Below are 115,343 nucleotides of genomic sequence, written 5' to 3'. Positions count from 1 at the left end.
ATAAAAAAACGGTTCTATTAGTACACGGATGGGAAAGTAATTCTGCTAGATGGCGAGCTATTATACCAGAACTTCAAGCAAAAGGTCATACGGTCATAGCACTAGACGCTCCTGCCCACGGACGGTCGGGAAGCAGAAGATTTAATGCCTTATTGTATGCCGAATTTATCAACGAAGCTACAAAAAGATTCCATCCGGAAATCATTGTAGGACACTCTGTTGGAGGGATGGCTTCTGTTTATTATTTACACAAATACCAACCCCCTTCTGTAAAAAAAGTAGTGCTTTTGGGAGCCCCATCTGAATTTTCAGATATCATTAGCCGGTATTTTCTAATGATGGGGTATAACAAAAAAACCATTAAAGCCATTAAGAAAAGAATCAAAGATAAATATGGTATTGAGGTGGATGATTTCTCTTCTGTAAAGCACCTTAAAACTATTCTTTCAGAAGGTTTAATTATCCATGACAAAACAGATCCTATAATACCTTACGAAGATGCCGTTTTAATAAATTCCAATTTTAAAAACAGTACCTTGATAACAACCGAAGGATTTGGTCATTCGCTTTATGATGAAAGTGTCTCAAACCACATATATCACTTTATAGAAAGTTAGACTATCTTTGCAGCCATGGAAGACAACCAAGTAAGAATAAATAAATACTTGAGCGAAGCTGGATATTGCTCCAGAAGGGAAGCTGATAAATTAATTGAACAGGGCCGCATTACCATAAATGGACAAGTCCCAGAAATGGGAACCAAAGTATCTCCCGGTGATCAAGTTTTTGTTGACGGAGAGCTAATTTCCAACAAAAAGAACGATTTCACCTATTTGGCTTTCAATAAACCTGTGGGCATTGTTTGTACGACAGATACCCGAGTTGAAAAAGACAATATCATTGACTTTATCAATTATCACAAACGTATTTTCCCTATTGGAAGACTGGACAAACCCAGTGAAGGTCTTATCTTATTGACTGATGATGGAGATATTGTCAATAAAATTCTTCGGGCCTCAAACAATCACGAAAAAGAATACATAGTCACAGTTGACAAACCCATTTCCCAAACATTTATTGAACGAATGTCTCAAGGCGTTCCTATTCTTGATACGGTTACAAAAAAATGCCAGGTTGAGAAGATAGACTCCTTTACTTTTAAAATTATCTTGACTCAGGGATTGAATCGCCAAATTAGAAGAATGTGTGAATATTTGGATTACGAAGTTCAGACCTTAAAGAGGGTACGTATTATGAATATTCCTTTGGATGTACCCATTGGCAAATACCGTAAGCTAACGGATCAAGAACTAAATGACCTCAATAAATTACTTGGGGAATCTAAGAAACATTTCACAGAAAAAACAAGACCCAGACGCTCCAGGAGATAGCACTTCAGTTGTTAAAACTTTTATAACTACCCTTTTAATCAGGAAATAGTATCCTATCTTGATGTTATATTAACACGTAATCCCTTATAGATTACTTTAAAACCATCATCAATTTATGATACGTATATTAGCAATCATCCTAACCGTTGGAGGTATGATAGGACTCGTCTTAGGAGTACTTGGTATTTTTGGAAACAACCTCATATCCTTAAGCCCTTGGGCATTAACAATCTTAGGATTTATATTTTTCCTATCTGGAGTTTCTATGCTTAAATATCGCAGGGACAAACCAGCGTAGAGAAAATTCTATTTTTTGCTTTTTAGATGTCTTTCCCTAGCCAATAACGTATTTTTCATCAGCATCGCAATGGTCATCGGTCCTACACCACCAGGAACAGGGGTAATGAAGCTTGCCTTTTTACTTACGTTTTCAAAATCTACGTCACCAGTGATGCGATAACCTTTTGCCGTGGACTCATCAGCAACTCTAGTGATTCCAACATCGATAATGACTACGTCATCCTTTACCATTTCGGCTTTAAGGAAACCTGGAACCCCAAGTGCAGTAATGATGATATCAGCTTGAGACGTTATTTGGGAAATGTTTTTGGTATGACTATGCGTTAAGGTTACAGTAGAATTTCCTGGAAATCCTTTTCTTCCCATAAGAATACTCATAGGGCGACCAACGATATGACTACGACCAATAACCACCGTATGCTTACCTTGGGTCTCTACTCCGTAGCGCTCCATAAGCTCTAAAATTCCAAATGGCGTAGCTGGAATGAAAGTACTCATATCCAAAGCCATCCTTCCAAAATTCATTGGGTGGAATCCATCGACATCCTTATCTGGATCTACAGCCAAAAGCACTTTTTGGGTATCGATTTGTTTTGGCAAAGGCAATTGAACAATGTATCCATCTATTTCTGGATTGGCATTCAATTCTTGAATTTTTTCCAACAACTCAATCTCACTGGTTGTACTAGGCATTTTCACAAGTGTAGATTCGAATCCTACCAACTCACAAGCTTTAACTTTGCTACCCACATACGTTAAACTAGCGCCATCATTTCCAACCAAAATTGCAGCCAGGTGAGGAACTTTTTCTCCTCTAGCTTTCATTCTATCTACTTGTTCTGCGATCTCAGCCTTGATATCGCTACTTGTTTTCTTACCGTCTAAAATTGTCATATCCTGTTTGTTGAGTTGTATTTATAAATAAAAAATATGAGGGATTACCTCATATTTTTCATCATTTGCATCATTTGTTTGCCGCGGCCTCCTTGCATCATCTTCATCATTTTGCTCATCTGATTGAATTGCTTCAATAACTGATTCACTTCTTGAACCGATGTCCCAGAACCCTTTGCTACACGTTTTTTTCTAGTAGCATTCAAAACAGAAGGTGTTGATCGTTCTTCTGGAGTCATGGAATGGATTATTGCTTCGATATGCTTGAAGGCATCATCATCAATATCAATATCTTTCATCATTTTACCAGCACCTGGGATCATGCCAATCAAATCCTTCATGCTTCCCATTTTCTTGATTTGCTGTATCTGACTTAAAAAGTCATCAAATCCAAATTGGTTTTTGGCAATTTTCTTCTGAAGCTTACGCGCTTCTTCTTCGTCATATTGTTCCTGTGCTCTTTCCACTAAAGACACAACATCTCCCATCCCCAAAATACGGTCTGCCATACGCGAAGGATAGAACACATCAATCGCATCCATCTTCTCGCCTGTTCCAATAAACTTGATTGGTTTATCTACAACAGACTTAATTGAAATGGCGGCTCCACCCCTGGTATCACCATCCAACTTGGTTAAAATAACACCATCAAAATTCAAGACATCGTTAAAGGCCTTTGCCGTGTTCACTGCATCCTGACCAGTCATGGAATCAACCACAAATAAAGTTTCCTGTGGCTGAATCGCCTTATGGATGTTTGAGATTTCGGTCATCATGGCCTCATCAACAGCCAAACGACCAGCGGTATCTATAATAACCACATTGTGTCCATTTGCCTTAGCGTGGGCAATACCTGCTTGTGCAATGGCAACAGGATCTTGATTTCCTTTATCACTAAAAACCTCAACATTTATTTGGCCACCAACCACATGTAACTGATCAATCGCAGCTGGACGATACACGTCACAGGCAACCAATAAAGGTTTTTTGGTCTTCTTATTTTTTAAATAGTTTGCCAATTTACCAGAGAAAGTCGTTTTACCAGACCCTTGTAAACCAGACATCAAAATAACAGATGGATTCCCAGATAAATTGATTCCTTCGGCATCACCACCCATCAATTGGGTCAATTCATCTTTTACAATTTTCACCATTAATTGACCCGGCTGGAGAGTTGTCAAAACATCTTGACCTAATGCCTTCTCCTTAACCCTATTGGTAAATTCTTTGGCAATTTTAAAGTTAACATCGGCATCCAGCAACGCTCTTCTAACCTCTTTTAAGGTTTCCGCTACATTGACTTCGGTAATACTCCCGTGTCCTTTTAATACGTGTAACGCCTTATCTAACTTCTCACTTAAACTATTAAACATATGTTACTTGAAATTTTAAGAAGTGCAAATTTAAGGATTTGTAGTGTATTTATAAAGTTTCATTTTAATAAAAAAGCTACCCCAAGGAGTAGCTTCTTCTTTTAAACCAATTATGCGAATCATAAGCAGGTGTAGCAATCGCCGTCCAGGTTATATAGATCCCAAACTTCATTGTCACTTAAGGTACGGTTATAAACCCTTAAATCATCTAAGTGGCCTGTAAACCAACTCCCCAACAAATAACTACTTAAAGGGTCGGAGTCTATATTAAAGTTTGAGTTTTCATCTATATTTCTTAGAATTCCGTCACGGTACAATCTAATGGTGTTATTTGAATCCCTAGTTACCACTAAATGGTGCCAATCAGTATTATTCCACGGAAAATCAACCTCTTGATTCCAGTCATTATCCCACAAACCATAACCATTTGTTGTATCACTGACTAAAGGTGTATTAATATCATAAACTGCCAATTGAAAACCTTCTGAAAAAACTTCTCCTTTTTGAAATAGGGTCTCCAAATTCCCAGCATCATCATTTTGCATTTTAAACCATAAGCTCACCGAAAAATTATCACCCTGAACCAATGCGTTTCCATCAGTTACAGGAATACTAAAGGAATCTTCACCTGTAAAAGCAACAGCACAGGTAGGATTGCCATCTCTATCCATTACAAACTCATTACTAATGTTTTCAGCCACATTGCCACTTATCAAATCCTTAGCCTCATTGGAAAACGGCATGTAAAGAATCAAATCATTAGTTAGAATCCCTGGATTAGCACAATCATCACAAGTACTCTCAAGAACCATAGTACCCTCACTATTAAGAGCTTCCAACATTAAGCTATTTTCCTCACAAACCACTACAGCCCAATTACCCGTAATAGCTTGAATATTTGGTCCCGCAACATTATTAAAAGTGACCACCACACCAGCAGTTGGTGTTTGGGATGTTGACCAAATAGCCGTTGTATCTAGACCATTTCCTATGATATTAAAAGTTCCATCTCCATTAAATGTAAGTTCATAAACCACCAAATCATCACTGCCATTATAGTTCACTATATTCCAAGTACAACTCTGTAAATAACCATCAACATCTAATTCTGAACATTCAGCGGCACATTCAACAGCTTCTAAATGAATTTCAAAAACTTGAAAATTACCACTATTATTTTCTATTCTTAAGTAGACGGTTTGTGGATTCATTTGATTTGAAAAATTACTTGCTGCAGGAATTTGATTTACTGCCATTTCTGCATCAGGTATAGTCATATAAAACGAAGGAGTGAAATCTACATCGCAAATAATGTTTCCTAAAACTTGGGTTTCCAAATCGAAAAGAGCCACTCCATCCCCATCGTAATCACAGGCCGTGATAGTCATGTCATCAAAACAATTGAAGGGATTTTCTATTTCTGTGCAGTCTTGGGAGATAATAAACTCTATGGTTCCAGCAACCGACTCTTGAGTCATAATAAACTCGCTTGTATTACATGTTTCTATCAACCAAGATCCATTCATAACCTCGGCACCCCAGCCAATTTCCGAGATATCTAATACGACTCCTGCACCAGCGTCAGTAGCTGAGGTACCCCAATTAAAGTCACCAAAACTCACCGTTGTATCTCCATCAACCATATAGGCTGTACCGTTCTCATCAAAATAGATCATATAATTTGCAAAAGTTACAGCGTCTCCTGCTACAGATATCACATTCCAGTGACATTCGGTTAAATAGGCATCCACTTGCTCCTCATTACAATTAACATAATCACAATCCTCTTCAGCACTGTTAATAGCTTCTTCCAAAGCTTGATTGCTATTAACTTCCATAGTATTACCATTAGCATAAACCAAAGTCACAGGAAAGTTTAAACTTGCTAAAACTACATCATTCTCAGAGCCTTCCAAGCTTTCCAAAAATGCATAAAGAGCTTCATCACTATTAATTTCAATCGTATCAACTATTTGAAAATCGGTATTATAAATGGAGAAAGAAATGGGATATTGAAAATCAACACATTCAATGACTTCAGGCTCTTCAAAACATTCAGAAATAAGGGCGTCCAATTGCTCTTGGCTTTCAATGATAATTTCGGAATAGTCTCCCATTAGCACAGTAATCGGGAAAGTAAACTCCACTTCATCACTCGTTGGCGTGAATAGTTCTTCAACCATCCACAAATCATCTAAAGAGCCAATTGTAATGGTGGTTTGGTTCACGGTAACTGTGACAGGCAATACAACCTCAGTACAACTGGAATTATCTAGAAGATTATCAACAGAACCATCATTGGTTACGGCCATATTCATTAAAACCACCAGATTGGATTCCGATTCCAAAATATTTTCGGCAGGAGGGTTTTCAATAATGACTTCTTCATCTTGGCAAGAAAAAACCAACATAGATAAAACTAAAAAAGTGAGTGAAAATTTTAAAAGTGATTGCATAGCTTTAAATTTTTAAAAGACGTGTTTGAATATGAAACAGTTAAATTTCAAAATCTCCTACCTTCAAATTACATTTTTTTTACATTTACACATACTAATCCTCCAAAATGCCCAAAGATTTACAAGATCATATTTGTGATGATGCCCTATTTTCAAAGGCTTTCAGGACCCATGCAGACCATTTATACAAATTTCTATTTTACAAGTTTGGATCGCAATTAAATCCTAAAGATAAAGTACAGGAAGCTTTTATAAAGTTATGGGAAAATTGTAAAAAGGTACCACCAAGCAAAGCAAAAAGCTACCTATTCACCGTTGCCAACAATTTAATGTTGAATGAGGCCGCCCACCAAAAGATCGTTCTCAAACATCAACAAACCCAGCAGAGATCACATACAAATGAATCGCCCGAGTTTTTAATGCAAGAAAAAGAATATCAGGAGAAGTTGGAAAAGGCCATAAACAATTTATCAGAGGCACAGCGGGTAGCATTTTTAATGAACCGGGTAGAAGGAAAAAAATTCAAGGAAATTGCATTCATTCTGGATATTTCAGTAAAGGCCGTAGAAAAAAGAATTTATGGTGCTTTGGAAAAATTGAGAAAAGACATTAAAGAAATTTAAAAATAAGGTAGGGTTTTTATTAAGTGAACTGTTATAAAGATATCAAAGATTATGGACAGAGAGCAATTAATACATAAATGGTTAAATCACGAGCTTACTCCTGAGGAGCTGGAAGCCTTTAAATCTCTGGATGATTATGAGGAGTTAATGAAACTGTCTCAAAATCTTCAGTCTTATAAAGCGCCCTCATATGATTTGAACCAAGAACTTGCCATAGCCCTAAATAGGAAAAACGAAACTTCAAAAAAAAGAAGTTGGATGGTTCCTTTCATGAAATTTGCAGCGGTTTTGGTAATTTGCCTTGGTATCTTCTATGTTCTAAGCACACAGCCAGCTTCTACTCATACTTCTATAGCGGAAAGAGCAGAACTGGAGCTTCCTGACGACTCCCACGTCACCTTAAATGCTTTATCAAATTTAACTTACAATAAAAACAACTGGAAGAAGGAAAGAAAAGTAAATCTTGATGGAGAGGCCTTTTTCAAGGTTGAAAAGGGATCCAAGTTTGAAGTGATCACCAATTTTGGAATTGTATCTGTTTTAGGAACGCAATTCAACATCAAACAAAGAGAACATTTTTTTGAAGTAACATGCTATGAAGGGTCTGTCAATGTTTTATATAAACAGAAAAATACTGTTTTGAAAACGGGAGATACTTTTTTAATAATCGATGGGGAAATTTTAGCTACAGAAAAAGAAAACAAAAAACAGCCTTCATGGCTTGACTATTTAAGTTCGTTTAAAAGTATGCCTTTTAAGGAAGTGATTGCCGAAATGGAACGCCAATATGACGTCTCAATCAAAGTCAAAGGTATGGATCTCAAAACGCCTTTTACCGGAAGCTTTCCAAACAACAACTTAGAAGTCGCCTTAAAGACTATTAGCAAACCCCTACAATTGAATGTCAAACAAAAAGGTCAAACCATTATTTTAACGCGTGATTAGAACTCGAATCGGCTATTTTTTCTTGATATTCTTGAGTAGTATGGTTATGCTTTACGCTCAAGACAACCTCAATGAAAAAAGACCCTTGACCGAGGTTCTTGAAATTCTTGAATCTAAATTTCAAGTGCGTTTCTCATATGCCGACGACACCATTCTTGACAAATTTGCAATGGCACCAAATCCAGAGTCAACACTTCAGGAAGCCCTTAATTCAATTTCAAACCAAGTCAACATAACTTTTGAAATTATCAATAACACCTTTATAGCGGTTCAATCGGTTGAAAACACCTTATTTACAACCCAAAACCTCAATGAAGTTCTGCTCACAAATTATTTGACTTCCGGTATAACTTTAAACAAACAAGGAGATATTACCATTCAACCAGAAGCTTTTGGTATTCTACCAGGATTAATTGAACCAGATGTTTTCCAAACCATACAAGCACTACCAAGCATTATCAGTATTGATGAAACGGTTTCAAATATCAATGTTCGAGGAGGCACCCACGACCAAAACCTGATACTTTGGGAAGGTATTAAAATGTATCAATCTGGTCACTTTTTCGGAATGATTTCAGCAATAAACCCTCATACCATTAAGCAAATTGATATTTATAAAAATGGAAGCAGTGCCAAATATGGCGATGGCGTTTCTAGTATTTTAGACATGGAAACAAAAGGGTCTTTAGGAAATAATTCACAAGCTTCTTTTGGGATTAATATGACTCATATCGATGGCTATACTGAAATTCCTTTGGGGCAGAACACTCAAATTAGCATATCCGCCAGACGTGCTATAACCGATTTCCTAAATACGCCCACCTATCAAGACTATTTTGACCGCGTCTTTACCTATTCTGATTTGAATTCTGACAATTCTAGAAGCCAAGACGAAACATTCTACTTTTACGATGCCTCAGTAAAAATCTCACATCAATTAACAGATAAAGACCAATTGAATATTTATGGGTTGACCATGAAAAATCAATTGGATTACCGAGAACAATCCATGATAGATTTGTCTTTATCTGAATCGAAAAGCAACCTTTCCCAGGAAACTTTTGCCGGCGGTATTTCACATACAAGGATTTGGACTTCAAAATGGAAAACAAATCTTGAAGTCACAGCCTCAAACTACTTGCTTGACGGCACCAATTTTGATATTGCAAACAATCAACGCTTGATTCAAGAAAATCAGGTCAAGGAAAATGCCATCAAGTTTCAATCAGATTATCAAATACATCCCAACTTGAAATTAACTGGAGGATATCAGTTTTTTGAAGCGGGAATCAGTAATTTGGAAGACATCAACAATCCAGATTTCAGAAGATATATCAAAGATGTCCTTCGTTCCCATGCAATTTATGCCGAAGGGAGTTTTCAAACCAAAAATCACCAAACCTATTTCAAACCAGGAGTACGATTTAATTACATTCCAAAGTTTGACAAATTCCTTGTGGAGCCCAGATTGCGCTTTGGGCAGCATTTTTTAAACCATTTCCGATTGGAAGTTTTGGGTGAGCTAAAAAGTCAAAACACTTCACAAGTCATAGACCTTCAACAGGATTTTTTGGGCATTGAAAAACGTCGGTGGATATTGGCCAATGATACCTCTGTGCCCATTATTAGAAGTAGGCAAATTTCAACTGGTATTCATTTTAACAGAAATAAGTTATTAGTTAGTGGTGAAGTTTTCATGAAAAAGGTAGAAGGGATAACAACGCGAAGCCAAGGATTTCAAAATCAATATCAATTTGTAAATACCACCGGATCCTATAACACCAAAGGAGTAGATTTTTTAATTAATAAAAAGTTTAGAGCATTTAGTTCTTGGATGGGATATTCATATAGTATAAACAATTACCATTATAGAAATCTCAATGATGGAAAAGATTTTCCTAATAACGTAGATATAAGACATCAAATAAAACTGGCTTCCACATACAGTATGAATAGTTTCAAATTTGCATTAGGTTTGAATTGGCATTCTGGGAAGCCCTATACCTCTCCTATGTTTGAAGAGTCAGACCCTAGTATCATTAGTTACAATACACCCAACGCCGAAAGAATCAGTGATTATTTCCGTGTGGATCTTTCCGCCACTTACGACTTCAACATTTTCAAGAACAAAAAAGGCTTTGTAGGAATGTCTGTTTGGAATTTACTTGACAGGAAAAACACAATCAATCGATATTACATCAGAGATGCTTCTCAAAACTTAAAAAAAGTAGATATAAAATCTTTGGGACTGACACCTAATGTCAGTTTAAGAATATATTTATAGATCCTCGGTTCTTTCTAATTTCAAGTAATCGATTTGGCCACCAGAGTGGTGAACTACCAATTCGATTTCATTTGTTGTATAATTTGAAATATTCCAAGTTTTGTTCAAAACCTTCATTTGACTGGGAGTTGCAAAGTAAACACGGAAATCAATATTTTGGAACTTAGTTTCTGCTGTTTCCTTAATACTTCCATCAACAGCCCAAGCACCAGAATACTTGGAATTCCTTTTATTGAGAACTTCTAAACTTCCATCTGGATTAAAGCTAAAAGACATTTTTTGAAATGCTTCGGTTTTATCAACTCCAGACTCCAAAAAATAGGAAACTTCCCAACTTGTAGATCGAGCTGTAAGTTCAATATCTTTCATTATGACAGCTTGAGACATTTCTGCCTCATCCCTACTACATTGTGTTGACATTAAAGAAAAACCCAACATAAGGCATAATCCAAAAAAACATGTTTTTCTTAACATTTAAGCAATTTTTTATTTTAAATCGACCTCTAAGATACTAAATCCTAGTGAAAAACCTTAAAAAGACCATTTCATTTTTCACACCAACGCTCTAATATTAGCATAGGAGTTTTCCATAGCCTTTTCGGCTTCTTGTTCACTTAACCAAGAAACCTTAGTGATTCCTTCGTTCTCTTGTGGATTTAGATGGCCTGTATAACTGGTTTTCATCTCAAACCAATGGGTCACCTTAATACGGTTCCTTCCATTCCTCTTAAAAATATGGTAGGTAATTTGAAGTGGCCTTATAATTTCAAGTCCCAACACGCCCGTTTCTTCTTCAACCTCACGTATCGCCGTTTCTTCAATGGATTCCTTCTTTTCTGCCTTTCCTTTGGGCAAATCCCATTTATCATTGCGATAGATAAATAATACTTCCCCACTTTCATTGTACACTTTGCCACCTCCAGCTATAACGTTTGGCAACTTTTTAAGAAACTTCTTCAGTAATTTATCCTTATTCTTATGAATCAAACGCACCTCCTTTAAAGATGTCTTGTTTAATTCCCTAATCACTTTATTGACATTTACCGAATTAAGCAAATAGTTTTTAAAGTCTGTTTCCTTTTCGACTTTAGTTGTCAAAACTATAGGCTTATCGTTTACAAAAACCTTATACATATGCGGGGTTTTGAATCCTATCTTTTGTAAAAGTATTAATTTTTAAATCATAGCAAACAGAAACCTATATTAATTCTAAATCTTATCAAGACCAGAATATTATTTTAAAAAAAGTGTATTTTTGTTGTCATGATTTTCAACAAACACACCGCAAGAAAAACTGCAGAAGTTTTATTGCAAGTCAACGCTATTAAACTACAACCCAAGAATCCCTTTACTTGGGCATCAGGCTGGAACTCACCTATTTATTGTGATAACCGCATCGTTTTGTCATATCCTCCAATTAGGAACTACATCAGGGAAACCATGGCTAAACAAATTGAAAAACAATTTGGAAAACCAGATATCATTGCTGGAGTTGCTACGGGAGCCATTGGTATAGGTATGTTGGTTGCAGAATATATGGGCCTACCTTTCATTTATGTAAGACCAGAGGCTAAAAAACATGGGCGCCAAAATCAAATTGAAGGTCATGCAGAAGGTGGTGCTAATGTGGTGGTGGTTGAAGATTTGATTAGCACAGGAATGAGCAGCTTAAATGCAGTTAAAGCCTTAAGAGACGCCCACTTGAATGTTAAAGGAATGATTGCCATTTTTTCATATGGCTTTGACATTTCCAAAAAGAATTTTGAAAAGGAACAAGTGACGCTTAGCACTCTAGGAGACTATGAAACCCTACTAGAGCAAGCACTTGACACTAATTACATCTCTCAAAAAGACCTGACAACTTTGTCAGATTGGAATGCTAATCCAAGTGAATGGAACGCTAATTGATTAAAGCATTTCTAAACAACAAAAAATGAACTTAGAATCACCCAAAGTAAGCATAGACAAATCGCCTCAAGAGGTATTTGATTTTTTATCAAAAATTGAAAATTTCGAAAAATTAATGCCTGAAAGCATTAGCAAATTTGAAGTTCTTAATGAAGATACGTTTCTCTTTGCCTTAAAAGGCATGCCAGAAATCACACTTCAAAAAAAGCAGCTGAACGCCCCTAGCCAAATCGTTTTGGGTGCCGGAGGAGGAAAAATTGATTTCACTTTAACTGGAAACATTGAAGAAACCAGTGTTGATCAAAGTGAATTGCAATTGGTTTTCAATGGCTCATTTAACCCTATGATGGCCATGATGATCAAAGGTCCTATCACGAAATTTATAGAAACTTTGGCCACCAATATTCCAAAAGCTATTTAATAAAGTAATTTAATTTCTTTAACCTCATACCCCTTAATCTTCTCATCTTCCATGAGAACCTGAAGATTACCATCAGGACTTACAGAGGTAATGATACCTGTAAATATAGAACCTTCAGCATCTTGAAATGTTGAAGGTTTATTTTTTCTAAACAAATAAGAATGGTATTCATCATACACTTGTTCATACTCACCGGCTTCTAATTTTTGAAAATAGTACTTTAACTCATCCAAAATCAAATAAAGTATTTCATCCAAATCAAATAGCTTACCCGTTCTAACCAATAAAGAAGATGCTTGCGGTAAATCTTGAAAATCTGATTGGTTGACATTGAGTCCAACTCCAATAATTGTAGCTTTAAGCTTACCTTGCTTTATGATATTTTCAATTAAAATTCCACAAATTTTCTTATTCTCTGACAAAATGTCGTTAGGCCATTTAATAGCCAATTTGGGAATATGCAACTTTTCTAGAGCTCGTTTGACACTTAAAGAAGAAACCATACTCAGATAAAAACTGTGCTCAATTGAAAGAAACGAAATATCCTTAACGGAGCTAAACATAAGGTTTTTAGCCGATTCCGAAGCCCAGACACTTCCCATCTGTCCTTTTCCCTTGGATTGAAATTCAGCAACCACCGTTGTAAAATCCTCTAGAAGACTGTCACTACTTAACTGCCTTAAAAAGGTGTTTGTTGATTCAGTGGCATTAAGTTTGATTATACGCATATAATTTGGTTATCTTAGTACTGAAATTTCTTATGAAAAATTTAAAGTATAAAGAACTAAAAAATAATAACTTTGCACAAATTAAAACATATTAATGGCGAAAAAGGAATCTAATGCTGATCTACTGATAGCAACTATTTTAAGTGGAATTGAAGATGTCAAGGGGAAAGAAATCAATATTTTAGATTTACGGGAGATTGAAAACACAGTTTGCGACTACTTTATCATTTGTGAGGGGACTTCGAATACGCAAGTAAGTGCCATTGTAAACTCAATCCAGAAAAAAGTTAGTAAAGAATTAAAAGACAAACCATGGCACGTGGAAGGCATGGATAATGCTGAATGGGTTTTAATGGATTATGTCAACGTGGTTGTACATGTTTTCCAAAAACACGTTAGGGAGTATTATGACATAGAAAGCCTTTGGGGTGATGCGAAAACAACAATTATCGAAACGAATTATTAAAGAAATTAATGGCAGCTAACAAAAATAATCCTAAGAATAAAAAACCAAAATTCAGTCCTTATTGGATTTATGGAATCCTGATAGCTATGTTTATCGGGCTTCAACTTTTTAGTGGTGGCGGCTTACAAGACGCTAGTAAGACTACGCCTTCACAATTTATTCAGTTCCTTAGGGATGGTGATGTATCTAAAGTTGTAATTGTTAACGAAAAATACGCAAGAGTATATCTCACTCCAGAAGCTGAAAAAAAAGAAGTTCATAAAAAATCAATAAATAAATCTCTACTTCCATCAGCAACAAAAGCTCCAAATTACACTTTTAGATTTGGTGCCATAGAAATTTTCCAAAAACAGCTAGAGGATGTTTCAAGTGAAATTTCCCCAACTCCAACTATTGAGTATAAAGAAGAACAAAACTATTGGGGCGACTTTTTAATCAGCATGCTTCCTTTCATATTATTAATAGGTGTTTGGATTTTTATCATGAGAAGAATGTCTGCTGGAAGCGGTGGTGGTGCTGGAGGGCAAATTTTCAATATTGGAAAGTCGAAAGCCAAATTATTTGACGAAAACACAGAGGTAAAAGTTTCTTTTAAAGACGTTGCCGGACTAGAAGGAGCTAAAGAAGAAGTTCAGGAAATCGTTGACTTCTTAAAGAACCCAGAAAAATACACTTCTTTAGGAGGAAAGATTCCAAAAGGAGCCTTATTAGTAGGTTCTCCTGGAACAGGTAAAACATTGTTGGCTAAAGCCGTTGCGGGAGAAGCCCAAGTACCATTTTTCTCTCTTTCAGGATCTGATTTTGTGGAAATGTTTGTAGGTGTTGGTGCCTCAAGAGTAAGAGACTTATTTAAACAAGCTAAAGAAAAATCTCCATCCATAATCTTTATTGATGAAATTGACGCCATAGGTAGAGCGAGAGGGAAAAACAATTTTTCAGGTTCTAATGATGAGCGTGAAAACACATTAAACCAATTGTTGACAGAAATGGACGGTTTTGGAACCAATACCAATGTCATTGTATTGGCGGCAACCAACCGAGCTGATATTCTTGACAAGGCTTTAATGCGTGCAGGTAGATTTGACAGACAAATTTTTGTTGATCTTCCAGATGTGAGAGAGCGTAAAGAAATATTTGAGGTTCATTTAAGACCTCTTAAAAAAGATAAGGATTTAGATCTTGACTTTTTATCAAAACAAACGCCAGGGTTCTCTGGTGCAGATATTGCCAATGTTTGTAACGAAGCTGCTTTAATTGCCGCTAGAAAAGGAAAGAAGAGCGTTGGTAAACAAGATTTCCTAGATGCTGTAGATAGAATTATTGGAGGTCTTGAGAAGAAAAATAAAATCATAACTCCAGAAGAGAAAAAAGCCATTGCTTTTCACGAAGCTGGACATGCCACTGTGAGTTGGATGTTGGAGCATGCTGCTCCACTAGTTAAAGTTACAATCGTTCCAAGAGGAAGATCTTTAGGTGCCGCTTGGTACCTGCCAGAAGAACGACTTATTGTAAGGCCAGAACAAATGCTTGATGAAATGTGTGCTGCCATGGGTGGTCGTGCTGCTGAAAAGGTCATTTTTGATAAAATTTCAACAGGAGCTCTAAGTGATTTGGAAAAGGTAACCAAACAAGCAAGAGCGATGGTAACCATTTACGGCCTGAGTGATAAAGTTGGAAATTTAACTTATTACGATTCCAGTGGACAAAACGACTATGGTTTTACCAAGCCTTACAGTGAAAAAACGGCGGAGTTGATTGATAAAGAAATTTCTGATATCGTTGAAGAACAATACCAAAGAGCCATCAATTTATTAACGCAACATAAAGATAAGTTGACCGAATTGGCTGAAGTTCTTCTAGAAAAAGAAGTTATTTTCAAGGACAATCTAGAGAAAATTTTCGGTAAGCGTCCCTTTGCAAAAGAGGAAGAGCTAGCAGAAATGGATAACTTGGAAGACAACAATGAACCTATTGAGGTTAATGAAGAAAAGTAATTCTCGAAAAGTCTTTTATATTTGTTAACCTTATTCAAAAATCTTAATTTAACGATAACGTTAGGTTAAGATTTTTTATATTTGAAAAAAGCCGCGAAAACCAGATTTTAATAGCAAAGAAACTAAATGAGTCTATTTAGAAAACTTTTTGGTTCCAAAACAGATCATTCGGAAGAAGAAATTAAGTCGAATGAACGAAGCAAATACATGCCAGAAGTTAAGTTGCCAGTAGACGAAAGATTTACCATAAATTTCAAGCGAAATGGAGGTAAATTTTTGTACTGTGAAGACTTGAATGAAATCTTTGATGCATTAGAAAACATCATTCATGAAAACCAATGGATGAACAAACAGGTTATGGTTATTGACAATAACCTCAAGGATACTTTCAAGAACTTTGAGGTTAAAATGACAACATCAGCTCAAGATTCAGAATTCTTCTTGACTACCTGTGAAAATCTAATCGCAGATGATGGTTCCTTACTAATTTCGTCCAATCAAATCGCTGAAAAAAAATTAGGCGAGTTCCCTGATCACTTTGTTGTTTTCGCTACAACTAGTCAGATCGTTGAAAGCATAAGTGAAGGACTGAGGGGAATCAAATCAAAAAATAAGAGACAGATTCCAACTAACATTACCACTATTAAACATTTCAAGGCCACTTCTTCTGAAGAAGATTTTATGACCTACGGAAGCCATTCTAAGGATCTATACCTCCTACTCCTAGAAGACCTTTAATATGAAAGAAGTTCTCATCAGATCATTTTCGGGATTGTTATACATATCCTTACTCATTTGTTCTATGTTTTTTGAACATGCGTTGGTTATTGTATTTTTTATTTTTGGACTCATTTGTATGGCTGAGTTTAGAAAACTAATCCATTACAAATCCTATGTGCCCTTTATTTCCTTTTCTATCTTATATCTGATCTTCGGATTTTGGCCGTTTGTCATGAAAACAGATTCGGGCCTAAAGGAGGCCACACAAATACTTCATGTCATTACTATTTTTGTCCAATTATTTTTGATAAAAGATTTATTCACTCACAAGAATATACCTCTTTTCATTTCTAAGCGGGTTATACTTACCACATTTTACTTATCCAGTGGATTTGTATTTATGATTCTTATTTCAAAGTTTAAGGAAGTCTATAATCCTTATGTCCTCTTAGGATGTTTTATATTGGTTTGGACCAACGATACGTTTGCCTATTTAGTCGGAAAAAACTTTGGAAAACAGAAGTTATTTGAGAAAGTATCTCCAAAGAAGACAGTTGAAGGCTTTTTAGGAGGTTTGTTTTTTTCCTGTGTGGCAAGTTATTTTATTGCTACCTTTACAGATACTTTTAGCTTTACCAAATGGCTATCCTTAGGTATAATTATAGCAGTTTTTGGTACGTTAGGAGACTTAATAGAATCTAAGTTTAAAAGACAGGCAAAAGTAAAGGACAGCGGGGTTATTATGCCTGGTCATGGAGGGTTATTAGACCGATTGGACAGTATGATTTTTGCATCACCTTATATCTTTTTGTTTTTACAATTATTTAAATATGTTTCATAAAGAAGGACATAAAATTATTTTAGGGACTTTCATTTTAATTATTGCCCTAACCATCCTTGTAGAATTTACCATTTCGCTATCATGGCTTCGTGTTTTATTGGAAATCGCACTTTTGGTGTTTTTTGTCCTCATCCTTCAGTTTTTCAGAAATCCAAAAAGGATTTTTGCTTCCAATGAAGCTCAAGTTTTAAGTTGTGTAGACGGTAAGGTTGTTGTCATTGAGGAAGTATTTGAAAAGGAATATTTCAAGGACCAAAGACTTCAAGTGAGTGTTTTTATGTCACCTGTCAACGTGCATGTTACTAGATATCCTATTACAGGAAAAGTACTGTTTAGCAAATACCATCCAGGAAAATATTTAGTGGCCTGGCATCCTAAAGCCAGTGAAGAAAATGAACGTACAACGGTTGTTGTTGAGAACCCAACTTTTGGGCCGATACTGTATCGACAAATAGCCGGCGCCTTAGCAAAGCGCATTGTAAATTACGCTGAAGAAGGACAAGAAGTTCTACAAAGTACAGATTCTGGATTTATCAAATTTGGGTCAAGAGTAGATTTATTTTTACCTTTAGATAGCAATATCAAGGTTGCTTTAAATGAGGTAGTCAAAGGAGGAATTACGGTTATTGCAGAAAAATAATGACTGCAGAGGATTTAGATAAAACATTTCAAGATGCCGTAGAACGCATTAATAAACACAAGGAACCATTCCCAGCAGATTTCCTATTACGCCTTTATGCCTATTACAAAAAGGCCACCAATGACTATGGTCGCCCTAACAGTAAAAAGCAAATAATAAATGCTTTTAAAACAAATGCCCTATTTCAAGTCCAAAATGTTTCTCCTTACGAAGCGAAAAGAAAATATATTGAACTTGTAAATAACTACTTCCTTTATAGAAAGTAATCTTCTCCAATAAAATTCTATTTCAATAAAAATCCTAAAGGTCTGCCCGTAGCGCCACTAGGAAAACTTACTCCCAACAATGAAGAGATTGTTGAAGCAATATCAGGAATTACCGTACGCTCAAACGTATGACCTTGTTTAATTCCTTTTCCATAAAATAATAGAGGCACATGCGTATCATAATTAAATCCAGAGCCATGTGTAGATCCAGTTCTGCCGTAAGAAATGAAGGCTGGGTCTTGCACCACTAGAACGTCTCCCGATCTTTTTTGGTTAAATCCATTTTCCAACAATTCCTCAACACCTGTTGTAAAAGAGGTTGAAGCCATAGTTTTTGCAGTGTAAGCCTTATATACATTATCATAGGATAAAAGCTCATCTACAATGGCATCTTGAACATCATCCAAATCCAATCCCAACTCCTTTATTTTCTCTCTATTTAGAAAGACCTGATTATTGCTAATATTTTCAACCAAATCGTCATGCCCAAAATCCTTCTTCATAAACGCATCAAATTTCTTTTTGGAATCCGAATTGTTAAGATATCCCGAAGGTATTTTGACACTGTGTAAATATGCAGGTACTTCAACAGCTCCATGATCTGCAGTTAAAAAAACTGTGTATTCTCCTTCACCTACCTTATCATCCAATGCCTTAAACAAGCGCGCTAAATCGAAATCTAGTCTAATGTACGTATCTTCAATTTCTTTAGAATTAACCCCAAAATTATGCCCTACATAATCGGTACTTGAAAAACTTACTGTAAGCACATCTGTTATTTTGTCCTGTCCCAATTGTTCTCCATCCAATGCTGCAATGGCAAAATCGGCAGTCATACTATTACCGTATGGTGTTGTTTTTAAAATATCAAAATATCCGTTTTTCTCTTTTAAGGCATTTAAATCATAAGGAAAGGTTGCAGTTTCTTTTCCTTTAAACCCTCCTTCAAATTCATTTAAATCCAAACCACTCTCCACATAAGTATCAATATTGTAGTAGGTATCCCAAGTTTTCATATAGGAAGCTGAGTTCCCTGATTTATTAAAATCAATCACCCATTGAGGCAATTCCTTCATATAAAAAGAACTTGTTATCCAACGCCCCTCATCACTTCCATGAAACCAGTAGGCTGCATTAGCAGTATGTCCTGCTGGTAAAATAGCTCCCCTATCCTTTAATGCAACCCCTATCGTTTTCCCTTTAAATTGAGTAAACATTCTGTTTTCATCTCCAAAGGTAGTTGTCATCAATCTGTGAGGTGACATTTTTCCACTAGGAGAATCAGTTCCTACAGGCGAAACGCCCTCATCTCCTGCACAATAAATAGTTTCCTTGATTTCCTTATCATACCAGTTATTTCCAATAATTCCATGATACTTAGGCGTGGTCCCTGTATAAACTGAAGCATGCCCAGGGCCAGTATATGTGGGGATATAGTTAAAATGATTGTTTCTACAATCAAACCCTTGATTCATCAGTCTTTTAAAACCATCATTCCCATATTTGCTATAGAATCGTGTTAAATAGTCATATCGCATTTGGTCAACTACAATACCGACCACCAATTTTGGACGATTCCAATCACTTCCATTCTCAGGGGTAGCTTTTTTAGATTTTTGGGCAAATAAATTCGCACAACTAATAGAGATTAAAACAAATACTAAAAACTTTTTCATTCTAAGGGTATTTTAATGCCCACAAAAATAACCCATTTCATATAGGATATGTTAAAATTAAGGTTAAAAAACATATACTTTTCTTACTTTAGCATCAACAAAAAAGTCTATGACCTACCTTCACAATATTGGTGCTTATTTTATCATGATTAAGGACATGTTCCGCAAACCAACGAGGTGGTCTGTAATGAAAGGACTTATCTTTAAGGAGATTGATGACTTAATCATCGGATCTATGGGAATCGTGGCTTTTATCTCATTTTTTGTGGGAGGGGTTGTCACCATACAAACAGCTTTAAATATTAGCAACCCTTTAATTCCGAAGTATTTAGTAGGTTTCGCCACAAGACAATCCGTCATTCTAGAATTTGCCCCCACTTTTATTTCCATCATTATGGCCGGAAAAGTAGGCTCCTATATTACTTCAAGTATAGGTACCATGAGGGTGACCGAGCAAATAGATGCTTTGGAAGTCATGGGGATTAATGCAATAAACTATTTGGTTTTCCCAAAATTTGTAGCCATGATGTTTTATCCGTTTGTTATTTCCATCGCCATGTTCTTGGGAATTGTAGGTGGATTGGCTGCTTGTGTTTATGGCGGTTTTACAACTGTAGAAGATTATGTGAGAGGGGTTCAAGAGGATTTCATTCCATTTCATATGGCATATGCCTTTATCAAAACCTTTGTTTTCGCATTTTTATTAGCTACTATTCCTTCTTATTATGGCTATTTCATGAGAGGTGGCTCTTTAGAAGTTGGAAAAGCTAGTACCACAGCATTTGTTTGGACCAGTGTTGCCATTATATTATCAAACTATTTATTAACCCAAATGCTTTTAAGTTAATGATTGAAGTTAAAGACATTCATAAATCTTTTGGGGACACCGAAATTTTAAAGGGTATTTCTACCACTTTTGAAAAAGGAAAAACGAGTTTGGTTATTGGTCAAAGTGGTTCTGGAAAAACTGTATTCCTAAAATGCCTATTGGGGTTGTTCACTCCTGAAAAAGGACAAATCATTTATGACGGACAGTCCTACACAGATTTAAGCCCAGACCAAAAGAGAACGCTTCGGTCTGAAATGGGTATGGTTTTTCAAGGAAGTGCCTTATTTGATTCCATGACCATTGGAGAAAACGTCATGTTCCCTTTGCGTATGTTTACCAAACAGAGCATGAGTGAAATGCAGGATCGTGTGAATTTGGTTTTAAAAAGAGTTAATCTTGCTGATGCCCAAAAGAAAATGCCCAGTGAGGCCTCTGGAGGAATGCAGAAACGTGTCGCCATTGCTCGCGCTATTGTAAACCAACCTAAATATTTGTTTTGTGATGAGCCCAATTCAGGGTTGGATCCTAGAACAGCTATTGTCATTGACAATTTAATTCAAGAAATAACAGACGAATATAACATTACAACCATTATCAACTCCCATGACATGAACTCAGTTATGGAAATTGGTGAGAAAATTGTATTCTTAAAAGATGGTGTAAAAGCTTGGGAAGGCTCCAATGCAACCATTTTTAGAACTGATAATGAAGCCGTAACTAATTTTGTTTATTCTTCGGAATTATTCAAAAAAGTAAGACGAATGTATCAGGAAGAGAATGAGTAAATAACTATTGATTTACCACTCTTAAACTATCTAGATCCTTGTACTGATACCTTAACCATTCTTCCAAATTCTTACGTTCCTTTTCTTTTTGGACTGAATTCAAATTTGAATCATTCCAAGACACTGAAAAAACAGAGATCGTATCAATTTTAGTAAAATTGGTAGTTACCACATTGGAATAGGAAAGTCTCGAAATGTTCTTAAAAAGAATTTTCAATTCTTCACTTAGCTTATCCATGGGTACTTGATTCTTTTCAAAACGGGATAATTGCTTCACACGGCTTTCTAATATGGAAACCTTTTGGGATTGCGTCAATAATTCCAATGAATCTCTAGAACGAAGTTCCTGCATGTATTTAATATTGTCGACACCTTCAATACTTGATTGATTAATGACCAATTTAGTATTTTTCAAGGGGGCATACTCCTTCATTCTCCCCTCCAAAAGAATAATGGTCTCTTCAGAAATTTTATTTAAACCATAGGTGTTGACTTCAATGGTAGAATTTTCCCCATCATTATAGTTATAAGCAACATTTCGTTTTAAATAATTGGCATATGGCAATTTACCTACTTCGTTATCCATGAAATTTTTAGCCGCTTTATTAAAATTACTTTCTCCTAAAACAGTTACAAATGTCCACAAAGCTGGAATCATAGCAATAATCGCCAATAAGGTAGCCAACTGAGCAATACGTTTTCTTTTTTTGGAATTGGCATATTTAATCATTGGGAATCTTAGCACCTTAACAACTATAAAGGTTGCTAATGCAATAAAAATGGCATTAATAGTAAATAGATACATCGCCCCAAGGAAATAAGGGATATTACCAGATGCCAAACCATAACCAGCGGTACAAAGTGGAGGCATCAAAGCTGTTGCAATCGCCACCCCAAAGATAACTGAGGCTATTGTTCCCTTTTTTGTTCGAGCAATGATAAGAGCCAAACCACCAAAAAAAGCAATTAGTACATCACGAATATCTGGTTTGGTTCTTCCCAATAATTCAGAATTATCCTCACTTAAAGGAAAGAAATAGAAAAACAGAAAGGCTGTTAATAAACTAAGACCTATCATAATGGCTAAATTCACCAAGGAGCGTCTTAAGGTATCAATATCATTAATGGCAATGGACATTCCTATTCCTAAAATAGGACCCATTAGCGGAGATATTAACATGGCTCCAATAACTACTGCAGTAGAGTCTGCATTCAGACCGATGGAGGCCACAAAAATAGAACAGACTAGAATCCAAGAAGTAGCTCCTTTAAAGGAAATATCACTTACTACTGCCTGCAAGGTAGCATCCCTATCTGTATCTTCTCTAAAGTCTAAAAGCTCTTTTAAAAACTTCTTAATACTCCTAAATAAACCTTGGGCATCCTGTTTGACCTCTTCTTTGGTTTCTTCAATTTTTTGAGCACCCTTTTCAGCCTCTTCCGAAAAATTAAATTTATTTTCTGTCATAGTTTAGTTTAGCCATAGTGCTCACCAAATTTCTGTTTCACTTGTTGAAGCACCTTTTTGATATCTTGTTCCTTTTCTTTTGGAAAGATAAGCAAAACTTCTTCTTTATCAACAATGATATAATCACTTAGACCATCTACTACAACTATTTTATTTTTAGGGGAGCGAATCATATTTCCAGAAGCATCAACACTTAAAGTCTTCGCATTTACCACTGCATTTTGGTCTTCATCCTTATCCAATTTATCGTAAAGGCTTCCCCAGGTTCCCAAATCATTCCAATCAAAAGTAGCTGGAATGACATAAACGTTTTGACTCTTCTCCATAATGGCATAATCAACCGAAATATTTTCTGCCAAAGGATAATTATCAGCTATAAACTTATCCTCATCATCCGTATTATAGGCTTCCATTCCCTTATTGAAATGATCGTACAAATTGGGCTGGTTGTTTTGGAAAGCTGCTAAAACCGATTTAGCGCTCCACATAAAAATACCGGCATTCCATAAAAAATTCCCTTGTGCTAAAAATTGCTTAGCCGTTTCATAATCAGGTTTCTCCCTAAATTGAGATACTGGCTTGATAGTATCACCACTGGATTTATCAAACTCAATATAACCGTAACCTGTATTTGGAAACGTAGGTTGAATACCCAAGGTCATCAAAGCATCGTGTTCCTGGCAAAATTGAAAAGCCTGATCCACATTTTGAACAAAAGCTTCTTCATCTTCGATCCAATGGTCACTAGGAGCAACAATCATAACTGCATCGGGATTTTCCTTCTGGATTTTCATGGAGGCATACAGAATACATGGTGCCGTATTTCTCATGGCTGGCTCAAGAACAACCTGTCTTTGGTTTACTTCAGGTAACTGTTCCAACACCAAATCGTTATATCTCTCATTGGTCAAAATGTAGATATTCTGTGCCGGGATTAGTTTAGATAATCTATGAAAAGTTTTTTGAATAAGAGTTTCTCCCGTCCCAAGCATATCATGGAACTGTTTGGGAAATTGAGAGGTGCTAACTGGCCAAAATCTTGATCCTACACCTCCAGCCATCAATATGGCATAATAATTCTCTTTCATATCTTTAAACTATTTATTTTTTACTAATTCAATTTCTGCATTGGGATTGAACAAATATACTTTTCCTGTAGCTATTTCTATACATTCAATACGCTTTGTGCGTTGACTCCCCTTTTTAAATACCCTTCCATTATACAACCTAAAGATACTTCCTGTTGGAACTTCAAAAACAAAGTGTTTCCCATTTGGAGGGTCATACTGCTTTAAAGCCAAAGCCAACTGTGTATCGGTATCACTACTAGCTTTCGGATTTCGAAAATGCTTTGCTAATAAAGGCAACAGTTCTTCAGGAAAAATATTTGGATTAATAAACGGTAACATCAACCTCTGAAAAGTATACTTCCATTCCTTCCCATGTGGCTTAATGTTTCTTCCAAACTGGGAAAAAGCTTCAAAATGGGCAATTTCATGAATTAAGGTAATCAAAAAACGATAAGGGTTTAGATTGCCATTGATGGTTATTTGATGTTGACCATTGATCAATCTTCTGTAATCTCCATGCCTTGTCTTTCTCTCTCTTTTCACCTTGACCTCTAAATGGTCATGATCCAATAATTCTTGAACTTGGGCAACAGCCGCATTCGGAATGAATTCATTCAATTTTTGTTGCATCCTGCAAACTTAATCGATTTTCCATTAATTTGATAGGTCTTCATTCACTATGATGATTGAAGTCTAAGAATTAACCATAATTTCACATAAGAGCAGGTCATTTATGTGAAACTAAAAACTTTAAATCTAAACTTCTTTTTTCCCTAATTTTATATCAACAGATATTTCATAATGAAACAAAGACTACTTAATCTGGCTTTAATACTAACTTCTCTTTTGGGATACCTTGAATGGGGTCAAGATCAATCGGTTTTTCTTTTTCAAGCTGAATTAGATATTTTAATCAAATTATTTAATGACCCAGGTTCGATACTTCATCCTTTAACCCTCTTTCCTCTATTGGGGCAACTGATTTTATTTTTCACACTATTTCAATCTAAACCTAGCAAAATACCAAGCTTTATTGGAATAGGATGTTTGGGCAGTTTGTTCTTATTTATTCTAATTGCAGGAATTCTGGGACCCAACCTAAAAATCATACTATGTACGCTCCCTTTTTTATTGTCAGCCGTCTATTCTATTTGGAATCTAAAAACAAGAAAATCTAAAAAAGTAATCCCTATATTTAACTTCATGGACACCTATCAAGAAACATTTGAAACTTGGAATCAAATAGCCAAAATTTATGAGGAAAAATTTATGGATTTATCCTTGTATAATGATTCATACGATGCGTTTTCAAACAATTTGCCTCCAATGGCCAAGGTTCTTGATGTTGGTTGTGGTCCTGGAAACATTTCCAAATACTTACTAAACAAAAAACCTAATTTAGAAATATTAGGGATTGACATTTCACAAAACATGGTGGATTTGGCAAATAAGAACCTGCCAAAAGCTAAATTTCAAGTGATGGACTTCAGAAACCTAAACAAACTTAATATGAAGTTTCAGGGTATCATTTGTGGATTTGGCTTACCCTACCTTTCACTGGAAGAAATAGATGATTTCATCCAACAATGCTATGATCTGTTATCTGAAGAAGGTATCCTTTACATCAGTTTCGTTCCTGGAAATACAAAGAATTCAGGTTTTATTACTGGTATGAATGGTTTGCGTGTTTATTTTAATTACCACGATTCCAATCGGATTAATGAAATTTTAAAGAAAAATTTATTCCAGCATATCCAGACCATGGAAGTTCCTTTCAATAAAAAAGATGACAGCAAGGAAATTCACCAAATTCTAATTGCTACAAAATACATCCATCACCCATAGAGATCATGAGCAAAAGTTCATCACCCATTTTAAAGACTAAAAGGTTACTATTGAGAGCGCTCAAGTCTGAAGATTGGGAAATGATTTCATTTCTAAGATCAGACCCAAAAATTAATGAATTTGTTGACAGACCAAAAGCAGAAACCAAAGAAGCTGCACTGACCTTTATAAATAAAATTATAAGCCCTGTGGATGGACCTCCAGCTCAATATTGGGGAATCTGCCTCCGATCTAAGGATAGTATCATCGGCACTGTTTGTTTATGGAATTTTTCAGAGGATAGAACCCAAGCAGAACTTGGTTATGATTTAAATTATGAGTTCCAAGGTAAAGGTTATATGAATGAGTGTTTAAATGAGATTCTGCGATATGGATTTCAAGATTTAAATTTAAAGGAAATTTCTGCCATGACCCATTATAACAATGTCGCTTCTATTAAATTACTTGAACGTTTGGGCTTTTTGAAGGAAGAAAAACCTTTTGAAGGGGATCCAAATCTTCTTATTTTTAGAAAATCCAATTAAGGCCCATTAGATGGAAACTTGTAAACATGAAACAGGTTCAAATGAAATATTAATTTAAAATCTTAAACTATTTCAAATTCAATTAAAACAATCGGTCTCAAAGAAGCCATTTCAATAGGCATTGGAGGTATGGTGGGAGGTGGTATTTTCGCTGTCCTCGGGCTAGCCGTTTCTCTCGCTAAAGGCGGAACGCCTATAGCATTTCTAATAGCAGGAATAATTGCGCTTTTAACATCTTACAGTTATGTAAAACTGACGAAAAAATTCCCCGATCGCGGCGGTACGGTTCGGTTTATCAATGAGGGATTTGGAAAAACTATTTTCAGCGGAAGTATTAACAACTTGCTCTGGGTGAGTTACATCATCATGTTGTCATTGTATGCTTCGGCCTTTGGCTCCTATGCACAAAATTTACTTCCTTTAGTCAACAAGACCATTGATTTTCATATTTATGCCAGTGCTATTATCATTTTAGCAACAGCGATCAATTACTACAGCATTAAAGTAGTAAGCAAAATTGAGTCTTACTCAGTCATCATTAAACTAATTATTTTACTGGGTTTTGTAGGAGTTGGAATTTACGGTTTGGGAGGAAATCCCCATTTGGAGCAACTTCAGGTAACGAATTGGGAAACGCCTTTACAGTTACTTACAGGAGGGATGGTCATTTTTGTGGCCTATGAGGGTTTTGAACTTATTGCTAATGCTGCTCCCGATATTAAAGACCCCGATAAGAATATTTCGAAAGCTTATTTTTATTCCGTCATTTTCGTTATTCTACTATATATAATTATTGCCATTGTTACTGTAGGCTCTCTTTCCTTTGAAACCATCAAAAAGGCGGAAGAGTATGTATTAGCTGAGGCAGCCAAACCAGTTTTAGGTCAAGTTGGATTTACAGTCATCACGATTGCTGCCATGATTTCAACCTTTTCAGCCATAAATGCGTCTTTATATGGCGGTAGTAGGGTAAGTTATGAAATAGCTGAAGATGATGAATTACCACATAGCTTAACAGACAGCTTCTGGAACCATCCCATCGGACTTTTAATTACAGCCATTTTAAATTTGATCCTAACCAACACACTCAACCTTGAGAGCATCTCAACAGCTGGAAGCATAGGGTTTCTACTCATATTTGCCACGGTCAATTTTGTAGGATTTAAATTATCTAATAAAATCAATGGTTCAAAATTCATTCATATTATTGGGTTCCTATTTTGCCTCATAGCTAGCATCACATTGATAACGCAACAGTTCAAGGATAATTTTATAGGTGTTGTCATTTCAGTTACTATAATAGCCTCCTGCCTTTTGGGAGAATTCATTTACAAGACCTACTTTGACCACCAAAATTCAAAGAAGATAAACAACCGTTAATCTGATGTTAATTTTCCCACAGAGATTAAACCAATTTTCTTTTTAGAGGTCTTAATACCAAACAGAAACATTTAAACACTATGAAAAAATTATTGTTTATGGTCATGGCCTTTTTAGCTATACAGACCATGTCCGCCCAAGAGAGACGCATGAATAAAATGGCAGATTATACGCCAGAAGAACAAGCCGAAATCCAGACTAAAAAAATGACTTTGGCATTAGACCTTACTGAAGCGCAACAAAAGAAAGTTCAGGCCATCCATCTTGAAAATGCAAAAAATAGGAAGGTAAGGATGGAAGAATTCCAAAAAATGAGAGGATCAGGTGAAAAACCAACAAAAGAACAGCGTTTGGCTCGAGAGAATGAAAGACTTGACAGACAAATTGAAATAAAAAAACAAATGAAGTCCATCTTAAATGAGGATCAATATACCAAATGGGAAACCCAAATGGAACAAAGACGCAACAGAATGGCAGACAGAGGTCAAAAAATGTCAGGAAACAAAAAAATGCAGAAAAGAAGACCTTAACCTATTGAAAAAAAGCCTTGAGATTCAAGGCTTTTTTTTATTTCATTTTTTTACTCACCACATCACATGCCGCTATGGTTTTATCCAAATCTTCATATGAAAGTGCATCGGTAATAAACCAAGTTTCAAAAGCACTTGGGGCAATGTATATTCCTTGATCCAACATACCATGAAAGAAGGCTTTAAAAGACTCATTGTTACCATGGGCGGCACTATCAAAGTCATACACCTCATTATCGCAGAAATGCACAGAAATCATTGAACCTACCCTATTGATTTGATGAACAACTTCATTTCTTTCTAATACCTCTCGTAGCCCTTTTTCAAGATAGGAGGTCTTTTCTTCCAAACGTTGAAACACTTCCTTATCCTCATTCAAGGCTGTCAACATAGCCAGTCCAGCAGCCATAGCCAATGGATTACCGCTTAAAGTCCCAGCTTGATAAACAGGACCTAAAGGCGCTAAGTGATTCATAATCTCATTTCTAGCTGCAAACGCTCCCACTGGTAAACCACCACCTATTACTTTTCCAAAACAAACAATGTCTGCGGAAATATCAAACAGCTCTTGAGCACCTCCTGAAGCCAACCTAAAACCGGTCATCACCTCATCAAATATCAATAAAATATTTTCTTTATCACATAGAGCTCTTAACCCTTTAAGAAATTCCTCTTTGGGTGGAATACATCCCATGTTACCGGCCACTGGCTCTAAAATAATACATGCGATATCACCAGAGTTAGCAGAAACAATCTCTTCAACATGGGCGATATCATTATATCGAGCTAATAACGTATCTTGTGCGGTTCCTTTGGTCACACCAGGACTATTTGGACTCCCAAAAGTAACCGCGCCACTTCCGGCTTGGATTAAAAAGGAATCACTGTGTCCATGATAGCAACCAGCAAACTTGATAATTTTATCTTTACCCGTATAACCGCGAGCCAATCTGACGGCACTCATACATGCTTCTGTACCAGAGTTGACAAATCTTATTTTGTCAATGTTGGGAACCATGGAAACGGCTAATTCGGCAATTTTAGTTTCAATTTCCGTTGGAGTCCCAAAAGAAGTCCCTAGTTTGGTTTTTTCAATAACGGCATCTACAACAGGTTGATAGGCATGTCCCAAAACCATCGGTCCCCAAGAATTAATATAATCTATTAACTGGTTTCCATCTTCATCATAAAGGTATGCGCCCTTGGCTTTATTTATGAAAAGTGGTGTACCTCCCACCGCTTTAAATGCCCTCACAGGAGAATTTACTCCTCCAGGAATAACCTTTTCTGCATTAGCAAACAATTCACTGCTGCGTTTATATAACATATTGGTATTTTTTATTTGACCGAAAGAACTTGGCCAATTTGCAAATCATTATTTTTTAATCCGTTCATTTTTCTCAACTGCTCCACGGTAAGATTATGTTTCTTGGATATGGAATATAATGTATCTCCCTTTTGGACCGTATAGGTGTTTCCAAAATTATCAACGGATGCAGGAGTATTAGTTGACGTAACAGTTCTTATTCTGTTGCGACTGGCAGGATTACCTAGCACTTGATCATCATATTGATGGAGCTGGTAACGCTCAATCAAGTCGATTAATTTTTCGGGATAACGTCTGTCAGTTGCATAGCCAGCGGCTCTTAGCTCTCTAGCCCACCCTCTATAATCGTCTGGGTCTAATTCAAACAATTTATAATAACGCTTTCGTTCCTTTAAAAACAAAGAATGGTCCCTGAATGAATACTTGGCATCATTATATTTTCTGAAACATTCTTGTGATCGATCGTCATCATGATAAATTTTTGCACCTGTCCAATCATGGCACTTTATTCCGAAGTGATTATTGGCCTCAACAGACAACCTTCCCTTTCCTGAACCAGATTCCAAAATACCTTGAGCTAGAGTAATACTTGCAGGTATCCCATAAAGTTTCATTTCCTCCATAGCCACTGCATGGTATAAATTGATATATGCAACGGTTGGCGAACTAGAAGAACTTGAGGTATTAGGAGTCGTAGTGGGCGCCGTATTATTTGATTTCGGCTGTGTGCTTGAGGTTGCAGATCTCGTATTTTGATTTCTCACAACACGCTCCTTCTTTGTTTTTACCGAAGCAGCCTTTTTCTTGGAACCACAGTTAAACACCAAAACACTTAGTAAACAAAGAAATACTATCTTTCTCATGTAATTATTTTATTAATGGTAGATTTTTTTGCTTCAACTTTTGGTTCATTCCTTCAATGCCTTGTAGGCCTCCAGTATGAATTGCCAAAATTTGCGACCCTTTTGGAAAAAAACCCTTCTTAATCAAATCAAAAATACCAAACATCATTTTCCCGGTATAAATGGGATCTAAGCGTATTTGATATTTCATTTTGAACTCATTAATAAAACCGATCAATTCCTGATTTATTTTACCATAACCGCCAAAATGATAATCTGTAATTAATTTCCATTGGTCTTGGGTTGCAAACTTACGAATATCCTCCGACAAAAAATCACCTTTCAAAGCGGGAAATCCCAAAACCATTTGATCTTTATTTGAAGCATTTATTAAACCCGAAATGGTTCCTCCCGTACCCACAGCACAACAGATATAATTCATTTCTTGATCAACCTGCGCCAAGATCTCTTCACACCCCTGAACTGCTAAATTATTTGTTCCTCCTTCTGGAATCAAATAAAAGGATCCAAACTCTTCTCTTAAATTGTTAATGAAATGTGCCTCTCCTTTCAGACGATACTCAGACCGTGTGACAAATTTAAAGGTCATCCCCTGTGAAGCTGAATATGATAAAGTAGGATTATCTGGAATCTTTGATTCCAATTCTTCTCCCCGAATAATCCCTATGGTTTCAAAACCAAATTCGTTACCTGCTGCAGCCACGGCAGCAATATGATTTGAAAATGCTCCTCCAAATGTCAGTAGTTTAGAACATCCCATTTCTCGAGCTTCCAAAAGGTTATACTTCAATTTTCGATATTTATTCCCTGAAATCATAGGATGAATGCGATCCTCCCGTTTCATTGTAACAGAAATCCCTCCTAAAAAACTACCAACAAATTGGTTTTCAACAGAATTAAAAGACAAATTCATAAAAATCAAACAAATAGACGTTCAAAATATTGGGAAATTAAAAAATATTCTATCTATTTTTTACAATATTCAACAATACACAGCGATTTAACATTTTTAAAACAAATATTAATATATTTACATTAGCTTGCTAAACTATTAGCAATTACCCTCTCGAATCTTCCAAACCACTAATACGCCAACTTATTTCTTTGGTATCCTAAGAATAATTAAAAAAATAACAACCCGATTTGGGTTGCCTAGATTGGCATATGAAAAAAAATTACTTACAGGAAAATTGTTGTAAAGCATACAAACATTTCATCTATACCCTCCTTCTTTTATCAGGTTATTTTGTTCAAGCACAAACGACGCTTTTTTTTGAAGACTTTGAAGCAGCCTCTGGACCAGAAAATCAAGCAAGTCCATATCTTGGATGGCAGAATGGTCAATTTACTACGACACCAGCCACCAATGACAATTACTTCTGGGTATTTGACAACACACGATGCAATGTGATTTCTGGGTCATATTCTATGGCAGTCAGTGTTAATAATCCAGCTACTTCCGGAACCATGCCTCAATATAAAGCCAACAAGGTAGCTGCCACCTTAGTATATTTTACAACCCCCATTGATGCGACCAATTTTGAATCGGTTACTTTGGATTTCAATTGGATTTGCCAAGGAGAAGCGAACTTTGATTATGGTTCGGTACTCTACTCCTTTGATGGTAGCACTTGGGCCGTATTACCCGGAGAGTACCAAGGGCAAAATACGACTCAAAGTGTAACCAATCTTGATTTATCTGTGGTTGATGGACAAAGTTTCTATTTGGGGTTTGGATGGAATAATGATAACTCTACAGGAAATTATCCTGCATTTACTATTGATGATATTGAAGTTAAAGGAACACCTTTACCCGCTTGCGCAACACCTTCTCAGCAACCCACAACCTTAACCTTATCGGCCACAGGAGATTCGGCATATGGTTCATTTACCGCCCCTTCCCCAGAACCAGATAATTATTTGGTTGTAATCAGTACGTCGGCTACTCCCCCAACACCTGTTGATGGGGTTAATTACAATATAGGAGACTCCATTGGAACTGCCACTGTAGTGGATATTGATGGTAGTACCAACTTCACCGCCACAGGTTTAACCCAGAACACCACCTATTACGTCTATGTTATCTCGTTTAATTCGGAATGCACGGGAGGACCTTTATATTTCACAACTAATCCGTTATCTGGGAATGTAACAACAACCAACACATCCTACTGCAGTACTTTAACCACTACAAATCCGGCTACTAAATACATAAATGACGTTGAGTTTATTGGGACATTAAATGATGTTTCCAATTTTAATAATGGGTATTCAATTTCCCCAAGTGGATTTCAAGATTGGACTTCCTTAGAAAAAAGCATTCAAGCTCAAGGAGAAGGAATCAACATTTATGTTGGTTCTGAAACAGGTCACGGAACCTATAAAGCTTGGATTGATTGGAATAAAAATGGTGATTTTTCAGATATGGGTGAATTGATTTATGATACTACTGGAACCTGGACAACCACTACAACTTTTGGTTTCAATATTCCCAGTAACCAACCAATTGGTGATTATAGAATAAGAATTAGGTTCTATTATAAAGGAACAAACCCAAATAACTTTGATGCATGTGATGATTTTGATGGAAATGGTGGAAATTCTGAATATGGAGAAACTGAAGACTATCTATTTACAGTCATTGAAAACTGCTCTGCTCAGATTACCAGCATCACAGATGGCACTACTTGTGGTGAAGGGAACGTAGATCTAACAGTAACTGGAAGTTCAGATGCAACACAATTCAAATGGTATGACGCCGAGATCGGCGGCAACCTTTTGGCTACTACCAACAACGGAACTTGGTCACCATTCATTAGCGCCACTACCAGCTATTGGGTTACGGCCACCAATGGTACCTGTGAATCAGTGAGAAGACTAGAAATCATTGGTACCGTCAACCCTGTCACAACTTTAAGCTTTGTACCTGAAACCCCAGAAATCTGCGGCGAAAATGATATTATAGAGATCTCGGCAACAGGCGATACTGAAATTGCCTACCTCATTGATGAAGATTTTGAAAGTGGTTTTGGTACCTTTTCTCAAAATAATATAATCACAAACGGTTCACCTGCTGATGATATTTCCACTTGGCAAGTCCAAGCTAGCACATATATTCCTAATGGATATGTGTGGTATCCTGCCATTTCCTCTGGGTTTGGAACAAATAGCTTCGTAATAAGTGTAGCGGATTCAGGGGATTACACAGAAAACGAATTAGTTTCTGATGCATTGGACTCCTCCACTTTCACCAATTTGACTCTAGAGTTAGACATGTATTTTTCAAGATACAACCTATCCGTTCCAGAAGAGGTTAATTTGGAAATATCCACAGATGGTGGTAATACATGGCCCAACATTGTAGCAAATATAACAGATGACATCGGATACGGAACGCAATTCTCTCATTTAACCTATGATTTATCAAGCTACATAAATGAACCAAACTTAAGATTTCGAATTTACTACTACTCTGAATGGGGGGATGGTGTAGCCATAGATAATATCGAGCTTTATGGCTCCAGACCGCTAACACCATCTTTCACATGGTCTGGAACACCTGCCGTCGATGCCTATACCGATGCAGCAGCTACTATTCCTTATGTTCCTGGAACTACCATTGGAACCGTCTATGTAAAACCCACCATTGCTCAATTGGAATTGGAAGATTTTACATTTACAGCCATAGCCACTCTTAATAACGGCTGCGACATCAGTAAAGATGTCATCATTTCCAATAAAACCAAGGTTTGGAAAGGTACAGATAATAGCAACTGGAATGATGCTAACAATTGGGCTCCTTATGGCGTTCCTGACGAGACGAATTGCGTGATCATTCAAGACTCCGAAAGCAACATTCCATTCTTAACAACTCCCATGCCACCAGTATTGTATACCGCTCTAGCAAAAAATTTGACCATCAAAGACAGTGGAAACCTAAATGTTTTGGATAATAATAATTTAGTCGTCATGGATTGGATTGCCATTGAAGACAACACCGATTCTTCTATTTTAGAGCTAGATGTTCGAAATGGAGCCAACTTGGTTCAGATTAATAATACCGCCAATTCAGGTGAAATCCACCTTAAGAGAATTGCAGATGTGGATGATGCGACAGATTATGTCTATTGGTCTGCTCCTGTGGCTAATTTTTCCTCGGGAAATCTACCTACTGGCGGCCTTATTTGGAAATGGATTCCATCAGTAAACAATGGAGGAACATACACAAGTAATTTCGGAAATTGGATTAATGGTAATGAAACTATGACCAGTGGCATAGGATACATTTCAAATTCACCAACCAACACGAGTTTTACTACAGAATTTATAGGAACACCAAACAATGGGGATATTTCTGTCCCCATTTCCAGAGGAACTTATACAGGAGTTAATTACACCAACGGACCAACCACAACTCCTGTTACAAAAGATGACGACAACTGGAACCTCTTGGGGAATCCATACCCATCAGCCATTAGCGCCGATAAGTTTCTTGCCAGTAACGCGACGCATTTAGAACCCTTTATTTATTTATGGACCCATGGTATCGCTCCTTCCAATACCACAGACGACCCATTTTATGAAGACTATGTTTACAATTATGATTCCGCAGATTATTTGACCTACAATGCTACAGGAGGCACACAATTTGGTTTTGAAGGATTTATCGGGGCCGGTCAAGGATTTTTTACTCTGATGACAGATAATGGTAGCACCTCAGAAATGGCTAACTTTGATAACAGTATGCGATATGAGTATGACTCGGTCAATTATGAAGCTTATGATAATTCCCAATTTTACAAGACTAATAGCAATTCTACTGCATCTACAACTTTTGATGAAAAGCACCGCATTTGGTTATCCTTGTCATCTCCTGGCTTACCAACCTCCAATATTTTAGTGGGATATGTTTCTAATGCTATAAATGGCTATGATCCCATTTATGATGCACCTGCTCAAGGCGTGAAAATTGAATTTGAACTATACTCACTAGTTGAAGATAAATCTTTGGCCATCCAAGGAAAAAGCTTGCCATTTGATGAATTGGACACCATACCACTAGGTCTCAAATTACCTCAAAATGGAAATTATACCATTTCCATAAATCATGTGGACGGACTTTTTGAAGACGCCACCCAAAACATTTATCTAGAAGACACTTATACGGGAATTATTTCAGATTTAAGAATGGCTCCTTTCAGCTTTAACAGTGATGAAGGCATTTACAACGATCGATTTATTTTAAGGTACACTAATGAAACGCTTAGTTTACCTGAATCTATATTGGAAAATACCATTTCAATAAAAGCTCCAAATGGCAGTTATATTTTGGTGAATTCATCCCAAGGTCCCATTGAAGAAATTCATATTTTAGACCTCACAGGAAAGCGCCTTATACAAGAGAATGCACTCAGCTCCTCTCAGGTAAAGTTAGAATCCTTAAATCTTTCAACAGGTTCCTATTTGGTTTCCGTAACTCTTAAAAATGGATTTAAGAAAACACAAAAAGTGATTTTAAAATAAACACCAACTAAATATATTTTAAAAAGGCCCAAACAGATCTTGATTTTAGATAGTCAGGATCTGTTTCGTTTAAATAAGCTTCTCTTTCAAAGGAAATGTTCCGATAGGCCAATCGTTTATTTCTATACTTGAAGAATCGTATGGTAAATTCCAAAAAATACCACACATAAAAAGGAATAATAAAAAGTTCCAATTGCTGTACTTTGTGAATCCTTTCATGAAGCAACAATACCTTGTCATTTCTTAATTCGGGATATTTTAAAATGATAAAAGGAAAAATAGTCAAACCACTATAGCCTTTTGGTATCAATTTTTTTGAAATGACAATCATATTTTCAGAAAACTAAAATCAATCCAAATTACATTATCTTTGCCACATGATAAAAAAAAGAATTCCTATTGAGGAAGGCGATTATTATTTAACCCCTGAAGGCTACCGATGCTTTACCGAACAATACCATTTAAAAAGAGGTTATTGTTGTGAAAGTGGCTGTAGACATTGCCCATACGGATATAACAAAAAGACAAATTCGCAATAGACTTGGATCGGTTGTTAATGACATATCGCAAAAAAGTTGCCAATACCCACCACCGGGTAGATATTCGTTACCCCTAGTTTTTCTTGAACACTTCACACCAAACAAGTTTAACTAAATTAAAGCAACCATGACATTTAAAGAAGAAATATTACAGGGGATACCTAGTGAATTACCTACCCCAAAACCATTCGACAATCAAATAAACCACGCTCCTAAACGAAAGGAAATTTTATCCCAAGAAGAAAAAACCTTGGCACTTAAAAATGCCCTTAGGTATTTTGAGCCTAAACATCATAAAACATTAATCCCTGAATTTAGGGAAGAGCTAGAAACCTATGGACGAATTTACATGTACAGATTCCGTCCCAATTATAAAATGTATGCTCGCCCTATAGAGGAATACCCGGCAAAAAGCAAGCAGGCTGCAGCCATTATGTTGATGATTCAAAACAACCTAGACTATGCTGTGGCTCAACATCCACATGAATTAATCACCTATGGTGGTAATGGTGCTGTCTTTCAAAATTGGGCCCAATACTTATTAACCATTAAATATTTGGCTCAAATGACCGATGAACAAACATTAGTCATGTATTCTGGCCACCCAATGGGCTTGTTCCCTTCTCACAAAGAGGCTCCAAGGGTTGTAGTTACCAATGGAATGATGATACCTAATTATTCTAAACCGGACGATTGGGAAAAATTCAATGCGTTAGGCGTCACCCAGTACGGACAAATGACAGCTGGGAGTTATATGTACATCGGTCCACAAGGTATTGTTCACGGAACTACAATTACCGTTTTAAACGGATTCAGAAAAATAAACAAAATACCTAATGGTCACCTCTTTGTTACCTCTGGTCTTGGCGGAATGAGCGGTGCTCAACCAAAGGCAGGAAATATTGCAGGTTGCATCACCGTTTGTGCGGAGGTGAACCCTAAAATCACCAAAATTAGACATGAACAAGGATGGATTGATGAAATCATTACGAATTTAGATGATCTAGTTACCAGAGTACGAAAAGCAAAAACAGCTGAAGAAACCATCTCATTGGCCTATCTTGGCAATGTGGTTGATGTTTGGGAAAAATTTGATACTGAAAACATTCAAATAGATTTAGGAAGTGACCAAACGTCCCTTCACAACCCATGGGCTGGAGGATACTATCCAGTGGGATTATCTTTTGAAGAAGCTAATAATATGATGGCAAGCACGCCAGAACTATTCAAAGACAAAGTGCAAGAAAGCCTACGTCGTCATGCTAATGCTATCAATAAACATACAGCCAAAGGCACCTATTTTTTTGATTACGGAAATGCCTTTTTATTGGAAGCTTCCCGAGCCGGAGCAGATGTTATGGCCGAAAATCCAACTATAGGTCGTGAATTTAAGTATCCTAGCTATGTACAAGATATCATGGGACCCATGTGTTTTGACTATGGATTCGGACCATTCAGATGGGTGTGCACTTCAGGAAAACCTGAAGACCTGGAAAAAACAGATGCTTTAGCTTGTCAAGTTTTGGAAGATTTAATGAAGCAAGCACCAGAAGACATCCAACAACAAATGGCAGATAATATTCAATGGATCAAAGGTGCACAGGAAAACAAACTTGTTGTTGGTTCCCAAGCCAGAATTCTTTATGCCGATGCAGAGGGTCGTATGAGAATTGCAAAGGCTTTCAACGATGCCATTGCCAATGGGGAAATAGGCTACGTTGTTTTAGGAAGAGATCATCATGATGTTTCAGGTACAGATTCTCCTTACCGAGAAACAAGCAACATCTATGACGGATCCCGATTTACTGCCGATATGGCCATTCACAATGTTATTGGAGATAGTTTTAGAGGCGCTACCTGGGTGAGTATACACAACGGTGGTGGCGTTGGATGGGGTGAAGTTATAAATGGCGGATTCGGCATGGTTCTTGATGGTACTTTAGACGCAGAAAAGCGCTTAAAATCAATGCTTTTCTGGGATGTCAACAATGGTATTTCAAGACGCAGTTGGGCCAGAAATGATGGTGCGATGACAGCCATTCAAAGAGCCATGGAAAACGAGCCATTACTAAGCGTAACTTTACCAAATTTAGTTGACGAAAATTTGCTAAATTAGAAGGACTAAATCATACGCTATGAAAAACACTTTAAGAACTTTTGGAGTATTACTTTTGTTAATCTCCATATCCTCTTGCACCTCTGTAAGGGTGGCAACGGATTATGACAAAAACGCAAATTTTGACAATTATAAATCATTTGCCTTTTACAAACCAGGTATTGATAAAGCCGAAATAAGCGATTTAGACAAACGAAGGATTCTTCGAGCCATTGAAACCGAGATGTTAGCCAAAGGCTTTACCAAATCTGAAACTCCCGATTTGTTAATAAGCATTTTTACCAAATCTAGAGAGCAAGTGAATGTTTACAACAACGGCTGGGGACCATATGGTTATGGTTGGGGCTGGAGTCCTTATTACTGGAACTCTTACAGTTCTGTATCAACAAGTACCGAAGGAACCTTATATGTTGATCTTATTGATGCCCAAAGAAAAGAATTGGTTTGGCAGGGTGTTGGAAGTGGATACCTGACTCAAAACATGGATAAGAAAATTGAAAGAATTTCTGAATTTGTCCATGAAATCCTAATGCAATATCCTCCTGGACAAAAAAAATAAAGCATAAAAAAAAGCGACTTTAAGTCGCTTTTTTTTTATTTAGGCATATCCATGTAATGATATTTCTTGTATTGTTCTGGTGTTAGGATATCAGTCATTTTAAGATCTAAATTTTCATTAATGACATCCATTCTAGCCTTCTCTAATTTTGGCTCTAGATTAGCTTTTTTTATCTCTCCTGTATTCTTTGCAGCCTCAACAAACACTTCAAGAACCAACTCTTCTTGTTGACCATTTAAATGTAGTTTTTTACTCAATTCTATTGCATCTTGTTTAGCCTGTGCAATTAAATCTTCTGATGCAGCAACTTTTTTATCTTGAGCTACAGTAGTTTGCATTCCAACAAAGAAAAGCAACATAAAACCAAATAAGGAAATGACCTTTTTCATAATATAATAATAGTTAATTAGAATTTTAATTTAAGTGCTAAATATACAAATTAAATTGAATTATTTTTCCTCAGCTATGAAAAATGCCTTTTACAGCATAGCTTTTCACTTTATCCAATAAAAACGTATCCAATATTCAATATCTCCCATTTTTTGATCTCCTTTATTAGTTCATCTAACAAATTATAAAACTCTTTAAAATTATTTTTCCTCAAAGAAAATCCGAATAGTAATTACGTCCTTGACTTATAAATAGTTAAATAGGCAAGATGAATTGCAAAACAAAGGAAGATTGGTTATTTTCCTTTATACCAACAAAAAAAATGAATATTTTGTAACTTTACCCAGATACTTTTAAGAATTATGGAATTACAATCAATAGAATCCAATAACATTTTAGATAGGCTTCCAAAGCACTTAAAACAATTCATCAAACCACAGAACTATGATGATTACACCCCAATTAATCAAGCTGTTTGGAGATATGTGATGAGAAAGAATGTGGACTATTTGAGTAAAGTAGCTCACAAATCATATGTTGACGGATTAAAACAAACTGGCATTTCTATTGATGACATTCCCAATATGTATGGAATGAACCGCATTCTTAAAGAAATTGGTTGGGCAGCCGTAGCAGTAGATGGATTTATTCCTCCGAATGCGTTTATGGAATTTCAGGCCTATAATGTGCTGGTAATTGCCAGTGACATAAGGCAATTGGAACATATTGAATACACACCAGCACCAGACATCATCCATGAAGGAGCAGGACATGCCCCTATAATTGCAAATCCTGAATATGCCGAATATTTAAGACGATTTGGAGAAATAGGTTGTAAAGCCATTTCTTCTGCCAAAGATTATGAACTTTATGAGGCTGTAAGATACCTTTCCATATTAAAAGAAGCTCCTGGAAGTAAAGAAGAGGACATTCAAAAAGCTGAAGCCGATGTTGAATACCTTCAGGAAAACATGGGTAAACCAAGTGAAATGGCTTTAATAAGAAACCTACATTGGTGGACCGTTGAGTACGGATTGATAGGTACTTTGGATAATCCAAAAATTTATGGCGCTGGATTACTTTCTTCAATAGGCGAAAGTACTTGGTGTATGACAGACCAAGTAAAAAAACTTCCGTATTCTATTAAAGCCGCAGACCAAAGTTTTGACATTACGAAACCCCAACCCCAATTGTTTGTGACCCCCAATTTTGCCCATTTAAGTTTGGTTTTAGAAGAATTTGCAAATACCATGGCACTTCGAACTGGAGGTTTATCGGGAGTCAATAAACTTATTGAATCAGAAGCTCTAGGGTCTATTGAACTAAGCACTGGTCTTCAAATTTCTGGCGTTTTTTCAAATGTAATTTCTCACAAAGACAAACCTATTTATATTCAAACCACAGGAAAAACAGCTCTCTCCTACAGAGAAAAACAACTTGTTGGACATGGCACAAATCATCATAATGGAGGCTTTGGTTCTCCTATAGGAAAACTTAAAGGCATCAATATATCTATCGAGGATATGAGCCCTAGAGATCTAACGGCCTATAACATTTTTGAAGGCGAGCGTGTTACATTAGAATTTGAAGGCGGCGTCAAAGTCACTGGAAATATCATTACTGGAAAGAGAAACTTACAGGGTAAAATTATTTTAATCAGCTTTGAAAACTGTACCGTATCGTACAAAGAAGAGATTCTTTTCCAACCAGAATGGGGCATTTACGATATGGCTGTTGGCAAGAAGGTTGTTTCAGCATTTTCGGGACCAGCAGATTTTAATAGTTTTGATTTATTGACTCACAAGTCATCTACAGAAACGATTAAGATTAAAAAAACTCCTAAAGAGAAAGAACTAGAAGTACTTTATCAACAGGTTAGAGATTACAGAGAGGGCAATACCCAAACTATTTCCAGACACAAAGTTTTAGAGCAGTTAATTGAAAACCATCCAGAAGATTGGTTGCTTCCAATAGAGTTATATGAATTGGCATTCCAATCCAGCAAACAGGAACTCTGCGAAGCTATTTTAAAGCATTTGGAAGGTATCAAATCCAACAGACCTCAGGTTGGTCATCTTATTGATGACGGATTGGACATTATTGAAAAATCTGGAGTGTTGAATTAAAATTTATTCAGGAAGTTTTTTGTCGTTTCACTAAGAACCAATTCACCACTGGTTTTAGCCCGTTCAATCAGTAGGTTGTCCCAGTGTTCTGTCCCAGACCACAAAGCCCGTTTCATGGATGCCATGGCATCTGTATGGTAACTAGACAAGCTTTTAGCAAGTTTTTCCAGTGTATGGTCCATATCCTTTACATCTTCAAAACATTCAGAATACAAACCCTTCCCTAGACACCACTCTGCCGAATAGAAATTTTTGCAATCCATGCTTAATTGGGATAAGGCTCCAACGCCTATTTTCCGCTCAATTGCAGGAGCTATAACGAAAGGTCCTATCCCTATGCTCAATTCGCTTAATTTGATCGAGGCGTGCTGGGTAGCCACACAGTAATCTGCGGCCGCTAAAATACCAACACCTCCACCTACTGCCTTTCCTTGGGCTCTTACCAAAATAAACTTGGAACATCGCCTCATAGCATTAATCACATTGGCAAATCCAGAAAAGAAAGCCAATCCCTCCTCCGGTGTTTGAATCTGTTTGATCTCATCAAAACTAGCCCCGGCACAAAACGTTCTATCACCACCACTTTTTAAAACAATTACCTTGACACCAGGATCCTTGTCTGCATCCAAAATGGCATTCTGTAATTTTTTCAATAAATCACTGGGGAGTGAATTATGGGATGGATGGTAAAACTCAATGGTACCAACATGCTCCGAAACAGAAAAATTAACGTATGGATTGGACATAATGTTTTAATATTTTAAAGCCGAATATACAGTTTTTAATGATTTTTAAAAATGATAATCATGAGGTTTTTCGCGGAGATAAACCAAAACATAAAATATTCTAGTTTGATTTAAAATGGCAAAAATTCAAGTTCTTCTATTTCATTAATAGATGAGCCGTTATATTCCAAAGTCCATCCCAAACTATTGGTAAGAATATAAAATTTGGAGAGCTCGCTTATCAATCTATTTTCGGCGTTTTTCTTTAAATCGGAAGCTTCAATTTTCTTCATCAAGGAAACTTTCACCTTATTTTTAATCTGGTTATAGTCCTTGGCCTCAAACTGATTAAGAAAATCTGCTTGCACATCGTAATATTCAAAATCTGGATTGACCTTTATTTCTTCCTTTGGTATGCTCAGTATTCTCAATGTTTTGGTTGATTCATCCAATTCATATTCAATTTGACTCAAATCATAAGCAATTGTAACATCGGCATTGACGACGACCAATGCCTTCTTTTCTGCGCTGATCAAATCGCCAAAAAGCGCCTTTGAATTTTTATAGGTAAACACATCACTGAAGTGACCCTCGGTAACCACCAGCTTACCAACATTCTTAATTTGTTCCAAAATAAGATCGGAGTTTTCCTGTAGTATAATCTGATCTTCCTTTTTGTTTTCGCATTGCCTAAAAACAAAAATAATTGCCAAGGCAATAACAACTCCCAATATGATTTTTCGCATAGCCCTAAAATACAAAAAGCATTGGTTGCTTCGACAACAAAGCCTAACCAATGCTTTTACCCCTTTGATAAATTAATAGCTGTGTAAAAATAAGTATGAAATAGAATATTTATATTACTGAAAGGTTAATTAATAATTAAATCAACTTGTTGTTTTTAGCCTTCTGAACTGCCTCCAATTTGTTATGAACCTGTAACTTCTTGTAAATATTTTCAATATGCTTTCTAACGGTTCCTGAAGAAATCAATAGATTATCTGATATTTGGATATAACTTAATCCTTTACTCAATTGTTCTAAAACATCTATCTCCCTTTTGGTTAAAGTGATTTCCTCTTGACAATTGCCATCCTCCAGTTCCATGGGCTCCCTAAGAAGCTTAAGGGTCTTTAGAGCTATGGAAGGATTCATTGCTGCTCCTCCATTCATGGTATCTAGAATACCATCATGTAAATCCTGAGCATTAATATCTTTCAACAAATAGCCGTCTGCCCCAGCTTTTATTGCCTTGAAAATATGTTCGTCATTATCAAAAACGGTAAGCATAATAATCTTAATCTGCGGGTATTTCTTTTTCACATGGGCGGTAGCTTCAATACCGTTTAACTGTGGCATTTCAATATCCATTAAAATCAAATCGACGAGATGGTCTTTCTCAAGTTTCTCCAACAAATCTTCACCTTGTATTGCAGTATACTTACAAAGTAAATCTTCAAAAAAAGACAATTTTTCTTTTACCGTCTTTATCAGAAAGGAATTATCATCTACAACAACAATTTTAACTGGCATTGCTTAAACTATTATGAGGTGGTAAACTTAAAGTAATTTGAGTGCCAACTCCTGGTTTAGAATCAATCTGGCAATAAGCTCCAATGTCTCCTGAACGCTTTTCTAGGTTATGCAGCCCATTTCCCCGGTTTACATCATCAATGGAAAAACCTTGACCGTTATCCTTTATGGTGACCAGATAGTTTTTAGGCTTATCAATTTCTATTATGATTTCAGAAGCATTGGCATGCTTTAAAGCATTATGAATACTTTCCTGAACCATTCGATAAACAGCAATACCTTTTATCGAGTCGAACACATCCGTTTTATCAACCGTTGGAGCAAGTCCTAAATGAAATTGAACGCCTTGGGTAGCCTTTTTAGCTTTTTCCAAATAATTGATAATACGTGACTGAAGGTCTTCAATGGTTATATACTCCTTATTCATTGCCCAAATGGTATCTCGCAATTCAAAGATCGTATCTGAAGCAAAATGCCCAATTTCGTCCAATTTATCTTTAAGACGACCATCTTGGATATTATAGGCATACTTTAAATTATCTAAAGATGAAATGATGAAGGTCAATTGTGCTCCTATATTATCATGAAGATCTCTTGAAATGCGCAACCGTTGTTCTTGTAACTTGTTTTGCGTTTCAATTTTTAAAAGAGCACTTTTAAGTTCGCTTTCTTTAGCCAACTGAATATTTTTAAGCTTTTGTTGGTTGTACATAAAAAAGCCAATTACCCCTAATAAAACGGCTGCAGCAATGGCTCCGTAAATCTGATAGTTTTTGTTTTGAATGGTAAGCTTTTGCTCAGCTAGTTCAGCCCTATGAACTAGTATTTGCTTCTCTTTCTTTTCGGTGTCATATTTCACTTCCAAATTGGCAAACTCTTTAGCATTTTCCTTAGAAAAAAGGGAATCCTTTAAAACCACATATTCTTTAGTTAGCTGTCTGGCCTGATCCAAATCCTGAAGCATGAAATAACTTTCAGCTGTATTTAAATATAACTCTCCATTAGCAATGCTTTCAGCAGGGTATTTATCTATGAGATCAAAAGCCTGTTTGGAATATTTCAAAGCTTCCTTAGGTTGATTTTTGTAATTGAAAAGAGAAACTAAATTCACTAAAATTGAAATATTTTCTCTTTCGTCAAACTCATAATTCTCAGGCTTATTTAATGCCTTAAAGTACAAATCTATGGCTTTGCTATAGTCTCCAAGTTCTTGATAAGCATTAGCCAAGTTGTCTAATATTTGATAATAGCCAATTTTATTGTTGCTTTTGTCGGCAAGCTTAAGACCTTTTTCAAGAACCATAACCGCTTCATGAAACCTACCCAAGGTTTTTAGATTTATCCCTATGTTGTTTAATGATGCTACTTGTTCTTTTTCTAAATTGTATTTCTCCCTAATTTCCAAGGCTTTTTGGTGATACTCTAGTGATTTTTCAGGCAAATTCATGTCTTGATAAATCAATCCGATATTATTAAGTGGCGCAGCTGTACCTCTTTCACTCCCTTGATTTTCATACATTTTCAAAGCCTGAAAAAAGTAATTTAACGCTTGCTTATAATGACTTTGGTTCCAATGGAACATCCCTAAGTTATTCAAACACATGACCTCAATGTTTTTGAATTGATGATCTCGGCTCAATTTCAAAGCCTTTTCAAAATAATATCTAGCCGAGTCAGCTTTCCCTGTAATATCCATATAGATTCCATGGGTATTGGTAAGTTCTATCAAGCCAAACATAAATTGGCTTTGCTTAGCGAGATGCTCACCTTCTTCAATCATATCTAATGCTTTTTTAGCATCGTTAAAGAGATAAGAAGAAGCAATTCTGTTTAAGGCTCTAATTTTTACCGAATCATTTTTCATTTCCTTTGTGGCTGCATAAAGACTATCCAGGTTTTGTGAAATCAAAGAAAAACTTAAGGAAAAAAAACAACAGAAAAGAAGGGGAATCTTTGTCATGGTAATATAAAAAAAGACATCAATGGAGATCTTACGATCCTTCTACTGATGTCTTTCTTATTAAATTGATTAATAGCTTCCTAAATATAGTTAAAAATATCAATTCCTAGTAATTTAATCGACAAACTACTCATTCTAAAAGATTAAGGGTTTTGCACTTATTTTTACTTTTTAAATTTTGCTAAACAAACCCCTTTGACATCATTAATTAACTACATTTTATTTAAATTGAAAGAACCATCCGTTACTTCTCTAGTTGATCCATCATTCGGGTTTTTGGCTGTAAATTGAAAAGTCCCCTTTATGGTAGCATCCGTTTCTTCTGAAATATTAATTTCCCCAACCACCCCAGATGCATCAAAAGGAGCACTCCAAGTTTGACTTTGGGCAGGATTCTGGGTGTTGGGCTCAATATAAGAAGCGAGAATAAAGACACTTTCATCAGTTATATCATAGGTACCTACTCCATCATAATAATTAATTTGAATATTGATTGCTTGAGATGAGGAGTTTCCCTGCATTACCAGAACCGTATTACCTCCCCCTGATTGTACAGTAGCAAAAGAGGTTATCTCCAAAGAAGTAAAACTCTCTCCATTAATTTTTGCTGTAATGGTTCCTGATGCCGCTTGAGTATCACCCGGATCACCGCCATCGTCGTCCTTTTTACAAGAAGTGAGCGTTACGAAACCCAATGCCATAAATAGCATAAGTGTCAATTTAAATGTTTTCATTTCAATAAGTTTTGATTAATAGTTCAGCAAAAATGCAACCTACTGAAATTAAATTCAATACGACAAATGTCGTATTTATTAAAAATGTATAGACGGAATTTCTTTCTGTAGTTCTAACTTTTCTCTCTCCAATTGACTAAGAAAAGTTTTGTGAGATTCTGATTCAGGATTAAACGGTTTGTGTTGCAAGCCTTTTTGAATTTTATCCACGCGTTTCATGATGGGTTCGGTTGATTCCGAAAACCATACCTTTTGAAACAAATTCCAGATGTAGTCGATAGCCATATTATTGGGATGAACCAAATCCTCTGCATAACAACGGTAATCCCTTAAATCGTCCATCATAATTTCATATGCGGGGAAATAGAATAAATCCAAATCATCAATTATTTGGTGAATAGCTGCCAAAAGATGCGCTTTGCTTCTTGTGTTTTCAACAAAACCATCCTTAATATGTCTGATAGGAGAAACTGTAAAAATGATCTTTACAGTTGGGTTAAGCTGTCTTAACAATGAAGTTATTTTCATTAAACTTGAAACTATCTCCTCTATAGACAAAAGCTTCTTTTTAAATTCCTTTTGAGGTACTTTATGGCAATTAGCCACAACTTTTTCAGAAGCTTGATGTTCATATACCCATGCTGTTCCTAAAGTGATGACTACATGGGTAGCCTCCTTTACAGTTTTGAGTGTATTCTGCTGGGATTGATTTAAATTTTGGAGTAAGTCTTCCAGATCAAGAGCATTCATCTGTGAGTGGGCCTCAAATGATTTCCAAACGCCATCCATCTCAAAAACATCCTCAGACTTGTATGGAATGTCGTCAACAACCCTTTGAACAAACCTCTCAATGGCTAGCGGGTGAAAAAAAATTCCAATCGGGTTGTGTACCGACTGGAATTTAAAATAGTTCAATTTTGAACCTATATTTTCTACAAAACAAGAACCGATTAAAAAAAGCTTGGAATCGTAATCAATGAGACCTTCCTTTTCTTTGTTTAAAGTTATTTCGGTTCTAAATTTCAATGTATCAATTTAAATAAGTCTTGGCGTGATCCAATGCCTCTTTGATCCCCGCCGGGTTTTTACCTCCTGCTGTAGCAAAAAATGGCTGTCCGCCACCGCCTCCTTGAATGTACTTTCCTAGCTCCCTGACAATAGTTCCTGCATTCAAACCTTTATCTGCTACCAACTCTTTAGAAATATAGCATGACAACATCGCTTTTCCATTTTGCTCGGTACCAAATAACAGGAAAAGATTGTCCATTTGTCCGCCTAATTCAAAACTCAAATCCTTAATTCCGGCTGCATCCAAATCCACTTGTTTGGCTAAGAACTGTACTCCATTCACTTCGGTGATTTCCTGTTGCAAGTCTCCTTTCAAGTTTTTGGCCTTTTCTTTCAACAAGTTTTCTATTTCTTTCTTAAGCGCATTGTTTTCTTCTTGAAGTTCTTGAACCACAGTCACAGGATCTTTAGGACTTTTTAACAACTCCTTTAGTGATTGATAGTCTCTATCTATTTCAATAAAATAATCCCCAACCTCAGCATTTGTAATAGCTTCAACCCTTCTAATCCCTGATGCTACAGCGCTTTCAGAAACAATCTTAAAGTACCAAATTTTACCCGTTTCTTGCACATGGGTTCCCCCACAAAGTTCTATTGAATTCCCGAATCTTATGGTACGTACACTATCGCCATATTTCTCTCCAAATAAAGCCATGGCTCCCTCATTAATAGCCTCTTGAATAGGAATATTACGTTGTTCTTGTAATGGAATATTTTCTCTGATTCGAGCATTAACGAAATCTTCTATTTGCTGTAATTGATCCTTCTCTACCTTTGAAAAGTGTGAAAAATCAAAACGCAAACCTTTTGCTTTCACCAAAGACCCTTTTTGCTCCACATGAGTCCCAAGAATACTTCTCAAAGCTTGATGTAATAAATGTGTCGCTGTATGATTAGAGGCCGTTAAGTTCCTTGCTTCCTCGTTAACCACAGCTTTAAAAGTTTCTTCTATATTCTTTGGTAAGTTCTTTACAAAATGAATAATGACATTGTTTTCCTTTTTTGTATCTCTGACATAAACCACATCACCATTAGAACTTTCTATATGCCCTCTATCTCCTATTTGTCCACCACCTTCTGGATAGAAAGGTGTCAGGTTGAAAACCAATTGATATTGCTCTCCATCTTTCTTTGTAGTCACTTTTCGGTAACGAGTAATGCGAACATCTACCTGTAATCGGTCATAACCTACAAATTCTTCCACATCATCGTCTTTCAAAATGACCCAGTCTGAAGTTTCTGAAGCAGAAGCTTGTCTAGATCGGTCCTTTTGTTTTTGCATCTCTGCTTGAAAAGCCTCTACATCTACTTGATATCCTTTTTCACGAGCAATTAATTGTGTTAAATCCAAAGGAAATCCATAGGTGTCGTACAATTCGAAAGCTTTTTTACCAGAAATTGTTTTTTCCTTTGAAGTTTCAATAACTCCCGCCAATAATAACAATCCTTGATCCAACGTTCTCAAAAAGGATTGCTCCTCTTCTCGTATGACATTTTCTATTAATACACGCTGCTTTCTGATTTCAGGAAAGGCCTCCCCCATTTGATTTGAAAGCGTTTCTATTAGCTTATAAATAAATGGTTCTTTTTGATCTAAAAAGGTGAAGCTATATCGAATGGCTCTTCTAAGAATTCTTCTTATGACATATCCAGCTCCAGTATTACTTGGCAATTGTCCGTCTGCAATAGAAAAAGCAACAGCTCTCACATGATCTGCTATAACCCGAACTGCTACATCAATTTTTTCATCCTTGCCATAATTTACTCTAGAAATAGTTTCTATCTCTCTTATTATCGGAGTAAAAACATCAGTATCATAGTTACTTTGTTTTCCCTGTAACACCATACATAAGCGCTCAAATCCCATCCCGGTATCAATATGCCTATTTGGTAAATTTTCCAAAGAGCCATTGGCTTTTCGGTTGTACTGCATGAATACCAAATTCCAAATTTCTACCACTTGTGGGTGGTCTTGATTCACCAATTCTCTTCCAGATTTTTGAGCCTTTTCTTCCGCAGAACGAATATCTACATGAATCTCACTACAAGGACCACAAGGACCTTGATCTCCCATTTCCCAAAAATTGTCTTTCTTATTTCCTAACAGGATTCTGTCTTCAGGTATGATAGCCTTCCACAAATCATAGGCTTCTTGATCCATAGGGATGCCTTCAGCTTCATTTCCTTCAAAAACAGTGACGTAAAGAATCTCTTTATCTATCTTGTAAACTTCGGTTAATAATTCCCAAGCCCAAGCAATAGCCTCTTTTTTAAAATAATCTCCAAAACTCCAATTTCCCAACATCTCAAAAAGCGTATGATGGTAAGTGTCATACCCTACTTCTTCCAGATCGTTGTGTTTTCCTGAAACTCTAAGACATTTCTGGGAATCGGCAATTCGGCTACTTTTGGGTTCTGTATTGCCTAAAAAGTATTCCTTAAAAGGAGCCATTCCCGAATTGACAAACATTAAGGTAGGATCATCCTTTAAAACCATCGGAGCCGATGGCACAATTAGGTGACTTTTATTCTCAAAAAAGTTTAAAAAAGTAGAGCGAATCTCTTGCGATTTCATAGAGTTGGAAATTCTCGTTGCTGTTAAAATTATATTAATTGCGAAACAATTTTTATCTTTGTTCGTTTCGCTTTAAAATCAATCTATTTAAATGATTTTTACTAATTGCAAAAATAGCATAATTTAAGTAATGAGTAAGGTAAAATATTATTACGATCCAGAAACCCTTTCATACCGAAAAATAGAGCGCAAAAAAAGAAGGACCTTTAAGTATATTTCTGTTTTTTTATTGGCCTCTGCCCTCTTTGGTTTTTTGTCAGTATTCATTTCAAGCCAGTATATCGAATCTCCTAAGGAGCGTGCTCTAAAACGTGAATTATCAAATCTTCAATTGCAATACCAGTTAATCAACAAAAAGATGAATGAGGCCGAAGCCGTTTTATCAAGTATTGAAGATCGAGACAACAACATATACCGCTTATATTTTGAGGCCAATCCTATTCCAGAAGAACAGCGTAGAGCTGGTTTTGGGGGTATCAATCGCTATAAAGACCTAGAAGGATTTAACAACTCCAAATTGATCATTGAAACCAACAAGCGTTTGGACATCCTTCAAAAACAGATTGTGGTTCAGTCCAAATCTCTTGATGAAATAGCCAAATTGGCTGAAGAAAAAGAAAAATTACTAGCAGCCATTCCTGCCATTCAACCTGTAAGAAATGAAGATTTACGCCGAATGGCTTCTGGTTATGGCGTGCGTTCTGACCCTTTTACAAAGGCAAGAAAAATGCACTGGGGCATGGACTTTTCAGCTCCTAGGGGAACGCCTATTTATGCCACAGGAGACGGTGTTGTAACACGTGCTGACAATAGAGCTACAGGTTATGGGAATCACATAGAGATTGATCATGGTTATGGCTATGTGACCATCTATGGGCACCTTTACAAATACAACGTCAAGAAAAATCAAAAAGTGAAACGCGGTGATTTGATAGGTTTTGTAGGAAGTACCGGTAGATCTGAAGCACCACACCTCCATTATGAAGTCCATAAAGACGGCGAACGCATCAACCCCATCAATTTCTACTACGGAAGTTTAACTGCCGAGGAGTTTGATGAATTACTGCAACATGCGAGTATGGAAAATCAATCTCTTGACTGATGCACATCAATTTGCCCGAAAAACGATATTACACAATTGGCGAAGTGGCCAAGGCTTTTGAAGTCAATACCTCATTGATTCGTTTTTGGGAAAAAGAATTTGATGTTTTAAAACCTAAAAAAAACGCCAAAGGAAACCGAAAATTCACACCAGAAGACATAAAAAACCTTCAGTTCATTTATCATTTGGTAAAAGAACGTGGGTTTACGCTTGATGGCGCCAAAACACATCTCAAAGAGGAAAAGAAAAAATCCCTTAGTAATTTTGAAATAATTAGTAAATTAGAAAGTATTAAATCTCAGCTCATTAAAATTAAAGAACAGCTGTAACAATTTTCTAAATCAAGCTACAAATTATTTGTATTAATCATCATAACATTTTAAAACTTTAAACACGTCACTATTATGAAAAAATGGCTTATACCCTTAATTATTATCCTTGTTGTAGGATTTGGAGTTTATAGGTGGGCAGTAGGATTTAACAATACCGCTGTAGAATTAAACGAAAACGTAAGCGAAGCTTGGGGTAATGTTCAAACCTCCTACCAAAGAAGAAATGATTTGATTGGCAATTTAGTAAACACCGTAAAAGGAGCTGCTGATTTTGAACGCACTACTTTAACAGAAGTGATTGAAGCCCGTTCTAAAGCAACGCAAACTACTATTGATCCTTCTAATATCACACCAGAACAATTAAAACAATTCAACGAGGCTCAAGGTGGCTTGAGCAGTGCTTTGTCCAGGTTATTGGTAACCGTAGAAAAGTATCCAGATCTTAAGGCCAATCAAAATTTCTTAAAGCTTCAAGACGAATTGACCAGTACGGAAAATACGATTCAAACTGCGAGAACACGTTATAACGAGGCTATAAAACCTTATAACAACCATGTTAAGAAGTTTCCAAACTCCATTTTAGCAGGCATCTTCAATTTTGAAGGTAAGCCCTATTTTGATGCTGAAGCAGGAGCTGAAAAGCCGGTAGAAGTTGATTTCCAATTTGATTAAACATTATGTCCAACATTGAAGACTTTTTAACTTCTGAAGAAGAGCAGGAAATTATTGAAGCCATTAGGATTGCAGAAAAAAATACTTCTGGTGAGATAAGGGTTCACATTGAAAGAGAAGCCAAAAAAGACACCTTTGAAAGAGCCTTGGAGGTTTTTCATTTATTAAAAATGGATAACACCAAACAGCAAAATGGCGTACTTATTTATGTCGCAGTTGATGACCACTCGTTTGTCATTTATGGAGATAAAGGCATTAATGAGGTAGTAGAACATGATTTTTGGGAGACCACCAAAAATGCCATCCAAGCTCAATTTAAACAAGGACATTTTAAACAAGGACTTATTGATGGTATCCTCAAAGCTGGAAAGGAACTGGAATCCTTTTTCCCTTGGGATGCCAATGATATAAACGAATTACCAGACGATATTTCAAAAGGTTCCATTTCATGATAATAAACAAACAAGGCAATAAACTATGGGGTTTCAAACATCTCTGGACCTTATTGTCGCTATTACTTTTAACCTCAGTAACTCAAGCACAATTTGATATTCCGCCTGTTCCTAAGGAGCAGACCAGTGTTTACGACTATATTAACTTGTTGAATAGCTCTCAAAAAAGCAATCTTGAAAACAAGTTGATAAAATACTCTGACACTACTTCAACGCAAATTGTAGTAGCCATCATTGAGAGCACAAAAGGCGAAAACATTGGTTTACTAGCACCAAAATGGGCTCACGAATGGGGAGTTGGTCAGGCCAAGGAAGATAACGGCGTGTTTGTTTTACTATCGTATCAGGATCGAAAAATATGGATCTCTCCAGGTTATGGCGTTGAACATAAATTAACAGCAGGTATTACTGGAGAACTCATAAGAAACATCATTATCCCAGAGTTTAAAAAAGGGGACTACTATGGAGGTTTAGATAAAGGAACCGATGCTATTTTTAAAGTATTGGAGGGTACTTATAAAGGAACTCGCAAATCCTCGCAATCCAATGAGTTCCCTATAGGCCCCATCATTATTCTCATCTTTTTCCTTATTGTCTTTATCATTGCCCTATCAAAAAATAAACGGGGCGGGGGTGGCTCTGGAGGAAGACGCTCTAGCGGCTTTGATATTTGGGACGCCATTATATTGAGCAATATGGGAAGAGGTGGTTACGGCAGATCCTCTGGCGGCTTTGGTGGCGGAGGAAGCTTCGGAGGTGGCGGCTTTGGCGGTGGCTTTGGAGGCGGCGGCTTTAGCGGCGGTGGTGCTGGAGGAAGTTGGTAAATCTTTCTTTGTAACTTACAAAGAAAAGGGGCGTTTCAATTTGAGACGCCCTTTTTTGATTTTAAATTTTAAAAACGTTGGCTAATCTCTCCGAAAATCACAAGTATAGCCTGTTCAACAGTTAAAACTCTTTCTAAATCTTTAAATTTCTAAAGCAAAGACCATTATACTAAGTCTAAATAGCTATGAATTCATATTAAATTTAAGAAGACATCTCTTTTATTGAAAGAATATTGTAAATTAACATCTCCCTCAATATCATCATATTACCTCTTATGAAAATCACTTTATTTTTTATTTTATTTTCAGTTAGTCTTTATTCACAAAACCTTAAGGATCAATTTCAGTATAAAGCCACCTATAAACTTACATATAGTCTAGATTCTACATCCGTAAATAATCCTAAAATGGAAATTATGGTTCTATTGATTGGCGAAAATACTTCTGTTTTTTCCAGTCGTTCTAAAGCAATAGGCAATCAACCAGTAGTGTTTAGTAATTCTGGGCATACTTCAAAAACGGCGGTTACAGATTTTCAATATTTTATAATAAAGGACTATAAAAAGGATGTATTATACTTCACCCGTCAAATTAAAGAAGACTTTTTTTATTACGAACAACCTAAAAACCAATTTAATTGGAAACTAACTGGAGAAACGAAAATCATCAATGAATATAATGCTCAAAAAGCTACAGTAAAATTTTCGGGTAGAAATTATATTGTTTGGTTCACCACAGAAATACCTATTATGGATGGTCCCTATAAATTTAATGGTTTACCAGGCTTAATTATTGAATTGTATGACATACAAAAACACTATCATTTTGAATTACTAGGTTTTGAGAAGCTGAAAACTAACACAGCCTTCAAAACAAATTTAAAGCATTACATTCTAACAGATAGAGAAACATTTAAGGAAACTGAACTTCGTTATAGGCGCGACCCTTTTAGTTATTCTAAAAATCCTAATATTACCATAACCCCAGAGGTTCATAAAAAATATATCGAATCTTTTGCCAAGTTGTTGGAAAAGGAAAATAATCCTCTAGAATTGGAATAATTTATGAAGGTATGGTCATTCATTATTTTAGGATTAGTTTGTTTTGTTTCATTTTCCCAAACCCAGCTAACAGGCATTGTAAAAGATAATTCAGGCAATCCTTTAGTTGGTGCTGTCTCAACTATAAAAAACACAAATTCTCAAGCAATTATAGCATATGCCATTACTGACGAATTAGGGGGCTTTTCATTTCAAATTAATTTAGAAAAAGAAGGACTCGAAATTGAAATACAGTCTTTGGGATTTAAGAAATGGAAAAAAGTACTCTCAAAAAAAAATACACATTTGGATATTGTATTACAGGAATCTGTGGAACAACTGAAAGAAGTTTTTTTAAAATCTGATCCGATTAGGAAAAGAGGAGACACCATTGCTTACAATGTTTCTACTTTTAAAAATCAGAGCGACAGGACTATAGCTGATGTTATAGAAAAAATGCCTGGACTAAGTATTCTTCCATCAGGACAGATCACCTATATGGGGGAGCCTATTGAAAAATACTACATTGAAGGTCTAGACTTAATGGAAGGAAAGTATAAACTTGCCAATGAAAGTATTTCTGTTGAAGATGTAGCTCGTGTAGAAATTCTAGAGAATCACCAACCCATTAAAGTTTTGGATAGTTTGGTAGGTTCACAACGTACTTCTATCAATATCAAATTGAAAAATAATGTAAGTTTGAGCGGTAAAGTTGAAGGAGGTATTGGCTTTTCTCCGGGTTTGCTTAAAACAGAAATCACACCATTCTTACTTTCTAAAAAGCGACAAACCTTCACTAGTTATCAGTACAATAATATTGGAGAGGATTTATCTTCATACAATTCTGATTTTTCACCATCCCAATCCAACTTACCTATATTTGATGATTCAAAAAGGAATTTTTTAAAGATTCAACAATTACAAAACCCGCCATTCTCTAATGAAAGATGGTTAAATAATAAGGATCATTTTGGTTCAGCAAATCACCTTGAGAGATTAAAAAAAGGATTAGACTTAAAAGTTAATTTATCCTACTTAAATGGAACTCGAAAAGAAAATGGATTCCAAGAAAGTATTTACAAAAATGCCTCCAACAACTTAAACTATTTTGAAAGTATAGAAAATACTTTTCGTTTACATTCCTTAAATACTAAAATTACGTTAGAAAAAAACGTGAAGAAAAATTACTTTAAAAATGTATTTAGTTCTAATAATTATTGGGACAAGAATCATGGTTTTATCAAAAATAATATCACTTCAATCTCACAACAGGCTTTAAACCCTTTCTGGAATCTTAAAAACCAGTTTCATATATTAAAACCAATGGGAAAGCAGCTACTAGAATTCAACTCTAGTGTAGGCTACGTAAATACCTCTCAAGAATTGATGGTAACCCCAGGAGTTTTTATTGATTACTTTAATAATGGTGAAAACTATGAGAAAACACACCAATTTTTGAATTATCATACCTTTTACACCCATAATTCTATAGGATTTACGAAAAGAATAGGAGTTTTTACAATTGTTCCAACAGCTGGGTTTTCCTTTATCAAGGAAGAATTTAAATCTGATATAATAACTGGTGTTAATAATAACCCATTAACTGAAACGACTAATGATTATGGATTACGCTCTTTCACAACATTTTTAACAAACAAATTTGAATACAAGGATAATATATGGCGTATAACTTTGCGCACACCTTTATTTTTGAGAAATATAGAATCACCCGAATATAATATCGCTTCTAAACCACTAACATTTGAACCTGATCTGTTCCTATCTAAAAAACTTACTCCTTTTTGGGAAACACAGTTTTCAGGACAAATATCCAATTCATTTGGTGAAGCAGAGAACCTACATCGTGGTTTAATATTGGAAAATTATAGAAGTTTGACCAGCAATGAGCCCGTTTTGAGTAAACAAATTCAACACAGGGGATCCCTTGCTCTTCGCTACAGGAATTCTCTTAAAGGGTTGTTTGGTTCGGTTTCAATTTCTTTAACTAAAATTAAAAATAATCTATTGTTTGACTATCGAGTGTCTTCTAATGGCGCCATTACTATTTTTAGTCTTGAGCAAGACAATAATCAAGTTCAGAATAATATGGCATTGAACCTTAGTAAATATATCGATGATTGGAAAACTACCTTAACTGGCAGCTCTAGCTTCTTTGTTTTTAAACGAGATCAGATAGTAAATAATGTATTTGATAAATATAAAACTATTGGGAAGCAATTCGCATTTAAAGCCGATATTGAAGCAAATAAATGGCTCACTATTGGTTTGAACACCCAGTTGAAAACTTCACAACTAAAATCCAAGGATGTAAGTTTTGAGAGAGTAAAAAATTGGAGCAATTCCTTATCTGCTTTTTTTTATCTAAGTAAACGCCAATTCTTAAACGCAGATTTTGAACATTTTTATAATAACCTTCAAAGCAATCAAAATACTGTTTTCTTGAATATACAATACCAATATTCATTCAAAAAACATCCTATAGACGTGAAGCTTTCGTGGAATAATATTTTAAATACAAAAAGCTATATTAACATGCAAAATAATGAATATTATAGTTTACAAAGTTCATATATTATAAGACCTTCCCAAGTATTTCTGACACTTCTGTTTACCTTATAAAAATGATTCTTATTTAAACAAACTCACCTATATTTTCATTTTTAGAATCGTCATCCAAAATGACTGATCTTCCACAATTATAATTAAAAGAAAAGGGGCGTTTCAATTTGAGACGCCCCTTTTTGGTTATTTCATTTTTAAATATTTCTTAGTCCATCCAGAAACCACCACGGTCATTCACTTCTCCCTTTTTACCCAAACTATTGAACTTCCAACTAAAGCTCAACATAAAATATTGTTGCAATACGGTACTCTGTGAATCTTGAATATAATTCTGGGTAGCCGTTCTTCTGGCATTGGTATTTTGGTTTAACAAATCATAGACTTTAAAAGTCGCTGTCGCTTTATCCTGTAGAAAGGAATAGGCCACTGTTGTATTCCAGAACCAAGCACTTTTCTGGAAACCGGCCGAAATGTTGGGGTTATAATTAAAGGTTATATCATTTCGCCATTCAAGATTCTTTGGAAGGAAAAACCCGGTTCTAATATTCAAATTGTGATATTGGAATCTCTGATCTTCAAATTCTTCCAAATCGTATGAATTGTTTGTAAATGTCAACGAGTACCTAGGTCGAATTTCAAATACATCTTTCCAAGTGAACTTAAAGTTTACTTCTGGAGATAGAGACCTCACATCACTGGCATATTGCACTCCATTATTGAAGTTGACGTTTCTTGAAAAATTACCATTGGCACCTACCCCAAATCTCACCGTTCTTAAAGAATCTATTTTCACTTCTTTATTGTAATCCATTCCCGCATAAATTTGATAGTTCCCATCGACATTTTCATAAGTTGTTTCTCTCACAAAGTTTTCATCAATGATGGTTTTGGAAACCACAGCATTATCTGTTACTCGAGCATTGACATAAGACCAAAACCCTGTATGTTTTTGAAAGTCATAATTGTTGAATCCCATGTACAATCTATGATTGTTTGACGGCTCCAAATTGGGATTACCTACAATGGTATTCAATGGGTCTGAAACATTTGTAAAGGCTTGAAGTTGGAATAATTCTGGCGGATCATTATTCAGCCTATACCCCATATACATCGAAGATTTACCACTAAATCGGTAATTGGCATTGGAATATAATTGAACCGCTTCAAAATCACGTTCTATATTAAATTGAGGTCTTAAATTATCACGGTTTTCAAGCGTTCTAAAAATATATTCGGCTCCAGCTCTAGCTGAGAATTTTTCGCCACGGTAGCTCAAGGATAATCCCGGTGTACTATTTTGATCTAAATACTCAAAGTCTGTACTCAAATCTTCATTGAATTGAGAATATTCCCCCATATCATCCAAATCATAGGTGGATTTAACATCGGTAGACTTGTTTCGATTAAACTTGTATTCCAAATTCACAAAAAACTTCTTTTCTACAATGGGAATACTATACCTTATTTCAGAACCCAAATTTTCGGTTTCACCATTCCCATCTGTAAATTGGTTTCTTATGGTTTCATCAATTAAAATGAAGTCTGGATTATTAGGGTCCAACTCATCCGCTCCATAGACGTAGGTTTCAGAATTCAGGAAATCGTCACTGTTTGATTGACCTATTTCATTGGTAATACCAACTCGTAAATACCCTCCTTTGTCAAACTTCTTGGTGATATTGATTCGGTTATTAAAGGTTTTTCCATCTCTTTCCACAAAGGAATTTGTTGCCGATGTATTGGTCAATTGTCTTTCATCATTGAAGGAACTTTCTCCATTATCAAAGGAGGTCTTGGTTCTTGAATAACGAAACGAAGGCTGCACATTGATCAAAAATGTAGAGTCAACCTTTATATCAAATTCCAAATTTGCCGAATGGCTATCTGTGTCATTATCGCTTCTAGATCTCGAATCTGTATAGTATCTAGAATCGGGCAAAATGTTTTCACGTTGTGTGGTCGATTCATTAAAAGAGCTACTTCCCGAAAAGAAATAATCGGCCGAAACATCAGTGTCCTTTCCTATTACATCTGCATAATTCATCCCTGCATTTTGGGAAGTCGTAATTCCTTGTCCGCCACCAAAAGTTCTTCCATCAATCGTAAAGGAACCGTTACTGTTCCAAGACATACTGTTTCCACGACCAAACATTTTTTCAATTTCCCCAAAACTAAATCCGGGGGAATTGATGTTATTCCCTCCTGCTAAAACACTGATTCGCCTATCGTTATCAAAATAATTAAACATTCCGGCAAATTCGTACCGCTCATCGGTACCGCCACCTGCAGACACCCTTCCAAAAACACCTTTATTGTTTTCTTCTTTAATAGTTAGGTTGATGGTTTTGTTTTCCCCATCAGTCACTTCTCCTGTAAATGCCTCGGATTTACTTTTGGTGTCTACCACCTGAATCTTTTCAATGATATCCTTGGTTAAATTTTTGGTTGTAATACTAGGATCATTACCGAAAAACGGCTTCCCATTAACCAAAATTTTATTTACAGATTTTCCATTGACCTTAATAGTTCCATCATCCTCAACCGTCACCCCTGGTAATTGTTTCAGTAAATCTTCTACCGTTGCATCTTTTTTGGTTTTAAAGGACTTCACATTAAATTCTAAAGTATCCTTTTTAATGGTCACAGGAGCCGAAGCCTTAATCACCACCTCATCCAAGGCATCAGAACTTACAGCCATGACAATGTTTTTAAGGTCAATCACCTCTTTATCCAATTTGATATTTTGATAATAGGTTTTGTAACCTACATACGAAACAAACAAATTGGCTTCCGTATCTCCCGTTTTCTCTTGTAGGGAGAATCGACCGTCTTTATCAGAAATGGTATAGGTAATCAAAGAGCTGTCCTTAACTCTTTGTAAATAAACAGTAGCCGATTCTAAGGGTGATTGATCTTCTTCTGCAACTAGTTTTCCAGAAATTTTAAATGGATTGGTTTGGGCAATAGAGGTTAAGGCATAGAAACATGCCATGAACACAAGGAATTTCTTCATTGACTTTTTTTGATTGATGTTTAGCTTATTCAGTTAAGAGAACGAAAATAGCTTAGTAATCGTATGAAACTTCTTAAAAAAAACCTAAACTTTCCTTAAAATTCAATGAGTTAGCACCTATTAAATCCTATTTTTTACGCATATATACGGTTACCGGAACTCCATGAAAATCAAAATGTTCCCGTAATTTATTTTCTAAAAAGCGTTTATAAGGATCCTTTACATATTGTGGAAGGTTGCAGAAAAACGCAAATTGCGGTTGTGGTGTAGGCAATTGCGTGATAAATTTAATTTTGACGTATTTCCCTTTATATGCCGGTGGTGGATTGTTTTGAATAATAGGAAGCATAACATCATTCAACTCTCTAGTTTTTATCTTTTTGCTCCTATTTTGAAATACTTCTACAGCAGTTTCAATAGCTTTAAAAATACGCTGTTTGTTCAACACTGAGATAAAGACAATAGGCACATCTGTAAAAGGCGCTATTTCTTGTCTTATTTGCTTTTCAAAATCTTTAAGGGTTTTATTATCCTTTTCTACAAGGTCCCATTTATTCACCAAGATAACAATCCCTTTTCGGTTACGTTCTGCCAACCAAAAGATGTTTTGAACTTGACCATCAAAGCCTCTTGTAGCATCCAGGACAAGCAAGCACACATCACAGTGCTCAATAGCCCGTATACTTCGCATCACCGAATAGAACTCTAAATCTTCTTTAACCTTTGATTTTCTTCTGATTCCGGCAGTATCCACCAAGTTGAATTCAAAACCAAAACGGTTGTATTTGGTATCTATAGAATCCCTAGTAGTTCCGGCAATATCGGTAACGATATAACGGTCTTCGCCAATTAAGGCATTAATAAAAGAAGATTTACCGGCGTTGGGACGTCCTACCACGGCAAATCGTGGCAACTCCTCTTCTTCTCTTTCTTCTTTTTCTGGCAAGGACTCAACTACAGCATCAAGTAATTCTCCAGTTCCACTTCCGTTGATACTTGCAATGGTATAATATTCCCCTAATCCTAAAGAGTAGAATTCTAAAGCATCATGCACCCTAGCAGCATTATCTACTTTATTAATGGCTAAGAATACAGGTTTTTCTACCTTTCTTAATATTTTGGCGACGTCCTCATCCATACCAGTAACACCAGCTTCTACGTCCACCATAAAAATGATAACATCGGCTTCATCAATAGCCAATTCTACCTGTTTATCAATCTCGGCTTCAAAAACATCATCACTACCTACAACGTACCCTCCGGTATCTATCACAGTAAATTCACGTCCGTTCCAATCACTTTTTCCGTAATGGCGATCTCTAGTCACGCCGCTTACGGCATCAACAATGGCTTCACGACGTTTGATCAACCTATTAAAAAATGTAGACTTACCGACATTGGGACGTCCTACTATAGCAACGATACTACTCATAATCTTAGAATTGTTTGCAAAGGTAGTGTTTACAATCTGAAGAAAAAATACTATTTTTCTGCAGATTATCAGCTTCTTTTATGGCTTTATCCAATGACATTGTTTTAAGACCCCGATTTCAATTAGAATTATCGAGATCAAACCAAACCATACTCAAGGCTTTTGAACAAACCAAAGGCCATCAAAAGAATTTTGTGGTTTCACGAATAGACAACCATGTTTTTATTAGAATACCAAAAGCAGAACAACATTATTGGTCTCCCCAATTGCATTTGGAAGTGTTGCCCAAAGATCAAGACAACTGTACGGTTCATGGTTTGTTTGGCCCCAACCCAACCATATGGACCATGTTTATGTTTCTTCATTTTATCGTGGCTGGTCTTTTTATCGTTTTTGGAATTTGGGCTTACTCTAACTGGACTTTAGAATTACCATTTGTGGTACAGCTCACCATCATGTTTTTGATGATTATAGCATGGGTAACCCTCTATTTATTGGGTAGAATGGGAAGACATTCAGGCAAAGAGCAAATGCATCAATTGCATGATTTTATGAACGACGTCTTGAAGCAGGAACATTTACTGTAATACAGATGCTTACTTTTGATTGTATCCGAACCTTCTTAGTTGATTTGGATTGCTTCTCCAATTTTTATTCACCTTGACAAACAGCTCTAAATGAACCTGTTTCCCGAAGAAAGCTTCCAAATCCTTTCTGGATTCTACACCTACTCTTTTTAAGGCCGAACCTTTATGTCCAATAATAATCCCTTTTTGAGTATCACGCTCAACCATGATGACTGACTGGATTCTGATAATCTCTTCCTCCTCCACAAAGGATTCGGTTTCAACCTCAACAGAATAAGGGATTTCCTTTTTATAATGCAGTAATATTTTCTCCCTAATCGTTTCATTAACAAAAAATCGTTCAGGCTTATCAGTCAATTGATCTTTTGGATAAAATGGAGGTGAGTCTGGTAACAATTCAACAATCCTAGTAAAAACGGTTTCTACATTAAACCCTTCCAAAGCAGACACAGGAATAATTTCGGCATTTGGCACTTTCTCTTTCCACAGTTCCACTTGGGCTTCCAGTTGCTCTTGATTGGAAGTATCAATTTTGTTTAACAACAATAAAACAGGAATTTTTGAGTGTACAATACGATTAAAAAATGCTTCATCCTTTAACTCCTTCTCCCCTATCTCAACCATATAAACCAACACATCGGCATCCTCTAGAGCAGACTTAACAAAGTCCATCATACTTTCTTGAAGCTCATAAGCTGGTTTGATAATTCCCGGGGTATCACTGAATATCACTTGAAAATCCTCGCCATTGACAATGCCCAAAATACGATGTCTCGTGGTCTGAGCTTTAGAAGTAATAATCGATAATTTTTCACCTACAAAAGCATTCATCAATGTAGATTTACCCACATTGGGGTTCCCTATAATATTCACAAAACCTGCTTTATGCCCCATCTTTGTCCGTTTCAATTTTGGCAAAGGTACAACCTTAACGGTTTACTTGCATCAAGGTAAAGAGATAACTTGTACTTTTGTAACTACAGACTAATTTTACAACCAGCACATGGTATACAACATTATTGAACCTACAGCCAAAAAAGTTCCTATTATATTAAGTTCACCACACTCTGGAACCCTGTTTCCAGACGACGTGAAAAAGCAATTAAAACCAGAAGTCGTATCAAATCCAGACGATACCGATTGGTTTATAGATCAGTTATACGATTTTGCCCCTGCTTTGGGCATCACGATGATAACCGCTCGATACAACCGATGGGTTATCGACTTAAACCGTGATCCAAATAGCAAGCCTTTGTATAATGATGGCCGTGTGATTACGGGCTTGGTACCAACCACCAATTTTAATGGCGATTCTTTATATAAAGATGAAACGCCAACGGAGCAAGAAATCGAAAATAGATTACAGCAGTATTTTTTGCCATATCACCAAAAAGTTTCAGAGCTTTTAAATGAAACCAAATCGCAATTTGGAAAAGCCCTTCTTTTTGATGCGCATTCCATAAGAAAAGTAGTGCCTGGTATACAGGAAGCCCCTTTTCCAGATTTAATTTTGGGAGACAACGACGAAACATCCGCTTCCAAAGCACTTATTGATTCAGCCATCAGTATTTTGGATTCCCACTCCTTCAACTTCAAGCACAACCACCCATTTAAAGGGGGGCACATTACTAGAAGTTTTGGAAAGCCTTCAGAAAACATCCACGCATTGCAATTGGAAATGGCCAAGACGAATTATATGGATGATTCCGAGACCCAATACCATCCCGAGCGTGCCGAACAGATGCGACTTGTTTTAAAATCCCTTTTTGAGAACCTAATAAATACCCTTTCCTAATGAGCAAAGCCTATCGATTCAACGCGCTTTTAACAGAAACCGGTTGGTTGAACAACGCTGTAGTAACCTTAGATGAGAACGGTTGCGTCCTTTCTATCAAACAAGATGACTTGGCCCAAGCCGAAAACATTAATGGTTTTGCCTTACCGGGATTTCAAAATGCCCATTCACATGCCTTTCAATATGCTATGGCAGGGTTGGCCGAATTACATGAAGGTAGCGGGCAACCTGATGATTTTTGGAGCTGGAGATCGGCCATGTATGACTTGGCATTGCAAGTATCGCCTGAACATCTGGAAGCCATTGCCACCATGCTGTATAGCGAGATGTTGAGACATGGATACACCTCGGTAGCCGAATTTCATTATGTACACCACGACCCTGATGGAAATCCTTACAGCAACTTAGCTGAACTTGGTTCCCGTTTAATTTCCGCGGCTAAAACAGCAGGAATCCAAATAACTTTGGTTCCTATGTTCTATCAAAAAGGAGGCTTTGGAAAAGAAGCTGAAAGCAAACAGAAGCGATTTATTTCAAAGACCATTGAGGACTACTATCGCTTGTTGGAAAGCAGTGAAAAAGCAGCACCATATTATGACCAAGCAAAAGTTGGCTTGGGGATTCATTCCTTGAGAGCCGTAACCGGTGAAGACATCATACAGGTGGGCAGAAACTTTGGCAATAACCGCCCATTTCACATTCATGTTTCAGAACAAATTAAAGAGATTGAAGACTGTAAAGCCTTTTACCAACAGCGCCCTGTTGAATGGCTAATGAATAACATGGACCTAAACCCCAACTATCATTTGGTGCACGCCACCCATTTAAATGATGATGAAGTTAAGGGGATTGCCACCTCTGGCGCTCATGTGGTTTTGTGCCCTACTACGGAAGGAAACTTAGGAGACGGTCTGTTTAGATTTCACGACTACAAAGCACTTAACGGGTCATGGAGTATCGGCACCGATAGCCATATAGGAATCAGTCCGATGGAAGAATTACGTCTTCTAGATTATGGCCAGCGTTTAACGACCCATAAGCGCAACACCTTTTACCTACCCTACCATGGGGACAGTGGTTTGAATGCCATCACTATGGCCTACAAAGCCGGAAAACAAGCCATGGGGCGCTCACATGAATCCTTTTTTGAAATTGGGCAACCTTTTAACACAGTGATCTTTGATGCCAATTCGGCTCTTATGGCGGCTACCAATATAAAACATATATGCAATACCATAGTGTATGCTAGTGATGTGTCTCATATTTTGGGTACCATGGTTGCTGGGGAGTGGATCACGTTTAAAGGACATCACCACAATCAAGGACACATTGTATCCGATTTTGTAAAAGCTTTGAGAGACCTGAAATCGAGATTGTAAAATCTTAGGAACGAGGCTTTGCTATTCCACGGTCATACATGACGATACTTCCGGCAACAGATACATTGAGGCTAAGTTGAGAAGTGAACTTTACCAAATGATGGCTTTTCTCAATCGCCTTCTTGGAAAGACCGTGATCTTCTGCTCCCAATAAGTAAACACAACGTCTTGGATGGTGAAAGGTTTCCAATGGTTCGGCATCCTCAGTTAATTCCACACCTACCAGTCTTGCTCCCTTTGGTAAGTTGTTGTAAAACTCTTCAAAGTTATCGTAATGAAAATAAGGCATAGACTTGACCGCATTGTGGGTATCACAAGCCTGTTTGGCATATCGGTTTCCTATAGTAAATATAAAACTGGCTCCCATATTTTGGGCAGACCGCCATAACACCCCTAAATTCTCTGGGGTTTTCCCGTTTTGAATCCCGATTCCGAAAAACTCATTGACAAAATTATCGTTCATGATGCAAAGGTAACAATTCAAAGAAGCTTAAAAAGCTAGGTGTATCTCCAAGTTTGATGAAATGGATGTTGTAACTTTACCACCAACCTGACAGCAAATGACCATACAAGTTTGTTCAGATTTACACCTGGAATTAAAAGAGAACCGTGAGTGGTTTAAAAAGCATCCCATTATACCAAAGGGAGATATTTTAATCATTGCTGGTGACACCTACTTTTTAAACCGAAACTACGGCAAACTAGACTTTATCAAACAAGCATCTCAGGATTTTAAAGAGGTCTTTCTCATTCCTGGGAACCATGAATTTTACGGTGGTTATGATGCCGCTTATGCTTTATATCCTATTGTAAAGAACATTGCCCCCAATGTCACGTTGCTAAATAATACCTCATTACAAATAGAAGATTATACCTTTATTTTTTCAACCATGTGGTCGCATATCAGCAAGCAGATGTATGAAGTGATTAACGGCATGATTGATTTTAGAAACATCATTTATAAAGGCGGTCAATTTTACATGCACCATTTCAATAAACTACATAATAAGTCCTTTGAGTTTATTTCGGACGAAGTTGAAAAGAAGGGAAAAAAGGTAGTGGTTACCCATCATTTACCCAGCACCCAATGCCACCTCCCTGAATTTAAGGGCAACTTGTTGAGTGAAGCCTTTTGTACCGATAAAACCGAATTCATCTCCAAAAACAACATTCAATATTGGATTTATGGACACAGCCATGGCAACCAAAGGGATTTTGAAATTTCCGGAACCAAGATGGTCACTAACCAGTTTGGCTATATCCATTCTGAAGAACATCACGATTTCAATTATGAAAAAACCTTAGTCTTAACTTAAAACCTCAAGACATGAAAACTTTAAAAGCCACCCGAATCAACATCATGATATCCCAAATGGATCAAAGTATTCAGTTTTATGCGGAAGTTTTGGGATTACCTCTATTGAATCATTGGGGTGACCATTATGCCGAAGTACAAGCCGCCAATGTGATTTTGGGTCTGCACCCTACCAAAGAAAACACCCAAATAGGTGATAATCTGAGTATCGGGCTTGGGGTTACCAACTTTGACGAAACGGTCGCTGAATTAACCGCCAAAGGTATTATCTTTAATGTTGAAAAGGATGGTTACATCAGACTGGCCCATTTCAAAGACCCTGACCAAAATGCTCTATATTTGGCAGAAGTTCAAGAATAAAAAAAGCAGAAGTAACCTTCTGCTTTTCTATTTGATTTATTTCTTAAGAGATGCCATATCAATGACAAAGCGGTATTTGACATCGGCATCAACCACACGCTCCCAGGCTTTATTCACCTCTTGAATATCTATCATTTCTACATCGGGTAACACTTGGTGCTCCCCACAAAAATCTAACATCTCTTGGGTTTCCTTAATCCCTCCTATCATGGAACCTGCTATATTTTTACGTTTTGAAATAAGCGCTCCACCATGCACTTTAGAAAGGGGTTCAATGGCACCCACCATGGCCATGGTTGTATCCCGTTTCATCAATCCCAAATACGGATTCACATCATGATCAACAGGAACCGTATTCAATAAAAAGTCAAAGGAATTGGCATGTTCTTTCATTTGTTTGGCATCGGTGCTTATAAGTACCTCATCGGCTCCCAAAGCTTCAGCATCACCTGCTTTGTCTGGAGACCTAGTGATCATCACTGTGTGGGCACCCAAGGCATGGGCAAACTTGATTCCCATATGGCCCAATCCGCCTAAACCAATAACCCCTACTTTATCTCCTTTTTTCACATTCCAATGCTTTAATGGCGACCAAGTGGTAATACCAGCACACAATAGAGGTGCTACCTTGGCAGTATCCAAACTTTCTGGAATGCTTAGTACAAAGGCCTCATCTACCACCACGCTTTCCGAATACCCGCCATAAGTATGTCCGCCGGTATGTGGGTCGTGACTGTTATAGGTAAACGTAGCTCCAGTTTCACAGTATTGCTCCAAATCATCTTGACAGGAATGACAGGTTCTACAGGAATCCACCATACAACCTACACCCACCAAATCACCTTCCTTGTGACGCGTCACCTCGTTACCTACTGCAGTTACCCTTCCTATAATCTCATGTCCAGGAACCACCGGATATTTGGCTGGTCCCCATTCACTGCGGGCAGTGTGTATATCACTGTGACAAACACCACAATACAAAATATCTATATGAACATCTGTGGGCTTTAACCCTCGGCGTTCAATTTGAACCGGTTCTAATTCTTTATCCTTGGCATGTGCGCCATATGCTTTAACTGTCATCTTTATTGTTGTTTTAGTGATTTTCTTATTTCTGGAACCACTTTGGTTCCAAACAATTCTATGGCCTTCATTAAATCTTTATGTGCAGGCCCGCCCACATCAATATGGGCCACATATCTAGTTAAGCCAAACATTTCTATAATACTTAATATTTTATCTACTACTTGATTGGGTTCTCCCATAAAAAGAGCGCCTTCGGGAGATATTCCTCCTTCAAACTGCGCTTGGGTATAAGGTGACCAACCTCTACTTTTCCCAACCCGATCCATTTGTGCTGCATAAAGCGGAAAATACTCAGCGAGCAAATCCTCTCTTGAAGCCGTCAAATAGGTATGTGAATGCACACCTATTTGCATAGAGCCCATATCATGACCATGATTTTCATACTCCTGCTTGTAAAAATCTATCAAGGGTTTAAACTGTTGTGGCATGCCACCAATGATGGCAAAAATAATAGGCAATCCTAATTTGGCAGCTCTATATACTGACTCTGGCGTGCCTCCTACAGCTACCCAAATAGGTAAAGGTTTTTCGGGTCTGGGATAAATGGTTTGCTCATGCAAGGATGCCCTAAAATTTCCCTGCCAAGTCACCGTTTCCTCGGCATTAAGCTTCAAAAGCAACAGTAGTTTTTCTTCAAACAAGGCGTGATAGTCCTTTAAATCATACCCAAACAAGGGGAAGGATTCTATAAAACTACCCCGACCGGCACATATCTCTGCCCGCCCATCTGAAAGCAGATCGAGCGTTGCAAAATCCTGGTATACCTTTACGGGATCGGAGGAACTTAAAACCGTAACCCCACTACTTAACTTGATATGTTTGGTCACAGAAGCCATGGCTGCCAAGACAATTTCTGGAGAGGCCACTGCGTAATCTGGACGGTGGTGCTCCCCAATAACCAAGGCATCCAAACCCAATTCATCTGCCAATTTTATTTGCTCAAGCATTTGAGCTAAACGCTCTTTTGGGGGTTGGGCTTGATTGGTATGCCTGTCGAATGAAAGATCTCCAAACATGCCCAGACCAAATTCTATTTGATTCATAATAGTGATGGTACTTTTACAGATTTAGGAATTGATGGTATTCACAGGACTACTGGCCTTATCCAACAGTTCCAAATCTTCGGCATCCAAATTCAAAAGCGGTGCTTCAAACAATGTTTTTAACTGAGATTGACTGGTGGCACTAGCTATAGGAGCCCCAATGGTAGGCTGAGCCAACAACCAAGCCAAAGACACGGTTGCTGGAGTGGTTTGATGTTTGTTTGAAACCGTATCAAGAGATTCAAGTATGGCGAGTCCTTTATCATTCAGGTACTTTTTAACACTACCACCACGCGGACTTTTTTCCAAATCTGCTTCTGAACGGTATTTACCCGTTAAAAATCCCGAGGCCAATGACCAATAAGGAAACACCATAAGTCCGTATTGTTCTGCTAGGGGTCGGTATCTGGATTCAAAATCCCTTTCCAATAAATTGTAATGCGGTTGTAGTGCCTGGTATTTGGGCAAACCATATTTCTCTGAGGCTTGAAAGGAGTCGTGTATTCTTTCTGGGGATAAATTGGAAGCCGCAATATACCTTACCTTCCCAGCCCGTATGATTTCTTGATAAGCTTCCAGGGTTTCCTCAACTGGTGTTACCTCATCATCAAAGTGGGTGTAATACAAATCGATATAGTCGGTTTTCAAGCGTGTTAAGGATTGATCTACCGCCTGTAAAATGTGTTTTTTACTGGTGTCTTTAGGGTGTATACCCGTTTCTCCTCCCACCTTGGTGGCCATAATGACCTGTTGCCTATTTTTTCTCTCTTTCATCCATTTACCAAAAATGGTTTCAGACTGTCCGCCTCCTTTACCATCTACCCAATAGGAATACATATCGGCGGTATCGATAAAATTAAAGCCTTGATCTACAAAGGCATCTAAAATGAGGAAGGATTCTTTTTCATTAAGGGTCCAGCCAAACACATTGCCTCCCAAATTTATGGGAGCAACCTGCAGGTCTGTTTGACCTATTTTTATTTTTTTCATGATGTTTTACTTAAGAAGTCCTAAGTTATTTAAATACCAAGAAAACAAGGGGCTTTGGACTGTTATAATATTCTTAAAATGATTTAGCCAATAGCCCATTGAGTGTTAACATTTTACAATTATCATATGGCCCTAGTGTCCAAATTAGTTTGAAGACGTACACCCTTGATTCAATAATTTCAAGGTAAGTTTTTGGTAAACTGTAAGTACGGCCAAACGTTCTTCTTTGGTTTTATACTTGTTGGCAGACCCATAGATAGGTTTTTGTCTTTTCAGTTTTCCAGTCTCTGGGTCGGCAAAGGAAAAATAGACATACCATCTCTTTTTGATGTCACCTTTTCCCGTATAGATTTTGGGGGTGGAAAATTTCTGCTTCAATGACAAATCGTATTCACTTTCGTATTCATTTTCGTATTCACGCTCTAAGAGCTCCGTAAAATTAAGCATAAAAAAAACGGTTTGGAAGCTCCAAACCGTTTAATACTGCGACTTTGTCATTTGTAGCGGGAACTGGACTCGAACCAGTGACCTTCGGGTTATGAGCGAAGCTAAAATTATTTTACAACTAACTCAAAACCAACTATTTATCCCGTTATTTTTTTCGATAGTGAACACAAAACGTGTGCAGCAAAAACGAATTTGATGTTGTGGTTAAACATTCAATATCAAGCAATTTAGGCAAAGGTTTTGAGATATCAAAATTGAAAAATTTAGTTTCACCATTTTAATAAAATTATTGAAATAAAATTATCAAAATTTAAACTATGAAACTTAAGATTGGCCCATCCATTGTCTACCATTTCCCACTTAATAAGTAAGTAACAAGTCATAGATGAATCACCAATTCCTTTTCTAAATTGTACTGAACCTGAGCGGAACCATATCCGAACTTTTCAGCTTTGACAATATCAACTCTTGAAGCGTCATATGATAATAAATTAAAAATAATTTCTCCTTTACTATTACATGGACGATATCCAATAATAGTTTCTCTTCCTCCAACTCCATATTCTATTTTATTCACCCCAAGTAAGGCAACTTTAGCCCCAGAAACAGGATCTTTCGTTTGTTCATCAATAACGGTCACTTTTATAGAAATCACATTATCTCCATCTAGACCTACACTGCATCCCATGATAAAAACCAATATGCAGGAGATAAAAAAATTATTTTTTAAAATGTAAAGCATCTTTGAAGTTTTAGAAATCGTGGTAAGGCAATTTAATTGACTTGAACCTTCATTCTATCCTAAATTATGAATAAAACAAAAACTCGGACAAATTCAAAACTAATTTTAGCGGGTGGATTTTTTTAACTGTTAAGAACAAGACTTAAAAGAGAGAGATTCAATTAATCAAATTCACCATTTCCATAATTTAACAGAAAAAAGAGATTCATTGCGATGTTTAAAAAAATAATTATTCATGTTGATTAGTTAGGTTAATTCAAACCATAAAATATAATCTTACAAGAATTACCTAACTGTTTTCAACATAAATTTTCAAGAAAATTCTTTCAAAAAATCAAATTAATTTTTTATATTTAAGAACCTCACTAGGAGCAATTAACAGTATTGTTTTTCATCCGTCAAGTTTACGGATTCGATTTCTACTATAATAAATCATCAATTTTGGACGCAGAGTCTCATGGGTTGAGATCAACCTCCAAAACTAAATCAATACATCATGAAACATTTCATCCTTTTACTCTGTATTACTATTATAACTGCTACTTGCTTTGGACAAAAGGAAAAAAGGACCTTAAAAACGGTTACTTTTGACGGAGAAGGTTATCAATTAGGTTTTCAACATGGCAAACATTTTCAAAAAGAAATAGCTGATATTTTAGCTGTTTGGAAAAGGAGTTTGATAGGGAAAGGGGATAAAACAGCGGATGAATTGATATCCGATTTTTTAGCCTACGCAAAATTTGACGAAGCCATCAAAAAATGGACTCCAGAATTAAATGATGAAATTAAAGGTATTGCTGATGGTTCCGGACAATCTTTTAAGGATCTTCTGGCGTTAAACTTAATGGATGAATTTTGGGTCTATGACTTTGATTCAAAAAATCATCACTGCACTGGGGTAGGTGTTCCATCCATAAACGGGCAACCAGCCTATGTTGCCCAAAACATGGATCTAAAGGCATACACCGATAAATTTCAAGTACTTATGAGGTTAAGCAGAACTAAAAATCGTCCAGAACAATTGATATTAACTCACCCAGGATTACTCTCCTTAAATGGTTTAAATGAAAATGGTATTGGCGTGTGTGTCAACACTTTAATCAGGTTAAAATCATCATCTTCTGGGTTACCGGTAAGCTTTATGATTAGAAAGATTCTCAACACCACCGATCCAGAAGATATTTTATCCTTTATACAAAACGTTCCCCATGCTTCAGGACAAAATTATATCATAGGAATAAAGGATCAAATTTATGACTTTGAAGCTTCAGCTAATAAAGTAGTTAGGTATGATCCCAAAAATAAAAACGGAACCATTTTTCATGCCAACGAACCAATTGTAAATGATGATGTCAAAAAAATCAACTTGGAAGGCCCCGAGGTTGATAGAGCATTAGAAATGATGGCACTGGACAGCCAACTAAGGCATGATGCATTGTCAAATAGAATGAAAAGTAATTTCGCCATTAAAGATACCATCATCAAAGAAGGCCTAAGCTCTAAAGACAATAAATATTCTCCGGTATGCCGAACAAACAATGGACGTGGGTTTACCTTTGCATCCACAATCATGACATTAACTGGAAAACCAAACATTCAGGTCACTCCTGGTCCTCCGGATGAATCAGAATATCAAACCTTTTACTTTAACCAGAAATAAACCCCAAATTTCGAAGCATACACCTTCTCAATTCAAGTTTTAAGTTTTTAAAATCGGGAACAAAAAAACGGTTTGGCAACCCTAAACCATAAATTTATCAGCTTTCAATGCTATTAGCGGGGACTGGACTTGAACCAGTGAGCCTCTCGTTATGAGCGAAGTCAAGATAATTTTACAATTCACTCAAAAACCATCACCTTATGTCGTTTTTTTTAGGTAGCAAACACAAGTCCCGTGCAGAAAAAACGAATTTGATGTTGTGGTTAAACATTCAATATCAAGCAATTTAGGGAAAGGTTTTGAGATATCAAAATGGAAAAATCCAAAACTTTCGCAGGGGAAAATTTTCAAGAAATTTCTTTCACTCATTCAATTAAATTTTTAGTTTTATCCACTCCTCAACTAGAACAGAAATTAGCTTTTTTATAAGTTTTTTTGATAATCCATCTGATGCGATTTGTATTAGATAAATTATAAATGCACAAACAATAATTAACCCAACAATAAATAATATTTAATCAAAATGAACAAGACACTTACCTTCTTATTAATCTGTTTCCTATCTACCACATTGAATGCTCAAAAAAAATATATGAAAAAGATAGTAGACCATGCTTGTGAATGCATTCAAAATCTTCCAGATGAAAAAATGGATAATGAGAATATTGGTCTTTGCATGCTAAATGAAGCTGCAAAGTATGGTGATGAATTATTAAGAGATTACAATATTGATATCCGAAAGATAGATGAACAAGGGGAAGAATTAGGAAGAATCATAGGCGTTGAAATGCTTATTTCCTGTCCAGAGTCAATACAAAGATTAGCATCATTAAAAGTGGACGATGATGATAATGCTGAAATTTATGAACCCATGATTATCGAAGGAAAAATCAGAAATATTTCAAGTGAAGATTTTGTCATTTTTACGGTTGAGGATAATCAAGGGAAGACTTCAAAGTTTTATTGGTTAACTTTTGTTTCAAACTCAGGCACAAACATTCAATATAATTTCAATGAGACCAAGAATAAGGATGTCAAGATGGAATTTATCCAACAGGAATTATTTGATCCAAAAATAAATGAATATAGAAATTTCAATATCATTAAATCCATTGAAATGCTTAATTAGCATAGCTTTTTAAAAGCATCTAAACTTATTTAGCTTACGGGAACCCGCATTTTTTAGTTCGAAATTTATTTTATCTATTAATATTTTCAAGAAAATTCTTTCAAGTTTTAAGGCAATTTTATAGATTTAATCTCTCTCCTCTAAGAACAATAATAGCAGTTGTTTTTATCCCGAATTTATTGGATAAACAACAACATGGTAATTATATAATAAAAATAAACACACCAGGTGTGTTTACACACACGTTAGCTACAATTCTGAAAAAAAATGGACGATTTTATTGAACTTATCAAAACCAAACCTGAAATAGTAGTGACTATTTTAAGTGGTTTCCTCTTGCCAATAGTGTTGGTCTGGTTGAATAACTACTATAACCTTAAATCAAAGAGTAAAGAAAAAGAATTAGATAAGAAGTTTAACGCGGATAGCGAAATAAAAAACCAAGAAAAAGCTGTTTACGCATCTCTTTCCAAAATTTTATTCGATGTTCAACAACTGCATGTTTCTCTTTCAGGAACTTGCGTAGATAAAGATTGCATCAACAATGCGGTTGAAAAATTTGACAAATCGGTTACAAAATATCATGAGGAAATCTCCAATAATATGCTGTACATGTCATCAAAAATAATAGATGAGATTTATAGATTTTATAGTAAGATTAGCGATTTAAAAATAACTCTTAAAGAATTTAACGACAATAAGGAATTCGATATGGCTCATGTATCTGTTTACTTTTATTCATCGGAATTAGCCGAAATCCTAATTGAAATTCAGGATAGAATTTTGAAAAAGAGAACCGAATTGCAGATTGAATTTGACAAAACTGCACAAGAAATGATGACATATTGTTGCGGTAGAAAACCTCCAAAAGAACTCTATGAAAAGTTCATGAAGTTGATTAAGGAAACTAAACCAGACATATCGGACGAACAAATTGCGTTAATGGAAAAAAGGTGGAAAGAACAGTAGCTAAGAACGGCTATAATCCTTTGCTTGCTATGGCGATAAACCAAAAATCGTTACCTTTAACTTGGCTTGATTCCTACTCCGAAATTCTACCGAATTTCCTCGCAACGGAATCATAGCCAAACCGTTGTAGGTAATTTAACGAAACTTAAAAATATCTGAATATTAAATGACAATAGAATTACTAATTGCAATAATTGTTACTTCATTAATTTGGATATTAATTGTTCTAATTTTATTTAATAATCTTAAGCGAAAAAATATAGAGGCTCTTAAAAATCAAGAAATTGACTTTGAAAAAGAGAAAAACCAAATACTTAAAAGAATAAGAACAGAAAAACAAGCCGAATTTGATAAAGGGTATAAATCTGGAATAGGGAAATCTGACTTCATTGTTCAAGTTGAACCTTACAAAAACACAATCGGAAAGAAGGGCTATTTTCAAAACAGTCAAGTAATGGAAATAGGATACATTTATCGCCTATTTGTGAAAGGAATTCCAAGTCTAGATCCACATATTCAAATTGTCGAGAGAATAAAAGTGAGTGAATTGAACGAACAGAACGTAAATTCAGCAATTGGGAAATTAGATACGATAATAAACAAAATACCTAGTCCACATTTAAAACTTGCTGGCAATGTTAAAGAATTTGGAAGCGGAATATTAAAAACGATTAAAACTAAACGAAAATAATGAGTTTAAGACCATTAATTAATAATCAATCACTCATTATTGACGACCACAAATGGGGCGCAAAAGAAGAAAAAAATTGGGACAAAAGCTCAACAGATGTTCATATCGATAAAAAAACTAAATATCTAATAGACGGAAAAAAACAAGATGTTCGAATTCGAATCCCGATTAATTCTGACAGAAATATATCTGTAGAAATAAAGCGAGATAGAAATAGTGAAGTTCCAAGTAGATTAAGAAAAGAAATAATAGAAGCATTTGAAAATAAAAAAAAACGAGATGCATTTATAAAAGAACTGATTCCAATATTAGAGAATTTTTCATCAAATTTAGACAGCCTAGAAAAAGCAGAAAGTGTTTTAAAAAGAATATCTAAACATTTTGACTTGGATTGGACTTCTCAAAAAATTGAGAATTACATCAGAGGTTCTTTATTGGAATTAACTCAAGTTTACGAAGATGAAAACCGAAAGCAATATTATATTACTCTGGACAGAAATAAAATAAAAATTAGTGATGTAGACAGATGGACAAGACAAAGAAAAAATATAAGAAGATAAAAACTACCTACAACAATGGCTATAAGTAATTGCTTGTTCTCGCCTATTTCTGAAAATCCTTGCGGATTTTCAGTTTGGTGCGTACTTGCAAAGTTAAGTGCTAAACCACGCAACTACTCATAGCCGAGACCGTTGGGCTTAATTATAAAGAAACATAATGACTGAAATTAATACTATTAGAATTGAGAAACTTTTTGGAGAAAAAGATTATGAAATAAATCTGCAAAATAATCGCTTGATTTTAGTTGCTGAGAATGGAGCTGGTAAAACTACCATTGTAAATATAATTTACTTTTTCATAAGTCGTCAGTGGACTAAACTATTAAAATATGATTTTTTCGCAGTTGAAATTGAAACGGCTAATAATTCAATAAGACTAGAAAAAAATGAAATCGATATTCTAAATTCAGATAAACTAAATAGATTACTAAGAAGATACAATCCTGCGGTCAGAGAAAGAGTAAATGCCTTTTTACACAATCAAGATTTCACAGATTTTGCAAATGACTTTGAAAAACTTGAATTTTTAGCTGATGATTACAGATTACCTAAAAGTTTGATAGTAGAAATTAGCAGATTTGCAGAAAGAGAACAAATAAATCTTTTTGAAAATACTCTTAGAGAAAAAGAACAGCTTCTATCATCATTAATTAACACCCAAATATTATATCTTCCAACGTATAGAAGAATCGAACAAGACTTAAGCAATATCTTACCCGATTTAAAAGAGGAATTAAACTCTTATCGTAGAAAAAAATTTCGAATGCTAAGAAATGAAAGAGAAAGTGGTTTTGTTGAACTTGTAGAATTTGGAATGGAGGATGTTGTAGATAAGGTCAATCGTAAACTTAGTGACTTAAGAGAAGATTTTAACTCAAACCTAAAAACTAATCTAACAGGTGGTTATTTAAAAGACGTAATTAATAAAAATTACTCGAAAATAACATACAATCAAATTGAATCTCTTACACCTGAATCCCTTGAAAGAATTTTTGACAGAATAGATGAAGACGTTTTATCTAATAACGAAAAGAAAAAATTAAATCAATTTGTAAGTGATATTAGGAAAGGCGGAAATATCGAAAAAGAAGAAAATAAAATACTTGCATACTTTATTTACAAGTTAACAACGATTTATTCCAAACTTGAAGATGATGAAAGGGATATTACAGAGTTCATTAGGATTTGTAATGACTATTCATCAAATAAAGTATTTTTATACGACTATGTGAATTTTAAGATACTTATTCGTCCATTTAAAAATAAAAAGATTGACTTTCAAAAACCGATAGAATTTAGTAATCTTTCATCAGGAGAAAAGCAAATTGTTTCTCTTTTCAGTCACATATATTTGTCAAAATCCAAAAATTATTTAGTAGTCATTGATGAGCCCGAATTATCGCTATCTGTTTCTTGGCAAAAAAGGTTTTTAACTGATATTGCAAATAATGATAAATGTTTAGGATTAATTGCTGTAACTCACTCGCCATTTATTTTTGAGAATAATCTAGAAAAATATGCACACGGCTTAAATGAATTTGAAACAAAATTCTAATTCATTATGAGTTTTTTACAGACATTAAAAGATGCTGGAGCATCACCAATCACATCTTATATTCGTTTCTTACAAGAATATAAAAGTACAGATAAGGCACTTCATTTATTCATAGAAGGAAATGATGACCCTTCATTTTATACTAACTTCATTAAAAATATTGCAGGAAAAAAATATGAGCTTTATTTCTACAATTGTAAAAATAAAAGTGGTGTTTATGATAATTACAAAAAAATAAATTGGAACACATATAATAAAAATAAAGTCTTATTTTTTGTTGACAAGGACTATTCAGACATTTTAGGATTGAGCTTTGTTACTGATGACAATATTTTTGTAACGAAATATTATTCTATAGAAAACTATTTAGTCAATGTAAAAATCTTAAAAAGAATTTTGACCGAATTGTTACATATTACAGATACCGAAACTATAAAAGGAATAATCAAAACGTTTAAGAAAGAACATAAAGTTTTCTGTCAACAAATGCAGATTTTGAGTTCTTGGATAATCTATCACAGAAGTAAAGGCAATAATATTCCTTTATCAAAAGTAAATCTATCACATATATTTTCATTTGACCAAGATTTGAAAATTAATAGATTACAAGAACCTCAAGGAACGAGGTTATTGACTTATTTAAACAATAAGACAGGTAATGTCGATACTACTGAATGCTGGAAAGAGATTAAAAAAATATACAGACAGATTAAACTAATTAGAAAAGACAAAATTCATTTGCGAGGCAAGTTTGAAATTTGGTTTTTAATTGCATTTATTAATGAGTTAATGGAAAATGTTAATTCTGCAAAAGCAAAAGGCGAACAAAAATTAAAAATGAATATTAACTTAAGTAAGTCTAATGCTGTAGAAATATTGGGTTCAAGATTAGATATACCTAAAGATTTGAAAAAATTCATTAAATATAATATCGCAAAATAACTAAGCCCAACAATGGCTATAAGTAATTGCTTGTTCTCGCCTACTTCTGAAAATCCTCGCGGATTTTCAGATTGGTGTATCCTTGCAAAGTTAATCGCTGACCCGCGCAATTACTCATAGCCGAGACCGCTAGGGGTAACCAGGAGCCTGACAATATCGAAAACCTTCGAATATGGAATATATAACAAGTAGAAATTTTGAGCTACCAAATGATTCAAAAGAATTTGAAAGGCATGATTGGTTTAATATGTGGCAAAAACAATTGTTTCCTTATAAAGAACTTCTTGAAGGTGACACACTTTATTGGTACGATTCTGTCCAGAAAAGAATAGTTTGGAAAACTAAAGTTTCTAAGGTTGTGAGGTTTTCTTATGAATCAAAAAGTGAGGTAATAAAAAAATTTAAGGATGTCTCAAATCAGAATTATTTTCAGAAAGCAAAAGATAAAGGATATTTTATTAGTTATAAGGTAAAAGTCGAAGCCAAAGTTACATATGAAAAACCCAAAGATTTTAGTTTTCCAATGACTGGTTGGGTAAAACTTAAAGAAGACATATATGAAGAGTGGGGAATAAAGAAGGACTATCCAAACGAAAAAAGAATTTCCAGGTTAGCTTTTAACTCAAATGGTTGGGTTATGCCGTCAGGACGATATGGAAAAAGTAGCCATAAGGATTCGCATGAAGCAAATTATGGCTACGGTCATGAGGAATGGTTGTTTGACACAAGCAAGCTTATTGATGGATACCATTACGGATTTTTAGAACCAATAAGAAAACAACAGGAGGCTTATCTCGATAAGATATTTAGTGTTTGGCTGTACACAATTGATGGAGTAAGTAAAAGAAGATATTGGGTTGGTGAGATTTCTAATCTTGAGGTTATAAATCAAGAAGAAGCAAATTCGATTAAATCTATATATAAGCAAAGAGGATGGTTGAAAGAAATGGAGGAACAGATAGTAGAGTCTGGAGCAAATAATAGAGGATTTTCTGACTGGGAAGGCGTTGACTTATTTAATGTTAGGTATAAACCCAAGGATTTAAAAGTCAATGACCCATACTATGAACTTGCTTCAAATCATCCAATAATTAAGTTGTCACGGTATAATTTTTCATACTTCAAGGAAGAATTTGATATAGACCTAAAATATGAAAGTCCTGGATCTTTTTCATTCAATCCTTACGAAGAAAATGGAAATTCAGAAGAAACAGACGGGGTAGAAAAAACAAAATACAAAAGAGAACCAAAGACAATCGAAATAACCTACTTACATAAAGCAATAAGTATACATTTGACAAAAGTACTTAAGGAAAAATATGGTACTTTAAACGTTAAAGCAGAACACCCTAGTGGAATTGGAACAAACAAAGTTGATATTGTTGTAAATTCAAAAGATGAAGGACTTATTTTTTATGAAATTAAAACATACAACTCTGTCAAATCAAGTATTAGAGAAGCTATTGGACAACTATTTGAATATTCATTTTGGCCTAATGTTGACAATGCTAAACAACTTGTAGTCATAACTCAAAAACATTATGATATGAAGGAAGTCATATCATACTTTAAACACTTGAGAGAAAAACTTGGCATCAATATTTACTATCAGTGGTTTGATATTGATACTTTAGAATTATCAGAAAAATACTAATTAAAAAGAAAGACTAGCCCCTTATAATGTATATAAATAATAGGCAAAATAGTAGCAAATCAACTATAGGAGCTCGCTTCAACAACGTAATGGTTTGAAAAGTTTGATACCCCCAAAACGGCTTCTTTACAAATACTAAACGTTAAACTTTAGCTATATCTTAAATCATAATTTCACTTAACAATCATGAAAAAAAGATCAAAATTACTTCTAGGGATTTTAATTATAACTATTTTTTTTAATAGTTGCTCATCATTGTCCCCAACACAAGTATATCAAACGCTTCCAACTTTAACAAAATCAAAATTACTCAAGCAAGCAGAAGCGACGGAAATGGTGGAAACTAATAAGTGTACATATCTTTCGAGAAACAGATACTTTGTTGCTCCAATAGGATTTACACCCAATGACGATTTAAAAAATGGGGCAAGAGGCATTGATGAATGGGTAGAACTGGATGGCGGCAATTCTTATGTATTAAAAAATTTCAAGTGGGTGACTGTTGATAATCAGGGCTCAACACAATTACATATAGATTTTGACACTTTAAAGTGCAATTAAAAACAATCTTGCTTTCAAACCTTAGTCTTATTACGATACCAAGCCTCAAAATAAGGACGGTCATTATTATTGGGTTGCTCATACCATTCTGAGCAAATAAAGAATAGCCTCCCCTTGATTTCGACTTTTCCCTTCCAGTACCTTAGAATATTATCTGGATCGGTGGACAAGGCTTTTCTTAACAGAGGGAATTGAAGGTGGAAGGTTTGCTTCGAATAACTTTCTTGTTGAAGTAAATAAAGATCATTTTCGGTGAGCAAGTCATTTTTGATCAAGTAACTCATGGAAGTTCTTACCAACTTACCAATTTTCAATCTTTCTTTACCTTCAGAATTGCTCAAATTTAGTTTTATTTGATTAGGAATAGTTCTTTTCGAAGTAACTATTGGGCGATTTATTTTTGGTTTTGGCTTTTCTTGATCTCTAGCAATATTAATCTTTCGATCTTCAAACATTTTAGCTTTCAACTCAGGAATACCCAATCCAGTTAAGTAGGAATAAGTGCCATCATAAAAGGTTTTAGGTCGAGTATGGTCCAATTCAGACCCTTCAGGAATAAAAATAACCATGCCCTGACGCGCCCGGGTTAATAGGACCCGATAAGCATTTTTTAAGTAAGACATTGCCAGTTCTTGGTTTACGTTTTGCCATTTGGCACCTTTAAACTTTTGATAATTCCATTGATTATTTCCCAAATAAAAGTCAGCTCCCCAGGTTAAACAGACCCAATCAATTTCCAAGCCTTGAATATCAAATTCGGTAGCTACAACCTCAAGAAAATAGGAAGATCTAACATCATCCTTACCATCTAAAAACCAATTAGCTGGATCTATTTCATTCTTTACGTCAAGTCCAAGGGGGCGCAATCTTCTAGCTCCAGAAGATCCAACCAAACCGATTCTTTCAGACCCTTTAGATTTTCCCCTCAACCAGTTTTTGGCAACCTCTAAATCACGAGTTATTACGATTGGAAAAGCGTTTTTGATTTGTTGATAAAGCTCTTTAGCTAGATCTATTCTTAGATCCAAAACACTATGTACAAAATTAGATAATTGCTCCGATCGGAAGGATCTTACTGAAACAGCTAAGTGCAAATCCTTTTCCTTAAAGGCATGCTTTGAAAGCCATTCCTTTGTTTCCGATAACTTAAGGTAATTATTATTTTCAATGATAAGATCCGAAAAATGAATATCCCAATCGGCATAGCGGTCCTTCAAAGCTTGAATCCAAGCTTCAAGACCAGCCTCTCCAGTATTTATTTCCTGTCCGCCACCAATCAAACAAACAATAGTGCACCAATCTTCGTGTCGATTCATGACGTCTATTAAAAACTCAGGCTCCGACATATTAAAGTCAGCAATTCCCTTTTTTACCTTCATAAAGCTTGAAGCCTTCTCATTTGTCCAAGCGCGTTGCGCCTCATCAAAAACAACTACTTTTTCTATAGGAGCTTTATCCGTTTTCAAATTATCATCCCTAAAATGATGAATGTTCTGTATGAAGGCATTCGCCTTTATGGCTGCTTGCTTTTTGGTCAAAACTTCACCATTTTGCCTTGAGGTTTTCACCTCATCCCTAGTCAAAGCTTCCCTTAAAACAGTTACTAAAGGACCATTTCCAGATAGAAAAACAGCATGTTCATCCTCATCAGACTTCATACGTTCATTAGCAATATTTAAACCCGCCAAGGTCTTTCCAGCACCAGGAACACCAGTCACAAAACAAATGGTCTTTTTATGGTTTCGTTTGGCATCTTCAATCACCCTATTTAGGCAAGCTGCTGTTTTAGATAAATTAATGGCTCCGGCATCGGATCTAGAAATCTCTTGAACATTATGACCTTTATATAAGGCTTGAGCCGCCTCTACAATGGTTGGTGTTGGTTTATAAATGGATCTTTCCCATTGTAAAGGATTTATAATTTCTCCTTGTGTATGATTAATGACATTTTTAATATAGTCCCCCAAATTACTCGAATTGGTTTTGGCGGCCGTATAGTAATTTTCGATGTCTTCTTGATTATTAACAAACGATTCGGCATGAGTTGAAACAACAACAGGAATGAGTTGAATGTTATGGCTTCCTTCATGAAAGTTTTTTAAATCCAAGGTATAATCAATGACTTGTTCGATGGCATGATTACCATAAGAAGCATCGCCAACCTTAAACTCAATAACGAAAACTATATGCTTAATGACAACAATAACATCCACTCTTTTACCCATTCTGGGAATGGCAAACTCAAAATAAACTTGACCTTCAGGAAAAGCAATTAATTGGTTTTTAAGAACCTTGATTTGTCCCATCCAGGCATTACGCTGCAAATCTTCTAAAGCATGAGTATGTTGAAGCGCTAATTCCCCTAGAATTTTAGAATTGTCTTCTACTAAGAAATTTTGGATGGTATTTGAGTAATAGGCTCTTTGCATCAAATAAACATTCTAAACTTTAAATAATTGGCATAACATAAGGCGAAAATCGTCTACTCTAATTCTAAAAATTTCATCCTTAATTTAATACTTTGAAAACTCCTCCCAAAAATCTTGCTCAATTGCTTTATCGAGAAATTTCCATAGCATTCCTTTAAAATATTATCTTCTTTCGCGGACCAAGACTCATAAGCTCTTTTGTTTTTCTTTCTAGCTTTCAACTTTTGTTCGTCTCCATCAACATCGGTAATGGGTAAAACACTTATTAATTTTTCTATTCTTTGTTTCTCATTTAATAATGGAGGCTCTATGTTTTCATCAACTATTTTGCCTCCACACTGTGGACAAAACTTGTAATGATCTTCTAGTTTGGAATCACAATTAACACAAAGAACTATACTATTGGTGGCGAGATCTTTTTTGGATTCGTTTTGATATAAAAATTCACTTGGAATATCCCTTATAAAATCAGAAACGGCACCTTTCTGGGAAATTAAATACAAATGGTCTTCTGCCCTGGTTAAAGCCACATAAAAGAGTCTACGTTCTTCCTCAAGTAGGTAATCATAATCTGTTGGTTTAATGACCTGATAAATTTTATCTTGCAACCATGGATCTGGAAACCCTCCTTTATTAGAGTGCAATCCTAAAATAAATACCACTTTGGCCTCTAATCCTTTGGCACTATGAATGGTTTTGAACTGAATTTTATGGCCACTGCTTTTGAGGGCTTGCTTTAAATCCGTTGCCATGGCTGACCTCCTATAAAGCACTAATATGTCTTCTGGGTTGACACCCTCCGCTATGTGTTTTTCTATGGTTTCCCAGATAAAAGAATTGGTTTGCCCATCTTGTTCCTCATAAAAAACTTTAATTTTTTGTCCGCCTCGTTTTACAGCTTTGATTTCTTTGGGTATTTGAAACTTATTTTTTTTAATAGCTTCTGTTGAGGCACTTACAATCGGGTCTGTACTTCGATAATTTAAGTTAAGAGTTAACAGTTCCGAATTATTAAAATGCTTTTTAAAATTTACTATATAACTAATTTCAGACCCTCTAAACCCATAAATACTTTGCCAATCATCACCAACACAAAATAGTTGTGCCTCTTTGTTTGTAAGCAAATGAAGAAGTTTAACTTGTAAATTATTAACATCCTGAAACTCATCTACCAGAATGTGCTTATACCGCTCTTGGTATCTTTCTCTAATATGAGGATACTCCTGTAACAATTGAATACTCCTAGTGAGTAATCCATCAAAATCTAAATAGGACCTATTCGTGCAATAGTCATCAAACGCATTAATAATAGGAATAGCTAACTCATAGAACATTCGCACTCTTTCAAAATCACTTTTTGCAGCTTCCTCTACAATTTGATCAACAGACTTTTCTGAATTAACAATTTTATTCCTTACTTCATTTACCTCTCTAAAAAATCGTTTTATTTCCCTTCTAAAATTTGAAAACTCTTCATCATAATGCAAGACCGTTGCTGAACTTAAATCATCACTTATTTTTCCCTTAATAACACGATCCAATACACTATTAAATACTGCGGAATTATGAGTGGCTTCGTCATAGGTTTTTACATAAGTTTTACCTGCATCATCCATTTTTCTCTCTTTCCAAAAAGATGGGTAACTTTTGTTGCTTATATGCTCGAGATACACATTAGCCTGAGGTATAAAGAAATCAGGATGAAAAGAATATTCCTTAACCTTAACTTCAGGTTCATATTTATATTCTATACTATTGCGGTATAACCAATCTGCTATAAATTGTTCGGATTTAGATCTTACTTTATCCCCTTTTAAACTGGTAAAAAACTTCCCCTCTGGCCTAAACTCTTTGTGCTTTGGATGATCGTGAATATAATCCACAAAGTAATCCAGAATGTATCGCTTTAACTTTAAAAGAAATTCCTTGTTTTTTGACAAGTTGATAGTAACCTTTTCAATGATATCACTAACCGATTCTTCAGCAGTACTACCTTGAAACTCACTTTCTGTCTTTTGGTCAGCAACTATTTTAAATTTGTTATCAAATACATGAACTCCATCAGTCTTAATGATCTGATAACAGAGACTGTGAATGGTTTTTATGGTTAATCGATTCAACCAAGGAAATTTGTTCAAATAGGTTTGGCGTTCTCGATGTCTTTCAGCAAAAGAAATCCCTTTGGTCTTGAGAAATTTTTCATAATACCCAGATGTATCCACAGAAAGAATCATCCTATCAAGCATCTCATTGGCTGCGTTTTTGGTAAACGTTATTGCAAGAATGTTTTTAGCATCAACCAGTTTATCATCTATTAAATAATTGATTCTATGAAGTAATGTTTTAGTCTTTCCAGAACCCGCTCCTGCTAAAACAAGAAGTCGATTGCACTCGGAAAGAACCGCTTTACGTTGCTGATCGTTTAAAGTAGTTAAATTAGTTTTGGTTGTTAGATTTTTCATTAGGTTAGTTTAAGTTATTTTGAGGCTAGAATAAGGTATTTCCATCAGGCACTTCCTTTTTTGCCTCTTCTACCATATACATCGCTCTACAGTTGGGGCAGAACATATAATACTCAAAATAATAATTTTGGTTTTTTATGATTTTTCGTTTTTTGGGACTCTTTTTGATAACTGGTGTCTGACACTTTCTACACAAGTCCCCTTCCTTTCCTATTTTCTGTTCTTGGTAATACTCAATATTTTCTAGGTAATCTAAATACCCTTCGTCCTTCATTTTATTTTCTGAGTTAATCCCTTTATTGGCTAGGGCATCACAACGTTCATTCTCTACATGGCCAGCGTGACCTTTTACCCAATTAAATGTTACCTCATGTTTATCGATAACATCCAGTAATCTCTCCCATAAATCTTTGTTAAGAACTAAGTTGCCCTTTTTACGGATCCAATTGTTTCTTTCCCAATTTGCTGCCCAACCTTGTACTATGCCATCCACAACATATTTAGAATCGGAATACACGGTAACTTTTGCCTTGGTTTTTATTTGTTCAAGACCAAAAATCACAGCCATTAATTCCATTCGGTTATTAGTCGTAAGCTCATATCCTTCAAAAAACTCCTTTTGTCTCCCTTTGTAACTCAATATTACCCCATACCCGCCTTTCCCAGGGTTGGGTTCTGCGCCACCATCGGTGAATAGTTCTATATCTGGTATTTTGTCATACTTCATAAAAGAGAATGTTAAAATAAATCAAACTAATAAATAGAGAATCATGTTGAAATTTGTTTCAGAGTCTCTTCGTAAAGCTTTTTAATAGATTTAATTGAATCAATCACATATTCATTATTAGGTTCTATTTGTTTCCAATAGTTCAACCTTCCCAATACTCTATCTGCATAATAAATGTCATTGTACCTTTTGACCTGATCAAAAATACCATATTTCATTAAAAAGTATACTTCCGTTCTAATCTCTCTTCTTTTTGCTTTGGGCAATCTTATTCTATCCTTTTCTACAACTATACCTGTTATCATTTTTCTATGGCCCTCACAGTATTCTCTTGTTTTGTCTGTATTTGCCTTAAACCCTTCATCTTCAATATTCATAATTACCAAATTTTTAAAGCCAAAAGATTGAAAGTTACCTGAAAACACCAAATCATCTGCATATCTGGAATATTTAACACCATGGTTTTTAGAAAAAACAGAAAGTCTTTTATCGAGATTGAAAAGAATAATATTACTAATCATAGGGCTAGAGGCTGCTCCTTGAGGAATACTACCGTTCAAACAACAAAGATTAGTAAGATAGTAGGAGACTTCCTTACTATAACCAACGCGGTTGAATAACTCTCTAACTCTTGGTATCTTAATTGAAGGGAAAAAGTCTTTTAAATCAATTTTTAGCATTTCATCACAACCTACATGAATTGAGGCGTTTTGTGCTATATTTCGTTTTTTCACATATGCGTGTGCTGCATCATGAACTTGAAATTTACTTAGTACATGTTCAACAATCCATTGCTGAACTTCAAGTAAAGATTCATATGGAGTAACAATATCCCTAAATCCACCTCTTTTTTTTGGAATTTTAAATTGGCGATAAAAGCGAAGGGGCTTTTTTATCATGGCCGATAGAACTCCAACTTTTAACCCTAAAAGATGGGCCAAATGATCTAAGTCTAAAATTACTGGGACTCCGTTGTGATATGCGCTTCTTATAAAAAATAATTTCTCCTTCTTTTCCTTTTTGGAAAGTGAAGAGTTATTTATTAATTCTTCCCAATCTTTTATTTGATAATTAGCACTCATAAAATTAGAGAGAAAGGATTACATAATAATTCGAAATAAATCTTTTCCATTCGATTTGAGATGAATTATTATCGCTGAAACTGCCCTTGCATGTTTCAGTTCTAACAAATCATCACAATGGTTAAAACAGCCTAAGCTTTACTGGAGCGACTACACTCCATCTTCTAATCCTTTCCCTCCTTTTATTTTTAGATATGGTTCGTTCACTTCTATTTTTTTATCATTCAGGGATTTTGGCCTAGTCCTTTCAAATTTGCTTATTTCTTCTTTCTTTTTAACCAGAGACGCCAAATTCATTCCTGTTTGTTTTATTTGCTTTTTTTTCCAATCAACCTCTATTAAACCTGAGTTTTCAAGTGAATGTATTTGGTCAGCTAAATAGATTGGCGTGAAGTATTGCTTCAAAACCTTAATTTCAACATTTTCCGTTTCAAACATGGATAAAACTTGATAAAGTTTATGAGAGTTTTTCATATTTATTGAGATCTAGTAAAGATTGGTTTTCGTCTGCTACCATTTTTATATTGGTTCCACCAAAAAATTGGATAATTGTTATTTGGAATATTGAATACATTCCAGGAATACAAGGCCTCAGATTTTTCATAACCCAAGGAAAATTTATTCAATGGAAGATTAATACTGCCTTCATGAAGTAAATCTTCCATTTTTAATATTCTCTTACGAGCAAGAAAATTAATAGGTTTTGGAAATGCAATATTCGTCCCTTTATCAATTAAATATGTGCAAGCATATTTAACCTTACAGGATTCAATTTTTCTTTTTCCGCTTATCATACCACCCAAAGAAAAAACAAAAAGATTTAAATCTTTGTTTTTCTCCAACATATCCTTTTTAACATCATCAATTCTTTTTTTGGCAGTTCCGCCGGTTCCAACAAAATCATCAATTAAAACTACATTTCGTAAGTTTCCGTCCCTGAATCTCCTTTTGCCTCTGTGTAAATCGCCAATAAAATTATTGACCTTCCATAACTCACTAATCTCACTTATTCGCGCCCTAATAAAGTTTAACGCGATAGATGAACCATCTGCAAACTCTTCAATTTTGAAAGCAATAAATAAAGTGTTATCCGGTTTTAACAACCAATCATCTATACATTTTTCTAAAACAATTTTGGTGCGTGCTTTTGCATCTTGCTGGTCGACATATTTAAATTTATTAATTAATCTTTTTAAAACTAATTTTTCAATATTGTTATTACAATCAAACCATAAACTTTCTAAGCCCATTGGATTTTCATCTTTCGTCAACCATGGATTTTTATAATATAACTCGGTCATATTGACAAAATCAAAATCTGAATAATCATCAGGCAATCTGTTTGGCTCTTGCCTCCTTTTTTTCTTAAATTTAAAAAGACCAAATAAAAAATTAAACATCAACATGTTTTTTTTTTGATTGAAAAACCTCCCGCAAACAACTTTGCATGAGTTGCTCTATTTGGGTTTGGCTATTTTCTATGTGTTCTTCTAAACTATCGCATAAGGCCATTAAATTGTTTACTTGCTCAGCAATGGCTTTTTGTTCTTCGAGTGGTGCTAGTGGAAACATAATTATTTAATTTTTGATAACCTCCATCTTGGCTCTTCCTTTAAAGTAAAATCTCTACCAAACTTTAAAAAATATAAATCCAAAGTTTGTTGACCTATTTTACAAACCCTGATAATTTCCATACCAGCTTTAATAAGCTCATAATCTTTTGGGCTAGAAACTTTTAGATTATTAAAAGTAATATCAGATTTAGTTGTTGATTTAACTTCATATTTAGTATTCTTACCATTAATATTAGCTTGTATATCAATTTTCTTCCCCCCTATTAACACATTAGTTGCTCCTATTGACTCTAGATACAATTTCACTACATGCTCACCATAGTTACCAATGTCCTGATTGTTCCGCATATTAGGATATGCTTCGTTCAATCTTTTAAATTCTATATCTGCCAATGAAAAAGCAATAGGATTATTCATAAGCAACCTCCTTTCTATCTTCAAAAACCTCCCTCAAACAACTTTGCATGAGCTGCTCTATTTGAGTTTGGCTGTTATCTACATGTTCTTCTAAACTATCGCATAAGGCCATTAAACTATTCACCTGCTTAACAATGGCTTTTTGTTCTTCGAGTGGTGGAAGGGGAATTGCAAAAGTGGAAATATTAGTTTGGTTAATAGAAGCCTGACCTATTGCCTGTTTAGCTTTACTCATTAAATATTCACGAGCAAACCTACTTTGAAAAACCAAATTAATAAATACTGCCAATTTATCTTTCAAAATCAGCCTAGTTCTAATATTCATACTTTCATAGACTAAAGGTTCACCAAAAAATGGAATTATGGCTGTTTTTCCAATTAACTCATAACTATTCACTCTGTTAATCAAAAGGTCATTTTCTAACAAGCAATATCTATTCAATTCACCTTCGTCAACCTCAACTCTTTTGGCATTATCAAATATAATATCACCAGATTGTATATTGTACATTCGTAAACTTATAATTCCATTATCGGTGTAGAATTTTGCTGGTTTATATAAGCCGTTTGTCATAGACTCTGTAATTTCACTCATTCTACACCAAACCCAACCTTCTGGTAAGTCATACGGTTTTTCGTGGTCTTCAATTGGTGGTAGTGGTTTTTCTTTTTTGAGTTTCTTTTGGGCAATGAGCTGTTTTTTTTCGGTTTGGATGCGTTTTAAGAGTTCGTTGGCGTGGTGAGATCCCTCGACAAGCTCGGGATGACGAGAGCGCCATTTTTGAGTGAGTTTGCCTTGAACGGCTAATTGCAAAATGGTTTCCCGTAGTTGTTTTATAGTCGACTTTTCGGTAAAGAACTCGGTAAAATGAGTTTGTAAAAATTGCCATTCTTGGTTTACATTTTCTGTTTGAGATAAACCTTTCAATGCCGAGGTTACAAAATCTTCTTTGAGCTGAATGCTGATTTTTGTTTGCTCTTCTAATTGCTCAACTTCTTTAAATAACTCATTGACTATGTCTACAATGGCTTTTTGTTCTTCGAGTGGTGGTAAACAAAAGGCTTGTTGTTTTAATAAACTGTAATGTCTTGCATAACCCTTATCAGATAAATCATAAAAGCAACAATGCAAATAGAAATAAGAAGTATTTATACCCTTAAACGTTTCTAGAATTTTAGTCCCATCTGCTCCAATTATAAAATCGAAATCAATATATTTTACAATTTTTGTATGGTCACCAAATACAATTACAGGTTTTGCTAATTTTAAAAGTTTACTTTTATCATTATAATACCCTTCAATTAGTTTTTTCCCTTGAGAAACAACTGGGTATTCTCCACTTTCTAGATAATCTTTTGATTTTACCTGATTAACTTTACTTCCGATAGTACTATAAAATTCAGTGATATTTCTAGCCTCCCAATTTTTAGGAATTTCAAAATCAAAACTTTCTTTCATAAACTCCTTCTTAGGCTTTTCAAGCCTTATCTTCTTCTGAGCAATTAAACTTTTCTTTTCCTCCTTAATTTGCTCTAACAATTTTGAAGCTGGTTCTACATTTGGGTTTTCTTGTCGCCAGTTTTCAGTCAGTTTGCCTTGTATAGCCAATTGCAGAATCAAGCCTTTTAATTCTTCGGCATTTTTTGGATGCTTGGTAAGGGTTTTAAAATGTTGTAAGAGGTGTTTCACTAGTTTGGTGTTTGGTTTTTGGTGTGTCGTGTTTAGTGATTCATACTTTATGAGATTCTGAAACAAGTTCAGAATGACAAGTTGGTTTTAGTTTAAGGCTTCGTTTAAGACATCCATTATTTTTTGTTGGATGGTATCAATACTTTTTTCGGTAGCTTCATATTGTTCCAACAATTCTTCTGGTGCAGCTAAATCGTCTGCTTCCTGATGTGGGTTTTTAATATCCAAGTTGTAATTGCGCGCCACAATATCTTCCACAGGTACTTTCCAAGCGTATTTATTTTCTTCGCGTTTATTCCACCATTGCTTTTCTAAATCAAACTCCTTTATGTGAATCGGCTTGGTTTTATTATAACTTTTTACGCCTTTAGGATACGGATGTTCAAAATACCAGACCTCTTTGGTTGGTGTGCCTTTTTCAAAAAACAACAGGTTGGTTTTAATGCCTGTGTATGGGTTAAACACACCATTGGGTAAACGCACTATGGTATGTAGGTTGCAACGCTCTAGCAATTCTTGTTTGAGTCTGGTTTTTACACCTTCGCCAAACAAGGTGCCATCGGGTAAGACCACTGCAGCACGACCGTTAGATTTTAAGAGTTTAATGATTAATGCCAAGAACAAGTCGGCCGTTTCTTTGGTTCTAAACTTGCTTGGGAAATTGGTTTCGGTACCATCTTCCTCAACACCACCAAAGGGTGGATTTGTAAGAATAACATCTACTTTGTCTTTGCTGCCCCAATCGGCATAGGGTTTGTTTAAATAGTTACCACGATTTACCGCTGGTAAATCGAAACCGTGCAACATGAGATTGGTGGTACACAATAAATGCGGCAAGGGTTTTTTCTCTATACCACGAATGGCTTTTTGCAACACCTCTCGGTCTTGCGGTGTTTTTACCTGATTGCGCACATAGTCAATCGTGCAGGTTAAAAAGCCACCTGTACCACAAGCTGGGTCCAATACCGTTTCGCCCAATTGCGGATTGCTGATATCTACCATAAACTGGGTTACGGCTCGTGGTGTGTAGTACTCCCCAGAGCCACCTGCAGATTGTAGTTCTTTTAAGATGGTTTCGTAAATGTCGTTAAAGAGGTGTCGGTCTTCTGAACTGTTGAAATCTATCTTGTCAATTTCATTGATGACCTGACGGAACAGGGTTCCGTTTTTCATATAGTTGTAGGTATCCTCAAATACCGAACGAATGATTTTGGCTTGTGGACTTATGGTGATGTCCAAGTCCTTTAAGGTGGGGAACAGTTCGTTATTGATAAATTCCATTAAAGCATCACCTGTTAAACCTTCGTCATCTTCTGCCCAGTTGCTCCATTTTAGGTTTTCGGGAATGGGGCTTTCATAATCATCTATGGTGATTTCCCATTCTTCTTCTTTATCGGCAAATATTTTCATAAAGAGCATCCAGACCATTTGCGAGATACGTTGTGCATCGCCATCGACTCCTGTGTCTTTTCGCATGATATCGCGAATGCCTTTAATGTTGGTTGTTATGTTACTCATTTATTTAAATTTGAGTTGGGTTACAATATTACACTTTGTAAATAATAGGTTTATTGAATATGCTAATTTTTCAGCTGGAGAATTTTGATCTTTTATATTTGGTTTGGAGGTTTCATCTAATTCCATTAATGCAAAAAATAATTTATTAATCAGCTCTTCACCACTTGAGTTTGTATTTTCATTCCCATCATCATTTTCAATTCTATCTTCTTTTATTTCTTTTAGAATATCATGTGTTAAATTAAATTCTTTCATTTCTGAACATAAATATCCCCTATTAGATGTGTCATTATAAACCATAAAATGTCGATCTCCATCATCAATATTAAAATGTGGCGGGCGAAATCTTGTTTGGTTGAATTGATTACAGTCAATAATTGCCGAGTTATCAATAATCTGTTGTCTCCAAAAATATTCTTGAAATTCCCTATTAGTATAAAATTTTGGTGCACAATAGAAAGTTCTAAATCTCGGATGCAACCTTGCTATATCTCTTAATCTATCAAATTGAGGAATACTCCCATTACTGGAATCATTGTAAATTTCGAATCTGTAATAAGGTCTGAAGCTTTTAGGGATTCCCGCATTAATTTCTGCATCTCCCCTTCTAGTTCTTATATAATGACTTCTTTTGAATTGATAAAACTCAATATAGCTCAAATCAACCAAAATAAAATCAGAGCCTAAAATGGGCTCAACAGATGTGGTTGGTAATGAAAAAGGTGGATTACGATTTGGATACATGGCTCTATATCTATTAAAGTATTCACCTAAATAGCCCATTACAAATTGTGTTTCAGAAAATTGACAATTCATAATTAAGCTCCTTCTTTATAAATTTCGTTTTCTAATTCTTGGATGGCTTGCTCAAAGTCTTTTCGCTTGCCAAAAGCACGCACTAATTCTACAGGCGAGCCCATTTGACTTAAGGGCTGTACTTTTAGCACTGAACCTTTTTCTATGGACAGGATACCCTCTTGTTCGTATTTCTCTAATAAACTTTGAAGAACTTTCTGGGCCTTTTCGCTATACTTAGCAAAGTAGTTACGTTTACGAACCTTGTTGGCACGTTCCTGTCTGGTTAAAGGTGGTTGGTCGTAAGCCACGTGACAAATGAGATCAAACGGATCTAAATCTTGCCCCACCTCTTCTTTTAAAGCTTCAATCAACACACCATGGTCAGCCAATTCAGCCAACAATTCCTCTTTACTTTCGGAGGTTTGCCACTTTTGCATAAAGGCATCTAAGGATTGAAACTCACTTTTTATGTTAGTTTTGGTATAATCTTTAAGTGATTCAGTAATTAATTTTCCGTCTTTGCCGTAATACTGTACCCGTTCATTAGCTACCATCACCTTGATGTTATTGACATAGTACTTTGTCACCTCATCTTCTTCTTCATTAATGTCTATATTAGGATTCGAGGGTTTTAAAATGGCTGGTTGCATGTCGTCTTCTATTGGAAGCCCCTTCTGGTCATCAATAATATCCGGTGGCACCACTGGATCCTGATAATCAGGCTCATAGATTTGTACTGGGTCCCCATCAAAATCTGGGTCGGCAAATAAGTTAGTTGCTTTTCGGAAATCCATAATGGTAAAATAGACTTTCCCATCGGCTTCACGAATACGCGTCCCACGCCCCACAATTTGTTTAAACTCGGTCATCGAGCCAATATTAGCCTCTAGAACTATGAACTTGACCATCTTTGTATCAATGCCCGTGGTGAGCATTTTAGACGTGGTGGCAATTACAGGAAAGCGTTCTTCAACATCGGTAAAATTGTCTAGCTCCTGTTTACCCACCTCATCATCTCCAGTAATCTTAACACAGTAGTTCCAATGTTTGGCAACTAAATCGGCATTCTCATTGATTAAAGCTTGACGCATGCGGTTGGCATGATCTATATCTGTACAGAATACAATGGTTTTAGCAAAGCGGTCCGTCGTTTTAAGGTATTCGGTTATTTTTTTAGCCACTTCGATGGTGCGTTCGTCAATGACCAAATTACGGTCATAATCTTTAAGGTTATAAATACGGTCTTGTACTTCGTTACCGTATTTGTCAATTAAACCTTCTGTTGGCCTCCAACCTTCATCAACATTCATGGAAATACGAACTACTTTGTATGGTGCTAAAAAACCATCTTCAATACCTTGCTTCAACGAATACGTATACACCGGTTCGCCAAAGTATTCCATATTGGATACGTCTTTGGTTTCTTTAGGTGTGGCCGTCAGACCTATTTGCGTTGCCGACTCAAAATAATCTAGTACTTCTCTCCAAGCCGAAGCCTCAGAAGCTGAACCCCGATGACACTCATCAATCACCACCAAATCAAAAAAATCACGACTAAACTCTTTGTAGGCGTTTTTGGATTCATCTGTACCAGTTAAACCTTGGTACAAGGCAAAATAGATTTGATAGGATTTATCAATTTTTCGGTGTTTGATAATATGCATAATGTCATTACCAAAGGGTGAAAAGTCACCGTTCTTGGTTTGGGTCAATAAAGCGTTACGGTCTGCTAAAAACAGGATTCTTTTTTTAACTCCGTTCTTCCATAACCTCCAAATGATATTAAAGGCCGTATAGGTTTTACCTGTACCTGTTGCCATAACCAAGAGGATCCGATTCTGACCTTTTGCAATGGCCTCCACGGTACGATTGATAGCATTTTGCTGGTAATATCTTGGAGACATGCCACTATCGTCTAAATAATAATCCTGAGTCACTACCTCCTGTACTTGGGGCTTATCAAGACCTTCTTTTTGGCTGTACTTATCCCAAAGTGTTTCAGGTGATGGAAAATCTTCCAGACTTATTTCCTGTTCAATTTGTCCGGACGTTTTTGTCTTGTCATGAAACACAAACGAATCACCATTTGATGTAAACACAAATGGAATTTGCAATATTTCGGAATACTCTAAGGCTTGTTGCATTCCATCCCCAATTTTATGCCTATTATCTTTAGCTTCAATAATTGCAATTGGAATGTTAGGCTTGTAGTAGAGAATATAGTCGGCTCGTTTCTTTTTCCCTCTTGTATATAATTTCCCTTGAACGATAATCCGACCATCTGTGAAGGAGACTTCTTCCCTTACTTGAGTTCGCATATTCCATCCTGCTTTTTGAATAGCTGGGTTTATAAACTTAGTACAGATATCCCGTTCCGTAAGTTGTTTTTTGTTCATTTAGTTGGGTAAATAACTCAATTCTTACCTGTTATAAGGTGCATTACATAAGGGAGAGTTTAAATATAATAACTTTTAAAACATCTCTCAAAACTATAACTACTTATTATTTAAAAAACAATCTTTCACTAAAAAGTAAATTACCCGACTAAAGTATTAGACTTTACTTTTATCAGTCTGAAGTACAAAAATATGAATCAACCCTTTTTAACGGCTTTTGCACCCACTGAGAATCTATATCCGAATTGGAACTGATAAAATGCCTCATTATTTTTTGGCTCAGAATTATTAAATGTTCTTAAACGCAGGAATATAGATTGACTGGGATTCTTATTTGGAAAGTAAAACACCTCAAATTCATTCCTAAATACCCGAAACTTTTTTGGGAAATTAAGCTCTGATATTTCATTAAAATTTCCATAATCATACCAAGAAAAATTGAGCGTGTAGTAAAATCCAAAATTATTAAACTTTTTAAACCTAAGTCGTGCTCCAGGACCATAACTCACAGCTTTAAGGTGGGTTAAATTTTCGTCCATTTTTAATTCAGACAATTGGTAATTTAAAGTACCAAACAAATCCAAGCAAACCGGCAATCCCTTCTTTTTAAATTTGAATATATTTAAATCAATACCCATCGTTAAATAACGCTTTTCAACTAAATCCAGCTCCCTATTGAACATATAGTTCCCAGAAACGCTATCATAAGCAGTCTCAATATACCTTGTATCCTCATCAAACCTAGAATAATTAACCAAAGGCGATACCTTGTCAAAAAACTGAAATTCCACCAAATTGGCATTACCAAAAAGGGCAAGAGGATATGGATTGATATAGAAATTAGCTTTACCTTCAAATTGTACTAGACCATTGTCAGAATCACCGAACAAGGCTAAAAAATCAGTGTAGGCGCGTAATTCTACAATACTTGATAATTGGGTGTTTTCCTTGATTTTATAGGTGGCTGGGCCTTGTTTATTCGTCTGGTTTCCTTCGGCATCCTTAACAGGTAGTTCAAGTACCAGATCACTAGGCGTATAATTACTTCCTAACTTATAGTTATATACCAAAACATCGGAAAGCTTGACAGACCAATCTTTAATTTTATCCTCCTGATATTTTTTATTTGGAACTCCCTTTCTGATGGAATGTCTATAAAAAAGATAGTTCTTCTTTCCCACTGTTGAAAATTTCAAAATACTGACACCTATTTCATTTTCAAAGATATGGAGGTTTCCATCCTCAGTTTCCACAATAGCTCTGATATCAGCGAAAACACCTTCTGAAATTTCAAAATGTACACTTCTAAATTTATAGAAAACATCAGGCATGGCGTTGAAATCTTTTCCTGAATACTTATAAAAATTAAATTCTTCGCCATCTTTAGGAATCGTTATATCTGCTAAATAATTGTCTTCTACCTCAGCAGATAAAACACTTTTTATAACTTCGGTTTCCTTATTGTTATCATCAAATATATCTTCGTTTATAACTTTATCTTTACCGTAGTATAAATACACGCTTATTTCTTCTGATGATTGAGTTCCCCCACATTCTGTTTCAAACTCAGAAATGTCACTATCACCCAACAATTCTTTTAGTTTTTCATCATCAATGCCACATACGGCTTCATGACTTTTAAAAAGAGTTACAATATTATTTAGGCTATCACAATAATCTTGTTTTTCAGTGTTTGCCTTTTTAATAGCTTCCAGTAATTGATCATCTATAGCAACATCCATCTGTTGCTTCAAAGAATCAAGCTCATTTACAGCCGCTTGATATGATTCGTGTGTCTCAATATATTTTGAGTTAAGTTCTTTAATTTTCTCCTCACATATAACTGTAAAAGTCTTCTCTTGGGAGTATAGATTAATAAAACTAAGGAATAAGAACATCCCTAATAGGAAATGATTTTTCATGATGTTGATGGTTTAGCTGGTTAATTAATCGGTTTTTTCCAAAGCATCAGAAACAAACCAAAACCATCTACAAAAAAGACATAGAGAAGTCATACAGCCCGAAAAAGACACTTCAGACTATCAATCAGTTAGTTAGAGGAATTCCAAATATAAAATTTTTGTAGGAATAAACAACAAAAAATAAATCTTTTGTTTATTTTCCTAACATAATAGTAATAAAAACTAGTTCCTTCAAGTATTTTGCAATACCTACTTTAAAGGCTTAGTTCCTCATAATGAACTTTCTCAAGTATCGTACTCACATTAGAATCCACCTTGGGACTAAAAAGTCTTTACTAACCGGATAGGCTTCCAAAAGATTCTCAGGATAAGTTTCTGTAAGCAAACTTGAAATATCGCCATGATTTAAATCAACCGACAACCAATTGTGGGCATCTTCCTGGAATAAAATAACAGGCTATCTTTTTTTTATGGTTGTGGGTTTTCTCAAACATGGAACTGGCCTTTTTATTAAGAATGGTAAAAGTTAAAAAGGTGCCTACCATGATATTTTTTCCCTCAAGCGAAAGGTCAGATTCTTCTTTTGATTTGATATGGAACGGATATTTTTTCTTTTTGTGATAATAAGGTTCAAAAAAAAGCACCCCAATTTGAGGTGCTTTTTACAATGTATGAATGAAATACATTGCTCTCCCTAAGAACTTATTGATAATAGCTCTGAGCAAATGTAAATTCTCATTAATGTTTTTCCTTACGGTTTTCCACAAGGACCTTAAATTAGTCCTAAATCTTTAGAGATAGCGACCAAATGAATCACATTATTGGCCTTAAATTGCACACGTAGTTTACTGATTCTCTTTTCAATGGAACTCAGACTGCTTGGAGTCATATTTTTTTTCTTTAGATAATCACTAATGTCATTTTGAGACAATCCAAAGGACAATTGTCTAAGCAACTCAATGTCAAAATCGTCAATTTCTAAATCGTTATTACTATGAAGAACACCCGAGACTTCAGAAGAAAGAAAAATTTGATCTTCATAAACCCTTTTTATGGCCTCTGAAAGTTCCTGCAATCCTCTTCTTCCTTTACACACATAACCTTCAACTTGCAATTGTTGTATTAATCGCTTTATGGGATGGATTCGATCTTCTATGGAATAGACAATGACTTTAGTATCTGGAAACTCTTCTTTAATAGCCTCAGCCAAACCTTCGCCAGAAACAATTTTTTGATTGTGGTGATCAGGTTTAAAAGACAAATCGGTAATCACCAATTGAAATGGGTTTCCATCCATATTGGATTTCTTGATTTTTAATAAAGCCTCATCACAATAATGAGATTGATGAATCTCCTTCACACCCAAGGTTTCCAAAATGGTATTTAAACCTTGGTTGATACTACCCAAATCATCGACTGTCAAAACTTTTGAAAACACATCTAAATATTTAAGGTTGCTTTAAATCCCTTGTTAGGGCTTGATTCAAAAGTAATGGTTCCATCCACACCCTGAATACGGTTTTCCGCATTGAGGAGTCCACCAGTCTTTTTCAATTCCGTGCCAATCCCATTATCGGAGTACTTTATTTGGGTTTTAGCACCTAATTTTTCAAAGGAAACCACCACTAACGAGGCTCCACTATGCTTTTTCATATTAACCATCAGCTCTTGCAACACACGATACAATACCATTTTTTTGTTTTTCGACACCTTGCCCCATTCTATATTTGCCATATTTTTGGTAAGGACATTGACTTCCCTTGAATTAAACCCTTTCAATATCCCCATTAAATGGGTTTCAAATGGACCTTCCCACTCCATGGAAGCGTGTGCCTTTGAAATATTTCTGGACTTTTTATAAACGACCTCTAAGTGATCCATCACCTCTTCCGATTTGGAATCTGTACCTGTTTGCAGTTTGGTCATTAAGTGATACACATCATTGGCTATTTCGTCATGAACTTTTTTTGACAACATGGATTCTGTTTCGAATACCTTCTCCAATTTTTCTTTTTCATACTTGTTCCTTAACAAAACATAGCCCAAAAGTCCCATGATAATCAAAAGCCCTCCTACAATTTGAAAGACGGTCTTTTTTTGTTTCTCCTTCAGCTGAAGTAATTTCATTTCATCCGCACGCTTCTTTTCTTTATAAAAATCATATTGCATAGCCGCGAAGCCATTTTTTACGTTTTGTCTAGCTTCATAAATACTATCCGATAGCCGTATATACTTGGAAATCTTCGGATCACCCTCCAGAATCAATTTTTTAGTCCAGGAATCTTGTAAATAGGAATCACTATTTAACCTCTTAGCTATTTTTAGCGCCTCATTGATATGATATTTGCTCCATCCTGTATCTTTCAGGCTCATTCCATATTGATATAAGTGCGAGTGACTGGAATAAAGACCTCTATAATCCTTTAAGAGCTCTCTTAGTTCTAATGCTTGCAGCATACCATTGACTCCTTCTGGTTTATCCAATTTACTTTGGACAAAAGACAAATTATCTAGAGTTCTGGCAATAAGAATACTATCCGAGGTCAATAAACTCCTTTGATAAGCCATACCGAGCTTTTCTTCTGCCATTTTATAATCCTTACTATCCAGATAAATATTACCCATATTATTATAAATATTAGCACTATCACTAACTGACATTGCTAACTCAAAAGATCTGTTGTAATACGTCAAGGCAGTATCATAGGCTTCAAGTGACCTGTAAACCCTACCTAAGTGATGATAAAGCCCCTTTCTTGCGGTGTTGGTCAAACTGTCAACAGGTAATTTATCCAATAGCTCTAATGCCGTTACTGCGGATTCTTCACTATTATTATTAAAACCCATTTCCATTTCAAGGTTAGAAACCATTCTCAAATCTTGAACGGCTTGAAATAAATCACCACTATTCAAGTTTTCATCAGCTGATTTTGTATAAAACACATATGCTTTAGAAAGATCGGAAGGTGTTTCCGGTTTCAATGCTTTGTAGTAATAAAACCTGGCACTATCAGCGGCATTTTGGCCAATGGATGAGGAAATAAACCCAAAAAAGAAGACTAAAATTATTTTTAAAAGAAGCGGGGATTGTTGGTCTAATTTCATACCTCTAAAATAAATAATTTATAGGGTACGGAGACACAACAGCAATAGATTTACATGGATAAAATCAACGGAAAATTTTAAAGGCTTAATTCTTCATACTCCACTTTCTCAAGTATCGTACTCACATTAGAATCCACCTTGGGACTAAACAAGTCTTTACTCACCGGATAGGCTTCCAACCGATTCTCTGGATAAGTTTCTGTAAGCAAACTTGAAATATCGTTTTGATTTAAATCAACCGACAACCAATTGTGGGCATCTTCCTGGGATAAAATAACCGGCTGCCTTTTTTTAAGGTTGTGGATTTTCTCAAACATGGGACTGGCCTTTTTGGTAAGAATGGTAAAAGTTAAATAGGTGCCAACCATGGTATATATTCCAGCAAGAGACAAGACCGAATCTTCTTTTGATTTGATATGGAACGGATATTTTTTCTTTTTGTGATCATGAGGTTCAAAAAAACCAGAAACCGGGATGACACAGCGCTGTTCCATGATGGAATTACGGTAAATAAAATGATCAAATACTTTTTCGGATTGAGCATTTAAGCCTCCCCCATACCTCACCGCTTCTTTAAAATACGGCTTGATTTCATCTGGTTGTTTGTTGTCAGGGACAATGCCCCATAAACCAGGAGCAAGCACATGGGATTTTTCTTGAGGAATCACCAACATATTGGGGTGTGAAAAACCATTCATGTGGTACTTGGGAGTATCAAAATAGGGTCTCATGGACTCGTCTACCAAATCCACGCTATAAAATGCTTCAAGTTTTTTGACTTTATTGGTTGTAGAAGTATGAAAACACATAAACCGAGATTTTAAACAAGGTAAGAAAAGATGGGGTAATTGCCAATAAAATACTTTTGGTCAAGCTCCTTTCTTGGTTTATTAGGACCTATTGATAAATAAAAAATTATCAACCAGACAAACCATTGTTGTTTTTGGATAGATTGCCAAAAAACCCTTATTTTAGAGCCTTTTCAACGAAATTAACAAAGTGCAACAACGAAAAACAACATTGTGATAATTTTGTATCACAAATTTATCACGTGTTTTTATCACATGAAATTAAAATAATTCTATTGAATCACTAGACTCTAAAAACCTTGAGTAATCATCCAAAATATTAAAAATAAAACCCCTTTCGGTCTCCGGTATAATAATACCAGTAATTGAAGAAGTGAAAGCGCTATGGAAAAACCAATCTTCCAATTTCCTACTTATTTTCTTTTTCACATCTGAATCAGGTAAATGATTTAACGCGGACTTTTCCTCTTTCAAGTTTACATAGAAATTCGCAAACCGATCTAATTTGTTATAAATAGCCTTCGCCTTATCATAACTCTTAATAAGTAGATCCTCTATACACTTATCCCCAAAATCTGTTAAAAAGGACATATTTGACCGAGCAAATCCGGAAATGTACAACTTAGCGGGACAATATTGATAAGGGGACAATAGCTGAACTTCCAAATAAAACTTATTGCGGGTAATAACTTCACCCATCAATTCACGATTGTCATACGTAAGGGAAACTGGAGTCATGATACTTTAATTTTAAATTAAGTATCAGGAAAATCTAAAAAGCAAAACATTGAGAATTCATTTATTTTGACCCAATTGTCCGTATTCTAAACCACCGTGGCTTTTGTGCTCGGTTGGTACGCCTTTGGCGTTCCTGATACATTTCAAAAATAAGAAATTTTAAAAAAATTTCAAACTAATTCGGCTTCTAACCTAACAGCAAAATCACACCTATTATTATCATATAGATACCAAGAAACCACGAATTGACCAAACTAATCTTTTTAAATAATTCTTCTACAGATTCCTTTTGGGCATTGTAAACCGTGTAGGCTAAACCGAGGATGGTGAGAAGAACCCCAATATAAAATTTCGTATCCATAGCTTAGACTCTAAATTTGACTAAAGTGACTTGATATTATTCCTAAAATAATTCTCCAATAGACTATAATCAAATTTCCATTCTTTTATAGAAGAACCAGGAAATCGATAGGTATAATGTTTATGATCCTTATCCTCACGAATCAATTCCATCAGTTCCAATAAAACCTTATCAAATTCCACCTGCAAAGATTCCGGAAGTTGGTCATCAATTGACTTTAGGATTTTGATATATCTTTTTATTTCCATATCCGACTCCTCAAAATCTTGAACATATCGTTTGCGATACAACCACATAACCAATCCAATAAATTCTGGAGAATAAGCAAACTCAAATTCGTGGTATAGATCCAATTCCTTTTGACAATATGATCCCAAATGGACATCTTCCAAAACTTCCCTTAAGTAAGCGCTAACTGTTTGACGTTTTTCTCGAGCCTTTTGGGTGATGGCCAGTTTTAAATCTTCAGAAACCCTAAAATTGACGGTAGGTTCTTTTTCTTGGGACGTACTTTTCATAATGGTTTTTGATCAGTTAATTTTTCTTTAAGTATTGGAAAAACAGGCCCCATAAGCAATGTATGAGCATCCTTTTCAGCATTTGCCCTTAGTTCTTTTAAATAGGCTTTACGTTCCGCCTTCCTTTCTTCGGATGTTTTAGGTTCTGGTTTTAATACCTGAACTATTTCTTGGGAAACCACTTGGATTTCTTCAAGCTCCAGCGAATTGGATTCCTCCAGTTGATCAACCTCCTTTGGATTCTCAGGTAAAAAGTTATCCTTCAACTGAGTTAAATGCCAGCCCAAAGCATCTGATTGATAATAGAGTGCTTTCCAATGGTCATCATTCAGTTTATTTCCCTCCAATGGTTGCCTCCCCTGCAAATGCAACGCCAATCTAAAAAAGCCATTCACCATAGCTACATACCTATTGATAAAGTACTTGAAGGTATGTTCGCCAACCTCTTCCTTCAATTGCCAAAGTGCCATCATATTCAGTTCCAACTGGCCTTTTTTAATGAGGAAAATTTTATGGGATATGGTTTCATCTTCAACAAAATAATTATTCCCATTCAATTCATGAATAAACATTCGATCTTCATAAGGTTTGAATAAAAGATACTGCTCCTCATTCAAAAAGTCCTTGGACACATATTGCGAAGGTATGAAACCAACAAATGGGACGATCATTTGTCCCATTAATCGCTGAAATTCCTCATCTACTCTTGCTGCTTTCATGACTTCTCAAATAAATGTGAATAATCCTCTGGTAATTCGGCATCAATATCCCTTAGATATTTATTTAGGGCTTCCATTGACGTATGCCCTGTAATCAACATCAAATGACTTTTTGCCTCAAAAGGCGAAGCCGATTTTCTTATCTCACGGTAAATTTTGGTAATAAAGGTATGCCTGAAACTATAAACACCATGGTTTGGGTTCAATTTGAAAGGCTTTTTAACCTTCTTATTGAACATTTTGGTATAGTAAACACGACGCTCCACGTCACTGGTCTCTGAAGGCGCAATTCCTTCATGAGTGAACAGGAAAACTTCAGGGTCGTAGCCCGAAAGATCCGGAATTTCGTTGTATAAAATTTCGGGAATAATCTTCGTTTTCAACGGACTGTTTTTGGCCTTGAAGGTGAGGGTGCGATTTTTCATATCAACGTCTTTCACCCGTAGTCTGCAGGCTTCCACGGGTCGTAAAAATCCGAAGCAAACAAATTTGATAAATAACAGCAAATGCGGATCCTCCTTTTCCAGATATTTGAAGATTTTTTCGAGTTCCTCTTCTGTGTACGTTTTGTGTCGCACTGGAGTCGTTTTAATCTTGGGAATATCATGGACAAAATTCTTATCAATCAGCTCGTTGTTTTCCAACAATTGGAACAAAGCTCCCAAATTGGTCCGATAGTTATTTCTGGTCCTTGAACTTTTGGTCAATTCGATATGGTTTAGAAAATCCATCATTACTTTTCGGCTCACCTGTTTGATGTATTTAACCTCCTTATAGTTCTTCCTTAACCAAGAGGAAAACACCTTGACCTGGCTCTTATAATCGTTGTGGGATTTCTCACTGACACTGATCTGCTTCATCCTCAAAGCAAAGTTAAAAGCCTTGGTAACGGTTTCCCCCATAGTCTCCACCGGAACCACTACAGGCCGCTCCTCTACTGTCTTAACCTTCTTTTTGGATTTTTTGGCCTTTTTACTCTTATTGGATTTGGACTTTTTCTTCTTGGCAGGCTCCACTGTTTCTCCCATAAATCTCTGGTAGCGTTCGGTATTGTCCTCATAAGGTGAGAACCCTGCTACGAGCATTTTTTTGAGTATGGTATAAATTCCTGTCAAAACGGCCAAACGTTCCTCACGGGTTTTAAAATAGTTGGCACCACCGGTCAAATTTGTCTGACGTTCGAGCTTACCCGTTTCAGGATTTCGATAGGAAAAATAGACGTACCAACGCTTGGAAAGGTCGCCATTTGCATCTTGGATTTTAGGGCCAGAATAATCTTTTTTCAAAGGGGCTTGTGACTGGTTTTCGTGTACACTGGCGTGTGCAGCGGCATGTACGCGGTTAAATAGGGTGGTAAATTTAGACATAAAAAAACGGTTTGGCAACACCAAACCGTTGATATATCTGCTTTCGAAGCTAGTAGCGGGAACTGGACTCGAACCAGTGACCTTCGGGTTATGAGCCCGACGAGCTACCTACTGCTCTATCCCGCGATATTGGACTGCAAATATACAACCCTTTTTACTTTATGCAAGAATAATACTAAAAAAATTATTACTCCATAGATTTTGCCTCAAATTCAGTGAGCTCAAGACTATTTGAAACAGCCTGAACTTTAATGGGATTACAACACACCTCACAATCCTCAATATACTCCTGATTTCTAATGGAAACGTCGATTAACATAGAAATGGTTTCCCAACAATATGGGCATGTAAAGAAGTGCTCTATCATTTAAATAAGATACAAAAAAAAGAGGTCTTAGGGAACCTCTTTTTTTTCAAAATTCAATTTATAATTGGCTATTAATCTTCGCTAAATTCTGTGGCATAACCTTCTTCCTCATTTGCAGGCAACTTCATAATAGTTGGAGGATTCTGTCCAACAACACTCACATATTCCTTATCCAATTGATTATCGCTTACCATAAAAACATCTAGATGAGGAAGCGTTCCTAACTCAAATGGCACAGTACCTGTTAATTGATTTGTGGAAAGAATAAGTTCCTTTAAATGTTGTAGTTGCCCAATACCCTTTGGAATAGAACCAAACAATTTATTATCAAGCAGGCATAATACTTCTAAACTAGATAAACTTTCTATTTCATTTGGTATGGTTCCAGTAAGTTCATTACTCCCCAAATGAAGTACTTTCAATGAGGTCAAATTTTTAATTTCCTTTGGAATTTCTCCAGAAAACTGATTGCTATACAATTTCAAGGTTTCCAACTTGGACAATTCACAAACTTGAGTAGGAATGTTTCCTGTCAATTGATTCATGTATAACTGAAGTGATTTCAAATTTTGAAGTCTAACTATAGACTGTGGAATGTTACCTATTAATTTATTAAACCCAAGATTCAGTTCTTCTAAGTGTTCTAAGTCTCCTAATTCAGTTGGTAACTTCCCTTGAAGGTTATTATATTCCAGACTAACCCCTACTACATGATCATTTTCTACATCAACACCAAACCAGGAGTTCACGTCTTGATCTAAATCCCATTTTGTAGTCCATTCATTTCCATTCGTAGATTCATACAAAGCAAGTAAAGCCGATTTTTCTTTAGGAGAAACGTCGGCAAACAAATAAACCGAAACAAAAAAGAAGGCAATAAGTAGTTTAATAGTCTTCATTGGTTAGTGATTTGGGTTAATCTCTAAACAATATTAGACTCAAATCTGATGAAAAACAAATTTTTTCGATGAAATGCAAAGAGAATTCTGACTAAATCCTACTTCAATACCTTCATTAATACCCCTAAACCACCAAAATCATTGATATTAAGACAGCTAAAAATTTAATTATGAAAGTTGATCTATTTCACTATGAATTTCTTCCCAATCTCGCATCAATTTTTCTAAAGTATCTTTTTTCTTTTGATAAGCATCAAAAAATTTCGGATCTGAAACTACTTCATCATAATTGGTCTGTAACTCTACATCAATCTCTTTAATCTCCTTCTCCAATTGACTAATCTTTGACTCCGTATTACTCAACTTATTGTTTAGGGATTTTAGTTTTTTCTGATCTACATAGGACTCCTTCTTACTTTCCTTTGGGGTTTCCTTTTTAACATCACGCTTTTCGACTTCTCTTAAGTTTTCAACTTGTCGCTGTTCTAAATAAAAATCGATATCTCCAAGATACTCCCGTATCTTTTGATCTTTAAATTCATAAACCACGTTAGTCAATCCTTGTAAAAAGTCCCTATCGTGTGAGACCAAAATCAAGGTTCCTTCAAACTTCCTTAAAGCCTCTTTCAGTACTTGTTTTGACTTGATGTCTAGGTGGTTGGTAGGCTCATCCATAATGAGCACATTAAATGGTTGAAGCATCAATTTGGCAAGCGCTAACCTATTTCTCTCACCTCCAGATAAAACTCGCACATATTTATCAACTTCATCACCTCTAAACAAAAAGGCTCCCAAAATATCCCTCACCCTAGGTCTATTCTTTTCATTAGCAGCGTCAATCATAGTGTCCAATACCGTTTTATTACCATCAAGATATTCCGCTTGGTTTTGAGCAAAATATCCTAATTGAACATTATGTCCAAGCTTTAAGTGACCTTGGTGTTTAATATCACCCACTATGATTTTGGCTAAGGTTGATTTACCCTGTCCATTTTGACCTACAAAAGCTATTTTACTATCTCTATCCACCAACAAATCAATACCCTTTAACACTTGTAGATCTCCATAAGTCTTTGAGATATCTTCAGCCTCTAAAACGACTTTTCCTGGTGTGACAGAAACGGGAAAATTAAGTGTCATCACACTATTATCTTCCTCATCAACCTCAATTCTATCAATCTTATCAAGTTTCTTAATAAGCGATTGTGCCATGGAAGCCTTAGAAGCCTTAGCCCTAAATTTTTCAATCAGTTTTTCGGTTTGTTGTATTTGTTTTTCCTGATTCTTTTGAGCAGCAATTTGCTGTTCTTTAATTTCTTTCCTAAGCACCAAAAACTTTGAATACGACTTTGGGTAATCATAAATACGTCCCAAGGAAATTTCAATGGTACGATTCGTCACGTTGTCTAAAAACATTTTATCGTGAGAGACAATGACTACGGCTCCAGAACTGTTTTTCAAAAAGTTTTCCAACCAAATAATCGATTCTATATCTAAGTGGTTAGTAGGCTCATCCAATAATAGAATATCATGGTTTTGAAGAAGTAACTTGGCCAATTCGATACGCATTCTCCATCCTCCTGAAAAGGTATCTGTAAGTTTGTTAAAATCCTCTCTCTTAAATCCTAACCCTTGCAATACCTTCTCGGTTTCACCTTGATAATTGTAGCCTCCTAAAATTTCATACTGGTGCTGAACTTCATTTAAATCAACCATTAATTGGTGGTAACCATCACTTTCATAATCTGTTCTTTCTACAAGTTGGTGGTTGATTTCCTCCAATTTACTTTCAAGGGATTTTATTTCACGGAATGCCTCGTAAGCTTCATCTAACACCGTTCTACCAAATTCAAAATCTATATCCTGCTTTAAAAAACCAATAGTCACATTCTTGTCCATGGCAATTTGGCCAGAATCAGGTTCCAATTCCTTAGATAAAATCTTCAACATGGTAGATTTTCCTGCTCCATTTTTTCCTATCAATCCAACACGGTCACCCATGCTCAATTTGAATGTAATTTCTTCAAACAGGTATTCACCTTGAAAGGAGATCGAAAGGTTATGTATATTCAGCATATATGATTTTATTTGGTGTTAAGGTTGATTTATACCTTGGTTTTATATTATCTTTCAAACGGCAAAAATAACGGAATTAATAATGATAAAAAAAGGAACTAAACTATATAGCATATTTACAGGAACATGCCCCGTTTGCCAAATGGAGTCGATGTACACCAATAAGAACCCTTACATCTTACCAGATGTATTGAAAATTAACGATCACTGCTCACATTGTCATACTAAATATAGGCTTGAACCTTCCTTTTTCTACGGTTCTATGTATGTAAGTTATGCTGTAGGAATTGCTTTTGCCGTAGCTGCCTTTATAATAAGCTATGTATTTATAGGTACAAGTTTACTAACGGCATTTGTTTCGATTGTATTGACCTTGGTGGCCTTTGGTCCAATCATTATGAGACTTTCTCGCAATATTTGGATCAATATTTTTATGCATTACAATAAAAATTGGGCTAATAAGAATAGCGATTCACATTGATTTCATCGTCAAGAGGAATCCCTAATTCAATGCTTTCAAATAATTGTTTGGCAACATAAGGAGCTATCATGACCCCTCTTGTTCCTAATCCATTTAAAACAAACATTGATTTATGAATGGGGTGCTCCCCCACCAATGGTCTTCTATCCTTTACAGTTGGTCTTATCCCTGCCTTTTGGTCTACTACTTCAAATTCACATGAAATCAACGACTTAACCTTTTCCACCAATTCATCCCTTCCCTTTTGGGAAACTTCATGTGTTTTGCTTTCCCAATCATAGGTTGCGCCAACAGAGTAAAGATCATTGCCTTCTGACAAAATAAAACACGGCCCTTTTAAAATACCCTCAAATTGTAGATCTGATGACTTAATAACCATTACTTCTCCCTTTGTACCATTAAGCGGGATATCTTTGAAAAATGGGTTTCTTGTCACCCCATAACCTTCACAAAACACCATGTGTTTTGCTTTTAATTCACCATATATAAAACCTCCCACTACAATCTCTAATTGTGAATGGTCAAAACGTTCGTGTTTATAGGCATTCTTTTCAATTAAATAGGACTGAAATTTTGAAAGAAGTCTTTCAGTATGCACTCTACCACTCTGCAAAACTTCACCCAATCCAAATTCGGCTTTTATGTTGAGATTATGGTTTTTAACAATATTAGGAGACAAATAGGGCTGCAAAGCGGGCTTATCCATAGCCTCAAACCACGCATTTTGTTCCTCGATGTTATTAAACCTTCTATAAACAGGCATTGGCTCCAAAATTTTGCACCCAAGTTTTGTTTCTATTGCCTGATAAAAAGGTAAAGCCAATGCTAATTGCTCATGGGACTTCCATACCCCAGAAAAACGTTTTAAGATAACAGGATTATAAAGTCCTACAGCCACCTTAGAAGATTGCTGAGAATCATCACTAATAACGCAAAAAGATTTATTCTGGGTTTCCAATACCTCAGAAAACGCCAATCCGGCCAACCCAAAACCTACGATAAGATAATCAACTTCCATAACGCAAATTTACATCATAAAAAAGCCCACTAAACATAGTGGGCTTTTAATTTTATTGAGTTGTGGGAATTATTAGTACGCCCACATATCCAATTCAAAGTTTCTGATTTTCTCTTTAATTCTATCAGATTCCAATAATTGCATCAAAGCGTTTTCTGCAATGTACTCGTTAACCTTACGGTCACCATATACATTTTCTTCTTTGTATATATACCCGTTAAATCTTCTAGAGTTTAACAAGTGATCATACGAATATGGCATTGCACTATTCTTGTTATTGAAAGACTTAGCTTCATGCAAAACACCTCTTGCATCTGGATAGAATACCCAGAATAATGGAATTGGTTCTTTGTTAGCTTCATCTTCAGAGTCGATAAAGTTAACGTCTGGAGCAGCCGGTGCAATACCTAAAATACGGTATTTCATTTCTGCTTGACGCTTGTCAAAGTACCAAAGTCCTTTAATTAAATAAGCGCTTACATCATAAGAAGAAATATCTCTTTTTGTAATATACTCAGGAGATACAATTCCTTCAGCGTTATATTGATCATATCCAATATCCAAAGTATCCACTTTAGACATAGCTGGAACTAGATCTTTCAAAGTACGCTCACTAGTAAAATATGAATCACCGTAAACAGTTTCTATTTCACCAGTATTCACTGCTTTCCATAGAACGTCAAATAATGATCTTCTATCTTTACCAATGTTCATGGTATCTACCGGATAATATAAAGGAAAGTTTACACGCTCATCAAGAACAACTTTCTCCCAGATCATCCTAGAATACAAGACGTCTCTATCGTCTACATAACCATACTCTAAAGGCTTATCATCATCGGCTAACTTTTGAGCCTCAGTTTTCACCCCTATCTCATCGGGACTTTTAGCGTTAAGAATATTAGCCTGCGAAAAAGCAGCTGACATTGAAAAAACGCCTATAACGGTTAATAAAAAACTTTTACAATTCATTTTTTTAATTTTTAAAATTTAGGGCTTGTCATCAATCCCTCCTTACAAATTAGTCTGCCAATTCTACAATTACTGGAGAAACGTCTTTTAACTTGTATGAAGAGTTACCTTTGATTTGGGCTTTAATATCAAAAATTTGAATATTATCCCCTCTTCTAGCTCTACTCAACGCGTTTTTAGCTTGAGAATTTAATTTTGTTCCACTTACAGCAACAGATGGTTGACCAGGAACTTTCACCTTAAAGGATGTAACTTGAATTGGTAATTCGAAATCAAAGTCTTCCAAGATTGCTCCAACTGTTCCAATTTCTACGTTTCTTCTTGGTAACTTAACGATATCCATTTGTCCACTGATAGTACCAGTTGGTTTTGGAATATCCTTAATTCTAAAGGTTTTCTTATCAGAAACTGCAGAACCATCATCTAATGTACCTGTAACATTAATTGTTACTTCTCTACCAGAACCAGGTCTCATTTCGTATTTACCATTTCCAACTTTCTTAAGTCCAGCAGCATTAGCATTTACTTTGTGCTCAGGTACTCCAGCGAAAGAAATAGTCATTGGGTTAACAACACCTCTATAAACTACGTTCATTTTGTCAGCAGAAATAGTAGCTGAATTTGGTCTAGGAACAACTACATATTTACCAGCGAAGTCAATTGGTAATTCCTTCCCATCTTCTAAGAAAGTAAACTGACCATTAACATCATGCTCACCAACATTTCCTACAGTAAACTCGATACGAGCAGCACCAGTAGAATCAACTGCTCCTTCTCTATTCATGTCTAAGTTTTCACCTTCAACACTCAATTTAGTAGGAGTAACAGTAGCATATTTACCTAAAACCACTTTACCTGTGAACTTCTCACCAGCGAAAAATGCATTCTTGTCTGGCACTACAATAGCAGTATAATTTTTCAATGATACAGCTTGATCCAAAGTATTTCCTAAGAAAAGGTTGTACATGTTAGTTTCAGTAGCTTTAACATCATTCTGCATTGCAGTCAATTTTGTATAAGAAGCAATTGCAGGGAAACCTTTATAATGATAATCTAACCAGTTTAACTTTTTACCATCATTGTTAGTAACTTCAGCAGTACTAAAACGTTGATCAAAGTTTTCTACGGCAGTTTGATATTTTACATCATCACCTAAGATTTCTTTAATATCACTTTTATACTTGTTTAAACGAGCCATAAAAGCTTCACCTTCTTTAGTCAAACGGTCACCCGTAAACCAGTATTCGTCAAGGAAATCACCTTTATCCATTTTTTCGGCTGGTAATTCTCCATTTTCTTCTCTTTCAAATTTTCCTTTTTCAAGAATCATTGCTTTTTGGGTTTCCAAAAACTTGAAAAAATCTTCTGAAATTTTGCTGATTTGTTCAGCTTTGTTAGCCGCTACACCGAATTCTGCTGGTTTCTCTTCAGCTTTTTGCTTCAATCCAGCAAGCATACCTTCGTTTGAAGTTGCTGCCAATTCGTTAGCTCTAACAAATTTATCGTTCATTAACCCGAATGCTGAAAGCACTTCTTTGGACATGGTCATTGCGATCATCGCAATAAAAACCAAGTACATAAGGTTAATCATTCTCTGTCTTGCAGATAATTTTCCTCCTGCCATATCTAATTAGTTTTCTTGTTATTAAAAATTAAGGGTTTCTAATAGCTAATACTAATTAGGCTTTTGTTCCCATTGCGTTCAACATACCACCATAAACACCATTTAATGATGATAGGTTAGAAGCTAATGATTGCATTTGCTCTTTAAGTTTGGCAGCGTTTTCTACAGTTTCTTCGTTGATAGCCGCTTGACGGTTAGCACTTTCTAACTGTACTTTGTATAAGCTGTTTAAAGACTCCATTTGTGCAGCAGCCATAGTTAACTCTTCGCTATACTTTTTAGTAGCAGCAATTCCATCAGCAGCTGGAGAAATTCCTTTAGCAGCTCCTTCAAAATTTTTGATGCTGTTTCCTAAGCTTGTCATTAATTCAGCGTCGATTTTAGCTTCTTTTAATAAGTTATCTAATTTTTTAGACAACATACCTTCTGCATCTTTAGGCTCTTCTTTTTTTCCTAATTTTCTAGTAGACTCTCCACCAGCTAATTCAGGATATACTAAAGACCAATCTAATTCTCCTTGTTGCTTTTCAAAAGCTGATACGGTAAATACGATAGCCTCAACAATCATCCCAATAGTAAGAATAAGGGATCCAAAGGGCCAGTGTTGGATTTTAAATAGTGCTCCAATAATAACAACTGCAGCTCCTAGTCCATAGACCATATTCATTGTTGATAAGTTTCCTTTCTGTGCCATAATTTTTGTTTTTTAGTTAAGTAAAATACTTTTTTGGTAGTTTAATATTAATTTAGTTTTAATTGTATACAATTTTAGTTGCTAGCATTTAAGGTTACATCTGTACCCATGTAGTCTTGTACGGTTCTAAATCCGATATAACTTCTAGCAGAATCAGCATATTCGTAATCTCTTGAAGATACTTGTAAGAAATAAGCAACATCTTTCCAAGAACCACCACGAACTACTTTACGTTGGTTGTTTACATCATTAACACTTGGGTTAATAGTAGAAACATATTCATAAGAAGCAGGATCATAAGATGCGCTTACCCATTCTGACACGTTTCCAGCCATGTTGTAAAGATTGTAATCATTTGGCTCATAAGATTTTGCCTCTACCGTATATAAAGCTTGGTCAGCTGCATAATCACCTCTTAAAGGCTTGAAGTTTGCCATGAAGCATCCTCTATCATTTTTGGTATAGTATCCACCCCAAGGATAAGTTGCAGCTTGCAATCCACCTCTAGCGGCATACTCCCATTCAGCTTCAGAAGGTAAACGGTAAGAATTCACAAAGTGTCTTCCTCTTTCTTTTCTGTAAGCATTGTGATAAAGAGTTCTCCAGCTACAAAATGCTTTAGCTTGTTTCCAAGACACACCTACTACAGGGTAATCCCCATAAGCATCATGCCAGAAATAATCATTGTGCATTGGCTCATTGTAAGAGTATGCAAAGTCTCTAATCCAAACAGTGGTATCTGGATAAATCTCAACTTCCTCTTTAATGATATAGTCAGAACGCTTTTCACCTTTGTTTTTGGCAGCTTTCTCTATATCCATATGAGTATACTGGAATTTAAACTTGGTAACATCCCAAGTTCTTTGACCGTTGTAAGACTCCTCTAAAGGAAGATACATCGTATCCATTACTTCAGCATAGTATTCATCTGGGTAGTCATCAGTATCAAAAATCAAATCTGCATCATGATTTAATTTTCTTCCTTCATAACCAGTTGGACCTAAGCCACTGTAATTGTCGTACATGTACTTCTCATATACGGTCATGTTTTCTGGATCTGCATCTTTAAATGCAAATTCCCCGATTCCACCGTTACCTGGTGCTTCACCCACCTCGTCAGCCAAAATAGCCAACTTAGTTCTGATGATGGAATCTCTCACCCAATTAACGAACTGTCTATATTCGCTATTGGTAATTTCTGTAGCATCCATATAAAAGGATCTCACAGATACTGTCTTAGATGGCGCGTCATTAATTCCGGCCAAATCAT

General features: G+C 35.7%; 107 protein-coding genes, 2 tRNA genes and 1 riboswitch (2 of these 110 cut by a window edge). Of the genes, 47 read left to right on the top strand and 62 right to left on the bottom strand.

The window, feature by feature from the left end; translation table 11 throughout:
• From GZ212_RS13540 to GZ212_RS13530, 3 genes are all read left to right on the top strand, one after another.
• Window positions 1-617, top strand: the 3' portion of a protein-coding gene (locus tag GZ212_RS13540; protein WP_240923816.1) for an alpha/beta fold hydrolase. It extends 133 nt beyond the left edge of the window; 617 of the gene's 750 nt are visible here — the last part of the coding sequence; its start codon lies off the left edge, out of view; its stop codon occupies window positions 615-617.
• Window positions 618-632: 15 nt separating this feature from the next.
• The gene (gene rluF, locus GZ212_RS13535; RefSeq protein ID WP_166961274.1) at window positions 633-1,391 is read left to right on the top strand and encodes a 23S rRNA pseudouridine(2604) synthase RluF; all 759 of its coding nucleotides are present in this window, start codon (window positions 633-635) and stop codon (window positions 1,389-1,391) included.
• A 115-nt stretch (window positions 1,392-1,506) separates the two neighbouring features.
• The gene (locus GZ212_RS13530) at window positions 1,507-1,689 is read left to right on the top strand and encodes a hypothetical protein (RefSeq protein WP_082316494.1); all 183 of its coding nucleotides are present in this window, start codon (window positions 1,507-1,509) and stop codon (window positions 1,687-1,689) included.
• A gap of 8 nt (window positions 1,690-1,697) precedes the next feature.
• Here GZ212_RS13530 and GZ212_RS13525 read toward each other — a convergent pair whose 3' ends face one another.
• From GZ212_RS13525 to GZ212_RS13515, 3 genes are all read right to left on the bottom strand, one after another.
• Window positions 1,698-2,585, bottom strand: coding sequence for a bifunctional 5,10-methylenetetrahydrofolate dehydrogenase/5,10-methenyltetrahydrofolate cyclohydrolase (locus tag GZ212_RS13525; RefSeq protein ID WP_053970156.1), 888 nt, complete (start codon window positions 2,583-2,585; stop codon window positions 1,698-1,700).
• A gap of 44 nt (window positions 2,586-2,629) precedes the next feature.
• The gene (gene ffh / locus GZ212_RS13520) at window positions 2,630-3,958 is read right to left on the bottom strand and encodes a signal recognition particle protein (RefSeq protein WP_053970157.1); all 1,329 of its coding nucleotides are present in this window, start codon (window positions 3,956-3,958) and stop codon (window positions 2,630-2,632) included.
• Window positions 3,959-4,077: 119 nt separating this feature from the next.
• Window positions 4,078-6,414, bottom strand: a complete 2,337-nt coding sequence (locus GZ212_RS13515) for a LamG domain-containing protein (protein WP_166961272.1) — start codon at window positions 6,412-6,414, stop codon at window positions 4,078-4,080.
• A gap of 107 nt (window positions 6,415-6,521) precedes the next feature.
• Between GZ212_RS13515 and GZ212_RS13510 the strand changes: the two genes are divergently transcribed.
• Genes GZ212_RS13510 through GZ212_RS13500 form a run of 3 tightly spaced genes read left to right on the top strand, consistent with a single transcriptional unit; the run spans window position 6,522 to window position 10,266 of the window.
• Window positions 6,522-7,037: an RNA polymerase sigma factor gene (locus GZ212_RS13510; RefSeq protein WP_166961270.1), complete on the top strand. Its 516-nt coding sequence runs from the start codon at window positions 6,522-6,524 to the stop codon at window positions 7,035-7,037.
• Window positions 7,038-7,088: 51 nt separating this feature from the next.
• Window positions 7,089-7,982 (top strand): FecR family protein, encoded by an 894-nt coding sequence (locus tag GZ212_RS13505; RefSeq protein ID WP_166961268.1) that lies wholly within the window; start codon window positions 7,089-7,091, stop codon window positions 7,980-7,982.
• The gene (locus tag GZ212_RS13500; RefSeq protein ID WP_370520491.1) at window positions 7,975-10,266 is read left to right on the top strand and encodes a TonB-dependent receptor plug domain-containing protein; all 2,292 of its coding nucleotides are present in this window, start codon (window positions 7,975-7,977) and stop codon (window positions 10,264-10,266) included. Before GZ212_RS13505 ends, GZ212_RS13500 begins: the two co-directional genes overlap by 8 nt.
• On the opposite strand, the gene GZ212_RS13495 is transcribed toward GZ212_RS13500, so the two are convergent.
• Window positions 10,261-10,740 (bottom strand): hypothetical protein, encoded by a 480-nt coding sequence (locus GZ212_RS13495; protein ID WP_166961266.1) that lies wholly within the window; start codon window positions 10,738-10,740, stop codon window positions 10,261-10,263. The genes GZ212_RS13500 and GZ212_RS13495 overlap by 6 nt on opposite strands.
• 78 nt (window positions 10,741-10,818) lie before the next feature.
• Window positions 10,819-11,400, bottom strand: a complete 582-nt coding sequence (locus GZ212_RS13490) for an NUDIX hydrolase (RefSeq protein ID WP_166961264.1) — start codon at window positions 11,398-11,400, stop codon at window positions 10,819-10,821.
• Between the two features lie 129 nt (window positions 11,401-11,529).
• Here GZ212_RS13490 and pyrE point away from each other — a divergent pair, with 129 nt between their 5' ends.
• Both pyrE and GZ212_RS13480 read left to right on the top strand, forming a co-directional pair.
• A complete protein-coding gene (gene pyrE / locus GZ212_RS13485; protein WP_166961262.1) occupies window positions 11,530-12,174 on the top strand; it encodes an orotate phosphoribosyltransferase in 645 nt (214 codons plus the stop codon).
• Between the two features lie 25 nt (window positions 12,175-12,199).
• Window positions 12,200-12,595 (top strand): SRPBCC family protein, encoded by a 396-nt coding sequence (locus GZ212_RS13480; RefSeq protein ID WP_166961260.1) that lies wholly within the window; start codon window positions 12,200-12,202, stop codon window positions 12,593-12,595.
• On the opposite strand, the gene GZ212_RS13475 is transcribed toward GZ212_RS13480, so the two are convergent.
• Complete coding sequence (locus GZ212_RS13475; RefSeq protein WP_166961258.1) at window positions 12,592-13,323, bottom strand: biotin--[acetyl-CoA-carboxylase] ligase; 732 nt, start codon at window positions 13,321-13,323, stop codon at window positions 12,592-12,594. The genes GZ212_RS13480 and GZ212_RS13475 overlap by 4 nt on opposite strands.
• Before the next feature lie 94 nt (window positions 13,324-13,417).
• Here GZ212_RS13475 and rsfS point away from each other — a divergent pair, with 94 nt between their 5' ends.
• From rsfS to GZ212_RS13445, 6 genes are all read left to right on the top strand, one after another.
• The gene (rsfS, locus tag GZ212_RS13470) at window positions 13,418-13,789 is read left to right on the top strand and encodes a ribosome silencing factor (protein WP_053970167.1); all 372 of its coding nucleotides are present in this window, start codon (window positions 13,418-13,420) and stop codon (window positions 13,787-13,789) included.
• Between the two features lie 8 nt (window positions 13,790-13,797).
• Window positions 13,798-15,783 (top strand): ATP-dependent zinc metalloprotease FtsH, encoded by a 1,986-nt coding sequence (gene ftsH / locus GZ212_RS13465; RefSeq protein ID WP_166961256.1) that lies wholly within the window; start codon window positions 13,798-13,800, stop codon window positions 15,781-15,783.
• Between the two features lie 126 nt (window positions 15,784-15,909).
• Complete coding sequence (locus GZ212_RS13460; protein ID WP_053970169.1) at window positions 15,910-16,521, top strand: LUD domain-containing protein; 612 nt, start codon at window positions 15,910-15,912, stop codon at window positions 16,519-16,521.
• A 1-nt stretch (window position 16,522) separates the two neighbouring features.
• On the top strand, window positions 16,523-17,344 hold the full coding sequence (locus GZ212_RS13455; RefSeq protein WP_166961254.1) for a phosphatidate cytidylyltransferase: 822 nt from the start codon (window positions 16,523-16,525) through the stop codon (window positions 17,342-17,344).
• Entirely contained in the window at window positions 17,334-17,984 is a 651-nt protein-coding gene (locus tag GZ212_RS13450) for a phosphatidylserine decarboxylase family protein (RefSeq protein WP_166961252.1), read from the top strand. Before GZ212_RS13455 ends, GZ212_RS13450 begins: the two co-directional genes overlap by 11 nt.
• Complete coding sequence (locus GZ212_RS13445) at window positions 17,984-18,250, top strand: acyl-CoA-binding protein (protein ID WP_166961250.1); 267 nt, start codon at window positions 17,984-17,986, stop codon at window positions 18,248-18,250. The genes GZ212_RS13450 and GZ212_RS13445 overlap by 1 nt, the downstream gene beginning before the upstream one ends.
• Before the next feature lie 17 nt (window positions 18,251-18,267).
• On the opposite strand, the gene pafA is transcribed toward GZ212_RS13445, so the two are convergent.
• Entirely contained in the window at window positions 18,268-19,926 is a 1,659-nt protein-coding gene (gene pafA / locus GZ212_RS13440) for an alkaline phosphatase PafA (protein ID WP_166961248.1), read from the bottom strand.
• Between the two features lie 109 nt (window positions 19,927-20,035).
• Between pafA and GZ212_RS13435 the strand changes: the two genes are divergently transcribed.
• Both GZ212_RS13435 and GZ212_RS13430 read left to right on the top strand, forming a co-directional pair.
• Entirely contained in the window at window positions 20,036-20,773 is a 738-nt protein-coding gene (locus GZ212_RS13435) for an ABC transporter permease (protein ID WP_166961246.1), read from the top strand.
• Window positions 20,773-21,540 (top strand): ABC transporter ATP-binding protein, encoded by a 768-nt coding sequence (locus GZ212_RS13430; protein WP_166961244.1) that lies wholly within the window; start codon window positions 20,773-20,775, stop codon window positions 21,538-21,540. Before GZ212_RS13435 ends, GZ212_RS13430 begins: the two co-directional genes overlap by 1 nt.
• Window positions 21,541-21,544: 4 nt before the next feature.
• Here GZ212_RS13430 and GZ212_RS13425 read toward each other — a convergent pair whose 3' ends face one another.
• From GZ212_RS13425 to GZ212_RS13415, 3 genes are read right to left on the bottom strand one after another with little or no spacing between them, the layout of a single operon-like run.
• Entirely contained in the window at window positions 21,545-23,008 is a 1,464-nt protein-coding gene (locus GZ212_RS13425) for a DUF389 domain-containing protein (protein WP_166961242.1), read from the bottom strand.
• Window positions 23,009-23,016: 8 nt separating this feature from the next.
• Window positions 23,017-24,096: a mannose-1-phosphate guanylyltransferase gene (locus GZ212_RS13420; protein WP_166961240.1), complete on the bottom strand. Its 1,080-nt coding sequence runs from the start codon at window positions 24,094-24,096 to the stop codon at window positions 23,017-23,019.
• A 9-nt stretch (window positions 24,097-24,105) separates the two neighbouring features.
• Window positions 24,106-24,708, bottom strand: a complete 603-nt coding sequence (locus GZ212_RS13415; RefSeq protein WP_053970178.1) for a SprT-like domain-containing protein — start codon at window positions 24,706-24,708, stop codon at window positions 24,106-24,108.
• 171 nt (window positions 24,709-24,879) lie between these two features.
• On the opposite strand from GZ212_RS13415, the gene GZ212_RS16155 reads away from it, so the two are divergent.
• The 4 genes from GZ212_RS16155 (at window position 24,880) to GZ212_RS13390 (ending at window position 28,357) form a co-directional block, all read left to right on the top strand.
• A complete protein-coding gene (locus tag GZ212_RS16155; RefSeq protein WP_240923815.1) occupies window positions 24,880-25,923 on the top strand; it encodes a class I SAM-dependent methyltransferase in 1,044 nt (347 codons plus the stop codon).
• A 5-nt stretch (window positions 25,924-25,928) separates the two neighbouring features.
• The gene (locus GZ212_RS13400; RefSeq protein ID WP_166961237.1) at window positions 25,929-26,447 is read left to right on the top strand and encodes a GNAT family N-acetyltransferase; all 519 of its coding nucleotides are present in this window, start codon (window positions 25,929-25,931) and stop codon (window positions 26,445-26,447) included.
• 69 nt (window positions 26,448-26,516) lie between these two features.
• A complete protein-coding gene (locus GZ212_RS13395; protein WP_370520493.1) occupies window positions 26,517-27,827 on the top strand; it encodes an APC family permease in 1,311 nt (436 codons plus the stop codon).
• Between the two features lie 80 nt (window positions 27,828-27,907).
• Window positions 27,908-28,357 carry a hypothetical protein gene (locus GZ212_RS13390; protein WP_053970182.1) on the top strand — a complete coding sequence of 150 codons (450 nt, stop codon included), beginning with the start codon at window positions 27,908-27,910 and terminating at the stop codon, window positions 28,355-28,357.
• 37 nt (window positions 28,358-28,394) lie between these two features.
• On the opposite strand, the gene hemL is transcribed toward GZ212_RS13390, so the two are convergent.
• Genes hemL through GZ212_RS13375 form a run of 3 tightly spaced genes read right to left on the bottom strand, consistent with a single transcriptional unit; the run spans window position 28,395 to window position 31,460 of the window.
• Window positions 28,395-29,684 carry a glutamate-1-semialdehyde 2,1-aminomutase gene (hemL, locus tag GZ212_RS13385; RefSeq protein WP_166961234.1) on the bottom strand — a complete coding sequence of 430 codons (1,290 nt, stop codon included), beginning with the start codon at window positions 29,682-29,684 and terminating at the stop codon, window positions 28,395-28,397.
• Between the two features lie 11 nt (window positions 29,685-29,695).
• Complete coding sequence (locus GZ212_RS13380; RefSeq protein WP_166961231.1) at window positions 29,696-30,547, bottom strand: glucosaminidase domain-containing protein; 852 nt, start codon at window positions 30,545-30,547, stop codon at window positions 29,696-29,698.
• 4 nt (window positions 30,548-30,551) lie between these two features.
• Window positions 30,552-31,460, bottom strand: coding sequence for a 1-aminocyclopropane-1-carboxylate deaminase/D-cysteine desulfhydrase (locus GZ212_RS13375; protein ID WP_166961228.1), 909 nt, complete (start codon window positions 31,458-31,460; stop codon window positions 30,552-30,554).
• Between the two features lie 251 nt (window positions 31,461-31,711).
• Here GZ212_RS13375 and GZ212_RS13370 point away from each other — a divergent pair, with 251 nt between their 5' ends.
• Window positions 31,712-36,070: a GEVED domain-containing protein gene (locus GZ212_RS13370; protein ID WP_166961225.1), complete on the top strand. Its 4,359-nt coding sequence runs from the start codon at window positions 31,712-31,714 to the stop codon at window positions 36,068-36,070.
• A gap of 7 nt (window positions 36,071-36,077) precedes the next feature.
• On the opposite strand, the gene GZ212_RS13365 is transcribed toward GZ212_RS13370, so the two are convergent.
• Complete coding sequence (locus GZ212_RS13365; protein WP_166961222.1) at window positions 36,078-36,401, bottom strand: hypothetical protein; 324 nt, start codon at window positions 36,399-36,401, stop codon at window positions 36,078-36,080.
• 49 nt (window positions 36,402-36,450) lie between these two features.
• Here GZ212_RS13365 and GZ212_RS13360 point away from each other — a divergent pair, with 49 nt between their 5' ends.
• From GZ212_RS13360 to GZ212_RS13350, 3 genes are all read left to right on the top strand, one after another.
• On the top strand, window positions 36,451-36,609 hold the full coding sequence (locus GZ212_RS13360; protein ID WP_232395455.1) for a DUF5522 domain-containing protein: 159 nt from the start codon (window positions 36,451-36,453) through the stop codon (window positions 36,607-36,609).
• A 127-nt stretch (window positions 36,610-36,736) separates the two neighbouring features.
• On the top strand, window positions 36,737-38,725 hold the full coding sequence (locus tag GZ212_RS13355) for a urocanate hydratase (RefSeq protein ID WP_166961216.1): 1,989 nt from the start codon (window positions 36,737-36,739) through the stop codon (window positions 38,723-38,725).
• A gap of 19 nt (window positions 38,726-38,744) precedes the next feature.
• Complete coding sequence (locus GZ212_RS13350) at window positions 38,745-39,284, top strand: DUF4136 domain-containing protein (protein WP_166961213.1); 540 nt, start codon at window positions 38,745-38,747, stop codon at window positions 39,282-39,284.
• A 35-nt stretch (window positions 39,285-39,319) separates the two neighbouring features.
• On the opposite strand, the gene GZ212_RS13345 is transcribed toward GZ212_RS13350, so the two are convergent.
• Window positions 39,320-39,673: a hypothetical protein gene (locus tag GZ212_RS13345; RefSeq protein WP_157492040.1), complete on the bottom strand. Its 354-nt coding sequence runs from the start codon at window positions 39,671-39,673 to the stop codon at window positions 39,320-39,322.
• Window positions 39,674-40,036: 363 nt separating this feature from the next.
• Between GZ212_RS13345 and GZ212_RS13340 the strand changes: the two genes are divergently transcribed.
• On the top strand, window positions 40,037-41,800 hold the full coding sequence (locus GZ212_RS13340) for an aromatic amino acid hydroxylase (protein ID WP_166961210.1): 1,764 nt from the start codon (window positions 40,037-40,039) through the stop codon (window positions 41,798-41,800).
• On the opposite strand, the gene GZ212_RS13335 is transcribed toward GZ212_RS13340, so the two are convergent.
• From GZ212_RS13335 to alaS, 7 genes are all read right to left on the bottom strand, one after another.
• Window positions 41,797-42,546, bottom strand: a complete 750-nt coding sequence (locus GZ212_RS13335) for an enoyl-CoA hydratase/isomerase family protein (protein WP_166961207.1) — start codon at window positions 42,544-42,546, stop codon at window positions 41,797-41,799. The genes GZ212_RS13340 and GZ212_RS13335 overlap by 4 nt on opposite strands.
• Window positions 42,547-42,656: 110 nt before the next feature.
• On the bottom strand, window positions 42,657-43,271 hold the full coding sequence (locus GZ212_RS13330; protein WP_166961204.1) for a DUF4230 domain-containing protein: 615 nt from the start codon (window positions 43,269-43,271) through the stop codon (window positions 42,657-42,659).
• Between the two features lie 136 nt (window positions 43,272-43,407).
• Entirely contained in the window at window positions 43,408-44,058 is a 651-nt protein-coding gene (locus tag GZ212_RS13325) for a response regulator transcription factor (protein WP_166961201.1), read from the bottom strand.
• Window positions 44,048-45,967, bottom strand: a complete 1,920-nt coding sequence (locus GZ212_RS13320; RefSeq protein WP_166961198.1) for a tetratricopeptide repeat protein — start codon at window positions 45,965-45,967, stop codon at window positions 44,048-44,050. The genes GZ212_RS13325 and GZ212_RS13320 overlap by 11 nt, the downstream gene beginning before the upstream one ends.
• Window positions 45,968-46,230: 263 nt before the next feature.
• Window positions 46,231-46,752: a DUF6252 family protein gene (locus GZ212_RS13315; RefSeq protein WP_166961195.1), complete on the bottom strand. Its 522-nt coding sequence runs from the start codon at window positions 46,750-46,752 to the stop codon at window positions 46,231-46,233.
• A 78-nt stretch (window positions 46,753-46,830) separates the two neighbouring features.
• On the bottom strand, window positions 46,831-47,778 hold the full coding sequence (locus GZ212_RS13310) for a GSCFA domain-containing protein (RefSeq protein ID WP_166961192.1): 948 nt from the start codon (window positions 47,776-47,778) through the stop codon (window positions 46,831-46,833).
• Between the two features lie 4 nt (window positions 47,779-47,782).
• Window positions 47,783-50,395, bottom strand: coding sequence for an alanine--tRNA ligase (alaS, locus tag GZ212_RS13305; RefSeq protein ID WP_166961190.1), 2,613 nt, complete (start codon window positions 50,393-50,395; stop codon window positions 47,783-47,785).
• A 130-nt stretch (window positions 50,396-50,525) separates the two neighbouring features.
• Here alaS and GZ212_RS13300 point away from each other — a divergent pair, with 130 nt between their 5' ends.
• The 7 genes from GZ212_RS13300 (at window position 50,526) to GZ212_RS13270 (ending at window position 57,457) form a co-directional block, all read left to right on the top strand.
• Window positions 50,526-51,497 (top strand): M23 family metallopeptidase, encoded by a 972-nt coding sequence (locus GZ212_RS13300; protein ID WP_053970200.1) that lies wholly within the window; start codon window positions 50,526-50,528, stop codon window positions 51,495-51,497.
• On the top strand, window positions 51,497-51,826 hold the full coding sequence (locus GZ212_RS13295) for a MerR family transcriptional regulator (RefSeq protein ID WP_166961188.1): 330 nt from the start codon (window positions 51,497-51,499) through the stop codon (window positions 51,824-51,826). Before GZ212_RS13300 ends, GZ212_RS13295 begins: the two co-directional genes overlap by 1 nt.
• A 75-nt stretch (window positions 51,827-51,901) precedes the next feature.
• The gene (locus tag GZ212_RS13290; RefSeq protein ID WP_166961186.1) at window positions 51,902-52,501 is read left to right on the top strand and encodes a LemA family protein; all 600 of its coding nucleotides are present in this window, start codon (window positions 51,902-51,904) and stop codon (window positions 52,499-52,501) included.
• Between the two features lie 5 nt (window positions 52,502-52,506).
• Window positions 52,507-52,953: a TPM domain-containing protein gene (locus tag GZ212_RS13285; RefSeq protein WP_166961184.1), complete on the top strand. Its 447-nt coding sequence runs from the start codon at window positions 52,507-52,509 to the stop codon at window positions 52,951-52,953.
• Entirely contained in the window at window positions 52,950-53,777 is an 828-nt protein-coding gene (locus GZ212_RS13280; RefSeq protein ID WP_166961182.1) for a YgcG family protein, read from the top strand. Before GZ212_RS13285 ends, GZ212_RS13280 begins: the two co-directional genes overlap by 4 nt.
• Window positions 53,778-54,052: 275 nt before the next feature.
• Window positions 54,053-54,838, top strand: coding sequence for a GLPGLI family protein (locus GZ212_RS13275; protein ID WP_166961180.1), 786 nt, complete (start codon window positions 54,053-54,055; stop codon window positions 54,836-54,838).
• Between the two features lie 3 nt (window positions 54,839-54,841).
• A complete protein-coding gene (locus GZ212_RS13270; RefSeq protein ID WP_166961178.1) occupies window positions 54,842-57,457 on the top strand; it encodes a carboxypeptidase-like regulatory domain-containing protein in 2,616 nt (871 codons plus the stop codon).
• Between the two features lie 148 nt (window positions 57,458-57,605).
• On the opposite strand, the gene GZ212_RS13265 is transcribed toward GZ212_RS13270, so the two are convergent.
• Together GZ212_RS13265 and der are read right to left on the bottom strand one after the other, a co-directional pair.
• Window positions 57,606-60,413 (bottom strand): outer membrane beta-barrel protein, encoded by a 2,808-nt coding sequence (locus GZ212_RS13265; protein WP_166961176.1) that lies wholly within the window; start codon window positions 60,411-60,413, stop codon window positions 57,606-57,608.
• Between the two features lie 127 nt (window positions 60,414-60,540).
• The gene (gene der, locus GZ212_RS13260) at window positions 60,541-61,845 is read right to left on the bottom strand and encodes a ribosome biogenesis GTPase Der (RefSeq protein WP_166961174.1); all 1,305 of its coding nucleotides are present in this window, start codon (window positions 61,843-61,845) and stop codon (window positions 60,541-60,543) included.
• 80 nt (window positions 61,846-61,925) lie between these two features.
• On the opposite strand from der, the gene GZ212_RS13255 reads away from it, so the two are divergent.
• The gene (locus tag GZ212_RS13255) at window positions 61,926-62,432 is read left to right on the top strand and encodes a GTP-binding protein (RefSeq protein WP_166961171.1); all 507 of its coding nucleotides are present in this window, start codon (window positions 61,926-61,928) and stop codon (window positions 62,430-62,432) included.
• Between the two features lie 9 nt (window positions 62,433-62,441).
• On the opposite strand, the gene era is transcribed toward GZ212_RS13255, so the two are convergent.
• Window positions 62,442-63,326: a GTPase Era gene (gene era / locus GZ212_RS13250; RefSeq protein ID WP_053970208.1), complete on the bottom strand. Its 885-nt coding sequence runs from the start codon at window positions 63,324-63,326 to the stop codon at window positions 62,442-62,444.
• 109 nt (window positions 63,327-63,435) lie between these two features.
• Between era and GZ212_RS13245 the strand changes: the two genes are divergently transcribed.
• Window positions 63,436-64,227, top strand: coding sequence for an N-formylglutamate amidohydrolase (locus tag GZ212_RS13245; RefSeq protein ID WP_166961169.1), 792 nt, complete (start codon window positions 63,436-63,438; stop codon window positions 64,225-64,227).
• Window positions 64,227-65,606, top strand: a complete 1,380-nt coding sequence (gene hutF / locus GZ212_RS13240; RefSeq protein ID WP_166961165.1) for a formimidoylglutamate deiminase — start codon at window positions 64,227-64,229, stop codon at window positions 65,604-65,606. The genes GZ212_RS13245 and hutF overlap by 1 nt, the downstream gene beginning before the upstream one ends.
• Before the next feature lie 4 nt (window positions 65,607-65,610).
• Here the strand turns inward: hutF and GZ212_RS13235 are convergent, their stop codons facing one another.
• A complete protein-coding gene (locus GZ212_RS13235) occupies window positions 65,611-66,069 on the bottom strand; it encodes an RNA methyltransferase (protein ID WP_166961163.1) in 459 nt (152 codons plus the stop codon).
• 97 nt (window positions 66,070-66,166) lie between these two features.
• Here GZ212_RS13235 and GZ212_RS13230 point away from each other — a divergent pair, with 97 nt between their 5' ends.
• A complete protein-coding gene (locus tag GZ212_RS13230) occupies window positions 66,167-66,922 on the top strand; it encodes a metallophosphoesterase (RefSeq protein WP_166961160.1) in 756 nt (251 codons plus the stop codon).
• An 11-nt stretch (window positions 66,923-66,933) separates the two neighbouring features.
• Window positions 66,934-67,281, top strand: a complete 348-nt coding sequence (locus GZ212_RS13225) for a VOC family protein (protein ID WP_166961157.1) — start codon at window positions 66,934-66,936, stop codon at window positions 67,279-67,281.
• Between the two features lie 36 nt (window positions 67,282-67,317).
• Here the strand turns inward: GZ212_RS13225 and GZ212_RS13220 are convergent, their stop codons facing one another.
• The 6 genes from GZ212_RS13220 to GZ212_RS13195 all read right to left on the bottom strand — a co-directional run bounded on the left by GZ212_RS13220 (window position 67,318) and on the right by GZ212_RS13195 (window position 71,589).
• Window positions 67,318-68,364, bottom strand: coding sequence for an NAD(P)-dependent alcohol dehydrogenase (locus tag GZ212_RS13220; RefSeq protein WP_166961155.1), 1,047 nt, complete (start codon window positions 68,362-68,364; stop codon window positions 67,318-67,320).
• Window positions 68,365-68,366: 2 nt separating this feature from the next.
• Window positions 68,367-69,401: an Atu2307/SP_0267 family LLM class monooxygenase gene (locus GZ212_RS13215; RefSeq protein WP_166961338.1), complete on the bottom strand. Its 1,035-nt coding sequence runs from the start codon at window positions 69,399-69,401 to the stop codon at window positions 68,367-68,369.
• A 33-nt stretch (window positions 69,402-69,434) separates the two neighbouring features.
• A complete protein-coding gene (locus tag GZ212_RS13210) occupies window positions 69,435-70,400 on the bottom strand; it encodes an aldo/keto reductase (RefSeq protein ID WP_166961152.1) in 966 nt (321 codons plus the stop codon).
• 144 nt (window positions 70,401-70,544) lie between these two features.
• Window positions 70,545-70,847 (bottom strand): hypothetical protein, encoded by a 303-nt coding sequence (locus GZ212_RS13205; RefSeq protein ID WP_166961149.1) that lies wholly within the window; start codon window positions 70,845-70,847, stop codon window positions 70,545-70,547.
• A gap of 54 nt (window positions 70,848-70,901) precedes the next feature.
• Window positions 70,902-70,994: transfer RNA gene (locus GZ212_RS13200), tRNA-OTHER, on the bottom strand.
• Between the two features lie 232 nt (window positions 70,995-71,226).
• A complete protein-coding gene (locus GZ212_RS13195) occupies window positions 71,227-71,589 on the bottom strand; it encodes a hypothetical protein (protein ID WP_166961146.1) in 363 nt (120 codons plus the stop codon).
• A 496-nt stretch (window positions 71,590-72,085) separates the two neighbouring features.
• Here GZ212_RS13195 and GZ212_RS13190 point away from each other — a divergent pair, with 496 nt between their 5' ends.
• From GZ212_RS13190 to GZ212_RS13150, 9 genes are all read left to right on the top strand, one after another.
• Window positions 72,086-73,249 carry a C45 family peptidase gene (locus GZ212_RS13190; protein WP_166961143.1) on the top strand — a complete coding sequence of 388 codons (1,164 nt, stop codon included), beginning with the start codon at window positions 72,086-72,088 and terminating at the stop codon, window positions 73,247-73,249.
• A gap of 592 nt (window positions 73,250-73,841) precedes the next feature.
• Window positions 73,842-74,378, top strand: a complete 537-nt coding sequence (locus tag GZ212_RS13185) for a hypothetical protein (RefSeq protein ID WP_166961140.1) — start codon at window positions 73,842-73,844, stop codon at window positions 74,376-74,378.
• Window positions 74,379-74,645: 267 nt separating this feature from the next.
• Window positions 74,646-75,347, top strand: a complete 702-nt coding sequence (locus GZ212_RS13180) for a hypothetical protein (protein WP_166961137.1) — start codon at window positions 74,646-74,648, stop codon at window positions 75,345-75,347.
• 166 nt (window positions 75,348-75,513) lie between these two features.
• Window positions 75,514-76,038, top strand: a complete 525-nt coding sequence (locus tag GZ212_RS13175) for a hypothetical protein (RefSeq protein WP_166961134.1) — start codon at window positions 75,514-75,516, stop codon at window positions 76,036-76,038.
• Window positions 76,038-76,598 (top strand): hypothetical protein, encoded by a 561-nt coding sequence (locus GZ212_RS13170; protein WP_166961132.1) that lies wholly within the window; start codon window positions 76,038-76,040, stop codon window positions 76,596-76,598. Before GZ212_RS13175 ends, GZ212_RS13170 begins: the two co-directional genes overlap by 1 nt.
• A gap of 157 nt (window positions 76,599-76,755) precedes the next feature.
• Window positions 76,756-78,153: an AAA family ATPase gene (locus GZ212_RS13165; RefSeq protein WP_166961129.1), complete on the top strand. Its 1,398-nt coding sequence runs from the start codon at window positions 76,756-76,758 to the stop codon at window positions 78,151-78,153.
• A 6-nt stretch (window positions 78,154-78,159) separates the two neighbouring features.
• Entirely contained in the window at window positions 78,160-79,095 is a 936-nt protein-coding gene (locus GZ212_RS13160) for a DUF4435 domain-containing protein (protein WP_166961126.1), read from the top strand.
• 172 nt (window positions 79,096-79,267) lie between these two features.
• On the top strand, window positions 79,268-80,749 hold the full coding sequence (locus GZ212_RS13155) for a hypothetical protein (RefSeq protein ID WP_166961122.1): 1,482 nt from the start codon (window positions 79,268-79,270) through the stop codon (window positions 80,747-80,749).
• A gap of 186 nt (window positions 80,750-80,935) precedes the next feature.
• Window positions 80,936-81,310 carry a hypothetical protein gene (locus GZ212_RS13150; RefSeq protein ID WP_166961119.1) on the top strand — a complete coding sequence of 125 codons (375 nt, stop codon included), beginning with the start codon at window positions 80,936-80,938 and terminating at the stop codon, window positions 81,308-81,310.
• Window positions 81,311-81,324: 14 nt separating this feature from the next.
• Here GZ212_RS13150 and GZ212_RS13145 read toward each other — a convergent pair whose 3' ends face one another.
• The 25 genes from GZ212_RS13145 to GZ212_RS13025 all read right to left on the bottom strand — a co-directional run bounded on the left by GZ212_RS13145 (window position 81,325) and on the right by GZ212_RS13025 (window position 109,284).
• Window positions 81,325-83,739: a DUF2075 domain-containing protein gene (locus tag GZ212_RS13145; RefSeq protein ID WP_166961116.1), complete on the bottom strand. Its 2,415-nt coding sequence runs from the start codon at window positions 83,737-83,739 to the stop codon at window positions 81,325-81,327.
• Window positions 83,740-83,792: 53 nt separating this feature from the next.
• Window positions 83,793-86,201: a UvrD-helicase domain-containing protein gene (locus tag GZ212_RS13140; RefSeq protein WP_166961113.1), complete on the bottom strand. Its 2,409-nt coding sequence runs from the start codon at window positions 86,199-86,201 to the stop codon at window positions 83,793-83,795.
• 25 nt (window positions 86,202-86,226) lie between these two features.
• Window positions 86,227-86,928, bottom strand: a complete 702-nt coding sequence (gene rnhA / locus GZ212_RS13135; RefSeq protein WP_206080445.1) for a ribonuclease HI — start codon at window positions 86,926-86,928, stop codon at window positions 86,227-86,229.
• A gap of 41 nt (window positions 86,929-86,969) precedes the next feature.
• On the bottom strand, window positions 86,970-88,010 hold the full coding sequence (locus GZ212_RS13130) for a retron St85 family RNA-directed DNA polymerase (RefSeq protein WP_166961110.1): 1,041 nt from the start codon (window positions 88,008-88,010) through the stop codon (window positions 86,970-86,972).
• Between the two features lie 150 nt (window positions 88,011-88,160).
• Window positions 88,161-88,484 (bottom strand): hypothetical protein, encoded by a 324-nt coding sequence (locus GZ212_RS13125; RefSeq protein WP_166961107.1) that lies wholly within the window; start codon window positions 88,482-88,484, stop codon window positions 88,161-88,163.
• A gap of 2 nt (window positions 88,485-88,486) precedes the next feature.
• Complete coding sequence (locus tag GZ212_RS13120) at window positions 88,487-89,410, bottom strand: hypothetical protein (RefSeq protein ID WP_166961104.1); 924 nt, start codon at window positions 89,408-89,410, stop codon at window positions 88,487-88,489.
• Entirely contained in the window at window positions 89,403-89,582 is a 180-nt protein-coding gene (locus tag GZ212_RS13115) for a hypothetical protein (RefSeq protein ID WP_166961100.1), read from the bottom strand. The genes GZ212_RS13120 and GZ212_RS13115 overlap by 8 nt, the downstream gene beginning before the upstream one ends.
• 2 nt (window positions 89,583-89,584) lie before the next feature.
• Window positions 89,585-90,001, bottom strand: coding sequence for a hypothetical protein (locus GZ212_RS13110; protein ID WP_166961098.1), 417 nt, complete (start codon window positions 89,999-90,001; stop codon window positions 89,585-89,587).
• Window positions 89,994-91,691 (bottom strand): restriction endonuclease subunit S, encoded by a 1,698-nt coding sequence (locus GZ212_RS13105; RefSeq protein ID WP_166961094.1) that lies wholly within the window; start codon window positions 91,689-91,691, stop codon window positions 89,994-89,996. Before GZ212_RS13105 ends, GZ212_RS13110 begins: the two co-directional genes overlap by 8 nt.
• 87 nt (window positions 91,692-91,778) lie before the next feature.
• Complete coding sequence (locus GZ212_RS13100) at window positions 91,779-93,209, bottom strand: class I SAM-dependent DNA methyltransferase (RefSeq protein ID WP_166961091.1); 1,431 nt, start codon at window positions 93,207-93,209, stop codon at window positions 91,779-91,781.
• On the bottom strand, window positions 93,210-94,025 hold the full coding sequence (locus GZ212_RS13095) for a hypothetical protein (protein WP_166961088.1): 816 nt from the start codon (window positions 94,023-94,025) through the stop codon (window positions 93,210-93,212).
• A gap of 2 nt (window positions 94,026-94,027) precedes the next feature.
• Window positions 94,028-96,403, bottom strand: coding sequence for an EcoAI/FtnUII family type I restriction enzme subunit R (hsdR, locus tag GZ212_RS13090; protein ID WP_166961085.1), 2,376 nt, complete (start codon window positions 96,401-96,403; stop codon window positions 94,028-94,030).
• A gap of 197 nt (window positions 96,404-96,600) precedes the next feature.
• Window positions 96,601-98,325 carry a hypothetical protein gene (locus tag GZ212_RS13085; protein WP_166961082.1) on the bottom strand — a complete coding sequence of 575 codons (1,725 nt, stop codon included), beginning with the start codon at window positions 98,323-98,325 and terminating at the stop codon, window positions 96,601-96,603.
• Window positions 98,326-99,097: 772 nt separating this feature from the next.
• The gene (locus GZ212_RS13080) at window positions 99,098-99,763 is read right to left on the bottom strand and encodes a response regulator (protein WP_166961079.1); all 666 of its coding nucleotides are present in this window, start codon (window positions 99,761-99,763) and stop codon (window positions 99,098-99,100) included.
• Window positions 99,764-99,765: 2 nt separating this feature from the next.
• On the bottom strand, window positions 99,766-101,430 hold the full coding sequence (locus GZ212_RS13075) for a tetratricopeptide repeat protein (RefSeq protein ID WP_166961076.1): 1,665 nt from the start codon (window positions 101,428-101,430) through the stop codon (window positions 99,766-99,768).
• A 77-nt stretch (window positions 101,431-101,507) separates the two neighbouring features.
• Window positions 101,508-102,239 carry an SOS response-associated peptidase gene (locus GZ212_RS13070; protein WP_166961073.1) on the bottom strand — a complete coding sequence of 244 codons (732 nt, stop codon included), beginning with the start codon at window positions 102,237-102,239 and terminating at the stop codon, window positions 101,508-101,510.
• Between the two features lie 261 nt (window positions 102,240-102,500).
• A complete protein-coding gene (locus GZ212_RS13065; RefSeq protein ID WP_166961070.1) occupies window positions 102,501-102,977 on the bottom strand; it encodes a hypothetical protein in 477 nt (158 codons plus the stop codon).
• 52 nt (window positions 102,978-103,029) lie between these two features.
• Window positions 103,030-103,122, bottom strand: a riboswitch (SAM-I-IV-variant riboswitch).
• A 42-nt stretch (window positions 103,123-103,164) separates the two neighbouring features.
• Window positions 103,165-103,338: a hypothetical protein gene (locus GZ212_RS13060; RefSeq protein WP_166961067.1), complete on the bottom strand. Its 174-nt coding sequence runs from the start codon at window positions 103,336-103,338 to the stop codon at window positions 103,165-103,167.
• A gap of 20 nt (window positions 103,339-103,358) precedes the next feature.
• Complete coding sequence (locus GZ212_RS13055; protein ID WP_166961064.1) at window positions 103,359-103,856, bottom strand: hypothetical protein; 498 nt, start codon at window positions 103,854-103,856, stop codon at window positions 103,359-103,361.
• Window positions 103,853-104,575, bottom strand: coding sequence for a hypothetical protein (locus GZ212_RS13050; RefSeq protein WP_166961060.1), 723 nt, complete (start codon window positions 104,573-104,575; stop codon window positions 103,853-103,855). The genes GZ212_RS13055 and GZ212_RS13050 overlap by 4 nt, the downstream gene beginning before the upstream one ends.
• The gene (locus tag GZ212_RS13045) at window positions 104,572-105,942 is read right to left on the bottom strand and encodes a site-specific integrase (RefSeq protein ID WP_166961057.1); all 1,371 of its coding nucleotides are present in this window, start codon (window positions 105,940-105,942) and stop codon (window positions 104,572-104,574) included. The genes GZ212_RS13050 and GZ212_RS13045 overlap by 4 nt, the downstream gene beginning before the upstream one ends.
• Window positions 105,943-105,995: 53 nt before the next feature.
• Window positions 105,996-106,068, bottom strand: a tRNA-Met gene (locus GZ212_RS13040).
• Window positions 106,069-106,129: 61 nt separating this feature from the next.
• Complete coding sequence (locus GZ212_RS13035) at window positions 106,130-106,309, bottom strand: CPXCG motif-containing cysteine-rich protein (protein ID WP_166961054.1); 180 nt, start codon at window positions 106,307-106,309, stop codon at window positions 106,130-106,132.
• Window positions 106,310-106,380: 71 nt separating this feature from the next.
• Window positions 106,381-107,208, bottom strand: a complete 828-nt coding sequence (locus GZ212_RS13030; protein WP_166961051.1) for a Two component regulator three Y domain protein — start codon at window positions 107,206-107,208, stop codon at window positions 106,381-106,383.
• 168 nt (window positions 107,209-107,376) lie between these two features.
• Window positions 107,377-109,284 carry an ATP-binding cassette domain-containing protein gene (locus GZ212_RS13025; RefSeq protein ID WP_166961048.1) on the bottom strand — a complete coding sequence of 636 codons (1,908 nt, stop codon included), beginning with the start codon at window positions 109,282-109,284 and terminating at the stop codon, window positions 107,377-107,379.
• Window positions 109,285-109,366: 82 nt separating this feature from the next.
• Here GZ212_RS13025 and GZ212_RS13020 point away from each other — a divergent pair, with 82 nt between their 5' ends.
• A complete protein-coding gene (locus GZ212_RS13020) occupies window positions 109,367-109,765 on the top strand; it encodes a DUF983 domain-containing protein (RefSeq protein WP_166961045.1) in 399 nt (132 codons plus the stop codon).
• Here GZ212_RS13020 and GZ212_RS13015 read toward each other — a convergent pair.
• The 5 genes from GZ212_RS13015 to gldK all read right to left on the bottom strand — a co-directional run.
• On the bottom strand, window positions 109,740-110,783 hold the full coding sequence (locus GZ212_RS13015; protein WP_166961042.1) for an FAD-binding oxidoreductase: 1,044 nt from the start codon (window positions 110,781-110,783) through the stop codon (window positions 109,740-109,742). The two genes, GZ212_RS13020 and GZ212_RS13015, sit on opposite strands and share 26 nt — an antisense overlap.
• 72 nt (window positions 110,784-110,855) lie before the next feature.
• Entirely contained in the window at window positions 110,856-111,755 is a 900-nt protein-coding gene (gene gldN / locus GZ212_RS13010; RefSeq protein WP_166961039.1) for a gliding motility protein GldN, read from the bottom strand.
• A gap of 49 nt (window positions 111,756-111,804) precedes the next feature.
• Complete coding sequence (gldM, locus tag GZ212_RS13005; protein WP_053970255.1) at window positions 111,805-113,379, bottom strand: gliding motility protein GldM; 1,575 nt, start codon at window positions 113,377-113,379, stop codon at window positions 111,805-111,807.
• A gap of 55 nt (window positions 113,380-113,434) precedes the next feature.
• Entirely contained in the window at window positions 113,435-114,073 is a 639-nt protein-coding gene (gene gldL, locus GZ212_RS13000; RefSeq protein ID WP_053970256.1) for a gliding motility protein GldL, read from the bottom strand.
• Between the two features lie 74 nt (window positions 114,074-114,147).
• Window positions 114,148-115,343, bottom strand: the 3' portion of a protein-coding gene (gene gldK / locus GZ212_RS12995; protein ID WP_082316496.1) for a gliding motility lipoprotein GldK. The gene runs 172 nt beyond the window's last position; the window shows 1,196 of its 1,368 coding nt (coding positions 173-1,368); its start codon lies off the right edge, out of view; the stop codon is at window positions 114,148-114,150.

Source organism: Mangrovimonas sp. CR14, from assembly GCF_011764015.1.
GTDB classification, from domain to species: domain Bacteria; phylum Bacteroidota; class Bacteroidia; order Flavobacteriales; family Flavobacteriaceae; genus Mangrovimonas; species Mangrovimonas futianensis.
The sequence above is the reverse complement of the archived record's forward strand: the minus strand, read 5'-3'. Positions and strand labels throughout refer to the sequence as shown.

Coding starts and splice junctions, on each gene's coding strand:
- rluF (WP_166961274.1), top strand. CDS start 633: ATGGAAGACAACCAAGTAAGAATAAATAAATACTTGAGCGAAGCTGGA.
- GZ212_RS13530 (WP_082316494.1), top strand. CDS start 1,507: ATGATACGTATATTAGCAATCATCCTAACCGTTGGAGGTATGATAGGA.
- GZ212_RS13525 (WP_053970156.1), bottom strand. CDS start 2,585: ATGACAATTTTAGACGGTAAGAAAACAAGTAGCGATATCAAGGCTGAG.
- ffh (WP_053970157.1), bottom strand. CDS start 3,958: ATGTTTAATAGTTTAAGTGAGAAGTTAGATAAGGCGTTACACGTATTA.
- GZ212_RS13515 (WP_166961272.1), bottom strand. CDS start 6,414: ATGCAATCACTTTTAAAATTTTCACTCACTTTTTTAGTTTTATCTATG.
- GZ212_RS13510 (WP_166961270.1), top strand. CDS start 6,522: ATGCCCAAAGATTTACAAGATCATATTTGTGATGATGCCCTATTTTCA.
- GZ212_RS13505 (WP_166961268.1), top strand. CDS start 7,089: ATGGACAGAGAGCAATTAATACATAAATGGTTAAATCACGAGCTTACT.
- GZ212_RS13495 (WP_166961266.1), bottom strand. CDS start 10,740: ATGTTAAGAAAAACATGTTTTTTTGGATTATGCCTTATGTTGGGTTTT.
- GZ212_RS13490 (WP_166961264.1), bottom strand. CDS start 11,400: ATGTATAAGGTTTTTGTAAACGATAAGCCTATAGTTTTGACAACTAAA.
- pyrE (WP_166961262.1), top strand. CDS start 11,530: ATGATTTTCAACAAACACACCGCAAGAAAAACTGCAGAAGTTTTATTG.
- GZ212_RS13480 (WP_166961260.1), top strand. CDS start 12,200: ATGAACTTAGAATCACCCAAAGTAAGCATAGACAAATCGCCTCAAGAG.
- GZ212_RS13475 (WP_166961258.1), bottom strand. CDS start 13,323: ATGCGTATAATCAAACTTAATGCCACTGAATCAACAAACACCTTTTTA.
- rsfS (WP_053970167.1), top strand. CDS start 13,418: ATGGCGAAAAAGGAATCTAATGCTGATCTACTGATAGCAACTATTTTA.
- ftsH (WP_166961256.1), top strand. CDS start 13,798: ATGGCAGCTAACAAAAATAATCCTAAGAATAAAAAACCAAAATTCAGT.
- GZ212_RS13460 (WP_053970169.1), top strand. CDS start 15,910: ATGAGTCTATTTAGAAAACTTTTTGGTTCCAAAACAGATCATTCGGAA.
- GZ212_RS13455 (WP_166961254.1), top strand. CDS start 16,523: ATGAAAGAAGTTCTCATCAGATCATTTTCGGGATTGTTATACATATCC.
- GZ212_RS13450 (WP_166961252.1), top strand. CDS start 17,334: ATGTTTCATAAAGAAGGACATAAAATTATTTTAGGGACTTTCATTTTA.
- GZ212_RS13445 (WP_166961250.1), top strand. CDS start 17,984: ATGACTGCAGAGGATTTAGATAAAACATTTCAAGATGCCGTAGAACGC.
- pafA (WP_166961248.1), bottom strand. CDS start 19,926: ATGAAAAAGTTTTTAGTATTTGTTTTAATCTCTATTAGTTGTGCGAAT.
- GZ212_RS13435 (WP_166961246.1), top strand. CDS start 20,036: ATGACCTACCTTCACAATATTGGTGCTTATTTTATCATGATTAAGGAC.
- GZ212_RS13430 (WP_166961244.1), top strand. CDS start 20,773: ATGATTGAAGTTAAAGACATTCATAAATCTTTTGGGGACACCGAAATT.
- GZ212_RS13425 (WP_166961242.1), bottom strand. CDS start 23,008: ATGACAGAAAATAAATTTAATTTTTCGGAAGAGGCTGAAAAGGGTGCT.
- GZ212_RS13420 (WP_166961240.1), bottom strand. CDS start 24,096: ATGAAAGAGAATTATTATGCCATATTGATGGCTGGAGGTGTAGGATCA.
- GZ212_RS13415 (WP_053970178.1), bottom strand. CDS start 24,708: ATGCAACAAAAATTGAATGAATTCATTCCGAATGCGGCTGTTGCCCAA.
- GZ212_RS16155 (WP_240923815.1), top strand. CDS start 24,880: ATGAAACAAAGACTACTTAATCTGGCTTTAATACTAACTTCTCTTTTG.
- GZ212_RS13400 (WP_166961237.1), top strand. CDS start 25,929: ATGAGCAAAAGTTCATCACCCATTTTAAAGACTAAAAGGTTACTATTG.
- GZ212_RS13390 (WP_053970182.1), top strand. CDS start 27,908: ATGAAAAAATTATTGTTTATGGTCATGGCCTTTTTAGCTATACAGACC.
- hemL (WP_166961234.1), bottom strand. CDS start 29,684: ATGTTATATAAACGCAGCAGTGAATTGTTTGCTAATGCAGAAAAGGTT.
- GZ212_RS13380 (WP_166961231.1), bottom strand. CDS start 30,547: ATGAGAAAGATAGTATTTCTTTGTTTACTAAGTGTTTTGGTGTTTAAC.
- GZ212_RS13375 (WP_166961228.1), bottom strand. CDS start 31,460: ATGAATTTGTCTTTTAATTCTGTTGAAAACCAATTTGTTGGTAGTTTT.
- GZ212_RS13370 (WP_166961225.1), top strand. CDS start 31,712: ATGAAAAAAAATTACTTACAGGAAAATTGTTGTAAAGCATACAAACAT.
- GZ212_RS13365 (WP_166961222.1), bottom strand. CDS start 36,401: ATGATTGTCATTTCAAAAAAATTGATACCAAAAGGCTATAGTGGTTTG.
- GZ212_RS13355 (WP_166961216.1), top strand. CDS start 36,737: ATGACATTTAAAGAAGAAATATTACAGGGGATACCTAGTGAATTACCT.
- GZ212_RS13350 (WP_166961213.1), top strand. CDS start 38,745: ATGAAAAACACTTTAAGAACTTTTGGAGTATTACTTTTGTTAATCTCC.
- GZ212_RS13345 (WP_157492040.1), bottom strand. CDS start 39,673: ATGAAAAAGGTCATTTCCTTATTTGGTTTTATGTTGCTTTTCTTTGTT.
- GZ212_RS13340 (WP_166961210.1), top strand. CDS start 40,037: ATGGAATTACAATCAATAGAATCCAATAACATTTTAGATAGGCTTCCA.
- GZ212_RS13335 (WP_166961207.1), bottom strand. CDS start 42,546: ATGTCCAATCCATACGTTAATTTTTCTGTTTCGGAGCATGTTGGTACC.
- GZ212_RS13330 (WP_166961204.1), bottom strand. CDS start 43,271: ATGCGAAAAATCATATTGGGAGTTGTTATTGCCTTGGCAATTATTTTT.
- GZ212_RS13325 (WP_166961201.1), bottom strand. CDS start 44,058: ATGCCAGTTAAAATTGTTGTTGTAGATGATAATTCCTTTCTGATAAAG.
- GZ212_RS13315 (WP_166961195.1), bottom strand. CDS start 46,752: ATGAAAACATTTAAATTGACACTTATGCTATTTATGGCATTGGGTTTC.
- alaS (WP_166961190.1), bottom strand. CDS start 50,395: ATGAAATCGCAAGAGATTCGCTCTACTTTTTTAAACTTTTTTGAGAAT.
- GZ212_RS13300 (WP_053970200.1), top strand. CDS start 50,526: ATGAGTAAGGTAAAATATTATTACGATCCAGAAACCCTTTCATACCGA.
- GZ212_RS13295 (WP_166961188.1), top strand. CDS start 51,497: ATGCACATCAATTTGCCCGAAAAACGATATTACACAATTGGCGAAGTG.
- GZ212_RS13290 (WP_166961186.1), top strand. CDS start 51,902: ATGAAAAAATGGCTTATACCCTTAATTATTATCCTTGTTGTAGGATTT.
- GZ212_RS13285 (WP_166961184.1), top strand. CDS start 52,507: ATGTCCAACATTGAAGACTTTTTAACTTCTGAAGAAGAGCAGGAAATT.
- GZ212_RS13280 (WP_166961182.1), top strand. CDS start 52,950: ATGATAATAAACAAACAAGGCAATAAACTATGGGGTTTCAAACATCTC.
- GZ212_RS13275 (WP_166961180.1), top strand. CDS start 54,053: ATGAAAATCACTTTATTTTTTATTTTATTTTCAGTTAGTCTTTATTCA.
- GZ212_RS13270 (WP_166961178.1), top strand. CDS start 54,842: ATGAAGGTATGGTCATTCATTATTTTAGGATTAGTTTGTTTTGTTTCA.
- GZ212_RS13265 (WP_166961176.1), bottom strand. CDS start 60,413: ATGAAGAAATTCCTTGTGTTCATGGCATGTTTCTATGCCTTAACCTCT.
- der (WP_166961174.1), bottom strand. CDS start 61,845: ATGAGTAGTATCGTTGCTATAGTAGGACGTCCCAATGTCGGTAAGTCT.
- GZ212_RS13255 (WP_166961171.1), top strand. CDS start 61,926: ATGGCTTTATCCAATGACATTGTTTTAAGACCCCGATTTCAATTAGAA.
- era (WP_053970208.1), bottom strand. CDS start 63,326: ATGGGGCATAAAGCAGGTTTTGTGAATATTATAGGGAACCCCAATGTG.
- GZ212_RS13245 (WP_166961169.1), top strand. CDS start 63,436: ATGGTATACAACATTATTGAACCTACAGCCAAAAAAGTTCCTATTATA.
- hutF (WP_166961165.1), top strand. CDS start 64,227: ATGAGCAAAGCCTATCGATTCAACGCGCTTTTAACAGAAACCGGTTGG.
- GZ212_RS13235 (WP_166961163.1), bottom strand. CDS start 66,069: ATGAACGATAATTTTGTCAATGAGTTTTTCGGAATCGGGATTCAAAAC.
- GZ212_RS13230 (WP_166961160.1), top strand. CDS start 66,167: ATGACCATACAAGTTTGTTCAGATTTACACCTGGAATTAAAAGAGAAC.
- GZ212_RS13225 (WP_166961157.1), top strand. CDS start 66,934: ATGAAAACTTTAAAAGCCACCCGAATCAACATCATGATATCCCAAATG.
- GZ212_RS13220 (WP_166961155.1), bottom strand. CDS start 68,364: ATGACAGTTAAAGCATATGGCGCACATGCCAAGGATAAAGAATTAGAA.
- GZ212_RS13210 (WP_166961152.1), bottom strand. CDS start 70,400: ATGAAAAAAATAAAAATAGGTCAAACAGACCTGCAGGTTGCTCCCATA.
- GZ212_RS13205 (WP_166961149.1), bottom strand. CDS start 70,847: ATGCTTAATTTTACGGAGCTCTTAGAGCGTGAATACGAAAATGAATAC.
- GZ212_RS13195 (WP_166961146.1), bottom strand. CDS start 71,589: ATGCTTTACATTTTAAAAAATAATTTTTTTATCTCCTGCATATTGGTT.
- GZ212_RS13190 (WP_166961143.1), top strand. CDS start 72,086: ATGAAACATTTCATCCTTTTACTCTGTATTACTATTATAACTGCTACT.
- GZ212_RS13185 (WP_166961140.1), top strand. CDS start 73,842: ATGAAAAAGATAGTAGACCATGCTTGTGAATGCATTCAAAATCTTCCA.
- GZ212_RS13180 (WP_166961137.1), top strand. CDS start 74,646: ATGGACGATTTTATTGAACTTATCAAAACCAAACCTGAAATAGTAGTG.
- GZ212_RS13175 (WP_166961134.1), top strand. CDS start 75,514: ATGACAATAGAATTACTAATTGCAATAATTGTTACTTCATTAATTTGG.
- GZ212_RS13170 (WP_166961132.1), top strand. CDS start 76,038: ATGAGTTTAAGACCATTAATTAATAATCAATCACTCATTATTGACGAC.
- GZ212_RS13165 (WP_166961129.1), top strand. CDS start 76,756: ATGACTGAAATTAATACTATTAGAATTGAGAAACTTTTTGGAGAAAAA.
- GZ212_RS13160 (WP_166961126.1), top strand. CDS start 78,160: ATGAGTTTTTTACAGACATTAAAAGATGCTGGAGCATCACCAATCACA.
- GZ212_RS13155 (WP_166961122.1), top strand. CDS start 79,268: ATGGAATATATAACAAGTAGAAATTTTGAGCTACCAAATGATTCAAAA.
- GZ212_RS13150 (WP_166961119.1), top strand. CDS start 80,936: ATGAAAAAAAGATCAAAATTACTTCTAGGGATTTTAATTATAACTATT.
- GZ212_RS13145 (WP_166961116.1), bottom strand. CDS start 83,739: ATGCAAAGAGCCTATTACTCAAATACCATCCAAAATTTCTTAGTAGAA.
- GZ212_RS13140 (WP_166961113.1), bottom strand. CDS start 86,201: ATGAAAAATCTAACAACCAAAACTAATTTAACTACTTTAAACGATCAG.
- rnhA (WP_206080445.1), bottom strand. CDS start 86,928: ATGAAGTATGACAAAATACCAGATATAGAACTATTCACCGATGGTGGC.
- GZ212_RS13130 (WP_166961110.1), bottom strand. CDS start 88,010: ATGAGTGCTAATTATCAAATAAAAGATTGGGAAGAATTAATAAATAAC.
- GZ212_RS13125 (WP_166961107.1), bottom strand. CDS start 88,484: ATGAAAAACTCTCATAAACTTTATCAAGTTTTATCCATGTTTGAAACG.
- GZ212_RS13120 (WP_166961104.1), bottom strand. CDS start 89,410: ATGTTTAATTTTTTATTTGGTCTTTTTAAATTTAAGAAAAAAAGGAGG.
- GZ212_RS13115 (WP_166961100.1), bottom strand. CDS start 89,582: ATGTTTCCACTAGCACCACTCGAAGAACAAAAAGCCATTGCTGAGCAA.
- GZ212_RS13110 (WP_166961098.1), bottom strand. CDS start 90,001: ATGAATAATCCTATTGCTTTTTCATTGGCAGATATAGAATTTAAAAGA.
- GZ212_RS13100 (WP_166961091.1), bottom strand. CDS start 93,209: ATGAGTAACATAACAACCAACATTAAAGGCATTCGCGATATCATGCGA.
- GZ212_RS13095 (WP_166961088.1), bottom strand. CDS start 94,025: ATGAATTGTCAATTTTCTGAAACACAATTTGTAATGGGCTATTTAGGT.
- hsdR (WP_166961085.1), bottom strand. CDS start 96,403: ATGAACAAAAAACAACTTACGGAACGGGATATCTGTACTAAGTTTATA.
- GZ212_RS13085 (WP_166961082.1), bottom strand. CDS start 98,325: ATGAAAAATCATTTCCTATTAGGGATGTTCTTATTCCTTAGTTTTATT.
- GZ212_RS13075 (WP_166961076.1), bottom strand. CDS start 101,430: ATGAAATTAGACCAACAATCCCCGCTTCTTTTAAAAATAATTTTAGTC.
- GZ212_RS13070 (WP_166961073.1), bottom strand. CDS start 102,239: ATGTGTTTTCATACTTCTACAACCAATAAAGTCAAAAAACTTGAAGCA.
- GZ212_RS13065 (WP_166961070.1), bottom strand. CDS start 102,977: ATGACTCCAGTTTCCCTTACGTATGACAATCGTGAATTGATGGGTGAA.
- GZ212_RS13060 (WP_166961067.1), bottom strand. CDS start 103,338: ATGGATACGAAATTTTATATTGGGGTTCTTCTCACCATCCTCGGTTTA.
- GZ212_RS13055 (WP_166961064.1), bottom strand. CDS start 103,856: ATGAAAAGTACGTCCCAAGAAAAAGAACCTACCGTCAATTTTAGGGTT.
- GZ212_RS13050 (WP_166961060.1), bottom strand. CDS start 104,575: ATGAAAGCAGCAAGAGTAGATGAGGAATTTCAGCGATTAATGGGACAA.
- GZ212_RS13045 (WP_166961057.1), bottom strand. CDS start 105,942: ATGTCTAAATTTACCACCCTATTTAACCGCGTACATGCCGCTGCACAC.
- GZ212_RS13035 (WP_166961054.1), bottom strand. CDS start 106,309: ATGATAGAGCACTTCTTTACATGCCCATATTGTTGGGAAACCATTTCT.
- GZ212_RS13030 (WP_166961051.1), bottom strand. CDS start 107,208: ATGAAGACTATTAAACTACTTATTGCCTTCTTTTTTGTTTCGGTTTAT.
- GZ212_RS13025 (WP_166961048.1), bottom strand. CDS start 109,284: ATGCTGAATATACATAACCTTTCGATCTCCTTTCAAGGTGAATACCTG.
- GZ212_RS13020 (WP_166961045.1), top strand. CDS start 109,367: ATGATAAAAAAAGGAACTAAACTATATAGCATATTTACAGGAACATGC.
- GZ212_RS13015 (WP_166961042.1), bottom strand. CDS start 110,783: ATGGAAGTTGATTATCTTATCGTAGGTTTTGGGTTGGCCGGATTGGCG.
- gldN (WP_166961039.1), bottom strand. CDS start 111,755: ATGAATTGTAAAAGTTTTTTATTAACCGTTATAGGCGTTTTTTCAATG.
- gldM (WP_053970255.1), bottom strand. CDS start 113,379: ATGGCAGGAGGAAAATTATCTGCAAGACAGAGAATGATTAACCTTATG.
- gldL (WP_053970256.1), bottom strand. CDS start 114,073: ATGGCACAGAAAGGAAACTTATCAACAATGAATATGGTCTATGGACTA.